Genomic DNA, 115,343 nt, shown 5'->3' on the forward strand with positions numbered 1-115,343 from the left:
CAGCACACTGACTCGACCGCGCCGCAAGCAGCCGCGCAAGAGGCAGGCAACGTCATCACCTTTGGTCAGGCTTCGGACATGAGCGAATACGCACCCTTCCCGCGTGTTTCATCGATCATCGATGACTGGGCTCCTTACTACATCGCGCGCACCCAGGCCGTGATGGATGGCACCTGGGAAAGCGCCAACACATGGGACGGAATCCGCGAGGGCATGGTTGCCATTGGCGAGATATCGGACGCGGTTCCGGCCGACGTCAAGGAAGAAGCGCTGGCGCTGAAGGCGGCCATGGCAGCGGGTGAATACCACCCCTTCACCGGCCCGCTAAAAAAGCAAGACGGCAGCGACTGGTTGGGTGAAGGCGAAACAGCCGATGACGGCACGCTGGCGGGCATGAACTTCTATGTCGAAGGGCTGGAAGGTGAAATTCCGCAGTAAATCGGTTCAATCCGTAAGAACGAAAAGGCCCGCGAATTGCGGGCCTTTTTTGTATCTAAGGCAGCGGATCAGATGCCAGCCAAGTTACTCGGCTTCTGGCGTGTGCCCGTAATACTCATAGGTGCGTCGCAAGATTTCACCGTGTAATCTGATGATGTCAGCGCCATCCTGTTCAACACGAAACTGCCCGCTTGCATCCAAGCTGGCGATAGAGATTACGCCGGACATAAACTCCAGCCCTGCCTTGTTGATCGGGCACAGCATCATCGCCCCGTCCCCGGGTATTTCCCCATGCCCGCCGGCCTTCACATTTCCGGGGCCGGGAAGACCTCCGTAACCACCTGTCAGGCCTATACCCGAGATGGCCGGTGCGACAGTAACATTAACTCCGGCACTTGTTTTTGCCTGATACGTCATCACGTACGCCGCTTTGGCCTGCAGAGCGTTAAGATTCAAATGACGGAAATTGGGTGATGCAAGCTGCAGCGGATAATCCAACTGGGTATCGACAAATGCAATAGCACCTGCGACGCCTGCTTCGTCCAGCTCGTTTACGTATTCTGTAGCCACTTCACGTATGGCACGGTGCATCGACTCCTGTAACTTTGGGTCCGAAACAACCTGGTTCCATTGCGCAACTTGCGCGGTCGCGGCTGGTGGCAATGCTGCTCCGAGGACCGCAGCCCCTAAGGCCAGGCAAACGAGTTTTTCGACGATGTACATAGGTTGCTGCTCTCCCTTGGAATTCAGTTGCGCTACAGTGGTCTTGCTCCAAACTCGTTGGAACTATGAGGAATCCGCCTCGTTACGTAAATCCGGTTTCACATTAAATTTGGCGCAAGGACGCAGCGCCAGGCGGTAATCCTGGTTAGGCGCATGCCACTGTAGGATGTAGCCAGCATCCAAACAGGGAACGAAATTCCAACCGGCACGAGGAAAAGCTTGGCGGGACACGGCATGGTGCTGACGTGTCCCGCAGCCGTCGAAGTTTAGTGCCCGCTCAACACCAGTGTATTTACCGGCATCAGGATCAAACGCAGACGCAACCCAGCAGCGTGCACTACACCAATTGTGTCAACAACGTGCAGGAATGCCCCTTCCCAAAAGCCAAGATCTTCGTGTTCCAGCCGCTCGTGATTGTCGGTATAGACATTGGCCAGACAATTGCTGCCCGGTGGAATGTCATCGGCCATGCCTTTGTAGAGTGGTTCAAAATACACCAGAATCGAGCCCGGCTTGTTGTTGGTCTGAACATCGCGCAGCTCATCCGTAGGCCGTATCTGGCCGGACGGGATCACATCCTGCACCTGAACCACGACAACCGGAATCACGGTGAAGGGTTTTGTCATGCAGCCAAGCTCCCCAATCATGCCCGGCTTGATAACCTGGGCAGAGAGTTGGTTGAACGCCGCCTGAAACCGGTCGTGACCCGAAGAAGATGGAACCAGAATGCCCGCCGGACGTAGCAGCGGACTGACGTAATCGCCAACCTGCAAGCCGAACTGTTCGACCCGGCCTGTAACTCCGGCGCTGATTACGGTTTTGTCCAACTCAGTCAGCGCCGCATCAAGTTGAGCGTTGGCACTGGCCAGTTGCGCCGGGATCAGCTCTTCGATTTGCTGAACAACGGCGGCACGTTTTGCCTGCGCGGCTTTCAGCTGCGCCTCACGCTCAGCCACCAGATTTTCCAACCGGTCGATCTCGGCCAATCGTACCGCGCTCGAACCCTCATCGCGCAGGGTGGTGTTCCGCTCGAGGTCTTCCAGCGACTGATCCAGCGCTGCGCGAGCCCCGGCTATACCGGCCTCGGCCTCGGCCAGATCGGTTTCTGCCACTTTCAACGAGGCCTGAACCTGCGCGATGTCTGCATGCGCGGCCTCAACCATCGCCGTTTGGGTGAAATCCTCGATCCGGAAAATCGGCTGCCCGGCAACCACCTGCTGGTTGTTGGTCACGTAGACCTCGGACACACGCCCGCCCAGTTGCGGCAGGATCGTGACGGTGCGGAAATAGGACGCCGCCGTCTTACTGGCGGGGTGGAAGTAAAACAGGGTTGTGATCACAGTCAGCGCCAGAATTGCGCAGGTGGTCAGGCCCCAGCGCAGCTCGTACCACATGGTGAACAGGGTGATTTCGTGACCAATGCGTTTTCCCTGCACAAACCGGCGGAACAGATAGTCGGGCAGCACCGTCACCAACGCGCACATCAATGTCTCAAGCATATCTTACTGCTCCTGCTGGACGGTAGTTTCCGCGGGTTGAACCGGCAAAGGGTCTTCGGATCGCTCAGAGCCCAAAGATCGGATCGCATCGGCGATTGCCCGCAACGGAGCAGCAACATCGGGAAACTGGAACCCAGCCACCAGAACAGCCGCAACCCAGAACAGGCCGTTATGGGTAAACAGCGCCAGCAAGGCCAGTATTCCCACCAGTTGAAACTGCGGGTGGTTGGATTCATGCGCCAGCTTTTCGGGAATTGAATGGAGGGTGAAATACCCCACCCCGATCAAAACGATCACCAAAACGGTAAAAATGAACATGAAAGTTAAAAGAAAATCACTGCCGTCCGCCTGGGTCACGTAAGACGGAATATGCCCCGTGGCCATTGGGTGTAGGTCTGCGTTGCTCACCCTGCTCTCCTGTATCTGTGTGACCCTTGTTTGGATGGGTTGATGCGCAAATTCAAGCCTGCTTAAAGTTTCCAAAGGGATCAAAGGCGTATTGGCGACTATTTCGTCGCGTAGATGTCAAATTTCGAAAAGGGAATACATGATTGACTTTCTGATCATTGGCGGCGGGATTGCCGGGTTAAGTGCAGGTGCGCGCCTGTCCAACCATGGGCGTGTTACTGTGTTAGAGGCCGAGGATGCTCTGGGCTATCACACGTCCGGACGCTCGGCTGCGTTGTTCGAACAAAGCTATGGTCCAGCTTCGGTTGTCGAACTGAGCAAGGCCGGGGCCAGCTTTTTGCGCGATGAAAACGGTGGGTATCTGACGCCACGCGGCCTGATGCTGGTTGGCGGCAAGGATCAGGGGGAGGTTTTTGATCGCGATATTGTTGATCTGAACATGCAGGCTATCTCGGTTGATGACGCGCTGCGCCGGGTCCCGATCCTGAACCCCGATACCGTTGGCTACGCTGCCATCAGCAAGGGCGCTTTTGACATCGACACCGACAGGTTGTTACAGGATTTTGCGCGCATTATTCGCCGCAATGGCGGCGAGGTTCTGACCAAATGCAAGGTGAGCCGCATTCAAAAAGACGGGTCGTGGCGAGTTGAGGCCGGCCAGGTTTTTGAGGCGCGCAATCTGGTCAATGCCGCCGGGGCCTGGGTTGATCAGATCGCCGCCTTGGCCGGGATTACACCAATCGGCATAGTGCCCAAGCGCCGATCAATGGCGCGGCTACCCGCGCCGGGCGGGCATGATGTTCGGAATTGGCCCATGATGCTGGGCACGGGCGAGACGTGGTACGCCAAACCCGATGCGGGCAAGCTTCTGGTCTCACCATCCGAGGCCGATCCGGTCGCGCCACAGGACGCCTATGCTGACGATATGGTGCTGGCCGAAGGTCTGGCCCGGTACGAAAAGATGATGACCCAGCCCGTCACCCGGGTCGAGGCGAACTGGGCCGGGCTGCGCAGCTTTGCACCGGACGGAACCCTGGTGTTGGGGCCCGATCCGTCTGATCCGTCCTTCATTTGGTCCGCAGGTCAAGGCGGGTACGGGTTTCAGACCTGCCCGGCGGCCTCACAGCTTGTTGCCGATCTGGCGACGGGCACCCAGTCAATGCTGGATCCGGCGGTTATCGCAGCACTCAGCCCGGACAGGCTGCGCGGATGACCAAAAAACTCCTGCCCTCCAGCGCAAGTGTGGCAAATCAGGGCGAGGGCGATCGGCTGATCGCCCCCGCTGCAACACGCAACGCAGACGCGCTGTGCGAACTGTTGTGCCAATGGGCGCCCGACACCGGCAAAGCGCTGGAGCTTGCCAGCGGCACCGGGCAACATGTAAGCGCCTTCGCGCAGTGCCTGCCGAATGTGTTCTGGCAACCTACCGAGGTTGCAGCGGATCGGCGGCACAGTATTGATGCTTATGTCGCCGGACTGTCCAACGTCGCACCCGCTGTTGCGCTGAACGCCACTGAAAACGGGTGGCACCAACATCATGGCGGTCAGAATCTGATCGTCCTGATCAATCTGGTGCATCTGATCAGCTGGCAGGAAACCCAAACTCTGGTTAGTGAAGCGGCGCAGACCTTGCTGCCCGGCGGTCGGTTCATCCTGTATGGGCCGTTCAAACGTGGCGGGAAGCTGACCAGTGACGGTGACCAGAGGTTCAACGACGCGTTGATCCAGCAAGATCCGGCAATCGGCTACAAGGACGATACAGATATCGCGGGGCTGATGACCCGGCACGGCCTGACCATCCTTGAGACTGTCACCATGCCCGCCAACAATCTGGCTTTTGTCGCCGAAAAACCGCCCGGCTGAGCAAAAACGGGCGGCTTTGTCTGGCACCGCCCGTTTTCGTGACCTTAGCCGTCCTTGCGGATGACCTCGTTTTTAGGATCGTAGGGACTGTCGCAGGTGACGACCGCATCCCACAGCTTGTCCTGCAACTTGACCTTCAGCTTGGTGCCTTCGACCGCCAGATCGGGCGTTACATAGCCCATACCGATGGATTTCTCGAAAGCCACCGAATACCCGCCCGAGGTCAGACGCCCGACGCGCTCACCTTCCGGCGTGTACAGCACTTCGCGGCCCCAGGGATCGGCATCATCCGGTCCGTCGATCAGCAAGGTGCAACATTTCACGCGCACGCCGGTTTCGACCATTTTGTCCTTGCCGTGAAACTCTTTGTTCAAGTCCACAAAGCGTGGCAGGTCAGCCTCCAGCGGGTTCGCGTCACGGCCCAGTTCGGTGCCGAAGGCACGATAGGATTTCTCCTGACGCAGCCAGTTCTGGGCACGAGCACCGACCAGTTTCATGCCGTGCTTTTCGCCTGCCTTCTCCAGCAGATCGAACAGATAGTTCTGCATTTCCATCGGGTGGTGCAGCTCCCAGCCAAGCTCACCGGTATAAGCCACGCGGATGGCGTTGACGGGGCACATGCCCAGCTCAATCTGACGGGCAGACAGCCAGGGGAAGCGCTTGTTGGACAGTGCGGTGTCCGGATCGGCGTCTTTGATGACCTCTTTCAGAACGTCTCGCGATTTGGGGCCAGCGATGGCAAAGACGCCCCACTGGGTGGTCACATCCTGGATTTCGATATAGCCGAACTCGTCCATTTTGTCTTCAGCCGCCTTGCGCAGGAAGTCGGCGTCATACTCGGTCCAGGCACCGGCCGAGACGATGTAGTAGTTGTTCTCGCCGTTGCGGACGATGGTGTATTCAGTACGTGTGGTGCCATGCGACGTCAGCGCGTAGGTCAGATTGATGCGACCGATCTTGGGCAGTTTGTTGCAGGTGAACCAATCCAGGAACTGTGTCGCGCCAGGGCCTTTGACGACGTGCTTGGTGAACGCGGTCGCGTCGATCAGGCCGACGCCTTCACGGATCGCTTTGGCTTCGTCCACGGCATGCTGCCACCAGCCACCGCGACGGAAAGACCGCGCGTCGTGATCGAAGTTTTCCGGTGCATCCAGCGGGCCATAGTAATTAGGCCGTTCCCAGCCGTTGACCCAACCAAACTGAGCGCCGCGCGCCTTCTGACGGTCATAGGCCGGTGCAGTGCGCAATGGACGGGCTGCCGGGCGCTCTTCATCCGGGTGGTGCAGGATGTAGACGTGGTCATAACATTCTTCGTTCTTGCGCGCGGCAAATTCGGTGGTCATCCAGTTGCTGGAGTACCGTTTGGGATCCAGCGAGGCCATGTCAATCTCGGCTTCGCCATCAACCATCATCTGCGCCAGAAAGTGTCCGGTGCCGCCTGCAGCAGTGATGCCGAACGAGAACCCTTCGGCCAGCCACATGTTGCGCAGGCCTGGCGCGGGACCGACCAGCGGGTTGCCGTCGGGCGTATAGCAGATCGGGCCGTTGAAATCGTCTTTCAGACCACTTTCCTCACACGACGGAACCCGGTGGATCATCGCCATGTACTGTTCTTCGATCCGCTCTAGATCCAGCGGAAACAGGTCGGCGCGGAAACTGTCGGGCACGCCATGTTCAAAGCACGCTGGCGCGTTCTTTTCATAGACACCCAGAATCCAGCCGCCACGTTCTTCTCGGACATAGGACTGTGCGTCAGCGTCCCGGATAACCGGATGCTCATCCCCCCCATTCGCGCGATACTCGACCAGCGCCGGGTCTTTATCCATGACGATAAATTGATGCTCGACCGGAATGGCAGGCATTTTGATGCCCAGCATTTTGGCAGTGCGCTGCGCGTGGTTGCCCGACGCGGTCACCACATGTTCGGCGGTGATGACAACCTGCTCATCGCCGGGAACAAGGTTCCCGCCCTGCTCAACCATCTTGGTACAGGTGACTTCCCAATGAGTACCATTCCAGTGGAACGTATCGGCCTGCATCTTGCGCACGATCTCTGCGCCATGCTGGCGCGCGCCCTTGGCCATCGCCTGCGTTACATCCGCCGGGTTAATGTAGCCATCGGTGTTGTGATAGATCGCACCCTTCAAGTCTTCGGTGTTGATCAGCGGCCAGCGGGCCTTGATCTCATCCGGGGTCAGCCATTCGTACGGCACGCCACAGGTCTCAGCTGTTGAGGCGTAGAGCATGTATTCGTCCATACGCTCTTGCGTCTGGGCCATGCGCAGGTTGCCGACAACGGCGAAACCCGCGTTCAAGCCAGTTTCTTCCTCAAGCTGCTTGTAGAAATCGACCGAGTACTTGTGAATATGCGTCGTGGCATAAGACATGTTGAACAATGGCAGCAGGCCAGCCGCGTGCCAGGTTGAACCGGACGTCAACTCGTCCCGTTCGATCAGCATCACATCGTCCCAGCCCGCCTTGGCCAGATGATAGGCGATCGAGGTCCCGATGGCGCCGCCGCCAACGACCAGTGCTTTGACTTGGGTTTTCATAGCCGGGTGTCTCCCCTTGGAATCTGTTGCCACCATATGGCGCAATTGATTCCCTCGGCGCGACATTCATCCGACCAGTGATACTAAAAAAGCGACCCCCAATCTCTTGACGGTCACTTTTTAACTAGGCCACGGGCGGAATTACCCGCCGGTCAAGGTACACTTCTTGAACGCCGCTTTGGTGGAACATTTGCTGGACAGACCAGAGCCGCCTTTGTTGACGCGCACTGGGGTAGCTTCGGCGCTGTCACCCTTCTGGAACATGGACTTCAGCCCGCCCAAAAAGCTGCCCGACCCCGCCTGTGCACCCCCTGCCTGAGTGCCGTCTTCGGCTTGCTCACCGCTGAATGAGGCAACGAGACGTCCCAGAACGTTTTTGCCGTCAGCATCCGCCTTTTGGGTTTCCTCCAACAACAGGTCACTCAGCCCCTTGCGGTAACCGACCTGAACAAGGTCATCTGCAGATTGGATGTTGTTGGCCGTCAGATCAAACGTATCACCGGGCAAGCCGTATTGCGCGGCCAACGAGTTGGCCACCAGCGCCAGCCCGTCGATATTGTCCAGCCGCATCCGGGCCAGTTCTGCCCGCAGCTTAACGAACTCTCCCCGAAGCGCAGCCATGTTTATGGCCAGCTCGGCCTCGCTTTCGGGATCGGATGCTGCATCATTGGCAACACCCGGCACAGGTTTGTCCAGCAGTCCATTCATCGCTTCATGGTCTATCTGAGACAGGAAGGCGTAAACGTCAGGCGCGGGTGCATCCGAATAGAGCTGCACCCGAATCTCCTGCCCTAGCCCAAGTGTCCCCTTGTAGATGCTGAACCCTGCCGGTGCGTCCAGATTCGAAACAGTTGCCGTGATCATCGCCCAAAAAGCCCGATCATCAACAGTGATCACGCTGTATTCATTCTGCGCAAACTGGAAATAGGCGACACCGCCGATAACGCCAAAGGGGGCGTAATCCCGACCGCCGAAATCCATCGCGGCCACGGATTGGGCAATACTGCCAACCAGCGAGTTAGATCTGGCGTCTTTCTTGAGCTGCACCTGAAGCCAAAGGGTGTATTCGCCCTTTTCATAGACCCAGCTGATCTGATCCATTTTTTTGGCTAGCGTCTCGACCTTTTGCACTGCGACATTGCTGGCCAGGGGCCGCGCGGCCGCGCTGACGGTGGCTAGATGCGGTCCTTCGCGGGCATTAAGCGTGAACTCACGATCGACAATCGCCCGACGCACCCAGCCGCCGCCAGTTTCAGGCATGTAGGGCTTGCCACCGGCATGCCAGCGCTTCTTTCGTTCACGCTCAAGCTGTTCGGCATCCAATTCTTCGTTATACGCAGCAAAACGCGCCTTGAACGTACCGATGTACGCGCTGACGGACAGGGTGCCCTCGTGCCTTTTGTCCTGCTGATAATAGTCCAGCCCGGCTATGACCAAAACAATAACGACGGCAAAGCCAATGAACCTTAGTGCGTTCATTAGAAACCTCAAATTCTAACACTGCTCTTTTGCGAAACAGATAGTGGTAAATTGAGGCACTGTTATGGCTTTGATGTAGAAAACCGATGTCAGATCAGGGCTCGGAGCCCGGCAAAATCTTGCCCGGGTTCATAATATTATCCGGATCCAGAGCCTGCTTGATTGCAGCCATAAAATGAACTGCGGATCCAAGCTCTTTAACCAGATAAGGCCGCTTGCCCTGGCCTATCCCGTGCTCACCTGTGCAGGTTCCATCCATCGAAATGGCCAGATCATTCAGCCATCCGACAAAACCATCCGCCTTGGTCACCTCGTCCGGGTTATCCATGTCGATCAACAACAGGGTATGGAAATTCCCATCACCAACATGTCCGACAATCGGTGCCAGCAGGCCAAGGTCTTCGGCCTTTTCCCGCGTTGCGGTAACGCACTCAGCCAGCCGCGAGATCGGGACACAAACATCTGTGGAAATGCCGCGCGCACCGGGGCGCAGTTGCAGACTGGCCCAATACATGTCGTGTCGGGCCTGCCACAGTTTGTTACGCTCTTCCGTGGTTGAAGTGGCCGCAAAGTCAGTACCGCCGAACTCTTCGGCGATCTGACCAAATGTCTCGGCCTGTTCGGCTGCACCCGCGTCAGAGCCATGGAATTCCAGCAGCAACAGCGGTGTTTCCGGCAAGCTGAGTCCGGAATAGGCATTGGCAGCCTTGACTGACATTTCGTCCAGCAACTCGATCCGGGCGACGGGGACGCCATACTGAATGGTCATCATCACCGCCTGACAGGCCGCATCGACCGTCGAGAATGAGCAACGGGCCGAGGTGATCGCCTCGGGGATTCCCTGCAGGCGCAAGGTGATTTCCGTGATAATGCCCAGCGTCCCTTCGGCACCAATCAGCAGGCGGGCCAGGTCATACCCGGCTGAGGATTTTTTGGCCCGATGGCCCGTGCGGATGATCTGCCCGTCCGGCATCACGGCCTCAAGGCTGAGGACGTTGTCCTTCATGGTGCCATAGCGCACGGCGTTGGTACCCGAGGCACGGGTTGCCGCCATGCCCCCCAGTGACGCATTCGCCCCCGGATCAATCGGAAAAAACAGGCCTTGATCGCGCAGATACGTGTTCAGATCCTCGCGCGTCACACCGGGTTGCACGACGCAATCCAGATCGCTGGCGTGAACGGCCAGAACCTTGTTCATTTGCATCATATCGACCGAGATACCACCAGCCGGCGCATTCACATGGCCCTCAAGCGAGGTGCCAGTGCCAAATGCAATGACCGGCACCTTATGCTGGGCACATGTCTGGACGATCTCGGAAACTTCTTCGGTCGAATGGGGATAAACCACCGCATCCGGGGACTGGTTTTCAATCCAAGTTGTCGTGTGACCATGCTGTTCGCGGATCGCCTGCCCGGTTTGCAGACGGTCCCCGAACTTTTGCTGTAGAATGCCGACAGCCGTTTCAATTCCGACCTCGTTTCGCGGCAACGCGGCTGCCTGCACCATGTGGTTTCTCCCTTATTCGCCCAGCGCAATACCTTCGCGCCGAGGATCGGCACCACCTACCAGCACGTCGCCGATTTCAATCGCATGCAATCCCGAGGTCAGGTCGCGAGGATTAACTTCGAACCCCTGTTCGATCAGCGCATCCGCGAACCCTTCGGCCGCAGTGCCCTGTTCGACATCATAGGTTCCAAAGCGGTTGACCATATGCGGTAGGGACAGCGCCTGTTGCACATCCATATCCCAATCCGCCCAGGCGATGATCGACTTGGCCACATAGCCGATGATCCGGCTACCGCCGGGTGACCCGATAGCCAGAACAGGCGCACCGTCCTGCATCACAATTGTCGGGCTCATGGACGAGCGCGGGCGTTTGCCGGGCTCAAGCCGGTTGGCAATCGGCACGCCGTCACTGTGGGTTTTGAACGAGAAATCGGTCAGCTCATTGTTCAGCAGGAACCCGTTGGTCATCAACCGCGACCCGAACCCGTTTTCGATCGTCGTGGTCATCGACAATACGTTGCCATACTGGTCCACGATCGAGATATGCGAGGTCGAGGGCAGCTCAATCGACATATCATCAGCCCAGTTCGATGCGTGATCAAATTCAGGATTTCCCGGTCCGACTTCGGTCAGTGCGCCCTCTCCGCCAAGTAGTTCACCCCGTTGGGACAGATAACCCGGGTCGACCAGACCCTGCGTGGGCATGGGGACAAAGTCGTGATCGGCCATGTACCGACCACGATCCGCAAAGGCCAAACGCGAGGCGTCGCCGATCAGACGCCAGGTATTGGCGTCCTCGGGACCCATGGCGGCCAGATCATAGCCTTCCAGCATGCCCAGAATCTGCCCGACTGTCAGGGCTCCGGATGACGGCGGGCCCATGCCGCAAACCTCGTAGCTGCGATAGGCGGCGCAAACCGGTTCACGCTCGATCACCTGATAAAGTGCCAGATCGACGCCCGACAACACACCCGGGTTTCCCGGCGCGTTTCGCACCGTGCTGACAATCCCCGCGGCAATTTCGCCGCCATAAAACCCTGCGGCCCCGTCACTGGCCAGAACCCGCAAAGTGTCACCATAGGCCGGGTTCGTCAGGCGCTGCCCTTGCTGCAAAGGCGCGCCGTCGGGTAGAAAGTACTCGGCAGTCACCGGAAAGCGCGACAGTCGTTCGGCGTCTGCCTCAACTAGGCCAGCCAACCGGGGCGAGACCAGAAACCCGTTGTCAGCCAGGGTGATACCATCCTGAAACAGGCCTGGCCACGGGCTACGACCCCAGCGCCGGTGTGCCTCTCCCAGCAGCGCTGGCGTGCCGGGCGTGCCAACGGACAAGCCACCAACAACCGCATCAAAGAACTTGAGCGGCTCGCCGTTATCGTCGTGAAACAACCTGTGCGTGGCCTCTAACGGCGCGGTCTCGCGCCCGTCCAGCGTGGTCAGCTGACCGGTGGCCGCATCATACCAGACCAGAAACGCACCACCACCAAGACCCGAGGATTGTGGCTCGACCAGACCCAGAACCACTTGCACGGCAACCATCGCGTCAGCGGCCGAGCCGCCTGCCCGCAACACCTTGGCCCCGGCCTCAACGGCGAGGGGATTCGCCGCCGCGACCATCCAGTTCTGTGAGGTCACCGGTTCGCCAGCCAGTTTGGCCTCAAGCGCTGCGATGACCTCGTCGGTCAGGCCCTGAACCTGGCCCTCAGAGGCCCCTTCGGGCGCGACGGCATCTGCGGTCTCTTGCGCAAAAGCCGGGCCGGCAAACGCAAACGCCGTCAAAAACAATCCTGAAATCAGACTTCGTCTCATAGTATCCTCCTGAAAAATCGAAATTTGCCGCCTTGGCCTAATCCGAACGCCTTACAGCATGGATGGTACGACCTGATCCGGCGGGCGGTGGCCATCTTCGAACGTTTTGATATTGACGATAACTTTTTCACCCATCTCGATCCGCCCTTCCAAAGTGGCCGATCCCATATGCGGCAGCAAGACGACATTCGGCAGCTGCCGAAGGCGCGGATTGACATCCGTGCCGTGTTCATAAACATCCAATCCAGCGCCCGCGATGTCACCCGAGCGAATTTGACGCGTCAGGGCGTTTTCGTCGATCACTTCTCCACGGGACGTGTTTACGACAACGGCCGTGGGCTTCAGCAGCTTCAGCCGCCGCGCATTCATCAGATGAAAGGTCGATGGTGTCGACGGACAATGAACAGAGATCACGTCCATTCGCGCCACCATCTGGTCCAGACTTTCCCAGTAAGTTGCCTCAAGCTCTTGTTCGATCTCTGGACGCAGGCGGCGGCGGTTGTGATAATGGACTTGCATCCCAAAAGCGCTGGCGCGACGAGCGACGGCCTGACCGATCCGGCCCATCCCCAGCACCCCAAGGCGGCGACCACCGATCCGTCCCCCAAGCAAGGCGTTCGGAGACCAGCCGGTCCAGTCGCCTTTTTGCATGACGGACAACCCCTCGGGTATCCGGCGGGTTACGGCCAGTATAAGCGCCATGGTCATGTCAGCGGTATCGTCGGTCAAGACGCCCGGCGTGTTTGATACCAAAATACCGCGCTGACGCGCCGTTGCGACGTCGATGTTATCGACCCCTGCCCCGTAATTCGCGATCAGACGCAGGTTTTCACCCGCCTGTCCCAGCAGCCCACCATCGATCGAATCCGTCACGGTTGGCACCAGAACATCGGCCGTTTGCACCGCCGTCACAAGTTCTTCGCGCGTCATGGGCGTATCCGAGTCGCGCAGCTGCACATCGAACAATTCGCTCAACCGGGTTTCAACCGCCTCGGGCAACCGTCGCGTTACGACAACACTCAGACGTTCTCTTGTCACCTTGGCACTCCCATCGCTTTGCAAACATTCGCGCGCCATGGCATCGTGGCGCAGGATAAGGCGGGGCACAAGAACCCCAAAGCTATTGAGACGACCTTTTTTCGCAGCAAGATAAACAAGTACAAGAGCAGACAGGCAGTGAGTGGTTCTCGACCGGTGAAGCGCCGTTTTTTGGCGATAGTGTCCGTATTTCTGATCGCAGCTGGCGCGTTGCCCGCCAGCGCGCAGGACAAGCGCGGCCCTGTGACAAACCTTCCACTGCCGCGCTATGTGTCGATGAAGGCCGCAGAAGGTAACGTGCGCCGCGGCCCATCGTTGACCCATCGAATCGACTGGGTTTTCAAACGGCGCGGCATGCCGCTGCAGATCACAGCTGAATATGGCAATTGGCGCAAGGTGCAGGATCGCGACGGTGCCGGGGGCTGGGTCCATTACGCGCTGCTGTCCGGTGTGCGCACTGTACTGATTGAAGCCGAGATGCTGCCAGTCTACATCAACCCTGATCCCAACACGCAGGTCAGCGCGCAATTCGAATCCGGTGTCGTTGCGCGACTGGGGAGCTGCAGCATTGACTGGTGCTATGTTTCAGCGGGCGGTTATCGCGGCTGGACGCTCAAATCGAACCTCTGGGGGGTCGATCCGTCCGAAGTCCGCGAGTGATCCAGAGGCCCTGGCCTGCGGTCACGACGTACGGTCAATGAAATCACAGGTCAGACTCACCAAATCCGCGCCGACATCCTCTTGCAGGAAATGTCCGGCTTTCGGCAGCACGACATGAGGCTGACCTGCTGCGCCTGGGCACAACTTTTGGAAAACTGTATCAACGCCGGCCATAATCTGATCGTCGGCCCCAAAGGCGGTCAATACCGGGGTCTGCAATTCCTGGATCACCTTCCAGGCCTTACGGTTTGGCGCGGTGGCTGGATCATCGGGTGAAGCAGGCACAAGCATCGGGAACTGCCGCGCCCCAGCTTTGTAGCTTTCGTCGGGAAATGGGGCATCATAGGCCGCGATGACCTCGTCTGACAGGTGTGAAACAGTACCCCCCTTCAAAATCCCCCCGGCGGGAAACACCGGCACGTCCTGACTGAACCTGCGCCAATTCTCAAAGGCAATGCCCATTGGCTGATCGCCTGTTGGCAACGCGGTGTTGGCCACAACAATGCGCGCGAATCTGTCCGGCATCTCAGCCCAAAGCCGCAACCCGATCAATCCACCCCAATCCTGACAGACCAGCGTAATGTTGCGCAGATTGACGGCGCGCAGCCAGTCCCCCATCCACATGACATGGCGTGCATAAGTGTAATCGTTGCGCTGCGAAGGTTTGTCCGAGCGACCGAACCCAACCAAGTCCGGAGCAACAGCGCGGTGTCCCTTGGACACAAAACCATTAATCATATGGCGGTAGAGGTATGACCAGCTTGGTTCACCATGCATCATCAGCACCGGCGCAGCCTCACGCGGCCCCTCGTCCACGTGGTGAACACGCAGCTTGCCGCCTTCGGTATCGTCTACATCCGTGTAATTTGGAGCAAAACTGTAATCCGCGAGGCCTTGAAACCGTTCATCTGGGGTGCGCAGGGTTTTCATATCTCACCTGTGTTTTTGATCACGATAGCTTTGGGTCGCCACGACCCTGCAGCTTGTATGGTTCCATGAAACAGCCCAACACCGCCGGTCGCAAGCCTCAGTTCAGGGGCGCCGGTTAACATTTCGTTTGGTCAGCGATGCGAAAACCTGCAATCAAGGCCCAGTCGATCGGGCCGCAAACTCTGGCAACTAAAGAGGTGTATTCGCACCCTTGCACGTCCCGAAAAATAATTTTCGCGGCATGTTCATTTTTTGTCGGAAAGGTCTTGAACCCTCCAATCAACAATCGTAGATAGCGCCTCACCGTTGGGGTGTAGCCAAGTGGTAAGGCAGCAGTTTTTGGTACTGTGTATCGTAGGTTCGAATCCTACCACCCCAGCCACTCACACGCAGAAAAACGTACTTCCCTGTTCTTGGCAGAATTTCCCCGGTGTTTACCGCGGGTTAGCCCGTGCGCATTCCTGGAGAGACTTAATCTTTAGCAATAAAACCCGCGATTTCCCTGTTTGTCTCTGTCGGCGGAATTTGCCGAGCCAGTTTTCCCTGTTTTGCGGGAAATAACAGGGAAGTTTTCTCGAAAACCTTATTCAGATCGATTTTAGAGTTTGGTAGCGCCCTGTATATAAAGGGTAATTTCGTAATTTCCCGGCTCGCAATATCAGGGAAAATTTGAACGCCTATCAGGGAATTAACAGGGAATGGATTTGGGCTTACAGGGAATTTGAGGATTGCTCTGCCAGCAGCAGCCTCTCCTGCGCCTCCCAGCCCAAAGGGATTTTGGTTCGGATCAGCGAGAGAATGGACCAGTGATCGGGATGGTTACCGCACGCGATTGCGCTTTGTATCTTGGGCGACAGGCTGGCGAGTTTTATACGTTTTCGGATGTAGTCGGGATCGACATCTGCATGGATTGCAACATCGGCGAGCGGCTTTCCTTCCTTGAGAAGAGCGACCCAGTGATGGGCATCGGCCAGGCATTTGACGAGCACCGGATTCGGCTCAGGCTTCATATCGCCAATCAGTATCTTCTGTTCAACCCCACGCCGACGCAGCCGGAGAGTTACTCGCAACGTCAGGTGATCCCGCTCGATCCTGTTAAGGTCGACGGTCAAGAAGTCTGCGGTTTTGTCCGGATCGAGTGCGATTGAGATATTCTCCCGCGCCAGATCAACACGAGTGACAAGATCTGCGGCGGCAGCGACGGTGATAGCTTTTTGGTCGATCATATCTTTGATGCGTGCTGCGAGAACCTGCATCTCGGAGACATCAGCGTCTTTCAGAAGCGCCAGGTGCCAGGCACTGTCGTTGAGCGCTGCTTTGATCGCATCCGTAAGCGTGGCCTCAAGCGTCGACACCGGAAGGCGCCATCCGGTCGGGTCTTTGCCCCGGATCAACCGATTGGAAATGTAGTATCGTAACACACGACCGTTCTTACTGGTTTGGCTTGGGGTGAGATGATCGCCGGTCTCGTCAAAGAGCTTGCCTTTAAACATGGCACCATTCGAGGTGCCGGCATGCGCGCCTCGCGCCTTGACGGCACGCGCCTGAAGGGTCGCCTGTACCTCATCCCAAACCGACTGCTCGATGATGGCCTCGTGCTTTCCCGGATAGGTTTTGCTTTTGTGCTTGATCCGACCGATGTAGATCGGATTGGTGAGGATGTGATGGATCTGCCCTTTTGACATGATGGTACCGCCGAGCTTCCTGCCGGAGCTGTAACTGCGCCGTTTGGACCGAATGCCCTGACGTTCTGCGGCGGCGCAGACCTTCGGGAGCGATCCCAGCTCGACACAAAACTGATAGAGGCGTCGGACATCTTCGGCTTCCGCGGGATTGATGACCAGACCACGGATCGTTTTGTCGGGATGCGGATCATAGCCCAGAGGAACAGTACCACCCATCCAGAGCCCCTTTGCCTTGGAGGCCGCGATCTTGTCCCGAATACGCTCCGCCGTGACCTCGCGCTCGAACTGGGCAAAGCTTAGCAGCATGTTGAGCGTGAGCCGTCCCATGCTGGTGGCGGTGTTGAAGGACTGCGTGACAGAGACAAAAGAGGCATCAGCCGCGTCCAGCCGATCAACGATTTTTGCGAAATCAGCCAGCGACCTGGTAAGCCGGTCGATCTTGTAGAAAATGATCCTGTTGACACGCCCGGCGTCGATGTCTGCCAGCAGTGCCCTCAGACCCGGGCGATCCATCGTTCCGCCGGAAATCCCCCCGTCATCGTACCGTTGTCGGACAAGCTTCCAGTCTTCATGGCGCTGGCTGGTGATGAAGGCTGCGCAGGCCTCATATTGCGCGTCGAGAGAATTGAAGTCCTGTTCCAGACCCTCCTCGGACGACTTACGGGTGTAGATGGCACATCGGATTTTGGGGCTAGCCATTGGCGCGTTCCTTCAGTCCGAAAAACCTAGGCCCTGACCAATGCGCGCCGGTGATGGCTTTGGCGATTGCCGAGAGCGACCGGTAGGTCTGACCTTTCCAGCTAAACCCTTCCTCGAGCACATCAACGCGGTGCGTCACGCCATTCCACTCCCTGACAATCTGACTTCCCGGCTGCATCGCGGGTGCTCTTTGGTCCCGCTGGTGTGACGTGGCGGCTTTGAGCGCCGATTGCGTTTGACGATTCAGACCACCTAGTTGCCGGGTCTGGAGTTCAAATGCCAGGATCGGTTTGGCGATCGTCAGGCTGAGGTGCCGTGGAAAAGGTGTTCTGAAACAGCTTCGCCACAGGGCAGTACATTGCTCTCTGGTGAGAGCTTCAAGATCCTCGGCCGATCTTGGGTTTTTGCTTGGACATTGTGTACTGGTCATGTCGTCTCCGTATGATTTAGCTTCTACCGAGACGAGCCTGAAGGTGTTCAGGATAAGAAAGTCTATAACATTTTCAGTCTCTTATATCCAGTCATCAATTAAATTCCGAAAAGGTGATTTATTTACCTAGCATTGGCCTGTTTGGTTGTGTCATGCAATAGCTATGACACAAGAAGACAACGATACGGCCCAAAATCCGCGCAAGCCTGGTCGCCCGAAGGGGTCGATTCGATATCCCGGAGACCAGCCCGCATTGGTCAAGATAGCTGAGCGCTCTATCGAACAACCGGATGCTTCTTTTACTAAACTCGCGAACAATGTTGGGTTTAAAGAGGAAAACGAAATCAGGCGCCTCAGAGGGAAATGGAAAGAGCAATCCAGGGCGCTAACAGAACAAGCAAGGTTACGCAGAGATGCAAGGCGTGACCAGGGGTTTTTAGGTGATCTGGCGCTTGGCTGGCTCGAATTGCAAGGGTGGATTGCGCAACTAGCTGACTCTGAGCTTGTCAATCGCATGGCGCGATTCTCGCAACACCTAACTGCCATGGCGGGAGCGAGGAGGGCACTGGACCTCACACGAAAACTTCCGTTTGATGTGAATGATAAGGAGCAGCTTTTGTCTGCGTTTGCCAGGTTCGAAACACGTGACATCCGAACGCTGGATGACATGAAAAATTCGCTTCCGGAAAACGCCGAACTCAAACACCTGCCCCAAAGCACCCGATACTATATGAACGCTCTAATTTATTACCAATTGTCACTCGATGAGTTGGCAAAGGAAGCTGATGCTCAAGATAAGCAAAATGAGTCCGAAGAGGCTTCGAAATGACCCGACATGCTTCGTTCAATGTTGGTGCGGATCGAATATTGTTCAAACCTGTTGCCGATTTGAAGGCTTACGATCGAAACGCACGCACTCATTCGCGCAAACAGATCAGGCAGATTGCCGAAAGTATTGAACGGTTTGGCTTTACCAACCCGGTCCTCATCGACGAAGTTGGCATGATCCTTGCGGGGCACGGGCGCGTCGAGGCGGCAAGGCGGTTGAAATGGCGTGAAGTGCCATGTTTGCTCATAGGGTCGCTGAGTGAGGGGGAAAAACGTGCCTACATCATTGCCGATAATCGCCTGGCCGAAAAAGCCGGCTGGGATGATACGATCCTGGCGGGTGAGCTTGAATATCTGATTGAGGATTGCCCCGACATTGACGTGCGGGCGACAGGCTTCTCTATATCGGAGATCGACACTCTCATCGAACCTGGCGGAACCGACCCGGCCACGGAAAGCGAAGAAGATGATGCGCTGCCAGCCCCGGAACCAAACAGGGCGCCTGTGACACAGACCGGCGATATCTGGCAACTGGGCGATCACCTGTTGGCCTGCGGTGACGCGCTTGAGAAATCCACCTATCAGAGCCTGATGGATGCACCGGCTCAGATGGTGTTTGCCGATCCGCCTTACAATGTGCCCATCGACGGACATGTCCTGAGCAAGGGACAGAACAAGCACCGGGAATTTGCGATGGCCTCGGGGGAGATGACCCCAAAAGAGTTCACACGGTTTTTGCAGAAGAGCTTCCGGCACCTTGCAGACCATTCAACTGACGGCGCGATCCACTTCATCTGCATGGACTGGCGGCATGTAACCGAACTTCTGGAAGCTGGTAGCAAGGTATATGGCGCGCCGAAAAACCTTTGTGTCTGGGTTAAGGACAACGGCGGTATGGGGAGCTTTTATCGTTCACGCCACGAACTTGTTTTTGTGTTCAGGAATGGTGATGCGTCCCACATCAACAGTTTTGAACTGGGTCAGCACGGTCGCTATCGCACCAATGTCTGGAATTACAGAGGCATAACATCCGGGACGAAAGCGGCGCGTGAAGAACTGGCCATGCATCCGACGGTCAAACCTGTGGCGATGGTCGCCGACGCGATCAAGGACTGTTCGGCACCGGGCGGGATTGTTCTGGATGCATTCGGCGGCGCCGGCACGACACTGATTGCGGCGGAGAAAACCCGTCGGCGCGCGCGTCTTGTCGAAATCGATCCGGTTTACTGTGACACCATCATCCGCCGGTGGCAGGCTTTTACACATGAAGACGCTGTTCTGAGATCCTCAGGCGAGACTTTTGACGATGTTTTGATGGCAGAAGCGGGCTCGCGTGATGAGTGACCACGAGATTGGATATGGCCGGCCGCCCAAGGCCACGCAGTTCAAAAAGGGCAAGTCCGGAAATCCCAAAGGGCGTCCTCGCAAAACGACGTCTTTGAATGCCATCGTGAAGAAAGCTGCCGCCAGGAAAGTCTCGGTCCAGACCGCTCAGGGATCGAAACGCATCAGCAAAATCGAAGCCCTGGCTGACAAGACAATCAACGATGCGCTCAAGGGCGATGCCCGCGCGCGGACAGAAGCGTTCCGGCTATTGAGAGCTGCGGATATGCAGGATGAACTGGCCGCGCAAACCAGACGGGCCGTTGAGAACCTGGGGGAGGATGATCGCGCTGTCCTTGCCAGTTGGGAGGCCAGATTACTGAGCAAAGGTGTCAAACATGAATAAGCATGCCAGAAATGACGTCGCGGAACAGTTGAAATTGCTGAAAGCCGTATTGCGTAGCGATTTAGCCTTGTTCACTGAACGCTGTTTTGCTGAGATCAACGGGGGCCAGGAATTTCTCAACAACTGGCATATGGACGCCATAGCGCATGAGCTCACAAAGGTGGCGCAAGGCGAAACCAGAAGACTGCTCATCACACTGCCGCCACGGAGCCTGAAATCCATCACAGCCTCAGTGGCATTCCCGGCCTGGTTACTGGGGCATGACCCCGGCAAAAAGATAATCTGTGTCTCCTATGGTGGTGATCTCGCAACGGCACACGCAAACCATTGTCGCAAGGTCATGGCGAGCCCCTGGTATCAGGGAGCGTTCCCGGACACCCGGATTGATCCTACGAAGAACACTGAAGGATTGAGCCTGACAACAGCCGGAGGGCAACGCCTGAGCACCACTACCGGCGGAGCGCTGACCGGGCAGGGTGGTTCTGTCATTATCATTGATGACCCTATGAAAGCAGGCGACGCCTATTCTGAAACTTCGCGCAAGAAGGTCAAGGACTGGTACGACACGACGCTGCTCTCCCGGCTTGATAACAAATCAACGGGGGCGATTATCTTGGTGATGCAACGCCTTCATGTCGACGACCTTGCGGGTCACGTTCTGGCGAAAGGCGGTTGGCGACATCTCGATTTACCGGCGATCGCACCGGCAGCAATGGATGTCGAGATTGGACACAACCGTTTCTATCGCCGCAAAGAAGGCGAGCTGTTGCACCCGGAGCGTGACAGTCAGGAGGTGCTGGATGAACTCAGGGCGTCAACGGGCACACATGCCTTCTCAGCGCAATATCAGCAACGACCTGTTCCTGCGGAAGGCAACCTGATCAAATGGTCCTGGTTCCAGTACTACGATACTGCCCTTGAGAAAAAGACCTACAGCACAAAGATCGTTCAGAGCTGGGATACGGCCTCAAAAGCCACTGAACTGGCGGATTACTCGGTCGGCATAACCGCGATTATTGAGGGGCGTACGATCTATGTTGTCGACGTTGTTCGGGAAAAACTGGACTACCCTGACCTCAAGCGCAAAGTCATCAAGACAGCCAAGAGATGGAAAGCCGATACTGTCTTGGTCGAAGATAAAGGATCCGGTATCAGCCTGATCCAGGACCTCAAACGCGAACTTATCCGGACAATCCCAATTAAGCCGGAAGGGGACAAAATTGTTCGAATGGCGACATGCTCTGCACAAATCGAGTCAGGCAGTGTTTTGTTGCCGCGCAAGGCGGTTTGGATGAATGACTTCCAATCCGAGCTTTTGGCGTTTCCGGAAGGCCATCACGATGACCAGGTTGATGCCTTGTCACAGCTCATCAATTGGGACCGCACGCGTAGCCGCTATACGTTGGAGAATGTCGGATGATTGGATCTATTGACTGACAGTTAAAACCTACTTGCAGGTGTGTGCTCCTGTCTCAGTCAGTTGGTCGCGCAGCATGTCCTGATGGGACCAGACCTTGATGATAACCCGGGCGCCTTCCGGTTTGCCCTGATCGCGCAGTTCAGTGCAGACATACTCCGCAAAACCGTCATGTCGTGATCCATCATCATCGCGTGACAGCCAAAGAATACTAGGCGTTGACCAGACAGGCCCGCTTGATCCAGCCAATCCTTGACGGCCGCGATCTTGGCGCGAATTTTTTCTGATGCCGAGCGAGTTGCACATCTGAATTAGCTCGCGGCCCAAAGCTGACATTCGCCATCTTCCGGAATTCACTGGCTGGCTTCCCAAGAGCAGCCATTCGTGAAGAGCGCAGCATTTTTCTATAACTGCTCGGCGGGGCGATGCTGCTTTTCCTTGTCTTGCGCCCAATAACTAATGGTTGTGTCGCAAACTTTCTTGGAGCCTTCAAAATTTGGGAAATTATTCCATTGGCTTTCAGTTTAACGCCAAGCACTGGCTGAATCTGGGCGTTAATAGACCAAAAATCACGAAGGTCGTCCCCATTTCACCCATTCACACGATGAGCATAGGAATAACATCCCACGCAAAAAAACTTTGCGACACAACCCCCCAGCCCTGTCTACTAGATCATGCGAGCCGCACGGCGCGCGCGGGTCTCATAAATCTAAAACTCCAAACCAACCATCAAGCATCGGAGATTACCTTGACACACCCGACCCGTGTCGCGTCCGCTAGCCTTCAGGGATTGTTTGGCGCAGGCGTGACAGCAGTGAACGATAAGATAGAGCGCCGCTAACGCCTGCTGCGGTAGAACTCATCAACAGCGACACCATGATCGCCGTCCTGAGCGTATCCTCCTCTGACTGCAGCACCGGCCAACCGACAAAGAGAATTACCAGCGCTGGAGTGACAAATGCCAAGGATGCAAAGGCGGATCTTGCGAGCAACCCATCAAAGAATGCGATCCAAGGGAAGGTCACATCGTGATGCTTGAGCTTCGGTGCCAGATGCTGAAACTCGATCAGAAAGTAGAGTTGCGCCAGAACTAGGAACCCTGCACCCCAAAGCGCCAAAGAACCCACTGGGAACTCAAGACCAACCACCTTGATCCTCCGGTCCGTGTTTCTGAGGCGTGTCTCAAGCACCGCACGGAGATCTGCAATCGGAAGTGCCTCGATGCCAGTTGTACTCTCGGCCAATTCGGCAAAGGCATCTCCAAACGCGCCCAAGGACAGATCGGCCGAAATCTGGGTACGGAGCTTATCTTGGAGCGCAACTGGGATTTCTATGGTCTCGATTGCAACCTCGATGGTGAATACAGGTGGGTCACCAGGCAAAGGCGGAGCACCCAAGGAATTGCGCGTTGCCACCGCGGTCTGGGTCAGATCGCCATGAACAGCTATGAACTCGAGGTTGTGTGAGCCACGCGCGCGTGTTTGGGCGGGCACCCTCTCGGAAAGCTCGCGGACCGCTGCGGGACTCGCCCTTTGAAGACTAAGTATGTACTCGGCGTCCTCGGGGGGCAGTTGCACAGCATCAAAGCGAACAGAAGTAATGTGCACGTCCGTGTGTCTCTGGTCGGTAACGCGAACCCGCGCGGGCAGATCTCCCGATGTAAGCGCGCCAACAGAGATCCGTACGTCAGAATTCAACCCGTCCCATATCGCTTGAAAATCGGCCAAGGTCGTCGGTTGCTCTACCCGAAACCCCATTGTGTACCAACCTGGCAACCCCAGATTAGCGCCTACCAACTCATCATCCACACCGTTTGGACCTCTTAGGCTGAAAGAAGCGCCGGGTGTGCGCAACAGCATCTCGTGGGGTACGTGCTGCACCGGGTCGCCGATGATCTGAAGTCGAAGCCCATCGTGTTCGGTAAGCTGCGTTGGCCATCGGGTTGGATACCGAACCTTCACCTCTCCTATCCGCTCGACCGCTGCGGTTTGGACCCAATCCTCGTCCCAGTCTTGCACCGCGCGTTCAATACCCCTGATCTGGTCAACCGCACGATTGAGCTGAACATTGGGATCAGCTGCGGACGCCAGAAGAATAGCCGCCTGCACCAGCACCAAAGTCGAAAATGACTTGCGGTGATACTTTAAGGTTTCCTCTTGGAAATCGGCCATTCAAAAACCCATTTGCAAAACTTCTGAGACTATCATTGTAGGATGACCCGATCCTGACACCGCACGCAAGAACTTGAAGGCATCGCCGTTCTGAAACACTCAAACGCAAAGGATCTCGCGCCGGCAGGCCTCCCGTCCGAGTGCAATTTTGTATGAGCCTGAATCAATGCAATGCTCTCATCGTTGGCAATCGAAATGTCGAACGCCAAATCGATGATCATTTATAGGTTGGGAGATTTTCTCAATATGTAGCCGACAAAAAGGAACGAGAGGCGCTTTGGCACAATTACCGCAGCGACTTCATACCGTCAGCAGGTTCCGCGCTGTTATTGTTTGGCAACAAAAAGACTGGTGAAAGGACAGTTCCAGCAAACGGAATGGTTTCCGAGTTCGAGATCGCGGCAGAGAATGGTCTTGTACTCCTACCTGTTGGTGCCACTGGCTCAACAGCGGCAGACGTTGCCGCTCGTGTCTTGGCTGCTCCAGAAAGATATCCAAGTATATCACCGGATCTTGTTCCTTTGATCGAAGAGCTGAACAAACCAGTGAATTCTTTGAACGAGCTGATTTAGCCACTAGTGAAACTGGTTCGGAAAGCCGGATCGACCTGAGTGAGCTAAATTGAGCGCAAGCGTATAAGGAGTTTTGATGCCAGTTTCCATGACCGACCTAAGATTTGAATCGCGAATGGCCGATCAACAGATTGCAAAATCGCTATCTGAGGCTCAACGAAGTCGGATGACAACAGCATTTTTGTGCCACGCACATAAGGACCGCTCTCTGGTTCAATTAGCCGTTCCTCGTCTTGCTGACGGGAACGAGCCAGCGTCGACCCCGTTATCGACGCAGCGACTAGATATATGATACTCTAAGCGTGTGAAAGGTATTTTTATGACGCACGATGCCGCTCTGGTTTTTCAGAACGAAACTCTTTTGGCGCAACCTGCTACGCATGTGATCATCGTTGCGGCTGGGCGTTATTATCATGGCAAAGGCAAAGGCGATGCAATGACAGATATCGGCGGCGATATCTCTCAATTGTCATCGCCTCCGGTTACGGCCAAGTTGATCACGGATTGGTTCTTGACCGAGTTCAAGAACTCCGAACGTCCTCTCGGCAGCTTGTCCATGTGTGTATCAGATGAGGATCCCAGTTCCTACACGCCGCCTGGCACGGTAACCGCGCGAGATATCCCCGAGGCGGATTTGGGCTCGGTAACCGAAGCTGTACATCATTGGTCGGAACGTCTGAAAACACATTCCAGTAATCTGGCTGTGTTTTATTTCTGCGGTCATGGTGTGTCGCTTGGTCAGCAGGCGGCTTTGCTCCTCTCGGATTTCGGCAGATCGGTTAATGGCTATGCGCCTGCCATTGATCTGGACGCGCTGCGAGGGACAATGAAGAACTCTCCTGCGGATCAGCAGCTGTTCTTGTTGGATTGCTGTCGTACAAAAGTTGACTTCCTCTATGAGGATGAGCCTAGCCTAGGCACACGTATTCTGTCTATTCCACCTTCGGCCCGCGAATCGGGTGGGGCAGCGCAGCAATGTATCTTGTTTCCAACCATTGATGGCGAAGAAGCATTTGGGCAGATCGGCAAAGCCAGCGTTTTCGCTACTTCGTTTCTTGATGCCGTGCGCTTTGCCGCGCCAGATGATGAGACAGGTGTCTGGAAATCCAGCACTCCATCAATTCTGAAAGCGGTTGACCGTTTGATCCAATGGCGTTTGCCAGAAGAACTGCGCCACCGATCCGTTCCGACCAGTTTGGACCTTTCGAGCTTCGACTTTAACGAGGTTGACGAACCGAACGTCATCAAAGGTTTTGTTAAGCTGTCTGACCCAATGACATGGCCCGAAGCGACGTTGATCTGCACTGAAACGACGAGTGCGCACCCTCAAGTGTCTCAGGTCGCGGAGGAGTCGAACGAATTGGGATGTTGCGTTTTTGACTTGCAACCTGGCCAGTGGGAGTTTTCGGCAACTTTGACGAACCAACCCCCATTTGCCGTGCCGGATACGCGCAAGTTGTTGCGGCCCGTGACCTATGTGGAGTTGGAGGTGCGCGAATGATAGAGTTTAACCTCGTCGTAACCCAGCCCCATGCCGACGGCGCGTTGATCGCGGGTGCAGTGGCCGAGGTGGTGTATCTGGCCAAAAGCGACGGTACGCCGATACGGCCGTCTTGGCGACAGACTAGACCGGTTGCAGTGTTCGGTTACGGCCCGAAAGAGCCGACGCATTTCGAGTTGCCTGATCTCGGGTATTATAGCGTCACCCTGCGCCTGCCCCGCGGCAAAGATATACAGCAAGACTTAAAGGTCGAGACAGCCGATAGCCAGGATCACGAAATTATCCTGCCGGTGTCTCCGCATGAATATCTAAGTTGGCAGCAATATGCGGGGCGGGTGAAAGCACCAACGCTGCGCAACGAACCGATACGCGCGCCCGAAATGGCCAGCGTTGCGGCGAAATCTGTTGCGCGGGCCATGAATGCCGTGATCGTGCGCGATCTGGATTTTTTCGATCGACGCGGTGAAACACCCGCAACTAAGGCGGTTCATTTAAGCGGGGGAGTAAACGAGTGGAGGTGCATCGATCCAGATGCCGCCACGCTGTCCAATCTAGGCGACTACGACCTGGGTTACCTGGCTTCAGATGAGTTCTACTATTACTGGAACCCCGCTCTGCCCGGTCACGGACAAATGGATGAAATGTTAAACAGGATTGCGCAACCCGCAAGCAGCTTTGATGGTCCTGCGATGTTCCCAAGGTGGATTGTGATAGATCGCGATGGGCAACAGGATTTGATTTCGATCCCCTGGATGTGGTGGGGGTACAGCGAGCAGACGGGTCAAGAAAAAATCCAGATTTTGTATGACCGCTTGACTGCCAGCCCGATGACGCCTGACGCGCCGGGGCGTACGCAAATATCGGTGGTCGATCAGCATTGGTCAGGGTTATTGGAATTTGTCTCTTCGGGCCGTCTTTTGGAGGTGGCCCAACTGGCCACAGAAATCTTCAAACATGAACCACCCGAACAGGCATTATGGGGCAAACGTAAAAGCCCGCTGATTGCAACGTTGGGTGGTTTGGCATTGGTCGCCGCGTCACCCGACCGTGGTGAACAGCACTGGGACAGTTGGCTGCACAATTTAGCGGAATGGAATCCAGGCCTGCCGGATGGGGCAGTTTTGTTGGGATACCGTCTGCTGCAACTGGGTCAGTATGATGAAGCGCGTCATTGGTTGCATGAAGGGTTGAGACGCGGCATCCCATGGTTTTCCCTGGTTGTGCGCATATTGCGGCTCGGCTTGGCGCAGCTCGAGGATGACGAGGGGTTGGCGCATATCGCCAGGATTTCCGCCCGCGTAGACTCCGATCAAGCCTTTACTGTGATCCGCTTGCCGGAGTCCGAGTGATGTTTCGAATGGTCCTACATCCCGCGCGTGATGGCGATTGCGTTCAACTCAGCTGGGGGAGCCGTGGAAATGAGCGCCATCTGTTTGTCGATCTCGGGCGCGGCTCGACCTGGGGTGATGTTCAGCCGGTTCTAAAGGAATTGGGAGACATCGAGTTACTCGTGATGTCACATATCGATGCCGATCACATTGCTGGCGCTATCCCGATGGTACGGGCCGATATACCGGCATTCAATCCGGCTCGTGTTTGGTACAACGCTCGTCCACAGCTTGAAAAAGCCCATCGCCGATTACATCCCTATGAGGCATTTGGCGCGCGTCAGGCCGAGAAGCTGTCACGCGGGATTGCTAAATTCGGTTGGCCTCAGAACGAAGATTTTGCAAGCGGCGTCGTATCAACCAATAGCCCCGAGGCGCAGGTTCCGATTGAATTGCCTGGAGGCTTGAAACTCACACTTCTCTCACCGGGGGATGCAGAGCTGGCGGAGTTGTTGCCACAATGGGATCGTGAATTGGGAGAAGCCGGTTTGCGTACATTTGACCCAGATGAAGACGATCCTTTAGATTCTGCATTCGAGGCCCTTGGCAGCGCTCCGAATGTACGCGTACTTGCGGCCGCGCCATACGAGCCAGATACGACCAAAGCAAATGGGGCATCAATCTCATTTATTGCTGAATATAAAGGCGTTAGAGTTCTCCTGGCGGCGGACGCGCATTCTGAAGTGCTTGAGCGCAGGCTGGCCCGGCTGGCCGAGCAAGAAGACGGTCGGTATCGTTTGGATCTGCTGAAGATCTGCCATCATGGGTCTAAGGCAAACACATCTCCAACGTTTCTGAGCATGATCGATTGCACTCGGTTCGCATTTTCGACCAATGGGGCGCGGCATCACCATCCGGACCCAGAGACGATAGCTCGTATTCTGGTTACTGATAGAGCACGCGAAAAGACTTTGTATTTTAATTATCGGCAGTCGAGTTCTGAACAGTGGGAGAGTGCGACACTGTCGTCGCGTTGGAACTATAGGACCGTGATACCAGAGGCGGCAGTGAACGGGCGGATCGAAATCGATTTGCGTTAAGTATCAGTGTCTCGGGTTTACTGGGCAAGACAGAGTATTTTGGAATTTTTAGGAGGTCTCTAAAATGGATTGCGTTGTTCTTATTCCGGGTATCATGGGATCAGTTCTGAATACCCCATCGGGTGATGTAATTTGGCCACCCACCGCGTGGGAGGTGACGACTGGATACAAACGCTTGGATCAGATCATGCGTAATGATCTGCGAGCCACCGACATTGTGCGCAGAGTCAGTTGTGTCGGCATCTATCGCCCGCTGATCAAGCAATTGAATGATATTGGCTTTACCGAAGGCGGTGCCGACAAACGGCTCGACATCTTCGCCTACGATTGGCGACTCGATCTCGAAGACATGGCAGCGCAATTATCTGGTCGGATGGAGAACCTGGTACAAGAGGGCGCGGAAAGCCTAACTATTGTGGCGCATTCAATGGGTGGGCTTATCGCTCGACTGGCAGTCGAGCCAAGCACATATCGTGGCACCTCATGGTTTCCTAAACTCCAAGGATTGATCACCTATGGTACGCCTCATCTTGGCGCACCAAACGCATTGGTTCGGATTCTGGGGCTAGAGGGGCAGATTGGAGTTTCAGGCAAGGATTTTGCGACTTTTGCAGCCGATCCTCGGTTCCCCTCTGCTTATCAGTTGTTGCCAGCGCCTGGGGAAAAGGCGGTTTGGGACGCCGCGCACGTGAGTTTGCCCCCGGTCGATATCTATGACCAGGCGGGTGCGCAGAAGGTGGGGCTGAAGCACGAGCTGGTCGCACGCGCTAAATGGGTGCATGACACATTAGCGGCTGGAGAGGAACCTGCGCATGTTCGGTATTTCTTCTTTGGTGGTGGTGGGCACAAAACCACAACACGGTTGAACGTGCTGCCGGGACACGAGATTCCGACTGTCACGGCCGATGCCGGAGACGGTACGGTTCCTGTCTGGAGCGCTTTCGGCAAAGCGACGCAAAAGCAGCTGGCGACCGGTGAACACGCCAAGTTCTTCCGTTATGATCAATGTGCGGCGGTCCTGTACCGCCTGTTTGGTAAAGAGTATTCTCAACAGCCATTTAGCCTGGATAACGGTGTGCTGCTATCAGTGCAGGGCCTAACATTAGGGGCGCAGGAGCCGGTTGAGCTTTTGATCCTTTCGGACGAGCCGTTTGGTGCCATTGATGGTGAACTGGTCATCGGGCGCAGCAACAATCCTGACGAAACGCCGTTTGAGGCCTTCCGAGATGCAATTCCGATCCGCTATGAAGGTCCGCTGGTGACACAGTTGCGGGTCGAGTTACCGGCAATCGAACAACCGGGAAGCTATGAAATACGCTTAAACGGCAGCCCGAGCACACAGGAACCTGCATTCTTTGCAATCAGTGCTGAGCCCTGAGCCATGCCGCGCCGCATGAAAGTGTACTATCTCGCGACCGATCCGTCGACACCGATTGAGAAACGCCCCAGATCCGGACTGATGCAAGGGCGTCAGCTTGAAATCGACGAAGATGAAGTTTTGAGTGACGGCCCAACCTCATCACGGGTAGCCGTGGTCGATATCGATGACGAAACTGGTGAAACTTGGCCGGGGGCCAAGTATCAGCCCGACGGCCCGCGACGGAAGCTGGCGACGCATCAGGTTTCAGACAAATCAGATATCTTTGCCAGAGACTTCCAGCAAGTCAGCGTGTTCGGGGCTGTTCACGCGACTATGGATCTGTTTGAGGGTCCGGGCATCTTGGGCCGTAAACTGACCTGGGCTTTTGATGCTCAGCAGTTAAAGGTTGTGCCGCGCGCTGGGGTTAAAGCCAATGCGCAGTACTCCAGGGAAAAGAGAAGCCTTGAGTTCTTCTTTTTTGATGGCGTGATTGGCGGTATAGACACACGGGTCTATACCTGTTTGTCGCCCGATATTGTGGCACATGAGACCGCACATGCGATTTTGGATGGCTTGGCGCCAGATCTGTACAACGCCACCTCTCCACTGTCTTTGAGCCTGCACGAGGCGGTATCGGATGTTACCGCGATGTTGTTTGCGGCGCGGTCATCCCGGTTGGCTCGGCTGGTGCTGAAATCTAATCACGGAGATTTGCGGCAACCGGGCGCGTTCAACGCGGTCGCTGAACAGTTCGGGCAGGCGAAATCGGGCAGGTTGCAGCCGTTGCGCGATCTGTTGAACGACAAGCGGCTGCGAGACGTTCGTTCTTCGTCGCCCCATGATTTGAGCGAGGTGCTAACCGGCGCAATCTACGAAATGTTTCTGCAAAGCTACAGCACCGAGCTTGACGAACAACAGGCCGAAGATGAAGAAGGAAGATCGCGTTACAGTCTATCTGGCCGGGTCCTTGCGAATGTTGCTGATCGCACCGCTCGAATCGCGTTTCGCGCGTTGGACTATTTGCCACCGGGCGAGGTTACGTTTGCAGACTACGTGCGCGCCGTTGTTAGTGCTGATGCAGCAAGCAACCCCGACAGCCCTGATGAGCGGACGGTTTTGGTGAATGAGGCAGTGAAGCGCGGGATCATTGAGCGTGCTGAGGACGCTGAGCCCGTAATTGCGGACCTGGACCTAAATGATGTCGAATTGGATGCGCTGTATATAGACAATGATATGGCACATGCTTTTGTCGAACAGAACCGTAAGGCGCTTTTCGTGCCCGAGGGCGCAGAGTTTGCAATTCGTCCAAGACTGGATGTGTCGAAAGAGACCTATAGGCGAAATGGAAAAAGGGCTATCACACGCGAGCTGATACTAAAGCTGACTTGGACCGATAATAGCTTTTCGATAGATCGGGGCGGAAACCCTGTTACGGTCCAGATCCGATATGGCACGACATTGGTTCTGGATTGGGTCGAGAAGTCGATCCGCGCCGTGTTGACAACCAGCGAAAGCGAACACGTCAGGGCAGACCGTGCCACCGATATGGCCCTGAGAACCAAATGGCTGGGTAAGCTTTTGGATGATGGATTGGATCTGGATGAGTATTCGACCACGTTGGGCGATGGAACATTGGCGTTTCATGGGCTTGCTCGACAGCTTCATTTGCACGGGCGTTGATGGGCAGCCTCATCTGACTGGTCAAATTTGATTGTTAGTACATCATTGGCCTGTGATCCATCGGGATGACGGTTTCAGGCGCTGGTGGGCGGTTGGTCCTCGTTTGAATTGGTCCGCCCCCATAGTTAGGAAACGGCAGATAGACGATGGAAATCAAGCGCCACAAGCCAGAAGAGAATATCACTAAGTTGCGGAAAGTTGAGGTGTTATGCGGCCAAACGCCGGAACCTAGATGGTCATCAATCCAGATCTAAAGTTTGCGACACAACCAAGGCAGATGCCAATCAAGCAATATCACCCTGACGTCAAGGCGTTTGTAGGATATACCTCGGATGCGTTCGATTTTTTGTATGATCTATCAGGTTTATCTAATCCTGATCCCGCTGGCCCTTGGTTAATTGCTGGTGCGAGAGTGTTCGGCCATACGCTGGTCACAGATGAGAGGTGACAAAGTACTAAGAAAATTCCAATTGTTAATCAGCATCAGAACGTCGCAGTGGATTGCATAAACGGACCAGATCTGATCGCGAGGCCAGCACCATAAAAAAGTCAGACCCAAGCCGACAAAGTCAAAGAAGCCAGCCACCAAGTAAATACGGACGGCGACAGGTACGACATTTCATATGCCAGGCTGCTCTCGTCGCGAGTCATCACAATCCGCATCTCAAGAACTTCGTAGATCGTTTGCGTGACGCAGGCAAGCCACACAAAGTCATCATCACAGCAGTCGCTAGAAAGCTCGTCACAATCGCGAACGCACTCCTCAAATCCCGGCAAAACTGGTCGACTCAGATCGCCTGAGAAATACAGTTGCCAAAATCTGACTCTCGGTGAATTTGCATTATGGTTCGGGTTTGTCAAATATACAATCGCCTAATTTGGAGACGAAAATGGGGGAGGTGCCATGCCTTTTCTAAGTATCGGATGAAAAAGTTGATCGACCACTCAAGAATACGGGTTTGGTGTTTTGCTATTAGCATGGCACTGCTGCTTACGTTGGGGATTTCCAAAGCGACCGCAGACGAGCTAGATCGCCGCTCCGAACTCAAAGTGACTTGGTACGGTGTTTCAACGCTCTTGATCGAAAACTCAAAAACGCAAATTTTGGTCGACGGATATTTTACGAGAGATCGGTTTCGCGTGATTGGCGGCCGTTTCGTACCTTATGAGATCGAACCTGACATTGAAATCGTCTTAAGCAAACTCAAATCGGAGAAGATCGGGAAGTTCGGCTGTGATGGAGATACTTCTACGTCGTGCAAACCGAAAACTCTGGGGTTAATTTTGGTTGCGCATGCGCATTATGATCACGCTTTGGATGCCCCGATCGTTGCCGCCGCAACTGGAGCCAAGTTAATATCAGTCGAACACAGTTCCATACTGGCAAAAAACAACGGTGAAGTCGCACTCGACAATTCTATTGGTCATCTGGTGGATGTCTACTCCAAAGCATACGAAACCGTTGGAGGTCTTCATTGGGAGAGCGTGCAAGTTTCGCATATCAGCCTTCCCAACGCGCAGGCGACACATGTCGAAAAAGAAGGCGACTTCAGAATTACCACGTTTCAATGGCCCCATCTCTTTAGGTCTTTGAGCCCAGCCAAGGGCGGCGCCATTCGCCCATCAGAACTAACCACATTGCCCACGCCAATCTGGAACTTCAGACAAGGAACGCCCTTGGCATTTCACATCGACCACCCTGCTGGAACCATGATAATTTTCCCCAGTGCGGGTAAGGACGCAGTTTTTGATTTCAAGGAAGCAAAATTATCGGCGGATGTTGTGCTTTTGGGGATTGGTGGAGTTTGCTTGTGGATCGGTTGCAAGTCAGTCGATGACCTGTGGAATACAACTGTCCGTCTTACAGAACCTGATCATTCAGCGAACGTTCGTAAGGTTTACCCAATCCACTGGGATGATGATAGAGTGCCATTGGACGGTGAAACTCAGAGTGATTGTCACGTAAAAAAAAGGTTCTACGCAAAGCCTTCTCGCGTAATTCGGGATTTTAGATGGTTTGCAAGTCACGCCGATCCGACGGTCGATGTCATTGTTCCAACACCCTGCGAGGCGTTTTATCCGTTTCAAGATTAAGGGTTGGGTCATTGGTAAGAACTCAAAAATGGGCGCTGTTGCCAAAAAGCGCCTTTGAGCAGCCCCACTTGAGTGGTCCAAATTGAAAGTTAATGCGGCCCTGCGCCCAGCTTGGACAGATTATCGTCTTTGTTTGCCAGCGGACATTCTTCTACACTTAGGCAGCCGCAACCAATTCAACTTGTCAGTTCATCCCTCAAGCTTGTCAAAAGATCAATTCGAGCATTTTGCTGTACGGTTAATGCGCTCGACCGGGCCATTAGACCAAGGACGGTTCGGCTTTGTCATTCGATGTGTCCTATAGGGGCTGTTGTCGCGCTGACATACCGTGCGGCCATTGATGACCCGGATCGCTTCCGGTCTTCCAAAAGAGTTGGCCCTTGGGTCGGCCTGACGCCTTCTCGCAATCAATCGGGTGAACGAGATAAATCTGGCGGCATCACCAAGGTCGGGGATGTCAATCTGAGGCGGGCACTATGCCAGGCTGCAACTGTCATGATGAACCGTAGTCGCGCGACATGGTTGTGAACGTGGGGAGCCCATCTAGCTCAACGCCGCGGCCGTAAAATCGCAATGGTTGCTCTCGCGCGCCGTATTGCAGTCATTCTCCACCGGAATTGGGTCGATGGCACGGTATTCCAACCAGATGTCCCGCCAAAAATGATCTGAGCTCCAGCCAACACCCGTTGTCTGCTTAAACGCGGGCTTTCGAGGTCCCGCAGGGACGCGGTTCCGATGATGCCGTGGTCAGGACTGTCGCTAACATCTGTCAGGCACGCCTATGAGATGGGCACATCGGAATTACATCGAACCAACATCATGTTGGCAACCAAGACGTTGACCACGAACCAAAGCATGTACCCGAAAGATCTCAACCTAAGGCCACGAAAGAAAGCAGGGCTGACAACGGCAGGTCAGCTCTCTTGCGCAAAACTGCTTGATTGATGAGGCTCCGTTACCGAAGTCCGGAGCCTAACTCACTACAAATACCCAATTAAACTGGCAATGCCGTGACTTATGCCGAGCAGCTGAATTCGATAGATTCAGAACCTGAGGGATCGCGCTTACAAGGGAAAAGGAACTTTAGAATATAGTTTCTAGATCTAGGGACGAAAATATTGCAAACTTAAATATATTATCGATTTTTGAATGACCGTTTAGGTCGACTGAATGATTTAATTTTACGAATGCGGTCAAAATCAATTAGGAGGTTGAAGTGAAATCTTCGAACAATAATTTGAATGCTGGTGCTGAGTTTGAAACAGTTCCATCTGAAGAATCTGAAGAGATTGATGAAATTGTAGAGTTAGGCGTCAGTTTGCAAGACAAACGCGCGCAGAATTTAGCCAGTCAAGGCGGGAAAATACTGCGAGGCGTTCATGCTAAGTCTCATGGGTGTGTGAAGGCAGAATTCACTGTCAGAGATGATATAGAAGAAAAATATCGCGTAGGTCTGTTTGCCCAACCCGGCAAAAAGTACGAAGCGTGGATCCGGTTTTCCAACGCGGATGTGTTGGTTGAACACGATCTCAAAGACGGAAAAAACGGCAGTCGGGGTATGGCGATAAAGGTAATGGATGTTGCCGGAGAAATGTTGAGTAAAGACGGCGCTATGAGCAATCAGGATTTTCTGATGGTCAATACACCGGAATTCGCCTTCGCCAACGTGCGCGACTATCTACGCCTTAATCGCGTTCTAGATCTTTCAGATGCAGGCAATGACGCAAACCCATATTTTGTACCATTGCAACTGGCGGCATTGGGCGAACCCGAGGAAGGTGAATCTGCTGATAAGACCGCAAAGCGCAATATGTTGAGGGCCACTATGGCAGCAATTCCCGCGTTCAATGGCTTCACGAAAGCTGATCTTGCCGGAACGAGTGCGTCGCTCAACGTCATAAAGTCGAAGATAGAGCCAAAAACCGTACGCAACCCCCTGGAAGTACAATATTTTGGTGCTGCACCGTTTCTGTTTGGTGCCGGCAAGGCAATGAAATTCTCGGCTGCACCCAGAATCGCCCCTGAACAGTCGCCCTTTTTGGATGTTACTTCAGACAACCCATCCGGAGATTATCTGAGCGAGGCACTGGCTGATGCCATGCTCGGGAACGAAGACATTTGTTTTGATTTCAGGATTCAGATCCGAGATGCAAATGACGATGTCTTGAATATCGAGAATGCCACGACCGTGTGGCCGGATGAAGAAGCCAGATACGAGAGCGTCGCAAAAGTGACTATCAAAGTGCCGCAGACACCTCACACCGAAGAAGAGCGCAGGCATTGTGAACAACTTGCTTTCAGCCCCTGGCACGCGCTTGCCGCTCACCGGCCGCTTGGAGGTATAAACCGCCTGCGTCGCAAGGTTTATGCCAGTTCAGCAAAGCATCGATGCGCCACTGGCTATTAGAGTTACCGGATCGGAAAAAGAAGTCCAATAGCGAATTGGGTGACACAATGAATTGGAAAGTGCTAACAGGTGCGTCGGCAGGTGTTATTGCCTTGGGTCTGGTCATATGGTTCGAGTTTTTTCAGAAACCCATCACCCCGACACACGATTCAGTATCATATATCGGGGCGTATGATGGTGAATTGGTCGTGCCGCAAAACTGGGACTCAACTCAACGTCAGGAGTTCTGGTTCACCGATCAGGGCTCGCGGATTATCCCCTATGTCTGGTTTCTGCATCTTGAACAGCCGAATGGTACTGCAAGATTTAGCGCTTCGGACAATTTGAATAAGTACCGATACCTGCCGCAAAACCCGACCGAGCTGAATCCCGATGGTCTGCCCATTGGATTTACCAGAGGCCTCGTCGGCGGCAACAGAGAATATGGTGCGATTTCTGAGGATTGGCTGGGCCTAAATTGTGCAGCCTGCCATTCCGGTCAAGTCGAATACCAGGGCTCTAAATACCTGATTGATGGCGCGCCGACCATGGGTGATTTTCAGCGAATGTTCCGCGATCTTGCCGCGTCCATGGAAGCAACACTAAACGACAGCGAGAAATTCAATCGCTTTGCAGCTGCGGTTATCGCCGATAACAAAACATCCAAATACAGTGGAACTGACAACGCCGACCAGCTTCGCAATCAGCTTGTTCAATTGACGACAGTGCGCAGGGACTGGAACGCGCGCAACGGGGTTCCCGATGACTACGGCTATGGCCGACTGGACGCGGTTGGCATCATTGTCAACGAAATCGCCGCATCTGGACTTGGCACGCCTGAAAACATCTCCCACCCAAACGCACCTGTTAGTTATCCATTTATCTGGGATACTCCCCAGCACGATGTCGTCCAGTGGAATGGCAGTGTCACCAATGCCGGTCTCGGTGTAATAACCCGCAATTTCACTGAGGTTCTGGGAGTGTTTGGAAATCTGGAGATCGCTGAAGACAACAGTGAAGTTCTTTCTTCTTCTGTTAATCCTGCTGGTCTGGCGAAGCTTGAAGGATTGCTGTCGCAGTTGGAGTCTCCGCTATGGACCAATACTGACCTGCCGACCCTGGACACGGAAATGGTGAACAACGGCAAGGTGGTTTTTGAGAAATTCTGCGCCGGATGCCACCAGGACATCGGTGACCGCACTGATCCGGCACGCCAAGTTAAAGCGAAAATGCTCCCGGTTTTTAACCCAAAGAACCCTACAGACCCCGACGCCTTGGCAACGGATGTCGCCATGGCCGAGAATTTTCTGAAAAAAATTTCAGGTGCGCCCGGACTGATTAGCGGCGCTGTCGGAAACGCGATTTTTCTGGCGTTACTGAATAATAAAGAGGATGCGTTGAATGCTATAAAAGCAGGGCAGTCACCGGATGTGGTCGCCATTCTTGACGCTGCTGCAGCGCAGCACCTGGATGGCACAGCAAACACTGCCAGCGTAGGTGCTTATCTGCAGGAAGTTGCTGGTAGATTTCCATCTCCGGTACCAGAGCATAACAAACTAGCGTGTTTTCCTGAAGGTAGCCTTCCTTGCTATAAGGCGCGACCACTGAACGGTATTTGGGCAACTGCTCCGTTTTTGCACAATGGTTCTGTACGAACCATGCGTCAGCTATTGTTACCCACTAACCAGCGCGAAACGTCATTCCAAATTGGCGCGCGCGAATTTGACCCGGTCGACATGGGTTTCGTCAACGAAGGTGATTATACTTTCGACACGAGCCTTTCTGGAAATTCGAACAATGGCCATGATGGCCCAATTTACGGAAATGCCGAATTGTCTAAAGACCCCACAATGATGAACGCCCTGCTTGAGTACCTCAAATCGCTGTAGCCGATGTGATTCCGACGTAGAGTTTTCAACTGGCTGAGTAAGTAAGCGCAATTGACGCACCCTTGTTGCGCGTACAACGAAGGTCTTGAAAGCGGCGACGCCGATTTCGTCTAACTGGCCGGTATTGCTATTTTGTTCGCTTAATTTGAGCAATCTGGGTTGATGCTGTGAAACATTCCACGACCGAAGGGTTTCCGTTTCTCTCGTGAGGTCATTGCCTATGCGGCTTGGGCGTATCACCGTTTTGCTATCAGCACGGCTGATGTTGAGGTTCTGGACTGTTATGCAACCGCAGCCAAAGTGCGGGGCTTCTGGTCTGCCAGCCAGCGTGTTCAGAGCTCGGACCACCGTAAAAGGTGCGTTCTTCGACGGAATAGTTGAAAAAATTGCCGCCATCGTTGAGCATCTGCGAATTGCTCACAATTTCAATTTGGTCAGGGAACGGAAGAATGTCGAACTACAGAGTAGCTAGCTTCAATGTCGAAAACCTTTTTGCGCGTCCAAAAGTATTCAATTTTCGGGATAAGTCAGTTGGCGACGAAGCCCTTGAACGGATAGGGGAATTTCGCAAACTTCTAAAGAAACCAACATATAGTACTTCGGACAAGCGGAAGGTCTTAAACGAGTTCACGAAAGAGATCGCTGGCAAGCCCCCTTTGAAGGACTTCATAAGAATCCGAGAGGATCGCGGCAAACTGTGGAAAAAAAGTGGATGGTCTATCACCGGAGTACGAGCCGATGGTGCTGGTGACTGGGACGGAACGGTTGAATTCATCAAAGCCAAATTTAGCGAGGTTGGCCGCGAGAACACCGCCAAAGTCATCAGAAGCGTCAAGGCGGACATAGCCTGCATTGTAGAAGCTGACAACCGACCCGGATTGAAGTCCTTCGACACTGATCTATTGAGGTCCGCATATCGATACGAGATGTTGATCGACGGAAACGATCAACGCGGAATTGATGTTGGTTTGTACAGCAAATTTCCCTTGGGAACGATCCGCACTCACATGTTCGATGGCAGCAGCCGAAGCAAAACCTTCAGCCGTGACTGCCCTGAGTATGAAGTATTGTTACCCAACGGTGAACGCCTTGTTATTCTATGCAATCATCTAAAGAGCAAAGGCTACGGGAAGACGGCGAAGTCTGACGCACGCCGCAAGAAACAGGCAGAAGCTATTGCAGAGATTTTGTCCGGCTACGATTTGAAAAAGGACTTAGTTGTCGTAGCGGGCGACCTGAACGACACCCCAGGTAGTACTCCACTTAAACCCTTGTTGGGCTTGCCAAACCTTTTCGATGTGCTCGAGTTAGAGTTTGGCGCCCAATACGAAAAGCGGTGGACCTATCACTATAACGATTTTGAGCAGATCGATTATATTTTGGTCTCTAAACCGCTGAAGGAACGATTTAAGGGTGCGGGAGTTGAAAGGCGTGGTATGTACAATCTGAAGAAACTCACTTCTGCCGCTCCTACAATTCCAACTGAGGCACAGTTTAGCTCAGTAACACACTGGACAAATGGAGCGTCAGATCACGGGGCGGTCTGGGCAGACTTCGAATTGTAGCGTCTTAGTTCGGCGTCCCTTCAAGAAGAAGCGATTCCCTCTAACATCTTCAAATTTTGAGGAACCGGCCCAAAGGAGACATTCACCGCCGTTAGCGCCGCCGCAATGCAGCTTCCCCGAAGCGGACATTGGTCGCTATCGCGGCATATTTGTCGACGCAGTGAACGGATCGCCGACATAAATCAACTTTGCAAGACCGCCTGATAGAAGCCCCTACCTTACTAGGCCGCAGCTAGACTAAGCTTGTTTACCTTGATCTACAGCGATTATCCTCCCCACGTATCGGACAGTGAAAACCCCAAAGGGAATGGGTCTGTGGGGTCTAAGCCAATTTGGCTTATGCCGTAAATCCAACACTGCCCAGAAATTTTGTTTTTTGTGGCTACGTGATCTCCAATTCTGGTTTCGGAGACAAACACAGTTGTGAATTCACTGCCAATAATCGATCTGGAAACGAGCAAATCACCAGGCTTCGCATTTCCGCTGGCATGCCAAACCGCCATGTTGGCATTCGAACCTGTGCCACAGGGCGACCGATCAACACGACCAGGCCGCAGTGTCGTGCAGGTTCGAACAGCCCCGTCTTCGTCGAAACTGCGAAACATGACATATGCCAGCCCATCAAGCGCCGAAGTTGTAGGGTGCTTGATCAGGCATTGAGATGCGATCATTTCCCGCAAAGCGACACCATCCATAGCCAATGAACGCGCGTTTTCAGGGGATATTGCAAGACCCAACTGTTCGACATCGACCAACGCATAGAAAACGCCGCCAAAGCAGATATCAAATGTTATCTGACCCCAATTCGGCGTGTCGATGACGGCGTCCTTGACCAAAACGAAAGAGGGCGGCATATCCAGTACTACCTTGGTAACCTTTCCGTTTTCGCACTGGGCCACAGCACGCACCAATCCGGCTGCGGTGTCCAAAGCGACTTCGGTCTCGGGCTCGACCATCTCCTTCATCCCTGTTTCTAGGATGGCCGTCACGGCACACATGGCATTGGACCCTGACATCGCATGTGCCTGATCGGGTTGCAGCACGATGAAACCCGTATCGGCCTCTGGAGTGGTGGATGGAACCAGAAGAACAACGGAACCCGCCGGACCGGAACGCGGTTCAGAACACAACAGGCGTCGCAGGCTGTCGTCCACTTTGTTGATATGTTCGAGCTTGTCCGCCATCGTTTCGCCAGGGATGTCCAGCACTCCACCGGTTACGACGCGGCCGATCTCACCGGCGCAATGCACATCGACCAGTTGCAACGTTCTTGTCCAACGCATCAGAACCTCCCGCTAGGCGACCGCTTGGGCGCCAGTGATCTCGACGACGGTTCCACAGAGATAACCGGCCTCGTCTGAAGCCAGAAAAGCGACAAGCGCAGCAATCTCCTCGGGTTCACCAATTCGGCCGTATGGGACCAGGGCATTGAGGTCGTCTATGCTTCGTCCACTTCGGGCAAGGTTGCTTTCCAGCATTGGGGTACGCACTTCTCCCGGCGCGATCCCATTTACCCGGATGTTGTCAGGAGCATAATCACGCCCAAGATTTTCAGTAAACGCAACAACTGCTGCCTTTGAGGTGTTATAGGCAATATGTCCTGGCGCCGGGTGGAGCCCCCATTGCGATGCCGTGTTGATGATCACGCCACCGCCCTGCGCTTGCATGACCGGAATAACGACGCGGCACATATGGAACAATGCATCGACATTGACCTTGAAGGAAAGGCTCCAGTCTTCCGGGCTTAGTTCCAGCAAGGGTCCGCGCCGCATGAGGCCGGCATTGTTGCACAGAACATCAATTTGGCCTCCGTCTTCGGTCAGGCTGGTTACGAAGCTTCCAATAGCCTTGGCATCTGTCAGGTTCACGTTTCGAAAATCTGCATTGCCACCTTCAGCGCGAATTGCGGCGGATAACTCCTCGGCAGCTTCGACGTTGGTGTCAACGACCCAGACCTTCGCCCCCTCTGCCGCAAATCGCCGACAGATTGCGGCCCCAATGCCGCCCGCCCCTCCCGTCACAACAACGGTTTTGTTTTCGAAACGATTCATGTGTTACCTCATTTGGCTGGCGCCATTAACGTCCAGGACGGCTCCGGATAGGGATGCTTGGGAAGAGCGCAAAACAAACGAAACAAGCTCGGCAATTTCGGAGGGTTCTGCCATTTGTCCGACCGGGATACCTTGCAAGGCAGCCGTTTCGCCATGTTCGGCTATATATGCATCGGACATTTCGGTCCGAACCCAACCAGGTGCCAGGGCAGTTGCAGTGACATTGTCCCGCCCGAAACCGCCTGCGATACTCTGTGTCAGATTGATCAGAGCAGCTTTGGTCGCTCCATAAGACATTGCTTCTGGTCGATAGCCACCCTGACCCGCACGCGACGCTATGTTTATTATCTTACCACCGTCATGTAGGCGAAAATGGCGGATGGCAGCCCGGCAAAGGTCCGCTGCGGCCAACAGGTTCACCTGAACGTCCGTGCTCCATGTTTCTTGCCACGCATCCAGCGGATCTTCGACGGATGAGGGCGAAAGAATGCCCGCGTTGTTTATCAACCCATGAATGCGGCCTGCGGCAGATTGCACCTCCGACCAGAGATTTGTTGGCCCTGCCATAGCAGCCAGATCAGCCTGGAAACACATCGCTCCATTGCCGATTTCTGCAGTCAATTCCTCGGCTTTTTTCCTGTTGGTCCCGTACTGCAGCACGACACGTGCCCCTTCACCCGCCAGTTCACGAGCGATCGCCGATCCAATTGATCCTGTCGCCCCCGTTAGCAAGACAGTTTGCCCACTGAGATGTGCCATACGTTAACCTTTCAGGTACCAGCCCCATGGTTTGGAGCGATCATAGGTCGTGATCTGTTTGGTCTCGAGATAATTGTTCAGCCCCCACTCGCCCAACTCACGACCGATACCAGATTGCTTGTATCCGCCCCAAGGCGCCTCGGTGAATGTCGGTTGCGAGCAATTCACCCAGACGATCCCGGCCCTAAAGGCGCGCGCAACCCGGTTGGCCCGCTCGGTATCGGTAGACATGACCGCAGCACCAAGACCAAATCGCGATGCGTTGGCAAGCGCAATGCCTTCTTCCTCGGTTTTGAACGGGCGAATGCAAACGACGGGGCCAAAAATTTCCTCGTTCCAGACCCAGCTGTCCAGCGGCGCATCAGCCAAAATAGTGGGCTGGACGTAGCAACCGTGCTCGAGCCCATTCGGGACGCCACCACCCGTTACAACCCTCGCACCTTCGGCCTTGCCACGTTCGATGGCGGCAAGGACCTTTTCGTGTTGTGACGGGCTGACCAAAGGGCCCAGCAACACGCCATCCTCCAGTCCGTGACCAATTTTGATCTTTTTTGCTTCTTCCTTCAAACGCGCCATCAGCGGTTCATAGATTTCCTCCTCGATCAGGACGCGCGACGTGGCCGAACAAACCTCGCCCTGGTTCCAGAAGATGCCGAACATGATCCATTCAACGGCCTCTTCGATGGGTGTGTCTGCAAAGACCACCATTGGGGATTTTCCACCGAGTTCTAGGGATATCGTTTTGATGTCCTTGGCAGCTGTTGCCATGATACGGCTGCCAGTCGGGATCGAGCCGGTGAAGGCCAGTTTGTCCACATCAGGATGTTCAGTCAGGGGTTGTCCGGCTTCGGGTCCAAAACCGGTAACGATATTCAGGACACCTGCAGGCAAACCGGCAGCCTCCGCAATCGACCCATATTCCAGCGCCGTTAGGGGAGTCAGTTCGGATGGCTTCAGAACCATGGTACATCCTGCGGCAAGCGCTGGTGCCACTTTCCATGCACCCATCAACATCGGGAAGTTCCAAGGAATAATCGCCCCTGCAACGCCAATGGGTTCTTTCACGGCTTTGGATGCAAACTCAGGCATTCCCAAGGCGATCTCTTGTTCCGCGCTATTGTCTAAACGCTCCGCTAAATCCGCATAAAAATGGAAGCACCCTGCCGTGTCCTCGATATCCCAAACAGCTTCTGGAAGTGGCTTTCCGTTGTCACGGACTTCCAAACGAGCCAGTTCGTCCACGCGCCGCGTGATTTTGTCGCCCATCCGGCGGAGAACCTCGGCGCGTTCCACCCCGCTCATCCTGGGCCAGGGTCCGGTGTCAAAGGCATCACGCGCGGCCCTGACAGCGGCGTCGATGTCCTGCTGCCCGCCGCGGGCAACCTGATGAAACACTTCTCGATTTGACGGATCAACAACGCCGAAAGCCTCGCCCGAGACTGCATCGGTCCATTGACCGTTTATGAAGAGTTGGTTTTTCATGAAAGCACCTCGGGCATTAATTTTCTGTAGTGGGTCTGTGGATCGGCAAGCCTGTCATCAAAAACGGCCGATACTGTAAGGGGTCATGTCTATGGGCGGCTTTTCACCACAGATAAGATCAGCCATCAGTTGGGCGTTGGTTGCCGCGTAAGTCAGACCAAGATGGCCATGGCCTGTGGAGTAATACACTCCGGGCATCTTGCCCGATGCAGACATTACCGGGATCGTGTCCGGTAAAGCCGGGCGGTGCCCCATCCATTCGGAGGTTTCTTCCAGTTTCAGGTCGGGCAATGCCTCGAGCGCGCGCTTGACGGTTACTCTGGCGCGACGATAATCAGGTGCTGCGTCCAACCCCGCCATTTCAACGGTCCCGCCCACCCGAATTCCGCTGGCGGTAGGGCTGACCATGAACGCTTTGGCTGGCCAGATGATTGAGTGGTTGATCTTAATCCCCGGCTCCATGATTTGTGTGTGGTAACCGCGCTCGGTTTCAAGAGGTATATGTTCGCCCAACATTTTGACCAAGCAGGCGGAAAAGGCCCCGGCACAGATGAGGAGTTGTTTCGCAATTATGTGCGAACCGTCGTTTAGATACACAGTTTTTTTGTCGCCGATGACCTCAAATCCGGTGACTTCCCCACGAACAATCTGTCCGTCCCGGGCAGCGATAATTTCTGTCAGCCGGGTCACGATATCAACTGGGTTTCGAACAGTTCGGTTATCCGGTAACAGAACGGCTTTATTAATGACCGGTGCGATTTCCGGCTCCAGTTCACGCAGACGATTGCCGCCGATCACTTCGTAGTCAAAACCATGCCGGTCGAGCATATCCAACCGCTCACGATCCGCCTCGAACTCGTCCTCATTGGCGTATAGGGACAAGCAACCTGTTTCACTGACATCGTCGGACAATCCGATCCCGGCCATCAAGGCCTGCATATCCGGTAGGGCGCGTTTGCACAGAGCGGCGCCTTCCGCTTCCAACAGCCGTAGTTTCGAAGGCATGCCTGCCTTGAAGAAGCGAAGAAACCACGGAACAAGCTGAGGAACATAGCCGGGGGCGACGCGAATTGGTCCTTCTGGATCCAACAGCCAGCGAGGTGTTTGCAGCCAAACGGACGGGCGCGATACCGGCATGAATTCGGTCACAGCAATTGAGGCCATGTTGCCGAAAGATGCGCCGCTGCCGGGTGCGTCCTGATCAATAAGGGCAACCTTGTGCCCGCGGTTTTGTAGTTCATGGCCGAGCGCGGCGCCAATAATACCGGCACCGACAATGGCTGTGTCAAACAGTTGGACGGTCTGAGGCATCGGGAGTCTCAAGTTCGATGGACGTCAAAGTGCAGAAAGCGAGATGCTCACCGCACCAGAGAAAAAACTACCAGTTCAGGATTGGCTCCATCGCCTCTTGCATGGCCGCTTTTTCTTCAGCCGTCAGTGGCCCCATCGGCGCGCGGCATTCTCCCATCGGTAGGCCCAGCAATTCGCAACCATACTTGATCTTCTGAACGAACTTGCCGGATTCTAAAATGTTCATGGCCCGATAAAGCTTCATCATCATCTCACGCGCTCTGTCCAATTCGCCTGCCCTATAGGCGCGATCCAGATCACAGCAGGCCTGCGCCATACAGTTTGAAGGCCCACAAATCCAGCTGTCTGCGCCCCAGAACATGAAGTCGAGCGCGATGTCATCCGAACCGGAAATCAGCTGGATCTTTCCTTCATAACGGCTGGAAATTTCGATGGCCCGTTGTAACACGCCCGAACTCTCCTTGATGCCGATAACACGCGGATTGTCCGCAAAATGATCCATAAGCTCAAAGCTGATATCTGCACCATCTTTCGCCGGATAGCTGTAGAGCACCAGATTCACGTCCACCTCTGCCAGCACGGTTTCGTAGTGCCTGATTAGTTCATCCTGTGTTGGACGGGTGTAGACCGGCGGCGCAAGCAAAACAGTGTCATAGCCTATTTCCCTGGCCATCGCTGTTTGCTCAATTACCTCACGCGTAGCCAATGCGTTTGTTCCTGCGATCAGGATTTCGTCGTCGTTGGCAAAATCTTTGACAAATTGCAGAACGGAACGGCGTTCTTCGGTGCTTTGCGAAAAATACTCGCCGGTCGAGCCATTTGGGACCCAACCTGTCACACCTGCTTCACGAAAATGCGTCAGCAGTTTTTCGAAGGCGTCAAAGTCGATTTTGTCATTGGCATCGAATGGCGTCACTAATGCCGGCATGATGCCCGACAGTTTCACGTTGTAGCTCATAATTCAGAGTCCTGCGATTTGTTGTAATGGAGGTATCCGCGCCGTTCGACGGTCGGAAACGCGTCGCCCCGGCGGACATAGTTTGTGTTTTGGGTGAGAGGTCGGGGCGTGAAATCCCAGATTTCCTCGCGTCCCGTGGAAAGCGCTTTGTCGATCAGTTTACGCGCCACCTGGCTGGCGATGACATCGTCCAGCAATGTATCCAGCGGCCAGATCTCTTCGGCCAATTGGGTCAGGCGGGCCTCATCGGGATCGCCCTGTCCTGCTATGCTATTCTGTTCCAACGGGTCCTTGGCGAGGTCGAAGAATTGCGGCGGATAGGCACGGGAAATTACCAGCTTCTTGTCGCCGTCACGAACGCACACCCGTGGCGCAGACGTTCCGCCGTCAATATGCTCTGAGAATATTGGACCCTTCTGAGGTGCGCCTCGCACCGCTGGCAACAGGCTACGTCCGTCAATTGGTGTCTTGATTGTTTCTGCGCTCAACCCGCCAATGTCGAGAAGTGTTGGGAAGATATCAAGCAATGACGCCGGGGCAGACACGCGACCCGCGTCGTGCTCTGGATGGGCAATGATCAGCGGCACCTGAATGGCGGGGTTAAACAGGGTCTTTTTGAACCACATTCCCCGCTCTCCGATCATGTCTCCATGATCCGAGGCGAACATGACAACCGTGTTCTCTGAATATCCGCTGTCCTCCAGCGCCTGCATCAGACGCCCGAACAAATCGTCAACATATGAGATCATGCCGTAATAGCCGCGCCGCGCATTTCGGTAGTCGGCATCACTAAGTTCGCACTTGTCCTGACCATAGTGGTAATACAGCGATTGGCTGTGCGCGTCGCGTTGATCGACCGGAATGTGCGGCACGCGCGGAGCCTCAATCTCTGCTTCATCGTGCATGTCCCAATACTCACGGGTAATCACATAGGGATCGTGCGGGTGTGTCAGTGAGACCGTCATCATGAAGGGACGGTCATCATCACAGCGCGCGCGCGTATAAAGCTCGCGCACAGCGTGGTGAATGACGTCTTCATCGTAATCAATCTGCATCGAACGGGCGACGGGCCCTGCATCCCGTACAGTATCGATGGTTGAGACTCCAAACGTGTAAGCCCGTTCTTCGTCCTTGTTGTAGTCCCGGAAATCGGCATCCGGCGTCCAGGACATGTCTGCTGGGTAGATCTCGGTGGTCAGTCGCTCCTCGAACCCGTGGTATTGGTCTGGCCCCACAAAATGCATTTTTCCGGAAATGCAGGTGTAGTAACCGTTCGCACGCAGATAGTGGGCGAAGGTCGGCGTCGAAGCTGTGAACTCAGCTCCGTTGTCATAGGCCCCGATGCGCGAGGGCAGACGCCCGGCCATCATGCCGAAACGTGACGGCGCGCAAAGTGGATAGGGGCAATAGGCGTTCTCGAAAACCGTACCCCGGGCGGCAAGCGCATCGATGTTTGGAGTTTTGCAAACCGTTCCCCCATAGGCGTTCAACACGAATGAGGTCAGCTGGTCGACCATGAACAGAATGATGTTGGGTTTCATGACTTTTTCCCACGCTGGAATTGCTGGTTTGCCACGTTCTGGGCGACAAGATCTTTGTAGAGCGATCGGATGCTGCGGGTTATCGGGCCGGCGCCCCCCTGTTCGCCAATGGATTTACCGTCGATCGAGGCGACAGGCGTTTGGGCTCCGAATGTACCAGTCAGAAACGCTTCATCCGCGCCGTAGGCTTCGTAGAGCGAAAAATTCTTCTCGAAGACCGGAATGTCATTCAGGCGGCAAAGCTCAATGACTTTGGCCCGCGTAACGCCGTTCATGCAGTAGTCTCCGGTAGAGGTCCAAACCTCACCACGCCGGACAATGAAGAAGTTGCAAGCGTTAGTCGTGTTCACAAAACCATGCGGGTCCAGCATCAAACCCTCATCCGCCCCAGCTTGTTCTGCTTGCAAGCAAGCGACTACGCAATTCAGTTTGGAATGACTATTGAATTTCGGATCTTGACTGGTTGGCAGGCCGCGAACCTGCGGAACAGTCGCCAGTCGAATGCCGCGCGATTGTAAATCAACCGCAGGCTTGGAATGTTCAATGATCGCAACAATCGTGGGACCGAACTTGCTGAGGCCCGGATGTTGAAACGGTTTCGCTTTTCGACCGCGCGTGATCATAAGACGGCAATGGGCATCCGAAACTACACCATTAGCAGCAGCGGTCCGGTCAAGGAGGCCTCTCACTTCGTCAGGCCCCATTCCGATATTGATCGAGACCGACTTGAGCGAATTGAACAGGCGGTCCATATGTTCGTCAAAAAACGCCCATTCCCCATCGTACAAGCGAAGGCCTTCCCACATGCCATCGCCCAACATGAAACCACTATCATAGACCGATACCTTGGCCTCAGCCTTGGGCACTAGCTCACCATTCACGTAAATCAGCAACGCGTCATTTCGAGCGTCTGCTTCTGCATCGTGGGTTGATATGTCGTGGGAATCCATTGGCATTTTTGGCTCTTGTTCTCTGATCAATGGCCCAGGACCTGGCCCAGGAATGTCTTAGTGCGTTCGCTTTTTGGGTTGTCGAAAAACTCGCCAGGCGGCGCTTCTTCAATGATTTCGCCCTCTGCCATGAAGATCACTCGATCTGCGACCTGACGCGCGAAACCCATCTCATGTGTCACGCAGACCATGGTCATGCCTTCCTCGGCCAAGCCAACCATCACATCCAGCACCTCGGATATCATTTCGGGGTCCAAAGCCGAGGTCGGCTCGTCGAACAACATGATTTCGGGCGCCATACATAAAGCACGAGCGATAGCCACACGCTGCTGCTGCCCCCCGGAGAGTTCACCGGGGTATTTGTGCGCCTGTTCAGGGATTTTTACCCTTTCAAGGTAAGACATGGCGGCTTCCTCGGCCTCTTTCCGGGATTGCTTGCGTACAAGCGTGGGCGCCAGTGTGCAGTTCTCAAGAATTGTCATGTGCGGGAACAGGTTGAAGTTCTGAAATACCATCCCCGCCTCGCGGCGGATTTCGTCGATGTTGTCGACATTGTCGTCTAGCGGAATGCCGTTAACTTCTATGGTCCCTGCTTGGTGCTCCTCCAGCCGATTGATACAGCGGATCAGCGTCGACTTACCTGAACCTGATGGACCGCAGATCACGACTTTCTCACCACGACCCACGTCAAGATCAATGTTCTTCAGCGCGTGGAACTCGCCGTAAAACTTGTTCATGGATCGGACCGAAATGGCTTGTTCTGACATGTGCATTTCTCCTTATCGGCTGTTTAGGCTCATGCGGCGTTCCAGGTAGGCACCGTAGCGGGACAGCGAAAAAACAAAGACAAAGAAGAGGAGGCCAACAAACACGTACATTTCGATTGTCGCGAAACTCCAATCGGCTGTACCGGCTGCAGCGCGGCCCGAGGCGAGAATGTCAAAGAAACCGATGATGGTGACCAGCGAGGTTTCTTTGAACGTAATGACGAACTGGTTGATCGTGGGCGGCAACGCGTTGCGGAACGCTTGCGGCAAAACAATGTACCCAATCCGGTGCCAATACCCCATGCCAAGCGCCTTGGCGGCTTCTTCTTGACCAGAGGGTATGGCTTGCATGCCGCCGCGGATGATCTCGGCCTGATAGCAAGCAAAGAAGATCGCATAGCCGACGATCACACGATACAGCTTGTCGCCTATTGCCCAACCCGGCAGCACAAAAGGCAGGACGATGGCAAATGTGAACATGATTGCGAGCAACGGCAAAGACCGGATCACGTCGATCACCAGCGCCATAGTTCTGGCAATCCATGGTAGCTCTGATCTGCGGAGCAACGCAAAGATGATCGAGAGAGGCATGCCCAGCAAGCAGACAGAGGCAAAGATGAAAACCGTCAGGGACAACCCACCCCAGTCGCGCTCGACAACTGGTGTCAAACCAAAGACGCCGCCGCGCATCAGGATGTAAAATGTGGCGAACCCGACCATCCAGAGGACAGGCAAACGCTTTGCATTCCAAAACACAGGAACACAGGACAGGATGGCAACGATCAGCATGACGATGCATGCCAGCGCAGATCGCCACTGTTCTTCAAAGGGATAGAGGCCAAACAGAACGATACGCCAGCGCGTTGCTACAAAGGACCAGCAGGCCCCGTGTTCGTGTGCTCGGCATTCTTCATTCTTGCCGTATCCCCAGATCGCTTCGAGAAACGCCCAGTTGAAAAAGCCCCACAAGATCCAGGCTGTGAATGCTGCAAGCAGAACAGTGATCGCACTGTTCAGTGGGGTCGCGAAGTAATGCCTTTTGATATTGGAGAACGCGGATGTGTGCTGAATTGGCAGATCAGTCATGGCTCAGATCCTCAGCTGCGTGCCCTTGAGCTTGATCGCGTCATTCACGCGATTCAGCACCCAGGCCATTGAATAGTTGATGATCAGGAAGCCACCCATCAGGATCGCAATCAATTCCAGCGTTTGACCTGACTGGTTGATCGCCGTGCTGACCACCATGAAGAAGTCGGTGAAGCTGATGGCGATGCCAATAGTTGTGGCTTTGAATAGCCACACATACTGATTGATCAGGGTCGGCATCACGATGCGAATGGCCAGCGGCAGTCGAATGCGGCTGAAGATGTACCAGGGAGACAGCCCAAGGGCGCGACCGGCCTCGGATTGGCCCTTTGGAATGGCGATGAAACCCGCCCGCACAATCTCGGCGATATAAGCTGCACCGTAGATCGCGATGGCGATCAAGCAGGCCATCAATTCCGGTGAAATTCGGATGCCGCTCCGATAATTCAGCCCGGCCGGTTCCGGAATGCTCACCAACGGTGTCTCTGGAATGCGGCCAATCCACAAAACGATGATGGATATCAGCAATGCCAGCGACCAAAGCAGTTTTCGTTCTTTGCTGGCTTGCCGCAAATGCAGATCAGGCCAGCGTTTGACTCCCATCCACAAGGCGAGTGCAAACGCCACAACTATGATCAAGACAGCGACAAACACAGATGCCCCGGTCACATTCAGGCCAGGAATATAAATCCCGCGCCCTGTCAGGGCGATTCCGCCCAGAATGGGTTCCGCATCTCGAGGGCTGGGGAAACCCAACAGCAGCGTATACCAGAACAGAAGCTGCAAGATCAGCGGCGCGTTTCGAAACAGCTCGACAAATGTGGTGCCGACCAGTTCGGCCATACCGTTGCCCGAAGTGCGCATGACACCCACCGCTACGCCGATGACGGTCGCAATTGGCAGCGCAATGGCACCAAGAAACAGGGAATTTAGAATACCGACAAGGATTGCCCGCGCATAAGTAGAATTGGTGCTGTAATCAATCAAGGAAAAGCTGATGCGCCAACCTGTGGCACGCTCAAGGAAGCTGAAACCCGATGTCAAACCCTGCGCTTCCAAATTGGCGCGCCCCACCAGAACCATGGCCACCAGCATAGCCACAAATCCGCCGACGAAAGCGGCTTGCAGCCCCGCGTCCCTGACTCTTCTGCTCTTTATCAAAGATTGCATCGGCCCCTCCCCAGAGCAGCGATCTGACCTGAACCGGGTGCACTCGAAAGAACACACCCGGCACGCATCGACGGTTTAGTCGATGATCATCGGATAGAAGACGCCGCCAGCGTTATAGAGATTGTTGATCCCACGCGGCAGATTGTAGGGAGAGCCTGATCCGATGTTGCGATCATAGATTTCAGCAAAATTACCGACTTCTTTGATCATGTTGTACGCCCAATCGTCCGGCAGACCGAGACGCGCGCCATAACCCGGGTTTACGCCCAGAAAGGTTCCGACCGTTGCCGATGGCGGGTTGGCGCGCACGTCGTCCACGTTCTCCGAGGTAATCCCTTCCATTTCGGCAAACCAAAGAGACGACAGCATCCAGTTCTGTACATCCAGCCAGTCCGGGTCACCTTCCGGAACAATTATGCCTTCCGCTTCCAGAGCGATAACGTCAGGCAGGATAACATGCGCGTCGGCACCGTCCGGTGCATCAATACGCCCCGCCGCCAGACTTGGCGCCCATTCCACAAGACCGTCACAACGGCCTTCGTAATATGAGTTGCGAAGCTCATCACCGTTTTCAAAGGTCAGCATTTCGGCGTCGATCTGGTGGGTATCAAGATAGGTTGCGGTGGCGCGCTCGGTCGAGGTGCCTGCTCCAACACAGATTGTGCCGCCTGCAAGATCTGCCATCGACTTGGCCCCAAGATCCACACTCGTCATGGTTTGGAATGCCCCGATGAAGTATGGGCGGCTATAGGCCAGATTCAGCTCGGTGTCCCGGCTTTGAGTCCAGCCGGACACTTTGATAACAACATCGATGTCACCGGATTGCAAAGACGGCCAACGCTGGGCCCAGCTGATGGGAACGATTTCCAGGTTTCCTTCGGCGCTGCCGAAAAGACCCGCAGCAAGAGCCTTGCACAGATCGATGTCCACACCTTGCCAATTGCCTTGATCGTCCACTTCGGCAAATCCCAGGAACGAGCCATTGTGACCGCTGCACAAAAGTGAGCCGCGTTCGAGGACTGTGTTCAGGCGGCTGTCATCGGCGACTTGCGCATTGGCCACCTGAGAAGCCGCGACCAGTGCCACCGTAGATGATGTGATTGCTTTGGCAAATTTCATTATTTCCTCCCTGTGTCGACATTTTGTCTGCAAGTTTTTTGTCGACACTCTGGCGACATGTCAATAAAAACTTAGGTACAGCCAAGCTAAGAGCGTTGAGCGGCGCGTTAGGGACCCAAGAAAATGATTGATTCACAGCGACTTCCTCAACGGCACGCAAAAGGTCGTGGATCGAAGTTTGTTTATGGCGAACTCAAGCGAGAGATTTTGACTCTCGAACTCAAACCGGGATCACCGCTAGACGAGACCAGCCTGTCAGAGCGATTCGCAATGTCACGTTCGCCTGTACGCGAAGCGCTGGTCCGACTGTCTGCAGAAGGTCTTGTGGTGATGCTGTCCAACCGCTCAACGCTTGTGGCACCAATCGATTTTGCTGGATTTCCTCGATATGTCGAAGCTTTGGACTTTCTGCAGCGGATCAATACCCGTTTGGCAGCGAGAAACCGAAAAGAACATGAAGTCCAGGAGATGGCTGTAATGGCCGAAGCCTTTGACCGTGCGTGCAGTGAAAACAATTATCTTGAGATGTCGGCAACCAACTATGACTTTCATATGATGATTGCAGTTGCAGGCCGAAATCCCTACCTCGAGCGCGCTTATGGTCAGCTTCTCGCCGAGGGCCGGCGTATTTTGCATATGCATTTTGACTATCTTGCGGAATCTGCGACTGAACACCTTCTAAGCCCAGATCACTACGAAATGATCGAAGCCATTCGCGAGAAAGACGTAGCAAAAGCAGACGCTTTGGCGCACGATCATACACGGCATTTCCACGATCGGTTTGTGATGTTCATGAGTGCCAACTATAGCGAGGACTTTGATTTTGAGCTGTCAACGCGCGAGGGATCAATACATCAGACGATTGAGCGGTAAAGCTGAACGCATACAGTAAGATTATTAATAGGGCCGCAAATGTCGGCCCTTACCGGACTCATGAGCCTACATTAAGATGCCGTAGTGTCGCCCGTCGAACCAGCCGTTCGCCGCAGCCGCGAGATCAAAGGTTCCAAGAATTCGCACAGCCTCAGTTGAATTTTAGGTCAAGCTACGCTTCGGGACCCAACCAATCCTGTGTCTTACCGTCGGCCTTCAATTTCTGAGCGAGTAAGCTCAGCTCTTTGTAGATAATTCCTGCAGCGGGGTGCCAAGCGGCTACATCTTTCCCTTGTTGCGAGACGACAAAGGTGTCGCCTCGCGATGCGGGTCCCGTAAGCGCTCCCAATGGCCCATGGGCGGCAACATTCTCACAGGTGGCTTGAAGCAGCGTGGTGTTCAGTTGCTTTGCAATGTCATCAGGCACTCCCGCGGTAGCCCAGGCCTCACGCGCGATCGCCTGCAAAACCACGGTGAAGTTATTCGAAATCACGGCGGCCGCATGATAAAGGCTTTTACCATCGGAGTTGATCTGAAATGGGATTCCGCCAATCTCTGCCAGAAAGTCTTTGATATAATCCAAGGCAGAATCTTCGCCCTCAATGCCACAAAATGTTCCCTCGAATTGCTGGATCGCGGTTGCAGGCTCTGCGAACGTAAGTACCGGGTGCACGCTGGCTAGTCGCCAGGCTAGCTTCTGAAGCGGCGCCATTTGATCTGCAGGAAAGAAACCACTGCAGTGAAACGCAACTGGAGGCGGTTCATTGGCATCATGTGGACTAACAACTTTTGCGAGTTCGGTTGCTGCAATTGAAATCTGAGAATCCGGAACCGCCAAAATCCACAGATCAGCCGGTGCTAGGTCTGCATATTTCTCCACCGCTCTCCCCGTTCCCGCAATTTGGACGGCGTTTTCCGCTGATCTAAATCGAGAACTCACTATGTCTTGAACCGAATACTTGGATGAGTGTCGCAAAAGGCCGAGGATCGTTTGACCCACGCGACCGGCACCAACAATGTTTACTCTGATTTTTGCCATTCAATGGCCTCCGACCCATATGCTCTTGCTTCCTTGTGGAACATGCTAAGCGACAGACCATTTCATAAATACCAATTTATCCAAGACAACAATCAACCGGAGCGGCCCATTCCAGACTTTCGCCCTGCCTTCCCGATGCCGCAGCGCGGCCCGTGAGCACGGACTTTCGCTGCGGCTGCAAGAAATCGGGCATGCGGTACTAACGCCTAGAGAAAGTTTTCAATCTGCCCCAAAAAAATCCAATTCGATTTAGCCAAACAGTAATCAAACATGTACATCGGATCTCGATTCATCTATCCGCTTGATGTCAATCTCGACGAGAGAAGAAATGACGAAATCTGCGGCTGCTAATTCACTTTCGTGTTCTTCGTGAAGAAGACCAATACAATAGAAACCACCATTCTTCGCTGCTTCGACCCCGGACGTAGAATCCTCGATCACAACGCATTCATCCACTTTCAGCCCAAGCCCATCGGCTGCAGCAAGGAAAATATCTGGGTTGGGTTTCCCGTTTTCGACATCGTCGCCCCCGATAACAACCGGAAAGGCATCCAGCAGGCCGGCTTTTTCAAGAACGGATCGAACGTTGGCGCTGCTGGAAGCAGCCGCCAGCCCGTAACCCTCTGATTGGCATTGTCTTACAAGACGAACCGCTGCATCGAAGACCCGAAAATCTCCACGCTCGATCATTTCAATATAGTAGTCGTTTTTCTTGTCTGCAGCGGTTCTGACTTCGTCTTCCGAGTGCTCAGTCATGACAGCACGAGCCCCATCATAGCGCGGGCGCCCGTCAACGAGGCGTCGATACTCCGGCTTGCCAAACTCATACCCATGTTCTTCGAACATACGCTTCCAGGCTGCAAAGTGCGCCGGCACGGTGTCGACCAAAACTCCATCGAGGTCGAAGATTAGTCCTTTGATCGGCATGCTGAATCTCCTGGTTCGAGCCTGTGTCAAAAACACGTAGCATGTTCGGGATTTTCTTCAATCGATTGGTATGTGAATGTTAATCTGGCATAATTATTCACGGCCAAGGTATCCTCCTACCAGACAATGTTGGGTCAAATGATTGACATAAAAAAACTACCCTTCGAAGAACGAGCCCAGTGCGCTGCCTATATGCGTGCGACGCACAACATGTCACAGGTGGAGATTGGCACCGTTCTGGGTGGCCTGTCTCAACCACATGTATCGCGGCTGCTAAAACATGCTGAGCGGCAAAACTATCTCGTCATCGAACAACGCTTTGTCAAAGAACAAGTCTCTGATGAGTGGCTTCGCCAAATGGACGAGTTGCTGGCTCCTTCGGGGCTGAATTCAGACCTGAAGGAGTATTGCGACAGGAACAACCTCAGGCCACCCCGGATCGGTGTTTTCGAAAGCGGTCCGGGGAACACCGAGGCGGCCCTAGCGCTGCGCCGTACCAGATTCGGACGAACCGCCTCTGGGCGATTGACAGAGCTTATAGAAAAATCGGAAATCATCGGCGTTGCTTGGGGGCGGACAATCAAGTCCTTGGCAGAAGGGATCGCTGCTTCAAGGCAGCCAATAGATAAGTCGCGCAAGACAGAGTTTGCGGCGGTCTGTGCCGAGTTGGTGTCGTTGGCTCAGCACGGATACTCTGCCAGTCGGCTTGCCGGAACGTTTGATGAGTTATTTAACGAAAAGCAGGAGGAAAGCCCTCAGCTGACTGGTTTCCCAGCCTACATACCCCGTCACTATGATGAAACTATGCGCCGCTCCATATGGCAGTACATCTCTGACACTCCGGGATTTCACCGCGTGTTTTCGGGGCCTGACGCATTGATTGCAAAAATGGATATGCTGATCTCCAGCGTAGGGTCTTCAAGCACGCCGGTTTTGGGTAGTTTTGAAGAATTGGTGCAGGCAGGCGGTTTGAGGGCGGATGACCTCAGGCAACTGGTTGTGGGTGATCTTGGCGGCATCTTGATTCCGAGAACGGGTATATCCCAAATCAAAATGGACCTGATTGACGAACTGAACGGGCTTTGGACCGGGATCAAAACAGAGCACGTGAAGGCAATAGCAGATCGAGCTTTTGACGAACCCAATCAAAGTGGTGTTGTCGTCGTCGCAATTCAAAAAGAACGTGGTGATACAGTGTTTGAGCTGATCTCCAGAGGTCTTGTAAACGAATTGCTCATCGATCATGCGGCTGCCGAACAGTTGCACAGTCGCGTTGCCGAGGCCCTTACGGATTGACCGCATCACCTTAGCTTGGTCGTCTGGTGCCGATGGAGTCAAAAACGGTAATTGTCACGCTGGCTGCGGTGCGAAAACAACGTCTTCTCCGGCGATCAAAGTAACAGGGTGGCCCATTACTTCGATCTCTTCTCGCCTGTCGGATGGAGCAATGAACCGAAACCGGCACTCATCATGGGAAATCGCAACCTCGACGTCATTTCCCTGCCACTTCAGGTTGAACCGGATGGCAGACCATGCTTCGGGCAGCCAGGGTTTGAACGTCATTTTCCCATGCTTGACCCGGAACCCGCCAAATCCACACACAAGCGACTGCCAAGTGCCACCTGCCGATGCAATATGCATCCCGTCCTGCGTGTTGCCTTGATTGTTGACCAGATCAACAAAGGCCGAACGTTCAAAATAATGATGTGCCGAAGAAATGTCGCCGACTTCGATCCCCATAATCGAGTGAATAGCCGGACTGAGCGACGATTTGTGCATGGTGCGTTTTTCGTAAAACGCATAGTTCGCCGCTTTAACTTCGTCTGAAAACTCGTCTGGCAAGAGATAGTTCAACATAATCACATCTGGTTGCTTTAGCAGCATTGAGCCGTTCAATGAGAAATGGTTATGCCCCTCTGGATAAACGGGCATACGGTTCTTGTCCCATTCGGTGATTGGGATGTCCTTAAGCTGGAAGTACCCTTCGAACTGTTCGATCAGATTGCGGGACGGATCGAAAGGAACAAAGATTTTTTCGGCCGTTTCCAGCCAGTGATCCACTTCTTTTCCAGTCAAATCCAACCGAATCCGCAATTCGTCATGAACCTCAGACGAACTTTCACTGAGCTCTCTGAAAACACGTGCCGATTGCTCAAGATGCCACTTCGCCATTCGGTTGGTGAACGTGTTGTTGTCGACATGTTCATGAAACTCGTCCGGCCCGATTACGTTGGTAAGCTCATACCGATCCTTGTTTTCGTTCCATTCCAGTCGACTGATCCAGAACCGGCTGGTCTGATACAAAACTTCAGCCCCAAAATCACGAAGGAATTCGTGATCACCCGTCGCCGCAACGTAGCTGAGGATCCCATAAGCGACACAAGCGGTGACGTGGATTTCTTCTTCCCCGGTCCAAATCCGGTTCGCACCGTCCGCCGTCCATTTTGGCGTTGTCTCCACCCCGGTATCAGCGGATTCCCAAGCGTATTGGGCGCCCTCGAATCCGTTCATTAGGGCATTTTCAATCGCGCCCTTCAAAGTGTTGTAACGGTATTTCAGAAGCGCTTTGGCCGTCTCCGGCTGTGTGAAGATGTAAAACGGTAGCAGGAAAATTTCGGTGTCCCAGAAAACGTGACCTTTATACCCTTCGCCAGACATGGACTTGGCGCCGATGTTCGCGCGTGGGTCGTTTTCGTTGGCGGCAATCAGCAGATGATAGATATTGAAACGCATTGCTCGCGTCGCTTCAGGATCACCCGTCACCACGCAATCACAGGTGTCCCATTTCGCTCGCCAAGCTGCTGCGCTTTCGCTCAGACAGGTTGAGAATCCCTTGGCTTGTGCTGTCTCTAGCGACGCTTCGCATTTTGCCGCCACCTCTGCACCGTTCAGGTCTCGTGACGTGTAAATCGACACCAGCTTTTCGAATGTCAGACTTTGTCCGTTGAGCGCATCAACTGAAACGGCTTGCGAAACCTGCTCATAATCACGGTTTGCACCTTTGAACTCGCTGAAGGAAGGACTATCCAAGGCAGACGCCATGCCAATCGTAATGCCGGTGTCCAGAGTCAGAGCTTCGATGTAGGACGCATCGCTGCTTGCATGTGACTGAGTGACCTTCAGGTGCCGGCTTTTGGCCCACTTCTCCCATTTGACCTCGGGAAGGAAGACAGGGTTTCCCTGATATGCTGGCAGGCGGTCCAGATTGTATCGATGAGAATCAAGCGCGCTTTCGACAGTGATCTTGGACGAATGGTTCTCTTGCGTGACGATCAGACGAATGCCGCAGATGTGCTGATCGGCAAAACTGGCAAACCGGATGCTGTTGATGCGAGTGCGACGGCCCGTACTGTCTTCAAAAACGGTTTCGCGATGCAAAAAACCGGTCTGCAGATCCAATACGCGCTTATGTTCGACAACTTTGCACGTCTGGACATCCAGAGCCTCACCTTCCACGCGAACCCGAAGTGGCAACCAGGTAGGAACATTGACCTGATCGATCACAGTCGAGTCATGGTGATCGTATACACCTGCCAGATAGGTGCCAGACAGCTCTCCTTTGTGGCCCTCTTCCAGCGATCCGCGTGTGCCCTGATAACCGTTGCCCACCGTGAAAATGGTCTCCTTGAAGTTCGCTTCATCCAAGTTGAATTGGGTTTCTTCGATCAGCCAATCACTACTGCTCAGCATTGTCTGCATGTCAGGCTCCATTCGGTGATGTTTCGGAAAGTTCAGTCGCCGTAGGTTTCGACAATCTGAAGTTCTGTTTCTTCCAGCGATCCGTAGACATCCAGCTCGCTACTCGAGCAGCGCTGCGCCCCGGCGCAATTGCCATACTGGCAGGCTTTGACGAAGTCTCTGGTCTTAAGGTAACCAAAGGCCAATCCACCGGCGAAACTGTCGCCGCAACCGGTGGTGTCGACCACATCCTCGACAAGCACTCGTTTGACCAAATGTTCACGCATCCGGCCGGTCTCATCTTTGTGGTAGACGGCGCATCCATGTTGATCCAGCGTGACGTAGAGCGCTTTGACGCCAAGATCCAGACAATGGCGCGCAAACTTGGGCAGCTGGTCCATCGTCAGTTCGCTTATATCCTGCAGCTCATCTGAACCGTATTCACCCTTGAACCAACTGCATTGAGCTTCTTCCAGGTTCATCTTCAGCAAATCTATATGCGGAAGCCACCGATCCCGGTCGATCCAGAATTTATGATACCGCTCGCCATGCGCTGAGCAACCGCTGGTGGGGCCATGCGCATCAAACACAACCAGACCATCGCTATTGGCCTTGATATAACGGATTGTCTCCAGTGGCACCTCAAAGTCGGTTATCGGAACAAAAACGAAGGCATCGCAATCCATCAAGTCTTCAATGTCCTCTGGCAAGATCGGATTCATAAAACCCGTTTGCTTTTCGTTGCGCCGGTTCTGGTCTACATAGACCAGATCAATCACGGCCCCCTGATCCGCATCGGCGGAAACATGTCTGACATCCAGATAGGGAAATTCGGACAGCAATCTTTGGACGCTATCGACGTCTGACTTTCGCACGTGGCTGACCACATTTATCCTCGACCCTTGCCCAGCCAGAGAGGACATGCAGACTGCCGTATAGACCGCGCAACCAAATTTTTTGAATTTTTCACCCTGATGGCTGGTGATATTATCCCTTGGGATCGGGCCAAGCACTGCGACATTTATCTTGTCCGACATTTTGGTCCCTTACTTGTTTTCTCTGCTTTTCCGGCTGATGTCACCGCCACTATAGCAGCTTCAGTTCTGATAGATTTGCTCGCTGGTATAGAACCCACCTTCGACTACGGTGGCGTCGATCGAGTCTTTCGTCACTGCAAGGACAGGTGTGATCACCGTCGGGATTTCAGCGAAGCCGTTGTCTATCAGTGTATGTTCACCAATCAGGTCAGTGATTTCCTCGTCCGGAGATTGTGCAATCTTGACGGCGATATCGGCCGCCCGATAGGCCAGCGGCTTTATCTGCTTCCAGATTTCCAGCGCCTGTACGTCAGTGGCAACCATCCTGACATTTCTCAAGTCGGCATCTGATCCGGCGACAAAAACCTGGTCTGTCGAGCCCAAATCCTCGTCCGACAATGCCGCTAGAACACCGAAGGCAAGCCCGCTGTTATTCGCGATAAACGCATCGATATCGTTGTCATATTCAACCAGCAGATTTTCGGTGGTATCTCGCGCCATATCTGAAGACCAGTCAACGTGACTTCGATCAGCGACAAGTTCCAACCCCGGATGATCAGCGATGACCTTAAGCACGCCGCTGCTCAGTGCTTTGGCATTGGCGTCGCCGGGTTGACCCCGGATCAGGACGACGCGGCCCGTCACCTCACCGCGGGTAGCGTTCAGCCAGTCGACCATGGCCTCAGCCTGCAACTTCCCTACGGCCCAGCTGTCCTGCATAACCATGACGTCAAGCGGTCCGCCCTGCAGCATTGAGTCATATCCGACTACTTTGACGCCTTGATCGTGGGCCAGATCAACAAGAGCGCCAGCAGTCGCGGTATTGACGGGTTGCAGAACCAAAACGTCCACTCCCAGATCCAGCATTTCCTCGACCTGCTGCAACTGCCGCAATGGATCATTGCCACTGCTGTCGAAGATCACGTTTGCCCCTTGGGATTCCGCACGTGCAGTGAACAAGGATTTGTCAGTCTGATATCTTTCTTCCTGCATGGTCTTGAGCAGGAATCCGATTGTAACATCTTGCGCTGCCGCGATAATAGGTAGCGATACCGATAGAATGCCGGCCAAACCCAAAGCTCTGAGGCCATTTGTGCGTAAGGTTGCTAAAATGGACGGTACCATCGCTCACCTCCCAATTTTCATACAAGATTTCAGGAATGTTGCTTGATGCCCCCGGCACAGATGACCGGGGGCTGTATCGAGCTACTTTTTCTGCATCACGTCGAACCACACGGCGAGGATGATGATCAGGCCTTTGATGATCAACTGATAGAACGTGACCACCCCAAGCAAACTCATACCGTTGTTCAGAACCCCGATCAGCAATGCACCAATAATGGTACCGCTGACCTTACCCGAGCCACCCGCCAGACTTGTGCCGCCGATGACAACCGCAGCAATCGCGTCGAGTTCGAACATGGTTCCCAGATTGGGGGATGCACCATTCAGACGCGAGGCGAGGATAATCCCGGCCAGTGCCGCCAGGACCGAGATGACTGTGTAGACAATCATCTTGGTACGCACGACGTTGATGCCTGACAGGCGTGCCGCATCCTCGTTTCCGCCAAGCGCATAGAGACGGCGACCAAAACGAGTGCTGTTGAGCGTGTAGATCCCGGCAAACGCGATGACCGCAAATATCGCTACAGGGACGGGAATACCCTTGTAGCTGGTGAACACGTGGAAAGCCAATGCAAAGCCACCAATCATGACGGCACCATTGACAAGCAGTTCCTGCATGTTGACTTCGACGCCGTGTGCCTTGCTTTGCTGAACGTCCCGGAAGATTGAAAAGACAGCAAGCGCAGCACACACGATTAGAACAATACTGGACATCATCGGTGGGATATAGGCGCCACCGATCAGCGGAAACACATCACTCGTTACCGGTACAGAACTGCCATTGGTCAGGGTTAGTGCCAAACCACGTGCGATGGTCAGCATTCCAAGGGTTATGATGAAGGGTGGTATGTTGAACTTGGCTATCCAAAACCCGTTCCACGCGCCTATACCAACGCCTACGACCAACAGAGTTGCCGGAACCGCCAGAACAGTTGGCACGCCGTATTGCATCATCAGCGTACATACGACCGCCGATAAACCGACGACAGAGCCCACGGAAAGGTCGATACCTGCAATCAGGATGACCATGGTCATACCTACGGCAATGATCCCGATGATGGTCACCTGACGGGACAGGTTGCTGAGGTTGCGCGCGGTAAAGAACGCATCATCGGCAAAGCTAAGCCCGATGACCAGCACGATCAGCGCAATCAGCGTCGCGTTGTCCTTGATAAAGTTTATCAGGTGGTTTTCCTTGGCGCCGTTGACGCCAACACCTGCAACGTTGCTGTCAGCACTCATTTTGTTTCCTCCCTTATGCGCTGCCGGTGGCATACGCCATGATTGCTTCTTTCTTTGCGTCGTCCCGTTCAAAGTTCGACACAATCTCGCCTTCGCACATCACCAGAATCCGATCGCACATGCCCAAAACCTCAGGCAGCTCAGATGAAATCATGATGACGGTCACGCCTTGCTGAACCAACTCGTTCAGCAGCTTGTAAATCTCAACCTTGGCGCCGATATCGATCCCGCGCGTGGGCTCATCCAGGATGAACACATCCGGCTTGGAATTCAGCCATTTACCCAAAATGACCTTTTGCTGGTTACCCCCGCTAAGCGTACCGATGACGGTATCAATCGATGGTGTTTTGACGCCCAGCTGATCGACATATTCCTTGACGACTTTGCGCTCCTGCTGAGTGTTGATGATGCCCAGAACTTTCGAGCTGATCGTCTCAAGCGACGAAATCGTCGTGTTGAACGAAATTGACTTGTCCAGAAACAGACCCAGTGCCTTGCGATCTTCGGTCAGCAAGGCAATGCCGGCTTCAATCGCGTCTTTCGGCGATTTGATCTCCAGCTTCTGCCCGTTCAGCTTAACCTCGCCCGTGGTCTGGTCCGGGTAGGCACCGAACACGCCACCAACCAATTCGGTTCGACCCGCGCCCATCAGCCCCGAGATACCCAGAATTTCACCCTTGCGGGCAACAAAGCTGGCATTCTTAACCAAATAACTCCCCGGCATATCGGGGTTCGTGACAGACAGATCGTTAACTTCCAGGGTCACTTCACCTGGGGTGAAATCGACCTTGGGGAACATGTCTTTGATATCGCGGCCAACCATTCGGGCAATGATTTGATCAAGAGTGATATCTGCGATCGGAGTAACTTCACCGATGGTTTGACCATCACGCAGAACTGCAATCCGGTCGGCAATCTGCTCAATCTCTTCCATTTTGTGCGAGATGTAGCACATGCAGACACCATCTGCCTTCAGCTTGCGGATGATGCGGAAAAGATCTTTGACTTCCTTGTCCGTAAGGGCAGAGGTCGGTTCATCCAGCACAAGGATTTCCGCCTTTAGGGACAGAGCCTTGGCGATCTCGACCATTTGCTGCTTGCCCACGGTGATGTTCTGCACCAGATCGGTCGGTCGAATGTCATTGATACCCAACTCGGTCAACAGCTTCTGTGTTTCCGCAAAGGTCTGGTTCCAATTGATCCGGCCTTTGGAATCAGTGAACTGGCGATCAAGAAATATGTTTTCCGCAACGGATAAGCCGGGGATCAGATTGAGTTCCTGATAGATGATGCCAATTCCGGCGGCTTCGGCTTCCTTGGTGTTGGCAAAGCGAACCCTTTCGCCCCGCAAATAGATATCGCCTTCGTAGGTTGGATAGGGCCAAACCCCACTGAGCACTTTCATCAACGTGGATTTGCCCGCTCCGTTTTCCCCCATTAACGCCAGAAGTTCGCCAGAGCGGGCTTCGAAGTTGACATTGTTCAGGGCGCGAACACCGGGAAAATCCTTGATGATACCCTGCATTTTCAGGACGACTTCAGACATGCTTTTTCCCATCACATTCAGAAAGGTGTTTCAGACAATCCCCACCCTGCGCGGCAACTTTGACCGAGGTATCTAAGGAAGGAGGGCACCATGAAACCGCGCGCGGGGAGTACACGCATTGGGAGCTAAATGGCGAAACGCCCTCCTTCAGGAAACAGACCCGGGGATCAGTTCCCGTAGACTTCTTCCTTGGAATAGAAGCCGCCAGCGATGATGGTGTCATCGATGTTGCCCTGTGTCACAAGCGTGATCGGGGTCACGATCGTCGGCACATCCGCAAAGCCGTTGTTGATGACCTTGTCGACTTCAACCAAGTCAGCCGGTGCCGTGTCCGGGTTCTTTGCCAATGCCACGGCCACTTCTGCCGCAGTTTCGGCCAGCGGATCGATCTGCTTCCAAATTTCAACCGCCTGCTTGCCTTGCGCTACGTATTGGATATTGGCCAGATCGGCGTCAGAACCAGCGACAAACACCTTATCTGATGACGCCAGACCCTGTGCTTCCAGCGCCGCGATAACACCTCGGGCCATGCCACTGTTGTTGGCGATAAAGGCATCAATGCCGTTGCTGTTTGAGGTCAGCGTGTTTTCAGCAGTTGCCATGGCCTTTTCCGACGACCACCCTTCATGTGCTTGGTTGGTCACCAGTTCCAATCCTGGATTGGCCTCGACGATTTCCAGAACGCCGCTGCTCATGGCAATAGCGTTGGAGTCGCCAGGCTGGCCTTGAATTAGAGCGATCTTTCCGGAAACCTCTCCGTTCTTGTCGGTGAGCCATTCAACCATGGCTTCGCCCTGCAAGCGACCGACAGCCCAGCTGTCCTGCATAACCATCGCATCCAACGGCCCATCCACCAACATTGAGTCATACCCAACGACGCGGACGCCCTCGCTGTTGGCCATGCTGACCATGCTTCCGGCAGTACCAGTATTCACAGGCTGCAACACAATAACCTCTGCACCCTTGGCAAGCATGTTTTCGAATTTCGCAAGCTGGGTCAGTTCATCATTGTTTGCTGAATCAAAGATGACTTCAGCACCCAACTCCTCTGCTTTCGCAGTAAATGCAGCGCGGTCACGCTTGTAGCGTTCTTCCTGCATGGTTTTCAGCAGGAACCCAATTTTTACATCGCCTGCATTTGCGGTTCCCGCGGTCAATGCGACGGCGGCAACAGAAAGCAGGACAGCTCTACGGGTTATGGTCTGCAATAGGGACATAATTCCTCCAGTGTATGTTCCTTGGCTACCGGCCATTTGGGACGGCACCACGAAATGCTTCGCGAATTGTGCTGGATGCCGGTTAACCGGTGAGAATAAGCGTCAATCTCAAAGCGATAACGCTAACGTAGCACCGTAAAATGGGCTCAGAATTTGTATATTTAGAATGAATACTTATTCAGAGCGCCGTTGAATGGCCGCTAACCGAGACCGTGAATGATTTTTTTGCGAATGCAGCGAACTTCCGCTTCCCGCCGTCGATCTCTCCGCCTCATTACAGCATTTCCAGTTCAAACTTTCGATAAAGCCCCGCCAACGCCTGGTGCCGCACCCGAAACTGGCTTCTCCGCTTGAGTGCTGGTTTGGCGGACTTTGCCCCTTCGAGTTTCAGTGCCGGGTCGTAATAAACGACACCTTCTGAAACCGCCTTGAGAAACAGAAAGAAGTCCGTTCCCTCGCACATTTCGATACGACTGCCGTACTGGTAATCAATAGGAGGCCCTTGGCGGATCGACGGGACGTAGCAGGCGCGCCCATGCTTTCTGTTCCAGTGTGAAATCAGTCCCTCGAAGGCCCAGGTCGCCGCTCGGGTTCCGTCAGCATCGATAAGATGAATTCCACCGTCCATATCGGTAATCTTGCCTCGAGTGGCGTCATAGCCGCTGAGGGCAAGGCTCAGCCCCGTGAGCCCGTTCGCCTCTTTTCCGATTGCGTAAGCGCCACCAAAGTTGATCCGGTCGATTTTGCCGGACTGATCAGGGTAGCCAAAACGTCGGACGAATGCATCAGGCCCGGCCACTCGGTAATATCCGGCTGTTGGCTCAGGTGTCATTAGCGTGACCGCGCTTTTGGGAGCAAACCTGATGAAGTCGCGCACTCCGTACTGCTTGATCTCCCAGCCAAGGTAATCGGGATCCGCATTACCATTCGGGGTGATGCCAAGTTCCGCCTCAAGCGTGTATCCGCCCCCGTTTTGTGCCTGATAGGGCTGAGGTCCTTTCGGACCAAGTTTTTTGGATGCTATCCATCCGGCCTGGTAGATTTCCCTGAGCCGGTTGATGAGCGCCTTACGCGTGTCTGTTATCCCGGTTCGCAACCCGGTCAGGTTCAGAAAAACACCGGTGGTTTCAAGAGGCTCTGCGGCATCGAGCGCTGTCACGATGGGATCAGACCATCCCGCGGCAGCACCAAAAACGCGACCGTCCGGGCAGGTGCCAATGAAAAGGACCCTGCCCGGATCGCGTGACCGCAGCAGATCCGAAGGCGCTCGTTCTGTGCCTTTGAGGAACCCGGAGATACGGACTTCAGGGTACTTCGGATAGAGGATCAGCTGAACGTCAGGTGCCGGGGACAGACCTTGTGCGTCCAGCCAGAAAAACCACACCGGTGCTTTTGCCCGGTCCCTCACGCTGCCTGCCTTTGACGTGTTGTCGGTTTCTATCGCGCCATGAGGAACAGTGTTGAGCGCTTCGAAGCCCCCGCCGAGATAAATCTGGTTTTTGGAATTGTCATTCGGCGCAAGACGCTTTGCGTAGAATGACGTTGCACCGGCAGCAGCCATGCGGTCCAGCAATAATGTCAGATTGTCAGACAGTGTCTTTGCCCCGGAAAGATGTTTCTTTCCGGTCAGAGGACAACCATGTGGCGATGTTGTCAATCAGGTCTTCCCCGGGAAGTCTGTCGCGTCCCTTAAGGGCGCACTCCCAGACGGATGCAATCCTCCACCCGGCGCCCAGAAGCGCCTGCCTGGACTGTTCATCCCGGCGGCGGTTTCCTGCGATCTTATCGCGCCAGAATTCTTCGCGGGTTTTGGGCCATTTAAAAAGGCTGCAGTCATGACCGTGCCAGAAACACCCGTTTACGAAAATCACCGCGTTGTACTTAGCAAAGACAAGATCGGGTCGGCCGGGCAGTCTCCGGTCGTGCAGCCGGAAACGAAAACCGCGGGCATGGAGCCCGCGGCGGATGACCATTTCAGGCTTAGTGTCAGCGCCCCTGATCGCTGCCATATTGCGGCTGCGGGTCGCCTCATCATGTACATCAGCCAATTTTGCGCGCGGCCTCCGCCTGTTTCCCCGTCAGCGCCAGGATATGCGGTCGTATGATCCGTGCAACCTCTGCGAAGACAGGAACGGCAACAGAGTTCCCGAACTGCTTATAAGCTTGGGTGTCAGAGACTGGAATCCGGAAGTCCTCGCTGTACCCCATCAGACGCGCGCATTCCCGGGGTGTCAGGCGCCTCGGATTGTTACCTTCGCCGCGGCTGACAAGGATTTCGGAACCGTCTTTATAGTATCGGGCGGAAAGCGTCCGTGAAATGCTGTCGCCGTCCACTAAACCATAACCAAATCCGTTTCCGGCAGCTTTGTGTTTTGCAGCATAGCCCTGAAGGTAGACCCAGAGCTTGTCCGTCAGCGTGTATTTGTCGCTGACCACGGCGTCGGGGCCAACTGTGAAATGACCTTCGGGTGCTTCGGTTCCGTTTTCCGGGTGGAAAATATCCCTCATACGTTTGTGGCCGCGAGGTGGAATGATCAGATCTTCGAAACTGAAGGGGACCTCGGTGCGGAACCCAACCATCACAATGCGCTGACGATGCTGCGGCACAAAATGCGCAGCATCGATGATCTGTGTGTGCAGCGTGTAGCCCAGCTCTTCCGTCAGTTTGCGACGGATCACATCAAAGGTTTTGCCTTTGTCATGGCTTTTGAGGTTTTTGACATTTTCCAGCAGGAAAGCTGCCGGGCGGTGGTGTTTCAGTATCCGAATTACGTCAAAGAACAGCGTGCCCTGAGTTTCGTCGTCAAATCCGTGCGCGCGACCAAGAGCATTTTTCTTGGAAACCCCTGCGATGGAAAATGGCTGGCACGGAAATCCGGCTACGAGGACGTCATGATCCGGGATGGCGGCAGCATCAACCTCACGGATATCACCGGCGATCGGCCGGTTATCGGCAAAATTCGCCAGATAGGTTTGCTGAGCGTATTTATCCCATTCCGATGTAAACACGCAGCGCCCGCCAGCACCTTCCATGGCTTTGCGCAGGCCGCCGATACCGGCAAAGAGATCAATGAAGCTGAAATCCCCCGCGCCGTGAACCGGACGGCGGGCTTCAATTTCAAGTTCGAGAAGGCGGGTGACGCTGTCGCGCGGCTTTTCTTCGCCGCGGATCCAGCGGTAGATGTGACCCTCTGAATAGTCGAGGTGCTTTGCCGCTTCCGGCACCGAATAACCTGCTTTTTTCAGAAGAATCTCAAAGTCTGTCATGTCCGCTCGCGCCCGGGTATTTTTCTGACACTATGGCGGGCGTCTGCCCGCCAGACAAGAACAAAATGCGGACATGTGGTGTAAATTCAGTTAAGATATACTCTATCCAGGCCCTGATAGTTCCGTTTCTCTGAGGGACTGAACTGAAGGCCTGACGGTTCCGGGGGAAATCAATTTCCGGGGCGCCCGAAGGGATTCTGTGAAGCCCGCTAAAGGCCAAATTTCGGATTTCCACCCACCTCAGCGGGCGGTACATTCAGGCAGGCAACGGCTTTGTTGCACAAATCGGGGTGTGGTCGGACTTCCCCTTTCCCCGGACAGACTTATCCTACGGCCTCTGTGATGGGTATGCCAAGCGTGGTGTAGCGATTGAGCACGGCAACGCGGACTTGGATCTCTGCGACCTGGCGGTCGAAGTCCCGGGCCATGAGGTTTTGCCCCAGCAACTTCACGCAATGCATCTTGGTCTCGACCCGGCTCCGGCGGTGATATCCGCTCCATCGCCGCCAGATAGCCCGACCGAGGTATCGCGAGGCATTGACGGCCTCGCTTCGGGCGATGGCCCCGGCGCTCGTGGGTTTCCACGGTTTTGCATTCTTCCGTGGAGGGATGACGGCATGAGCGCCGCGGGCGGCAATCGCGTCGTGGCATTTTCGGGTGTCGTAGGCCCCATCTGCAGTCACTGATCCGACGGCCTGATCGGGTGGGATTTGGTCAGCAATTCTGGCAACATAGGCGCATCGCCGACATTGCTGGTGGTGACCTCGACCGCCCGCACTTCCAGCGTTTCCTCGTCGATCCCTATGTGTATCTTACGCCATATCCGGCGTTTAGGGCCACCATGTTTGCGGGCGTTCCACTCGCCTTCGCCCTCTGCCTTGATACCCGTGCTGTCAATCAAGAGGTTTAGCGGGCCGGTGCTGCCGCGATAGGACAGGTTCACGTTCAGTGTCTTCTGGCGGCGGCACAAGGTGCTGAAATCCGGAACGGTCCAATCCAGCCCAACCCGCCGTAGCAAGCTCTCGACGAACCCCGTAGTCTGCCGGAGCGGCACGCTAAACAGCACCTTCAGCGTCAGGCAGGTCTGGATCGCGGCTTCGCTGAATTGTTGCTGCCGCCCACGCTTGCCGGTTGGCGGCGGCGTCCAGACCATCTCCGGATCAAACCAAATCGACAGCGATCCGCGTTGCTTCAGCGCTGTGTTGTACGAAGGCCAGTTCCTGGTCTTGTACTTCGTAAGGGCCCAACTGCTCATGCCTCCCGGCTATCACGATGGATTCATAGAGTGAATCCCCGGCGTGATTTGTGCAACAAAGCCCCGCAAAATAGCTTTCCGTAAATCTTTTTTGTTAGACTTGCGGTCGCAATAACAGACGTTACAAATATTAAATACAGATTACCCCATCAGTTAACCCACTTAGTTCATTTTACTATCATCGAACCGACAAAGAAATTCCTGTCAATTTTCTTGGATTCATCGCCCAAAATGCCTCACTTATTAACGTCGATTAAGATTTAGTGATCTTACAGAAAAACTTAAGTTGACTGACTACCCTGAAGCAAAAAATCTCCAACTCTTTCAATACAAAAATAAACTTTCTTTTCTCATGTGTTCGCTTTGAATTAGGGATTAAAGCACCCCATTTTCGGGAGCGATATGCAAACTCATTCGGTAATCGAAGAAGACTTCAGGTTTTTTCAACCGTGTATGATAGTTAATCCACCGCTAATTGGGTTCTTCTGTACAGTTGGTGTCAAGCGACTTTTGGCGCCTTGGGATGTTAATGGCTAAGCAGCCATCCAATCCAGTCCGAGTAACAGACATCCTTTAGGTAGTTTTGTAGCGCAACGTCACATCAAAGTTACCCGGAGAGATGTGCTTGTCCGACGGATGGTAAGTATCGTCGGCAGGTCCAAGGCTGCCAAATCAAAGAGGCCTCTTGAGATACATTTGCTTTGGCCAACCGTTCATCTTAGTCGCCGGATGGTTATGTTTCATTTTAATGGATCACACGGCGTTCTCCGCAAGCTGGGCTCACTCCGTGCCAACCCCAAACTGACATATCTGTGTTTCGGTCGGGGCAATTTGGTTACAGCAAGTTAAACCCTATCTTGGTGGAAAAATGTTGCCACACGTATGGATCGGTGAAATAGCCAGGATGTCCGCCTGCCGGGACCAAGAGGTTCCTCTTTGACTTGCTAACCGGCGCCTGTTCAAGCCCGTTAAGTTCGTCGAGCTTCTCAATATAGGTACCAACAAAGTCATCAGTTCGCCCGATATTGTACCAATTTATCGGCTTACCTGCGTTGTGGAAGTCTCCCGGTTCAATTTGAAAAGCTCTAGGAAAATACTTGCGATAGAGATGCGTGACCGGTGAACCCATTGTGACCAAAGTAACCTCGCAATCTTCGAACAGATCATCGGCCAGTAACCGTCTGAGCGCGCGTGTTGCCACCACTGTTCCCTGCGAATGGCAGATAATAGTAACGTGTTTGGGCTTAACTCGACCCATCATGAACTCGCAGACACGCTCAAACCGACCTTCTATCTGCCTGCGAGCAGGAAAATTCAGCAGATCATTCTCGGCATCAAACGACAAATCCAATGCGTTGTTGTTCGCGTAAACCACAATGTCCCGAAACACACCCAATCCACCCGCGACCAGATCGCGCATCTGGTAAACCACCAACGCCAAACCCAACAAAAATGCCGGCACAAAAGGTAAGAAAACTTTGCCGATGACACCATCGCTCATCCAGCTGAGATTCACATCAAAAACCCGAAGCGCCAGCATGGTTGCAAACGCCAGAGTTGAAGCCGCAAAAACTCCTTGAAAGAGCCCGTTCAGCAGCACCCGCCCGACCGACGGCTCCGCGGTTGTGGCCTCAAACAAAACATCCCTGCTCAGCGCCCGCTGAACCAAAACGTAAATTCCACAAACAAACAAAATTAGAAGGAAAGCCACCCCAATTGCCATAGTAGGAGTTATCATTTCGACGATTGCCACGAAGGCTTCGGGTAATACCCTATCTGGACCGTAACTGTGGCTTGCGACTGTGATTGTCTCAGGCAGGCCTTCTTCTATGTCTATAAGGTGCTCTGCGTCGAGCGTCTTGGCGCGGAGGTTGTCGGTTGCATTCTGAATGGCCACCCAAAAGGACGAGGCCGCAATCATCCAAAGCAACAATAGCGCGGAACAGATTGGGGCATATATTCGGCGTTGCTGAGAGGGCGCAGAGTCCTGAATATCGCTGCGGTCGCGCGCCCAAGCTACGTAAACAAAAAGGCACAGCAACACCGATAGCCCCCAAAGGACCGAAAGTAGCAACATCAGACAGCCAATGAAAAAAAGCAACTGGTTTGCTTCGCCGCTAAATTGGTCAGAAGTAATAAGATTGCAAAACGTGCTGTTATCCATCGAGCAAACAGAACTAGCCAAAGTGGCCTCGGGCAGAAATGGAACGAAGAACAAGATTAACAAACCCCACGTGCCCGTCCCAACGCCAAATTGACGCCATAGGCTTAGTTCCCATCGCGTATGACCAATTACACGACCGAAAAGAATCGTCAGCATGCCCGTGGCGGCAACGACGGCTTCTGCTGCGGGCAGGATGAACAACCCAATCAACCCAAGCACCATCAGCACGACTGTACAGTACCCGAACCATTTCCATAAGGGGTCTTCCACCTTTCGCCGATTGCAAATAAATCCGAGTACGAGGGCCACGACCGCAACCCCGGCAATTGCCTGAGCGAGACGTGGCTGAACCCAAGAACCCATGAAGCCTTCCGCCTGGATCTCGTTGAAATCGACCAGAGAGCCTTCAAGCAGAAGCACCAGAACGCCCATTAACAACGCCGCGTTGAGCGCAACGACCCCGCCGATCAACGCCCACAGAAACCATGTGACGAAACGATAACCGCCGGGAGCGCCGGTATTGGCTGCGTTGTCGAGCGCTAAGTAACCGATCGACATCAAGACCTTGATCAGATCAAAGATCGTTGCAAATGCGCCCTTAGGCTCAGGCGAAATGTCGGCCCAGTAGACCTCGGCCATGACCGTTTTTACTTCGCTTGTTTGGGTGTCCTGCTCGCGTATGCGCTTGACGTGCATCGGAAATTTCTTTTGAATCCCTTCACGCCGAGGATCTTTGCCTTTTGGGCGAACATGAATTGGGGTTTGCACCTTTTGCTTTTTGCCGCCCGGATAGGTGCGTTCTTCCATGACCGACAAACCATCATATTCTGCAAAGTGCGTTTCAAACAGGTTCACGATAGTTTCGTCAGCAATCGCCGGCGGCTTACCATTCCGATTATGCTCTTCCAGAGCACCGCTCAGCACATCGCCGACTGTATCGCCCGGCAGTTGGTTTCCAATCCCATGCACGCAAAGAACCAAATGGTCTGGTGAGGTCTTTTTAGTCGACATGCTTCACCTACTGTCAATTAACTAAATAATGATTCAAATTCTAAACAAAGCAGGCAAAAAACTCTACACAAATGTGAACTTAATATTATCTCATTCCAAAAAAATTACGCCAACGCAATTATCATCATTCCAGCCGGCTGCAGCCTTCCTCGGTTATCCGTTTGCGCCCATAATGAAGGCAAACATTCCAGGCATGGTTAGTTTTTTCAAAGGAGAAAATACGTGACACCAAGAGACCTAAATCCTTCACCTTGGCCGCAGTAACCCTCATAAGTAGCAAAGTCAGAAACACGTTAGAAAAAGGCAAACAGCTCTCGAAGCCTTTTCGTTTCGACAACTCTGGGGATTGGCCACTTAATACGTTGGGCTGGCGGAATTGCTCCAACTAAACAGAATATTTTGCAGTTCGTTTTCTGAAACCGTCTGCCAGCCTGTCAAATATCCGCACATGGTCCGCCTCTCACACGTTCGACCTTCACGACAACGGAGCGCGCAAAGAGCTCTTCGAGCGGTAGCCGGTCGTCGCCTCGTGAGGCGGATGGCGTAATGAAGTTGGACCGGGTTTTCGCATGTTCTTCATGTGTCGAGAAACGATCGAATTCCAAGCGCCGATCAAACCAGTCCTCGGGTTCTCCGGTTAACATGTCTGAGATTTGGGCAAGGCTCAGGGTGTCTGTTGGGCTGTTGCTGCTCATGATATGAATTCGGTTCTGGACTTCCTTGTCGGAAATCGCATCGATCAGCTTGAGCAGGGTGACTGCCCGGCGGCCTTCGGCCAAAGCAAGATTCAACTGTTCTTTGGAATGCGTCGGGTTCTTGTCTTTCCAGGTGCGGCTGGCCAGCCCAATGATGTCCAAAGTCAGTTCGGCATCGTCACTGCCCAAGTTGCGATCACCATTACTTTTCAGGCATTGGCCCAGATGCTTGGCGATGCGGCTGAAATAGGTGCCTTCCTTTTCTGACCCCAGCGCCGGATCTTTGAAATTCGATTTTCGCGCACCAAAGACAAAGGCCATTTTCAGGGGATTATCATCATAAGCTTTGATGTCTTTCGGTTCCGTGAATTTCACTTCATCGTTGAAGAAGGGCAAAATCAGTGTATCCGGCCAACCTTTCCCGGCGGGTGCGCCATTGGGCAGGAGAAGGTTGGTTATCCAAGTGCTGGGTTGAACCTCTGAGGATGGTGTATTTTCTTGCAGCTCATGCAGGATAGGCAGGACAACCGCTGCCGGGCTGTTCCCCAGCGGTATTTCTTGTTCGATAAGCTGCGCCAGTTTCTCGTTTGACGCTGCAATCCTGGCCACCAGGTCAGTTAGCGCCTCGAGCTCGTCCTGATCGAGCAAGTCCACCTGTAATGGGTTCGGGAATTTAGTCGACGGAGTGAGCGAGTTTGTCCTTGGCCATGTCAGGCGCATAGTATCCGCTATCGACAGTTTTTCGGCAATCACAAGCTTTTCCGCCAGGGACTGTTGAATGCGGCCAAAGGCAGCAACGAAACGAAGGCCATCGAACTCAATTGGGTCGGTCACGGCCAACAACTCTTCCATCTCGTCGCGCGCTTCTGCAATCTCAGGGTCCGTCTCGGGGGACCAAACGGCAGTTGATGCCCCGCTCAGATTTTCAGCAATTTTCTGAAGGCCTGAGAATATCTCTTGATGCACTTCTTCTTCACCCAGCGCATCAAGAACCTTGCCCGCGTGATGGATACGCAAGGTATTGTGATTGGGATCTGTTGCCGTGCAATCCAGCAAGCCATGATCGTCATCCGCGTGGTTAGTGGGGATAACACGGATCACCAGATCCCGAGGCACAACTTGAGCACCGATTTCAGGGAATATCTGCTGTATCCATCCCGCTCGGCTTATCGCGGATGGCGCTAAGTCGCGGATGAAGTAATCGGCTTTCGTCGCAAAAACCAGACGGCCCCTTGCCAAAACACATGGAGGTGCCTCAGGTAAACGTGCCACAAACAATCGGTGCTCCATGTCATCCGAAACTGTATTGCCGAGAATACGATCCCATCCGAAAAAAACTGCAGATGGTATCGCCAAGACGGCGAAGTTGAGCGCAACAACAATAGCAGTTCGCTGGAAGTTCTCATTTCTCCACTGAAATACAGATTGGTCCTTGTTGCCCGCAGAGTTCGCTCCGTATTCTATTGAAGGGAACTTCACAGCTTCATCCATCAAGCGTCTGTCCAGAAGCATCTGAAACGATTTCGCCACCGATCTTTTGATCCATGAAACTAGCCGTTTCACGGTTTTTAAGGTTAAGTTCGTTATCTGCGGATCAGACCTGTGTGGCGTGATGATGTGTCGAATTTGACGCGCCGTGTGCGTACGCAGTGACGTCATCTTCTTCCTACGTGATGAAAAGCCCACCCAGATCGAAAAGGCCCAGCTCGCGACAAAGCTTATAACTAGGATCGTAATTGAATTATCATGCAGTAATTCTGCATTGTTGCGCGCTAGAATGCCTTTCACAAGTATCGTGAAAGCTGCGGCCACAAACATAGGGTATAGCCGTAGAAGTGGACTGCGTTCGATCGCTTGCGAAACGAGGCGTGACTGCTGTTCAGCGGCATCTTGATTTGGGGCGCTGCAGAAGTCGTTTTGCAGGCTTTTGAGGTTGCCCTCACTTTTCTGTAGAAAACCACCGAGCTGCTCGCAAAAGGATGCGCCGTTCTTGCACAGGTCCACAATCTCTTGTGGCTCAACATTACGGTGCTTGTTTTTACCGCTGTCTTCAGGAATATCCGCTTCGGCCTTTAACTGCTCAACGGACCCCGAAAATTCTTGCCTCACCGTATCGGCGAAGCTCCGAAAGTCCTGCAAGTGTTCCTCGGCCCTTTGTGTTTTTTCTTGCTCTTCCGAAAGTGTTTTTATGGCAGTTTCGGCGTTCCGGCTGATCCTGCCGAAGTTACCACGCAGTTGATTCACATAGGTTTGGCCGTCCATTTCTTCGGCAACCCGTTTTGCCGTCAGGTGGTCCACTAGTGATTGCAGCTCTTCCTCCAATGACTTGCAATTCAGGCGAAAGAACAGACTTGTATCGTTGCTCTCTGGCTTTTCGGGTGCTCTTTTCAAATCCCGAATCTTTTCAAGCAATTCATCCGGCTCTTGCAGTGGGAGTTTGGATTTGTTTTCAACGAGAAACCGTGCACCATCGCTTGGAAAGATGTCGCGTATGATCTTTTCGGACAGCTCATTCAGCGAATTCATCAGGCCTTGGATTTTGCCTGCGAATTTCTCGTGGGCAGTCTTGTAGCGTTGTTCCTGCGCTTGCAGGCGTGCCTCGGCCGCGTCCAATTCTGCTTGTACTGCCGCTCCACCGGTTTTTGCCTCGCTGATCGCTGCGTTAAGGTCGTTGATGGTCTGTCGGCAATTGCTTAAATCGGCCTGAGCCCTGTCCAGCAATTCGGTAAGCGCATCGCGTTCGGTTTCCGGCGCAGATTCCAGCTTCTCCCTATGTTCATTAACGATTTCTTCGAACTGTCGTTCGTCTCGTTGTATCCGTGCGCGTTCATCAGCACTGGCTTGGATTTGCTGTCGCAAGGTTTCGATCTTCGCGCGATGCTCATTAACCTCGTCGTTGGTGTTCTTGTGCGTTTCATAGTCACGGTCAAAATCGTCGATGTCCGGCAGCAGATCTTCGATGATTTTCTGAACAACCTTTGCTTGGTGTATTGTCTGTTGCTCAGGGCTGCCTGCCTCGAATTTGGCATCTCGAAAATTGATAATCTTTTCCAGAGTTTTTAAAAATGTTTCAAATTCATCACGTACCATATCGAACTCCCCTTTTTCGTTCTTTTACTCCGTCTTGTTCAGGTCTTTCAGAAACTGTCGGGCACGCCGAAGACCGGCCAAATAAAGAGATGTCTTCTCGGGACTCGACATGACAAAGTTCAACCAATTGGCCTCGCCCGGATCAATGGGCGCGATTTCCACCGGGTATTTACGATGCTTCAGGTTAACGTCGCTTTTGTTCTTTTTTTGCTCATCAAACCGCTCCCGCAGCGCCGTGTTTTGAAGCCAGATTTCACGGTCACGCTGCAGTCGGACAGCCGTTGCGCAGGCGATAACATCACCGGTCAGATCCGACAGCTTTCTGCGCTGCGAAACGTGCTGTTTCTCGCCACTGCTGATCAATGGCACTACGACGGTTGGAACGTCGGGCATCAGTTTGCGAAACGAGTCACTCGGAAGATTTGAGGTTAGCCCGCCATCGAGAAAAACGAATTTTTCCAGCTCTGAGAACCTGCGAATCTGATCCTCTGAAAACAGACCACGAAGTTTGTCTTTAGCGAATGCGGGCCAGGTCTTTCTATCAGGTCGCATAACCACCGGTTCAAAAAACGCTGGAATTGACATCGATGTTCGCACCAACCGCGCGGGCGAAGTTTTGCTGTACTCGTCGCTTAGCAGGTTCAAGTCTTGCGGAAATTGCATCTTCAGACCGACTGGCATCGCCGTCGCAACCAATTGAAGCAATTCGATCCCGGGGTGATCTCGTTCGGAATCCAGGGTATTGAGAATTGGACCGTCATCTACCCGACCAGGAAATTTGGCTTCTGCCTTGCGCTGGTCCTCAGGGTCTTTTCCAGTGCGTAGCTCCTCGAGGTCGTTCCAAATTTCGTCCAGGGCTTGATACATATCCTCGATAGATTTGAAACTGAGATCGTCCAAAACGGACTCCATCCAATTCTCAAACGCTTGCCCTGGGTTCAGACCTCGGCGATCACGGAGTCTGCGTACGGCGGCGAGCAAACCGAACCAACTGTGGAATTGGTAGATCTTAGGTTGCTTGAGCGCCTGTTTGATAAACTTGCGGATCGGTCGCGGGCCGTCGATGAAGTGATCCATTGGAACTGTTTCGGTAAGGTCTGCCAGCCGTTCTGCGGTTGCACGGGTCAGGTCGCCACCACGTATCGCGGCAATGCCCATGGCGATGATCGATCCGGCCGAGGTTCCGGCCAATCCAGCAAAGCGTACCCCCGCCGCCTCTAACCCGGCGACAAACCCGGCATGCGCCAGACCAAGCGTTCCTCCGCCCTGTAAGATCAGATTGCAAAGTCGATAAGTTTCTTCGACGTCCGGTGAGGGCTCAGAAAAGATTGAACGAATATTGTGGCCACCATTTTCGGTCTCGCTCTTAGTTGTTCGAAGCCAAAAAAATCGATCGATTCCAAGCAATTTACCGTGGCCATTCGCCCCCGATCCGGCCAGAGTTTGTAATTCAAATTCTGACTTGATTTCGATTAGAAGTCTACGGACTTCAGGTTCCATTAGAAGTTGCATATTAACTCATATAAAAAAGATCTTCATTGTTGGTTTTCAATTCGAAAAATCGTGTTTTTCCCTTCTTATCAAAGTATTGGAGACAATAAATCATCTAGTGATTCTGTAAAAATATCTCTTTCAAACGGCAATCAAAACCGAAGGTGTTAAAATGTAGCTGCCTTAGATTTTTCAAGGAACCCCTTGTCTCACAGAAACATCTACTTACGATCGAAACTGATTCCCCCTCCCTGAGCAAGTGATTTGTGTGACCGCAGTTAGTCGCCATCACTCAAACCAATAACGAGGCCACAAATGCGACCAACGCTGGCAGCAGACGCATTATCAGGATAGTATTCCCACGAGCTCCCGAAACACCAACGGCAGCTGTAATTGAAATTAGAAACAGGACTACACTTTGAGTAAAAGTTTGATACGGGGCCGGTAGCCAGAAACTCAAACAAAGCCCCGCAGCTATCGATGCGTTATAGGACGAAATACTACGCCCCAAAAATGCCGTAGCCTCAATATCCTCTTCAGAAAAATTTGTGAGCTTCTTGCAAATATCTGACCAACGGAACCATTGTACGTACGCAAAGAAAAAATGCCCTCCAATGACACCTGCTATTGCTATCCAATAAACGTAAATCATATCATCCTCTTAGGTTTAGTGATCTTCTTCGAGGCATCATCTGTCGAAAGAAAACTTGCCCCAAATCGCATCATCGCACGAACGAACTGAGTTCTATTTGAGCAACTTGACTTAAGAAGAATGGATTTGGTTTGTGCGTTTACTGTCGCTACAGAACGACCACGGCGGTCCGCAATTTCGGGATTGGTCAAACCTTGCCCTATTGCGTTGACCAGTGACGTTTCCGCTGATGTCAAACCAAATGCCTGCTGAACTAGGCGTGTATTGCACGAAACAGGGAGCCCGGTATCGGTACTACAGAGTATAAAACCGTCAAATACCTTGGATCCTATTTCGCCAGATTTATGGAGTGGTGAAAGCTCGATGCAAAGGGGCTCCAACAAGTGGCTAACGATACTCTCCTTACGTGGTCGAGCGCCGAACTTGCCGTGTTGATATAGGTCGGACATCAGGCTTTCCAAAAACTTTTGCCCAAGACGATCCGTGATGTTCAACTTTCCGTCCGGGCTAACTCGGAATGTGCGATAAGTTTCCTGTTGTCGCTGAAACTCCTGATTTCGAGCCACAATCATACCTCTACCATCAAGAACACAAATGCCTATGTTCAAGCAGTCGATGGCTGAAAGTACACCCTGGTAACGTTCCTGCAGTTGCCGCATAGGAAAACTGAGGTCGAGAGCTTTTGCGATGTGGGGCAGGAGTTGGGCCAAGTATCTCCTCTCTACTTCGTCTAGAGGCTCCCTGTTGGCGTTTAATTGAACCGAAAACAGGGATATCCATGGATTGTCTTTATTCAATATTCCGGCCGCGCGATGGAATATTCCAAGATGCATTAGTTTTTGAACGTGTTCTTGGCTTTTTAGTTCCTTAACCGACGGCGCAAGAAGAGTGTCGTCAAGAAGTTCAATCTCGTCGTGATTTCGGGTTTGTTCCCGTAAAACTTCCTGATCTTTGGCTTCAAGATGTTGGCACTTTACAAGATAGGTGTTCAGTGCAGCACCTGTATAAAAGCCAGAATGAAACGGTGCGGTCAAAGACAAATCCCCATCGTCTTGAGACCATTCAAATATTATGCTTCCCTGCGCTCCTACGCGATCCACCAGCTGGTCAAGGACACTCGTCCAAGTCAATGGGTCGGCAATTGCATCATAAATTTCAAGCGTAAGATTTCGAATTCCTTGGGTCACAATGAGTTTCCATTTTTTCAAATATCACAGACCATCTTAACCTCAAAAACGAATATCGGCATAGCCCATTTGGGTGATGCCCTTTGTTTGATCGGGCGTAGAATCAGTTCAACAAAAAGGTAACTAACCCTGCAAAATTACATCAAGTGTGCTAGAGTGTACACTTACAGATGTGCAAAATTTCAAGGACTATACAGCAGTATTCCGGGCTGAAAGTCTGTGGCAGATTGTTTCGCCAATATTTTTTTGAGGGAGGAATTAAGTTATGGGAAATTCAAGAAAGCGAGAAAACGACATCTCAAATATGCATCCTGCAGTTAGGGAAAACGTCTTAGCCATACAGGCTCAACTAAAGAAAGAGAATATTCCATTCGAGGTTTTCGAAGCATTTCGCACCCCAGAGCGCCAAGCAGACCTTTATGCGCAAGGCAGAACGAAGCCAGGCACCAAGGTGACCTGGGTTGGACCGTGGCATTCGATACATCAATACGGGCTCGCTGTCGATTTCGTCCTAAAAGAGAACGGTAAATGGAGTTGGGATACCACTGGCCACAAGGAGGCTTGGTGGGACCGGATGCATGTGCTCGCAAAAGAAAATGGAATGACGCCGATCTACAACTCAAAAGGCAAGCTCATCGAGAAACCACACATTCAGATTCAAGGAGTAAAATCTCGCGACCTGTACAAAGGTGTTTACCCGGTTAGCGGAGACGAAGCCTGGGCGGATCGCCTCAACGAACTGATCGACAATTGGAGTGGACACCTGCCCTCCCCGCCCCGGCCTTCGATCAATCTGGGCGCACCCGCAATCGACACGGATTTGATGGCATCCATGGAGGCTGAGTCACCGGCACCGATACATTCTTCGACGAATTTGGCCGAAAGAGATCTCCGTTTCCAAAAGCTCCACGAATTCATCAAAGACGCAGAAGGCGGATTCGTAAATAATCAGCACGACAAAGGTGGTGCCACAAACTTTGGCATTACTAGGAGCACTCTGGCGGAGTGGCGCGAAACAAACGTAACGGAAGAAGACGTTGCCGCTATGGGTCAGAAAGAGGCCGAGGAGATCCTCTATACAAATTACTACATCAAATGTAAGTGCGATAAATTGCACGATCGCGTTGCAATGGTCGTCTACAACATGGCGGTTCACTCAGGGTCAAAGGTGGCTCAAAGAACTGTACAACGGGCCTTCAATGAACTTGGCATGAAGGTCGACGGCACTACGCTGGAAGAAGACGGTATAATCGGTCGGATCACGTTGAGCGCGATCAATCAGACCGACCCGTCCGTGCTTTCCGAGAAATACCTTGAGCTATACGAACAACGCCTGCGCGGTCTCGAGGATTTTGTCATCTTTGGGGCCGGTTGGGTAAATCGTGTCAACAAGCTGCGTGTCTTTTTGAATACTTTGCCGGAGGGAGAGGGCAAACGTCCTATCAAAATTATGAAAGTTAAAGAAAGAGACTTGGACATTGAAGCTGACGACATCCTGAGAATTGCACTGATGGCTTTGACAGGTGGGAAATCCGTGGCCGTTAAGGCATTGGCCATAGGCATTCTGAAAAAGAGACTCGAGAGAAAAGTCGACGATGGTGATGACAAATTCAATTTACTTAATGCGGTTTTAGACGAAAAAATCAACGCCTCGTCGGATGAAAAAGCAACTGCTCAGCCTGCTGCAGCTCTCGAAGAACTGACACCCGTCAACAATGCACTTGGACCGATGATTGGCAAGTTGTTGGACGGTAAAAAGTCCATTATCGGCATCGTCGGCCTGGTCGCCACTGCCGTGCTTCCGCAACTCGGCTTAAGTTCCTCTCAACCGCAACTGCAACAACTGCTTGCCGATGGCGACAAGACCACCATGTTTACTCTGTTCTCGCTGTTAACAAGTTGGGGCTTTCTCGGTAAAATTGACAAAAAATTTAGAGATCTAAAGTAGAGCATGTGACCGATAGTACCGGTTTGATCTTGTGTTGGCCACAAGATCGCCGGAAACAATTCAACATGATCTGAGCCTGAAGTATCGATCCTGGGCCACTGATGGCTTTCCGGTCAACATTTGACGAAACCATGTCAACACTCCATTTTGTTGAAACATTTTATTCTGTAGTGCATTTGGATTGCTTGAAACTGCACCAAATTAGCCTTCTCCCCAAAATGGGTTCAAGCCCCAAATAACTTTAAGGTTCACCGATTTAACATAATGGCGCTTATCCTACTAAAAAGCAGCGCGTCGGGATTGGCTTCCCACGCGCTGCAGTTTTGTGAGTAAAATTCACAATATCAGCCGGCTGGATAATACCGGATCAGTGGGCTCCGAACGGGGTCGCCGCCATCCCCACCTCCGCACTTGATCCGCCCCACCGTGCGGCGTCTCCTGCGGTCCCCGCGCTTCATTGGGTCCGGGTCCCCGGTCGTGATCCGGCCCTAATTGACCGAAACCACTCAGATCAGGAAGTCAGGGCCTCCGTCTCCGTAGTCTTTTCAATCTCAGGCAGAAACTCGGCGTGGTGCATTTCGATGTATCGCGTAATCCGAGCGTTGCTGATGAGTTTCGAAACGTATCCGCGTGCCAGAACCAGATCGAGGTGATCGGTTCCGTAAGTATCTTCAACCAATCGCAGCTCACGTTCCAGATTGGCAGATGCACGTTCCATCAGCTCCAGTTGTTGGCGGGAAACACCTTTCGCAGCCTTAGGTTTCTCGGGGTTGACCAACTGACTTTCCGGAGTTGCTGCCAAGAGAGAACGTGCGTAGTTCACAGTGTATTTGTTCATTGTCATCATCAGTTCGGCAGCCTCGATTTGATGCAGCGGCTTCATCTTTCTGAGAATTCGAAAACTCGTCAGTGTAACCTGTTTGTCCTTCAGCAATTCGGCCGCCTCCGGACAAATCCCGTCCAGCAGGCGCTTCTTTTACTGAAGTGTTTTGATGTTGATATTGAGAGCGCGCGCCAGTCGCCCTTCAAGAACGCCACGCTTTAGAGCCATCAGGATCATTTTGTGTTCCTGGATCGTAGCGAGCCGGCTGATGCGTTTGTTGTAGGTGAAGGCTTCATCGTCGGTGGAGATCTGGCAAAGCACGTCTTTCTCTCCGCGATCCAGCAGGATCGCATGTCGGAGATGCCCATCAAGCAAAATGTAGTTTTCAGGGTCGGATTTGTCAGGCGCAATGACCAAAGGCTCGACGAGACCAATTTCCCTGATTGATGCAGCAACCTGAGCGTACTTGACCGTCTCCTTTGTTCCTTTCTGAACGGCGTATAGCGGGCAGATACGATCCAGCGCGATCCGAACCAGCTCCTTTTCGAACGCCAGTTCGATGGGTTTTTCCAGCTTATCGCGCGTCATTGTATCTCTCCCGTCCTTGAAGAAAGCCTGTCCGTTAGCTTTTTGGGAAGTGTCGCAAGACCCTCCGCCCGCAACAGCGTCACGAAATTCTCGTCGTTCAGAAAAGTCCGAAGAGCTTCTGTGATGAACATCAGTTCATTGCGGGTTACCGTCGCCTTACGAAGCAAAACCTGCTTTTTCTCAACGTCATTTTGGTATGTGCGCAGCAGGCTTTGGACGGACAGTGATCGCCTTTGCCGTTTGTCTGTACCAATCTGCCCTTTGCCATGTTTCTGGCGAGCTTCTCGCCAAACGTTTTGCGGCTAGGAGTTTACCACCGCGCAGTAGATTGTTTTCGTAAGCCTGACGCAGAATGACCTGAATATTGCTGTCCTCCGCATCCGCAATGTCGACGGCAACACTCACAGGAATTTTGCCACTTTCTACTGCTCTGAGCAGCCGGTGTTCACCCCTTTCCAGCAACCGGAGAACGCCCCGCACATATTTCATTGAAAGATTGGTTTTTTGTGCGATCTCCGCGTCTGAGTATCCCCTGTTTTTGAGGCCTTTGATGTCACGAAGCAGATCCAGGGCCTTATGCTGGCGGCGCGCCAGATTCTCTACAAGGCTCATAACGAGGCAATCTTCGTTACTTGCAGAGATCACAATTGCAGGGATTTCGTCCTGGCCCAGTTCCTGAAAAGCTTCGAGCCGCCCCTGACCGCATACCAGATCATAGCGAAGTCCATCCTCGCTATCTCTTCTTGCAACCGTGATAGGCCGTTTCAGCCCCAGCTCTGCGATACTGTCGACCATCGCCTCAAAAGCCTTGCAGTTGCGAATGCGGGGATCAATGACTGAAATCAGATCAATGGGAATCATTTCCGCGGTCTGAGAAGCACGGTCAGTCATCAGGCGACCTCCGGAATTGGGACCTGAACCGCCATTTCAAACAACAGAGTGAGTGTGTCGAAACGGTAGGCGTCAAGTGACAGGCCGTTGTTTTCGGCAAGCCGAAGGCGTGGCAATGTCATGTCGATACCCGGGAGAAGGTAATAGTCGAGTGGTTTCCTGTTGGGCCGATCCATCCGGACGGCAACAGTGATGTCGGGTTTCAGACTCGTGTCAAAGCGGATGTTCCAGCGGAGAGACCCGGCGTTGGTTTCGTGACATCGCACAACGACGAGCGACGCAGTGAACTCGTTGTTAATTGTCAGAAGATCCGTAACGGGATCCCGCTCCACATTTCCGCCAACCTCGCCAATTCCTGCGATCGTATGTGCAACAATGTCAGGGTGAATGTCCCGCAGGCGTCTGTTGATTTCGACATATCTGTAATCGCGATCAGGCTGAAAACCGACAAGCTGATAAGCGCGAAGCAGGCTGCCAAAGCGCGTACGGTACGAACCGCTTGAAGGAAGCGTGTCTGCTTCGTCGATGATCAGGCCCGATAAATACCCTGAACCTGAAGAATATCGCGTAAGCCTTCCAGCATTTCATCATCAGTCAGTCTGGCAGATCTCGCGACGATGATTGCTCCTGCTGCAGCAAAAAGCTCGGGATCGACAATCGCCTCGAACGCACCCTTTGCCCTGACCCAAATATCCGGATCGTTTTGAACGCGATGTTTCTTCAGCTTGAAAGACCTGCGGTTCCAGACGTTATTTCCGATGTATTTCTCATTGATCAGTATCTGATGCACGGTGCCACGGGTCCAGCCACGCTCCAGATCAGTTAGAATTCCACGGGAATTCAGGCTTTCTGCAATGTCCGCTTCCGACTTCCCATCGTCGACAAAAGAGCTGAAAATCTCCTGGACAATGGCAACTTCCTCCGCGGGGCCCGGAACCAGAGTTACCCTGTCCGTCTGAATACTCTTGTGCTGCCCCCGTTTGAGAATGCCTTTGGGTTCGCCATGTTCGTCAATCAACATGCGTCTCAGACCGAAACCGGGTGGCCCGCCCTGCCGATACCCTCTTTCAATCAGACGACACTGTCCGATGAGTACTTTCTGAGAAAGCTCCCGGCTGTACTCGCCAGCCATGGCCCGCTTAACACCTTTGACAATTGTCGAGACCGGGCTGCCGTCGTTTTCGAATTGTTCAGTGCAATACACGACGGAAATGCCGGTGCGTTTGCAGATGTACTCGTAGTAGGCGCTTTCGTCAGCATCCTGAAAGCGGCCCCAGCGACTGATGTCGTAGACGAGAACGATTTCGAAATCGGAACGCCCGGACTGGATATCATCGATGAGCTGTTTCAGCCCGTCGCGCCCCTGAATGCGCAGGCCACTTTTTCCTTCATCCGAGTAAGTTCGAACGATGTTGATACCTCGTTGTCGGGCATACTGGGCAATGGCATCAGACTGGTTCTCAACTGAATAGCGCTGATGTTCCGTCGACATGTGCACGTATTGCGCCCCGCGGATGGCGCGCCGCGTTTCAGGAGCGTCGGAGCTCTCGTCAAATTCGTCGCACCAGCTCAAGTGCAATGCACCTCCATTCGTCGAATTACACAAATGTTGGGAATGGCCGTGATTCCTGTGTGCCAGAGCTTAATCGCCGGAATTCGGAAAAGTGTTTCCGAAGGTGGGCAACACTTTTCCAAAACAGGACATGGGCAGATGAACAAATTAGACTATCGACTGGAATTAGCGGCGGCGCTGAAACGCGAACTTGGAGGATCACATCGGGCGGTAAAGGCGTCCATGAACTGGGCAGGCGTCTCGGAGCGAATCGCAAAGAACTGGCTTGCCGGAGCCAATGGACCCGCTGGCGAACACCTGATCGAACTCATGCGGCATTCAGACGAAGTCGCTATAACTGTTATGGCCCTTTGCGGCCGAAGCGAAGTTTGCAAATCTTTAGAGCTCGCGTGTCTCCGGACAGCTCTTGTTCGAATGCTGAAAACGACGGACGAAATCATGGGGACAGAAACCTGAAAGAGCTACCCTTTCCCTGCAGTACCGTGAGTTTTCACTGAAAAGGCGCAAGAATTTCACTGTTTGGATTTTCAGGGAACTCGCCCACAAGTCACTGATCTATTTTCAGATTTCAGGTCTACGGACGTCAAGTAACGCGAAAATTGTGCAAAATCCCTGTAAAAGTCCCTGTTTTCAGTGAATTTCAGGTGAGACTGGCTAGCTGAAAACTGCCTGCACAGCCATGATTTTTCCTTTGTGATAAAGTTCGGATAAGTGCCTGATCGACCGCAGGAGGTGCATTGCTTTAGTGCAGCTTCTCCTCCAGGGGCAGGACCCACTAGGTAGGTTGCCAGCATTTCTGCCGCGTGACTTATGCGCCTGTATTTCAGGGGTGTATCATAAGCAATCCACTCAGACTGACAATCAGATGGGAATTCTTCAGCCGTAGCCGGTCTGCACAAGCTCTGCACATCTGCTGCGGATCATCTGCATGTGTTTCCTCCACAGTTGGGGAAACTACAGGCGGAGAAAGACATGCCCAAGAAACTCGTCATACGTGGCCTTCCCCACTCTCTGGCCCGCGACGGCTGGTGGCTGGCAAGCGAAAGCGGCTATCAGGTGGGCCAATCGCCACCCGCAAGGCCACCAGAAGCAGCGCGGGAGGATGACAAATGGGTGCCCCTTTTGGGCGCACTGGCTCTGTTGGTTTTAATGGGCGATCAGCTGTTCTGGGGTCATAAACCCGGCCTATCTCTGGCTATTTTCGCATGGTGTATATTTGCGGCGGCAAACCTGGACGCCTCTGATCATCGAAGAACGCTGCCCGCTGCCGGGATATTGCTGCTGATGACCTTACCTGTCCTCGAGCATGTTCAGCTGTTGTCGCTGAGCTTTCTTGTGCTGGGTCTGTTAGGCGCCATTGCCATGTTGCGCCTCCCGGACACGGTTGGCGTGCGCGCCATCGGGCCGTGGCTGGCGGCCGCCATCCTGCGCCTTATTGGGCGGCTACCAACTGCGGGTCTTCTGGATTGTGCAGCGCAGATGCGGATTTGGCGCAATCGCCACCGCCTGTCTGATCAAACCAGCCAATCATCGGTCAGGGCATTTATCCGCAACTGGGCTTTTCCTCTGGGTGGTGTTCTGGTGCTGAGCACCTTGCTCATCAGCGCCAACCCTGTGCTGGAACATATGTTGATCAGGATGCTGCACGTGGATATCGATGTCTTCACGTTGGTGTGGCGCTGCTTGTTTTGGGTTGGGTTGGGACTTTTGATCTGGCCATTCCTGTCGGCCACCGCCCCAAGCTCCGCTGTCAAACTGTCGGTGCCCAGTTGGGATAGCTCTCGCGTGTTGAATGCAGGGTCAGTGTTTCGGGCGCTGGTACTGTTCAACCTGATGCTGGCTTTGCAAAGTGTGATGGATATCTCGATCTTGTCTGGACGCGCTGCCTTGCCCGAGGGCATGAGCCACGCCACTTACGCGCATCGCGGGGCCTATCCCCTGCTGGCCACAGCCTTGTTGGCTGGCACCTTTGCCCTGGCCGCGCGCCCGTTCCTGAACCAAAACCCTGCTCTGAAGCCTTTGCTACTGCTGTGGTTGACGCAGAATGTCTTGCTGACCCTATCGGCAGCCTTCCGTCTGAACCTTTACATTGATGCATTCGGCCTGACCTACTTGCGTGTTTATGCCTTGATCTGGATGGGCTTGGTGGCGCTGGGTCTGGCAATGGTGATCTGGCAGGTTCTGCGCGAGCGATCCTCAGGTTGGTTGGTGTTACGGATAGCGGCCCTTGGTGTCGGCACCCTTTACGTGTGCACCTTTGTCAATTTCGCGGCGCTGATCGCGACAGACACTCTGACGCGTGCGGCGCATTCGGAAAAAACTGGCCGCACTGACTGGGTATATATGTGCAGCCTCGGGCACACAGCGGCCACGGCAATCGTTGCGCAGACCAAACGCCAACCGCTTCTGCATATACCCGGCTGGGCTTATGACTGTGTGCATCCGGAGCCAACACAATTAAACTGGCGCGCATGGGACTTTCGCACTGCGCGTGTGAATGGCTATCTTGCGACAAATACATATAGCGAGGCGCAATGAAGATCCTGTTGGTTGATGATGACCCCGGCCTGCGGGATCTGGTTGGTCTGGCTCTGGAACGCGCGGGGTTTAGGGTGGTGACCGCCAGCGATGGCCAGATCGCCCTGACCCACGCAGCCCGCGAAACACCCGACCTGATCGTGCTGGATATCGGATTGCCGGAACTGGACGGGTTTGAGGTCTGTCGCCGCATCCGGACCCGATCCGAGGTCCCGATCCTGTTCCTGACCGCCCGCGATGATGAGATCGACCTTATTCTGGGCCTGGAAATGGGGGCCGATGACTACGTCACCAAACCGTTCAGCCCGCGTGAATTGGTAGCGCGGGTGCGGGCCATTCTGAAACGCACTTCGGGCCCGCGCCCAACGTTCGTCATGTCCCATGGTCGGATCACATTGGACCCCGGGGCGCATACCTGCCGACTGGACGGTCAAAGCGTTCCCCTGACAGCAACCGAGTTTACGCTGCTCGCCGCATTGGTTGAGCGCCCGTCCCAGATTCACAGCCGAGCCCAGTTGATCGGCACCGTCTGGGGGACCTCATCACAAGTGTCTGACAGGACGCTGGACAGCCACTTGCGCAACCTCCGGGGCAAGCTGGCACAGGCTGGTTGCGCAAATGCGATTGAAACGGTCCACGGGGTCGGCATTCGGATTCAGGACATCACCGCATGAGGCGCAGGTGGCGCCCAAGCCTTGCCTTTGTTCTGGGCGGTGCATTGTGCGGCACCCTGCTTTTGTCGCTAACAGGGCTTGTGGTGTTTCGATACCTTGGGCCCGATCTTGGATACCGCAATGCGGCCTTTCTTTTGGGGCTGATCATTACCGCAGTGACGGCCATTCTGGGCTGGCTTCTGGTCCGACTTTTGTTGCGGCCGATAACCGCCCTGGAACGCTTTGCTACACAGGTTGCCCGCTACCCGGCCGAACCATCGCAGCCACCGGCTCATTTCGGCACGCAAGAGCTCCGGATCACCGCCCAGAGCGTGATCGACATGGCAGACACACTGCGCAACCGCGAGACAACAATCCGCAGCTTTTCCGACCATGTCACGCATGAGCTGAAAACCCCGGTCGCAACGTTGAAAGCCGCCGCGGAACTGCTGCGTGACGATGTTGCGCTATCTGACGAGAACCTGCGTCTTGTTGACCAGATCGCCAGCGCCACCCATCAAATGGAGCAGCAGATCGAAGCGATGCGCCAAGTGGCCCGCGCACGCGAAGCCCGCCACGAAGGCTCGGCTACACTGGACAATGTCGCCGACACCTTACGGAGCGACTTTCCGGGTCTGACGTTTAACCTGGAAGGCGGCCAAGTTGACCTTCCGATCGGCCCCGAAGGTCTGCTGGTGGTCTTGCGCCAAATGCTGAACAACGCGCTGGAGCATGGCGGACAGGATGTGCACCTTGTGGCTAAGATACGCGACGGGCAGGTTTGCGTGCAGGTTGGGGATGATGGGCAAGGTGTTTCCGTAGGCAACGCAGAACGTGTTTTTGATCCGTTCTTCACCACGAAACGGGATCAGGGCGGAACCGGTATGGGACTAGCAATCGTGCGAAACACATTGCGCGCACATAATGCGGATATCACCCTGGAATCTGCTGCAACTGGAACAGTGTTTTCCATCCAGTTCGACGTGTATTGATCGTCTACACCCAAGAGGTGCAACGGCCAGAGTATCACCCGGCCCGGCGGTCGCGACCATCCGAGTAGAAAACAGCAAGGCCCTTTGTTTCTACCAAAGACTGATGAACCTCTTTTTCTAGATGCTCATTCGCACACCAGAATGGTTACTCTGTGATTTGCGGCGACTTACCCTTCCACCCTGCGGCTCGCATGGATTTGGTCAAGTCCAGAACCGGTTGCGAGTCCACAAAGACCCGGCGTTTCACGGCCTCCAGAGGGAAATCAGGCCACGTCTTCGCAAACATCCGCGCTAGACGACGCGCCTCGGCGGGTTCGTCGTTGTTCCAGCGTGCTGCCATCAGATATGCGGTCGAGATCGGACCAAATGCGCCCCCTTCTGCGATGGCGTTTTCAAACGTCTCAATCGCGGACACATAGTCACCGGTATGGAACTGCGCCGCCCCCAAAGCATTGCCTAAAACCAGCCCGCCACCATCCCCACGCAGGTTTTGATACCGTTCCGCATGCGAAAGGATGCGTTGGAAATCAGATGTATAGAGGGAAATCAACGCGTCAAACTCGGCAACATGCGGGTCGTCGGGTGCCAGATCCGTTGCGCGTGCAGACAAGCTGGTAGCCCGGCTGAAATTACCGACACCGTACTCATACCACGCCCGCGCTGACAGGGCCCAGGGAGCATCCGGCGCCAACTCTAACGCGTGGGCACTGTTGCCGTCGGCAGCCTTGAACAGCTTATCCGCAACTGGAAGTTGAAACTGAAGAATAGCCAGCATGGTTTCAACTTGCGCCGCACCCGCAAAACCGCAGAAATACAACGGGTCGCGCTGGATCGCGGTTTCAAACACCAGCAATCCCGGTTGCAGACGCGACAAGTCGACAATCGGGAATATCAGATCACGCCCGGTACTGCACAGGTTCATCGCCTCAACGCGGGTTGGTGAGACATCATAGATCGTCGTCTGCTCGCGCCCGGGCACATGTGACGCGGAATTCCACAAAACCTGCGTCGTCACGATCCCAATCCCACCGAGCACAAGCGCGCCCGCAACGGCAATTGCCACCCATAATTTGCGGTTCTGCTTCGGGTTTCGACCAATTTCCCCACCCGACCGAAACTCGGGCGCATAGCGACCGACGGGCAGAGAAATCACGACCTCATCCGCCGAGCCGTCTTTTTCGTAGTAGGCTTGTAGCTTACGCCGGACCCGCCCTGCATCGACACGCACCACCCCTTCGCGTTTGGTCAAGTCATCCACTTCGTAGCCGTAGACATCCATCGCGATGGTCTTTGCCCGGATCTCTTCCGTCCGACCAGCCAGCGCCTCGGTCACGACATAGGACAGGAACGACTGCATTCGGGCCGCACCGTTGAACTCCTTCGAGGCCAGAACTCTCTCGAGCGCTGCTTCAACCTGATCCCGGGAAGGCGACCGCGGTTCAGATTGCCGATCGTTGGCGGGTGGGTCAGTCAGGAACTATCCCTTCCAGGTAAGGACTTGGCGGTATGTTGCTACGGTAACACGCGGCCTAATACGTTCAAGTCACATTCGCATATGGGCATGATTGGGCGACAAATCTAACGGACCCCGCAGCAATGACAGATGACAGTTTCTTTGCAGCACAGTTCCCAGGCGCGGCCAAACAGCTGCGTGCCCTGAGAGCTGGCGACTCAGAGTTCGACCAAATCTGCGCGGATTACCACGAGGTGTACTCCGAACTGACGTTGGCCCGGACTGAAGCGGCGATGTCGCAAACCCGGTATCTGGCGGATTTGGCCGAAAGCCTCTCGGATTTGCGCGCCAGTATCGAAAAGCGTTTGTCGGTCCAACCGGCAACGCGCGATCACGAATGAAAGGATTAACATGAGACCACTTAGCATTCTGCCCGTTCTACTGTTCAGTGCCGGTTCTGCACTGGCCCAGCAAACCCCGATCGTTCACGACGGCGAGTATGAGTTCCTGCGCGCGCAATTCGGCAAGGTTTGGGACACGCAGGATGCCGAGATCGACGCCCGACTGGCCGAAATCCGCAGCGCAAATGATGGTCAGCCGCCCAACTTTCTGTACATCCTGATTGATGACGTAAGCTTTGGTCAGATGGGTGACCGCAAGATGAACTATGTCATGGGGATCGAAACACCTCAGATCAATCAACTGGCCACCGAAGGCCTGTCGCTGATGCGGATGTATACCGAACCCTCCTGCACACCCACACGAACGGCCATGCTGACTGGCCGCCATCCGGTTCGCGCAGGGGTCGAAGAGGTCAAGGTTGCCCTGGTGGGCGAAGGCCTTCCGGCGAGCGAGGTCACCCTGGCCGAGATCCTGAAAGAGGTCGGCTACAACACAGCCCATATCGGCAAGTGGCATCAGGGCGATATCGAGCAATCCTATCCACATAATCAGGGCTTTGACTGGGCCGCCTTCCCCCTGCATCAGCAAGTCCAACTTAGCCTGATGACGACCGAGGCGATGCGGGCCAATAACATGCTCGGCTATACGCCCGAGGGGCAGAATAACCAGTTCCTGCTGGACGAACGCTTTAAACCTTTTGGTCTGGTTACCGGGGTTGAAGGCAGCACCGGCGGCCCGGCGAGCGAAATCGATATGTCTGCGGGTGAGGTCTGGACCCAGGCCAAGTACGAGGACATGAACCTGCGATATCAGCAGCAGGCATTGGAACAGCTGGAACGGGTCGCAGCCGAGGACGCGCCCTTCTTCCTGCAATACTGGCCGCTTTACCCGCTGAACTTTGTCTATCCCGATCAGGCGCTGTCGCGGAACGGCGGGTTTCATGCGGACAAGCTGCAGTTGCTAGACGGCTGGATCGGTGATCTTCTGGTCAAGCTGGACCAAACCGGAGAGGCCGACAACACGATTGTCATCCTGATGGCCGACAATGGCCTGATGTACCATTACGAGGGTACCTCGGGTCTGAACCAACTGATTTACCGTGGTGGCAAGACCCAGCATCTTGAAGGCGGCGTCCGCACCGATGCCTTCATCCGGTGGCCAAACGTTATCGAACCCAACAGCGCCGCAGGCGACATCTTTCATGTGTCCGATATCTTTACCACCATTGCCCGTATCGCCGGGGCAACCGATCATATCCCCCGCGACCGTGTGATTGACGGCATCGACCAGACGGCCCTGTTGCTGGACGGGGAAGGCAACGGGCGGCGCGACTATGTGTATGTCTACGAAGGCCCGGTGCTGCGGTCGGTGGTCAAGCAAGAGTTCAAGATGCACCTGCCCGCCCCCGGACAGCCCGGCGCGGCCGCGCCGACTTACAACATCTATCGCGACCCGCGCGAGGAACACCCTTTGGTCGGGTACTCGCTTTGGGCTGGGGCGTCTTTCCAGGACATGGTCAAACGCCACCAGAAAATGATCGCGAAGTATCCGCATTCTGAAATTGGCACAGGCCTGCCCTATGACGGCATCGACAACCTGCGCCCGGAAACGGAACTGACGCGTGAGGTGTTCATGAGCTGGCAATGAGACAGGCCCGTAGAAATCTCCTGTCAGATATTGTAATATTTATATATGACAATGATTTCGCGGATTAGTCACTGATCACATCACGCAGACACGTGGGAGAATGGAATGAAACTGACATGGTCGACTATTCTGACGATCGGGCTGATGGCCCCATCGGCCCATGCTCAAGAAAACCCAATTCAGCACGACGCTGAGTTTTACATACTAAAAGCTCAGCACGGAGAGCAATGGGAGCATGATGATGCTGCGGTTGATGACGCTCTAGCGGCATTTCGGGAAGCAAACGACGGCAATCCACCCAACATCATAAGCGTGTTGATCGACGATCTGGGTTTCGGTGATATGGGCATACCTGAACTTAACGCCGTACGCGGGTATGAAACCCCCAACATTAACGACTTTTCGGATCAGGCCATGCGCATGGTTCGGATGTACACCGAACCTTCGTGTACACCAACGCGGGTAGCACAGATGACTGGGCGTTTGCCGGTGCGGATGGGCATGGGTAATACGCAAGTCGACATCGCCGGAGAAGGTCTTCCGGATCAAGAAGTGACTCTGGCAGAGGTGCTGAAGCAGGCCGGTTACGCAACCAGCCATGTCGGCAAATGGCACATGGGAGATATTCCGGAAAGTTGGGCTATGAATCAGGGGTTTGACTATGCCCAGCACGCAATCCACCAGCAAGGTCAGTTAACGATTTTCCATGACGACGCGATCAAAGAGCAGGTTTCGGTAGCAATTCGGGACTACGACGACAAGTACACTGTCGACCAATGGTTTCGCCCTGATGCCTCTGCTATGATGACTGTCATCGAAGGCGATACTGACGGTCCAATTCGCGAAATCCGGATGGAAACCGCCGAACGCTGGAATGCCGCCAAGTACGACGAGATGAACCAAGCCTTCCAAGACAAAACTATGGAAGAATTGGAACGTCTGGCAGGAGGTGAAGCACAGTTCTTTCTGCAATACTGGCCGATGATCCCACTGGACAACACTCGTACCGGTCGCACAGGCCCCAAGAGCGCCAATGGTGGCCTCTACGTTGACAAGATGCAGCTTCTGGACCAATGGCTTGGTGATCTGTTCGTTAAAGTAGACGAACTTGGACTAGCCGATAACACCATCATTGTCGTGATGGGCGACAATGGCCATTTCACCAAGTATTCCCCGCAATCCGGGTTCACCCCAATGATCTTCCGCGGTGGAAAGGCCGACACTACCGAAGGTGGCGTGCGAGTGGATGCCTTTATCCGGTGGCCAGGCATGATCGAGGCAGACGGGTTGCTGAACAGCATCATTCATGTCTCTGATCTCTATACGACGCTGTCCCGATTTGCCGGTGCCGATCAGTTTATTCCGCGCGACCGCCTAATCGACGGAGTTGATCAGTCCGCCGCGCTGCTTTTCGACGATGAATCCAAATCACGCCGCGATCATGTGATCATCTATTCAGACAAGAAACCCGAAGCGATCGTCAAAGATCAGCTCAAACTCATCTTGCCCCCGCCGGGTAAAAACCCAATCGCGGCCAAATTCTTCGATCTCTATCGTGATACCCGCGAAGAATTCTCTGTCTCAACCGAAGTAGGCGCGTGGGGTGGACAGGAGTTCGTGCGTATACTGGCGCGACACATGGCGCGAAAGGAAAAGTACCCCGACACACCACCGGCTTACGGCGTGCCTTATGAAGGGATTGAGAACGTTCGTCCGGAAACGCAGCAAGCTGTTGAGGCATTTATGATCAAGCGTGCGTCGCCACAGCAATAATTGGTCGCAGTCCACGGTATCCGAACTCAAACATCAGGAGATCCAAATGGCAGGAAACGTCCTCTTCGCTCTTGGCTTTATCGTTTCGCTTGGGATCGGCTTTGTCTACTTTCGGGACCTGGGGGATATTTCGCAGATGGTATTGAAGGTAAAGCGCAAAAACATGGTGCGCTTTATTCGCCACGAATATCGTCTGATCGCCATCGGTCTGGGCGGGTACGGGGTCGCGACTATAGCGCATTTTCTGATTGGCGGCGGGCCGTTCTGGGTGTGGGGCCTTGGAACAGTGCTGACGGTTCTGCTCTATGGATTTCCCTACGTCTGGGTGCATCTGGGGCTGCGCAATCAGCTGAACGATGCAGCCTTTTATCCTATCAGCGAGGCACAGAAATATGTCGGCCCCACCGCCCCGGTCATCGTCATTGACAACAACGGCCACGCCCGCGCGCATCCGGATGCTCAGATCATGCGGCCGCATCTAGCGGGCGACGCGACCGGCTTGGGTGGCGAAGACGTCGTGATGACCTATTGTGCGATGGCAAATCTTGGCCAGGGCTATGCGCCCCGGATCGAAGGCAAGCGCCTGAACCTTGAGGTTCTGGCCCAGCATGGCAACAACCTGATCCTTCGCGACAACGAAACCGGCGAGCCGATCCAGCACATCTATGGCTTTCGCGAGGCTGACCGCGACCCGTCTGCAACTGGCCCCGCCTGCCCTGTGCGCCCTGAGGCGCAGATGAAACCGTGGCCGACTTATCGCATGAGTTTTCGCGGCTTTCAAAAGGCGTTTCCAGAGGGTGAGGTGTTTTTGAACAAACCGTCCCCAAATCCCTTGCTTCGACTGCTGGACATGGTGACCGAAATCACCTTTGGCTGGGGCATCAGCCGCCAGCATCAGGAAGACGCACCAGTGATGGACAATATGGACCACTCGGATGACCGGCTGCCGAACAAAACCTATGTCTGGGGTGTCACGATCGGCCAGGACGCCGCGTGCTGGACGGATGATTTTGTCATCGAAAACAATTGGATCGTCAACGCCACTGTCGGTGGACGCGACATTGTTATCAGCCTGGACCCGAGATATGAAAGCCTTGGTGTCTGGTACAATGACAGCGGTAAGCCAATCACGCGCTGCGATTTCTGGGGCGCGTCGGACCGCGGTCAGTTGCAACGGGTCGAAACCTTGCGCGCAGGTGTTTTCTGGCATGTATGGTCCGAATTCTTCCCGGACACCGACATAAACCGCGTCGGTTCGGACGTGCGGACAACCAACAAAGCGGCGGCATGATTATGACCCGCCCGAACTGTCTTAGAGATAATGATACAACCCAGTAATTGGAGGGACGCAACAGTGTTTAAGCAAGGATTGAAAAGCAGTGCTGTGGGGATGGCGCTGTTTGCTACAATGGCGACCGCCGCCTCGGCCCAGCAATCGGATTGGTCCTATGAGGCGACCATTTATCTGTTCATGCCGGAAACAGATACCAGCTTTGAAACGGCTTTGGGACAGGTGGATGGGACGCTCAGTTTTTCGGACGCGTTAGAAAATCTGGACTTTGCCTTTATGGGCGCGCTGGCCGCAACAAACGGGCGCTGGAGCTTTTTGGCGGATTACAATTACACAAACCTGTCCTTCGGCAACACGGCCCCCGGCCCAGCCAACTCGGATCTGGATACGTCGGTAAAGACTCAGTTTCTGACGGCAGCGGTTGGGTACCGGGTGCGTCAGGATCCGCTGGTCTCAGTAGATCTGACAGGCGGTTTCAGATGGTACAGCACGGAAACTGAATTCACCCTTACACCGGGAACAATGCCCGGCCGTACCAATACCGCAGACGACAGCTGGGTTGACCCGATTATAGGCGCGCGGGCGCGGTTCACCCTGTCCGACAAATGGACCAGCACAGCTTATGTCGACTATGGCGGGTTCCGCAGTGGCAGCCAGACTTGGTCGGTTTTGGTCACGGCGGATTATGCCATCAACGACAGATGGATGCTGCGGGGTGGGTACAGGTATATCTCATTTGATCACGAGATTGACGGCAGGGACTATGAATTCAGCCAGTCCGGACCGTTGTTCGGTGCCACATACCGGTTTTAACTGGCAGGAAGTGCGGCTCTTACGGGTCGCGGTTCCTCTGCGCTTGGTCATACACCGTGCAGGGCCAGCGATAGCCCCTGCCCGATCCCGACGCACATGCTGCACAGGGCACGGGTCTGACCGCTGAGTGATAGCTCCAATGCCGCCGTTCCAACAAGCCGCGCCCCGGTCATGCCCAGTGGGTGGCCCAAGGCAATCGCCCCACCATTGGGGTTGAGGTGATCCGCCATAGGGTCAAGTCCCAGCCCCCGCGCCACGGCAATCGCCTGGGCCGCAAACGCTTCGTTCAACTCGACCAGATCAAAGTTTGCGGGTGATATCTTAAGCCGGTCACACAGCTTTTGCGTTGCAGGCACGGGTCCGATCCCCATAATCCGAGGGGGCACGCCTGCACTGGCTGCTCCTTCGATTCTGGCCAACGGTATAAGCCCATGCAACCGTACGCCCGCGTCACTGGCCAGCAATAGCGCTGCTGCACCGTCATTGATGCCCGAGGCGTTTCCAGCCGTGACCGTTCCATCCCGGCGAAACGGTGTTTTCAGGGCGGCAAGCCTGTCCTGAGTGGTTTCTCGGGGGTGCTCGTCCTCCTTAACCAAGGTGACGTTGCCCTTCGGATCTGAGACCTCGACAGGAATGACCTCGCGCGCCAACCGACCCGATTGCTGTGCGCTCAACGCGCGGCGCTGGCTTTGCAGGGCAAAGGCGTCCTGATCCGCACGCGAGATACTCCACTCGGACGCCACGTTTTCTGCCGTCTCCGGCATGGTCTCGATGCCCCATGCCCGTTCAATGTCCGGATTGACGAACCGCCATCCGATAGTGGTGTCAAAGACCTCTGCCCGGCGCGAAAAGGCCGCGTCGGGTTTCGGCATTACCAATGGTGCGCGGCTCATGCTTTCAGACCCGCCTGCGATTATCAGGTCTGCATCACCTGCCTGGATCATCCGCGCCCCGGCGATCACCGCATCCATGCCCGACGCGCATAGTCGGTTGACCGTAAAGGCTGGAACGGTTTCCGGAAGACCTGACAACAACACCACCATGCGGGCGAGGTTTCGATTGTCCTCTCCAGCCTGATTTGTGGCCCCTAGGATGACCTCATCCACCGCAGCCCAATCTGCTTGTGCGGATCGTTTCATCAGGGCTTTGACCGGCAACGCGGCCAGATCGTCCGCCCGCACTTGCGACAACGCCCCGCCATAGCGCCCGATGGGGGTGCGGACATAGTCGCAGATAAAGACGTCTCGCGCTGTCATGTCAAATGCGCGGTGGCTTCGATTTCGACGACGGCATCATCCTCGACCAGAGCCGCGACAATGACCATCGACATGGCTGGAAAATGCCTGCCGAACACCTCGCGATAGGCGGCGCCGACCTCGGGCTGTTTGGCCAGGTATTCGCGTTTGTCGGTGACAAACCATGTCAGCCGGGTCACGTCAGTCACCTGACCGCCTGCGGCCTCGACAATCTCTGCAATGTTTCGAAGGGCCTGTTTCATCTGCCCAACAAAATCGCCGCTGACAAATTTCTTGTTCGCGTCCCAGCCGATCTGGCCACCGATATGCAATGTCCCGTCCTTGGTCAGCACCCCATTTGCATAGCCCTTGGCGGGCAACCAATTGTCTGGCTGGATGATCTTGTGGGTCATGATGTGTCGCCCCTAAATGTCTGTAACTTGTTGCGAATTTGGTCAGGCCATGCCGTAGGGCGGCCATTGGCATCAACGTGAACCAACGTCGCGGATGTTATCAGTCGGGTTTCGTTTCCACAGCGCGCAGTCATCGAGTAATCCGCCGAGCTGCGTCCGATCTTCGTAATATTCAACTGGAAAAGCAAATGATCGCCATGCCGACTGGGGGCCGGAAACTGGGTCTTGATCTGCGCTGTCGGCACCGCGCTTACGCGGTGCAGATCGTGGAACGGAACGCCCAACCCCTGATCAAAGAACGCCTCGACGCAATCATTTATCATCTCAAAATAGCGGGGAAAGAAAACGATACCGGCGGGGTCGCAATGCTTGAACAACACCTTTTGTGGGAACTCAAATGCCATCAGACCCCCACATATCTTTCCGAGAAGTCTTGTGTCACGTCCGTCATTACGCCGGACCAGACCGTGCGGCCCCGTTCCAGAATAACCGCCTTGTCCGATACCCCAGCAAGCTCTTTCAGCGATTTGTCGATCAGCAGGATGGCCACGTTGGTCTCTTGTTTCAGGCGGTGCAGAGCGGCCCAGATTTCCTGTCTGACGATCGGGGCCAGACCTTCGGTGGCCTCATCTAGAATCAGCAACCGAGGGTTCGTCATCAGCGCCCGGCCAATGGCCAGCATCTGTTGCTCACCGCCCGACAGCGAGACGGCCCTCTGCCCTTGCCGTTCACCCAAGCGGGGGAACAATTCGGTCACCCGGCGCAACGTCCAATCGCCGGGGCGCGCGGCGGCAATCAGGTTCTCGCGCACGGTCAGGTCCGCAAAACAGCGCCGCCCTTCGGGCACAAGGCCCACCCCTTTACGGGCAACCTTGTGGCTGGCCAGCGCATGCAGGTCCTGACCGCCCAGCACCAGAGTGCCCTCCGACCGGATCATCCGGCAGATGGCCTTTACTGTGGTTGTTTTGCCCATCCCATTGCGCCCCATCAGGGCGGTCACTTCGCCCTGGCGCATCTGCAGATCGACACCAAACAGCGCCTGGCTGACGCCGTAACTGGCCGACAGGTTTTCGATCCGAAGCAGGGTCATGCCGCATCCCCCAGATACGCATCGCGTACTTCAGTGCTGGCGCGGATTTCATCCGCTGTGCCAGTGGCAATCACCTTGCCATAGACCAGCACGCTGATCCGGTCGGCCAACGCAAACACCGCATCCATGTCATGTTCGACAAGTAGAATAGGTGCCTCAACCCGCAACCCGTCAAGAAACCCGGTCAGCCGCTTGGATCCGCCTGCGCCAAGACCCGCCATCGGCTCGTCCATGACGAAGGCCCGAGGCGACAACGTCAGGGCCACCGCGACCTCCAGCTGACGCCGCTGGCCATGACTGAGGTTGGCGCAACACGTGTCACGATCATCACTTAGGCCGACGCGTTCCAACGCGGCCTCGGCCCTGTCGCGCAGTTCGGGCCGTTTCAAGGCGGGTTGCCAGAACCGCCAGGCCAAACCTTCGGCCCCCATCGCGCCCAAAATGGCGTTTTCCAGCACCGTGTCTTCCATGCACAATTGAGAAATCTGGAACGTACGCCCCAGGCCCGCCTGCGCCCGCGCTTGCGTGCTGTGCCCCGAGACATCCTGACCACACAGCAGGACCTGCCCGGAATCCGGCCTCAACCCACCGCAAATCTGTTGGATCAACGTCGATTTTCCGGCACCGTTCGGGCCGATAATGGCGTGAATCTCTCCGGGCTTCAGATCGATCGAGACATTGTCCGTGGCCTTCAATGCGCCAAAGCTTTTGTTCAGGTTAAGCGTTGCGAGAACGGGATCAGACATGTGCGCCCTCTTTTCCAGTCAGTAGACCGATCAACCCGCCGCGCCCGAACAACACGATGCACAGCAGTATCACCCCAAGGTACACGTGCCAGAAATCTGTGAGTTCGCCCAGAAAATGCTCGAGCGCCACGAAAACACAGGCACCGATCACCGGCCCCATCAGCCGACCGACACCGCCAATGATGATCAGAACGATCAGCTCTCCCGACAATTGCCAGCTGAACATCGTAGGCGAGACGAAACGGTTCAGATCTGCAAACAGCGCCCCCGCCAACCCGGTAATGGCACCCGAAATCACAAAGGCCAACAACTTTAGTCGCATTGGGTTCAAGCCAACGGTTTCAACCCGTGTTCCTGCCTGGCGTGCGGCGTTCAGGGCCAGCCCAAAAGGTGAGGCCTGAAGGCGGGCAAACAGAAACAGCACCACGCATAGCAGTGTGAAACAGATCGCGTAAAACTGGATCGGCATCAGCGTGTTCAAGGCGGGAAAGTCGTTACGGACATAGATCGATAGCCCGTCCTCACCGCCATATTGCGCCCAGGAAATGGCGAAATAGAAAAACATCTGCCCAAAGGCAAGCGTGATCATGATGAAATAGACACCGGATGTGCGCAAAGACATCAGCCCGATAAAAAACGCCACCAACCCCGAGGTTATCATAGCGACCAGCCAGATTACCGGCATGAATTTGGTGCCGTCAGTGGTGAACAGACCCAGTTCAAGCGCTGTATAGGTCTGAGCGTGAAAGGCCAGGATGCCCATCGCATAGCCGCCGATCCCGAAGAACACGGCATGTCCGAAACTGACCATGCCGCCGATCCCAAGGACGATGTTCAACCCAACTGCCGCCAGCGCCAGGATCACGGCGCGCGTCACCAGAGTGATCGTAAAGGGCTGATCTGCCATCACCGCCCAAAGCGGCAACGCCAGCAGGCCAGCGATCATCAGGCCATTCAGGTATTTCTCGTCCAGCCTCATGCGCGTGCTCCGAACAGGCCGGTGGGTCGCCAGATCAGCACTAGCCCCATCAGCACATAGATACCCATCGACGCCAGTGCCGATCCCGTCTTTTGCGCAGCACCGTTTTCCATGAACAGCTTGAACAGTTCAGGCAGGAACACACCGCCCAGCGTATCGGTCAGCCCGACCAGCAGCGCTCCTATAAGAGCGCCACGCACCGAGCCAATTCCGCCGATGACGATGACGACAAAAGCCAGGATCAGAACCGGCTCTCCCATACCGACCTGCACCGACTGGATTGCGCCCACCAAGGCACCCGCCAGCCCCGCCAGCGCAGCACCCAAAGCAAAAACCAGCGTATAGAGTTTGGAGATGTCGACGCCCAGTGCGGCGATCATCTCGCGGTCGTTCTCTCCGGCGCGGATCTGGATACCCAGACGTGTGCGCTCAATCAGGGCCCAGAGACCCACCGCGACCGCCAGCCCGATGCCGATCAAGGTCAGGCGGTAAAACGGGTATTCGATACCGCCGGGCAGCGTCACAGGCCCGGACAGCGCATCGGGGATATCCAGAAACAGCGGGAAAGACCCAAACAACCAGCGGGTGCCTTCCGAAAAGATCAGGATCAGCGCAAAGGTCGCCAGAACCTGATCAAGATGCGGGGCGCTATACAATCGCCGGATTACGACCATCTCGACAATCGCGCCGGCCAGCGCAGCAGCAGCCAGCGCGGCGATCAGCGCCAGCAGGAACGACCCCGTAACCCCGGCAACAGCTGCGGCAGCAAAGGCCCCGATCATATAGAGCGAGCCATGGGCCAGATTGATCAGACCCATCACGCCAAATATCAGCGTCAGGCCAGCCGCCATCAAAAACAGCATGACACCGAACTGCAGCCCGTTCAGGATCTGCTCGATAATCAGGATCGAGGACATGGAAACTCCGGTAAGCTGCCCGCCCCGTGTTCGGGGCAGGCAGGGTCAGTTACATTTTGCACTCAGCCGCATAAGCATCCGAGTGGTTTTCAAGCGCAACGCCTAGGATTTTGTTGGTGAAAACGTCACCTTCTTTTATCACTTCGCGCGCATAGATCGTCTGAACCGGATGATGGTTCGGCCCAAAGCTGAAATCGCCACGAGTGCTGTCAAACTCAGCGGCCCGCAGCGCTTCGCGGAAGGCATCAGCATCAGACGGGTCAGCTTTGTTCAGTGCTGACAGCAACAGGTTTGCGGTATCGAACCCTTGGCTGGCATACAGCGACGGCAGACGACCATATTCGGCCTGGAAGCTTTCGACAAACGCCGCGTTGGTCGGGTTTTCGATATCCTTGTTCCACTGCGAGGTGTTCACAACACCCATCGCCGCATCACCCACTGCCTGCAGGATGCCCTGATCAAAGCTGAAGGCCGGCCCGACCACAGGCAGGTCGATCCCACTGTCGGCATATTGTTTGAGGAAGGAAATCCCCATGCCGCCCGGAAGAAAAAAGAACACGCTGTCGGCATCGCTGGCACGGATCTGCGCGATCTCGGCAGCATAATCCGTCTGGCCCAGTTCGGTATAGACCTCACCGGCCAGCTCCCCTTCGAAAAAGCGCTTGTAACCGGTCAGGGCGTCCACGCCCGCCGGATAGTTCGGTGCCATGATAAAACTTTTCTTGTAGTCCGCACCATTGGCATAGGCCCCTGCCGCCTCGTGCAGGTTGTCGTTCTGCCAGGCGACGTTGAAGTAGTTTTGATGGCACCCCTTACCAGCCAAAGGCGAAGGGCCAGCGTTGGGCGACAGGTAGAACACGTTCTGGTTTACGGCGGCAGGGACAACGGCCATTGCAAGGTTTGACCAGATGATGCCGGTCATTACATCGACGCGCTCGGACTGGATCATCTTGTCGGACAATTGCACCGCGATGTCCGGCTTACGCTGGTCGTCCTCGATCACAACCTCGATGTCGTCACGGCCCGATTGAGCAATCGCCAACATGAACCCATCGCGCACATCGATCCCCAACCCGGCACCACCGCCCGACAGAGTAGTGATCATGCCAACCTTGACCTCGGCCAATGCGCCGGTGGCGCAAAGCGCAGAAACTGCGGCGGCCGCTAGAAACTTTTTCATCTTCATCTCCCTTCGTTGGTCTTTAGAACGCAACTTATGTCATTTTTCTCATCGTTCGGTCTATGCCCCTGACAGGGCGAAGTTTTTCATCCTTGCACCAGCTGCCCAAACTAACACTGATCACGCCTTGTCCGTCGAGGAGGATTTCAGCCGGAACCGTTGAATTTTTCCCGTCGCGGTCTTAGGCAAAGAGTCACAAAACACGACAGAGCGCGGATATTTGTAAGGCGCGATGACAGACTTCACATGGGCTTGAAGAGCGGCGCTTAGTTCGTCATCTGCGTTCGCACCGTCGATCAAGACAACATGCGCCTGAACAATATGCCCACGTTCAGGATCGGGGGCCCCGATCACGGCGCATTCCGACACGGACTCATGTCCCAGCAATGCGGCTTCGACCTCGGGGCCAGCAATGTTGTATCCGGCGGACAGGATCATATCGTCATTGCGGGCGGCAAAATGGAAATAACCGTCGGCATCCTTATAAAAACTGTCGCCGGTGATGTTCCACCCGTCGCAGACATACCCTGCCTGCCGGTCATCGTTCAGGTATCGGCATCCAGTGGGGCCACGCACAGCCAGCCGTCCGATCTGATCAACCTCGGCCTCGGACCCGTCACTGTTCAAAACCTTGGCCTCATATCCTTTCACCGGTCGTCCCGTGCAGGCCGGTCTGTGGTCGTCAAACCGGTTCGAGATGAAGATATGCAGCAATTCCGTGGCCCCGATGCCATCAAGCATCGGCTTGCCAGTGCGTTCCATCCAGTGGTCATAGACGGGTTTGGGCAGGGTTTCACCCGCAGACACCGCAGCGCGCAGGCTGGACAGATCGGCCCCATCCTCCATCGCTTGCAGCATCACGCGATAGGCCGTCGGGGCGGTAAAGCAAACAGTAGCTTTGTACTTTTCGATGATCTCGATCATGCCGGGCGGCGAGGCCTGTTCCAGCAAGGTTGCCGTCGCCCCGAACCGCAGCGGGAACACAGCCAGCCCACCCAACCCGAAGGTAAACGCCAGGGGGGGCGAGCCGACAAAAACGTCCTCGGGCTGTACGTCCAGCACCTCGCGCGCGTAACCATCGGCGATGATCATCAGGTCACGGTGGAAATGCATGGTGGCCTTTGGCTCTCCGGTCGAGCCCGAGGTGAACCCCAGCAGAGCCACATCGTCCCGCCCCGTCTGTACACAATCGAATTGGACAGGTTTTTCAAGGGCCAGTCGGTCAAGCTCTGCTTCGTGGTTCGAGGTTCCGTCGAACCCAACAACGCGTTTCAGTAAATGGCTGCCCTCGGCGCAGGCCTGCATTTCTTCCATCAGGCGGGTGTCACACAAGGCAAACTGGATTTCTGCCTTATCGACATGTTTGGCCAGCTCACCGGCGCGCAACATTGGCATGGTGTTGACGACCACAGCACCGGCCTTGGTTGCAGCCAGCCAGCAGGCAACCATAGCCGGGTTGTTGGCCGACCGGATCAGCACCCGGTTTCCCGGCTGCACGCCCAGATCTTCGACCAGCACATGGGCCAGCCGATTGGTCCAATCGCTGAGCTCTTTATACGTCCGCTGCCGCCCGTTGCCGATCAACGCGATGTTGTCCCCAAACCCTTTGGTGACCATTGCATCCGTCAGCTCATAGGCGGCGTTCAGAAAATCGGGATAGTTGAATCCCTCCAACAGGAATTCCGGCCACAGGTCCTGGGGCGGCAGGCTATCGCGGCTGAACGTATCTGTATGCGCAGAAGGGCCCAGCATCACTGTCCGTCCTCCTGATGCGCGGCCATGGTTTGGCGTGCTATGACGACCTTTTGCACGTCTGATGCGCCCTCATAAATGCGCAGCGCCCGGATTTCGCGGTACAGTGATTCTACTGTCGTGCCAGAACGCACGCCGTCGCCGCCAAACAGCTGCACCGCCTTGTCAATCACCTGTTGCGCCTGATCGGTGGCAAAAAGCTTGGCCATCGCCGCCTCACGCGTGACACGGGCTGCGCCACGGTCTTTTGCCCACGCCGCGCGATAGACCAGCAGCGCCGCTGCATCCACATCCAGTGCCATGTCGGCGATGTGGCCCTGAACCATCTGCAGGTCGAACAGCGGCGCGCCCTGCACGTGTCGGGCACCGACCCGGGTCAGAGCTTCATCCAGCGCCCGCCGGGCGAAACCCAGCGCCGCCGCCGCCACGGTCGAGCGGAAAACATCCAGCACGGACATTGCAATTCGGAACCCCTCCCCGGGCTCACTGATCATCGCCTGCGCGGGAACGCGCACATCGTTGAACCGCAGCGTCGCCAATGGATGTGGGGCTATGGTCTGCAAACGTTCGGTTACTTCGAACCCCGGCAGGTCGGGCGTGACGATGAATGCTGATAAACCCCTGGAGCCGGGCCCTTCGCCGGTGCGGGCGAACATCGTGTAGACATCCGCGATACCACCGTTAGAAATCCAGGTCTTTTCCCCGCGCAGAACGTAATGATCCCCGTCCAGCGTGGCGGACATGGTGGAATTGGCAACGTCCGACCCCGATTGCGACTCTGTCAGCGCAAAGGCCGAGATTGCCTGCCCGCTGCGGGTTTTCGGCAGCCAAGCAGCTTTTTGTTCGGGTGTTCCAAACAGCGAGATTGCCCCGGTTCCAAGACCCTGCATCGCAAACGCAAAATCCGCCAATCCATTATGACGGGCCAGAATTTCCCGGGTTAGACACAACGTCCGCACATCCAACTGCCCGGCCTCGTTTGCCGTGGGATGCAACAGCCCGGCTGCGCCCAGCATTTGGACCAAATGACTGCAAGCAGCGTCAGTGTCCCCGTGGTCGACCTCTAACCCGATCGCGACCTCTTCGACGCGCACGGCCCATTCACGGTGGTGCGGGTCAAAAAACGGCCAGGACAGGAAGCTCTGATCTGCCATCACTCGCCCTCGAACACTGGTTTTTCTTTTGCGACAAAGGCGCTGAAGGCGCGTTCGAAATCTCCGGTCTGCATGCAAATGGCCTGCGCCTGTGCTTCGGCTTCGATGGCCTGCTCAATAGACATCGACCATTCCTGCGCCAGCATGGTCTTGGTCATCATATGGGCGAAATTTGGCCCCGCTGCGATGCGCCGAGCCATATCCTGCGTGGTTGCGTCCAAGTGATCCGCATCAACCACGCGGTTGTAGAACCCCCAACCCAGGCCCTCTTCAGCATTCATGGACCGGCCAGTATACAGCAGCTCGGCCGCCCGCCCCTGCCCGATGATCCGGGGCAGAATGGCGCAGGCACCCATGTCGCACCCAGCCAGCCCAACCCGGGTAAACAGAAACGCACATTTTGCACGCGGTGTCGCGATGCGCAAATCCGAGGCCATCGCAACGATTGCCCCTGCCCCAACGCAGACGCCGTCAATAGCAGCAATCACCGGCTTGCCGCAATTCACCATCGCCTTGACCAGATCACCGGTCATGCGGGTAAAGGCCAATAGCTGTTTCATATTCATCCGGGTCAGGGGCCCGATAATATCATGCACATCCCCGCCCGAGCTGAAATTTTCTCCGTTCGACGCAAACACGACAACGTCAATGTCATCGGAATACACCAACGCGCGAAACCAGTCGCGCAGCTCGGCATAGCTATCAAACGTCAACGGGTTCTTGCGGTCCGGCCGGTCCAGGGCGATCGTGGCAATGCGGTCTTTGACTTCGCATCGAAAGTGCTTGGCATCATGTGTCATGTAGGTCCTCTGGCAGGCTGAATTCCGTGGTCAGCGTTCGGGCCTCTTGGGCTGAGAACTGACCCAGCATCTCTGCGATCCAGGCCTCATGTGAGGCGGCCTGGCGAGCGAATTCTTCACGCCCTTTCCGCGTCATCCGCACGCGGTGGGCACGGCGATCCCCGGGCACAGGTACGCGCACCAGCAGCCCGTCCTCGGCCAGACGGTCAACGATGCCGGTGACATTACCATTTGAGACCCGCAGCACACCGGAGATTTGGCTCATCTTCAGACCATCCTCGAACCGGGACAAGGCGGCCATCACGTCGAACCGGGGCAAAGTCGTGTCGAATTCTGTGCGGAAGTTCTCGCGCAGCTGCGCCTCGATCCCGCGTGTGGTCTTGAGCAGCCGCAGCCACAGGCGCAGCCTCTCTTTCGAGGCGTCCTCAAGCGGGGTCTGGGCCATGGTCCGGGTCATATTTCCCCCCCGGAGATGCTGAGCGCATGGCCATTGACCGATCTTGCCGCGTCTGAACACAGCCACATCACCGTACCCGCAACCTCGTCAACATCGATAAAGCGGCGCTGGGGGTTGTTCTGGTTCAAGGATTTCGCGGCGTCCTTCGCGCTCATGCCTGTCTTTTCGACGATGTTTGCAATCGAACGATCCAGCATGGGCGTATCAACAAACCCAGGACAGACCGCGTTAACGGTGATCCCCGTCGGGGCCAGTTCCACGGCCAGGGCGCGGGTCAGACCAACAACACCGTGTTTCGCCGCACAATAGCCCGAGATATAGGCCCCGCCCTTTAGCCCCGCGATCGAGGCGATGGCGATCAGCCGCCCGGTTCCGGCGGCCTGCATATCCGCCAGTCCCGCCTGCCAGGCATTGAAAACACCCACAAGATTGACCTCTGTCATGGCGCGCAGGTCATCTGCGGTCATTTTGCGAAAGGGTATCGAGCTGGCCGCACCCGCATTGGCGATGACCGCCGTAACCGACCCGCGCGCTGCGCGGGCGGCATCGAACGCGGCTTTTACCTGCTGCGTGTCGGTGACGTCGCAGACCTCATAGGGCAGACCTTGTGCGGCCAGGGTTTCCTCGGTCCGGCCCAAAAGGGTAACCTCGGCGCCGCTTTTGACAAAGCTCTGCGCGATCGCCGCACCGACCCCAGTACCGCCGCCTGATATCACTACGTGGCTCATACTTTTCCCGCCATTTCTGCCTCACGGTCGGCCAAACGCCAGGCCTGATCGCGCCCGGCCTCATAAGGCCTTGGCCAGGTTTCCTGCCGGTCACCCAGTGCGGTCGCGGCATGCAGCGTCCAATACGGGTCGTTCAGGTGCGGCCGCGCCAGACAGACAAGATCAGCCCGTCCTGCCATCAGGATCGAATTGACGTGGTCCGCCTCATAGATATTACCGACCGCCATTGTGCTGATGCCCCGTTCATTGCGTATACGATCCGAAAACGGGGTCTGGAACATCCGGCCATACACCGGTTGCGCAAGGGCCGAGGTCTGCCCGGCAGAGACATCCACGATATCGGCCCCAGCCACATCGAACATCGCGGCGATTTCAACCGCGTCTTCCGGCGTGACGCCATCATCGCCTGCCCAATCATTTGCCGAAATGCGCACGGCCATCGGCTTATTTTCGGGCCAGACGGCCCGCATCGCAGCAAAGACTTCAAGCGGATAGCGCATCCGGTTTTCCAAACTGCCGCCATATGCATCCGTGCGTGTATTCGATAGCGGTGAAATGAAGGAAGAGATCAGGTAGCCGTGGGCGGCGTGCAACTCGATCATGTCAAACCCCGCCCGGCCCGCCATTTGGGCGGCAGAAACGAACTGGGCCTTGACCCGGTCCATCTCCGCGCGGTCCATCGCCTTTGGCACCGCGTTTTCACCGGACCACGGGATCGCTGCGGCTGATATCAGCGGCCAGTTCCCCGTCTCCAGCGGCTGATCCATGCCCTCCCACCCGATGCGGGTCGATCCTTTGCGGCCCGCGTGGCCGATCTGACAGCAAATCATGGCCTCTGTTTCCGCATGAACAAAATCGGTCAAACGGTGCCACGCCGCCTCATGCTCGGGTGTGTAAAGCCCGGGGCAGCCGGGTGTGATCCGTCCCTCGGCGCTGACACATGTCATTTCCGTATAAACCAACCCGGCCCCACCCTTGGCGCGTTCGCCATAGTGGATCAGATGCCAATCGGTCGGGCAGCCATCGACAGCTTTGTATTGCGCCATGGGCGACACCACGATCCGGTTCTTCAGCACCATGTCCCGCAAGCGATAGGGTGCAAACATGGGCGCGCGGCCTGGCGCGTTGGTGTCACCGCCGGCCTGCTGCATGAACCAGGCCTCTGCCCGGCCCAGCCAATCCGCATCGCGTTCACGCAGGTTTTCATGGCTGATCCGCTGCGACCGGGTCAGCATGGAATAGTTCAGCTGCACCGAGTCCAGATCCAGATACCGCTCAACATCCTCGAACCACTCGACCGAGTTCCGGGCCGCGGATTGCAGGCGTAGGACCTCTAACCGGCGCTCATCCTCATAGCGGGCAAAAGCGGCCTCAAGCGTCTGTTCCGAGGTGATGTATTCGGCCAGCGCAATGGCGCTTTCCAACGCCAGCTTGGTGCCAGATCCGATCGAAAAATGCGCAGTGGCCGCAGCATCGCCCAGCAGGACAACGTTCTTGTGGCTCCACTTTTCGCACAACACCCTTGGAAACCGCAGCCAGGCCGATCCGCGGATATGCTTGGCATTTGTCATCAGCGCATGACCGCCCAGATGATCTTTGAAAATCCGCTCGCAGGCGGCAATCAACTCCTGCTGAGACATGCCCGCAAACCCGTAGGCCTCAAATGTCTCTTGCGTGCATTCGACGATGAACGTCGCGGTATCTGGGTCGAACTGATAGGCATGCGCCCAGACCCAGCCCTTGTCCGTATTCTCAAAAATAAAGGTGAAGGCGTCGTCGAATTTCTGATGCGTACCCAGCCAGACGAACTGACACAGGCGCTGGTCGATATCCGGATGGAAAATCTTGGAAAACTCAGTGCGTGTGTTTGAGTTCAATCCGTCCGCAGCGATCACAATGTCATAGTCGCGCATATAGCCTAAGGCCGACATCGCCTCGGTCTCAAACCGCATTTCAACGCCAAGGTCCCGGGCCCGGTCCTGCAGGATCAGCAGCAATTGCTTGCGCCCGATGCCGCAGAAACCGTGGCCGCTGGACACGGTACGCTGACCATTGTGAACCAGTGCGACGTCATCCCAATAGGCAAAGTGGTCGCGAATACGTGCGGCGCTGTCAGGATCATTGATTGCCAGATTGTCCAGCGTTTCATCCGACAGGACCACACCCCAACCAAATGTATCATCAGGTCGGTTACGTTCGATCACCACAACCTCTGCCCCGGGATCACGCAGCTTCAGCGAAATCCCAAAGTAAAGACCGGCAGGTCCGCCGCCGAGGCATGCAACGCGCATCGTTACCCTTCCTCTCATCCGTCATCGTAGTTGAAACGCTAGACCGAGTTGGCCATCCCTTCAAGTTAAAATATTTTATGCTTGAAGTTTATTGATGTGAGAGTAGGCTTCCCGAAATCTTCCACAACGGCGGAACAGGTGTCTGATGGTGGTGAATGTCGAAACGAAGGGCGATCTGGCGGTTGTGACGATTAACAACCCGCCGGTGAACGCAGCCAGCCATGCGGTTCGGGCAGGGTTAATGGCCGCTATTGCTGATACGGAAAGTAACGGCGCTGTCCGGGCCGTCGTACTGCGTGCCGATGGCCGGACCTTTACCGCAGGCGCGGATGTACGAGAATTCGATAGCCCCCTGCAGGAGCCACATTTGCCGGACGTTATTCTGGCACTTGAAGATGTAACAAAACCCTGGATCGCTGCCCTGCATGGAACCGTTCTGGGCGGTGGGCTTGAAATTGCACTTGGATGTTCGCACCGCATCGCACAGCCTGGCACCAAGCTGGGTCTGCCTGAGGTGACTTTGGGCCTGATCCCCGGCGCCGGAGGAACCGTTCGACTGCTGCGCCTGATCGACCCCGTTGCAGCGTTGAATATGGTGGTCAGCGGCAAACCGATTTCTGCGGAAAAGGTGCTTGAACTTGGGTTGATTGACGACATTGCAGACGGCGATCTGACAAGATGTGCCTGTGCACTGGCGCAAAAGGCCGCCGACGCCCCAAGCAGAATACCTTTGGGTCACAGGGACGCACCGGCTGTCAGAGACACGCTCCAGTGGGAGGCGCTGAAGTCGAAGAGCATCGCCAGAGCACGCGGCGCGCACGCCCCGGCCGCAGCCGTGCTGGCAATTCAAAGGGCGCTCGACCTGCCTGCAACAGAAGCGCTGAAATCGGAACGCAACGCTTTCATGAGCCTCAAATCTGATCCTCAAAGCGCGGCCCTCCGTTACATATTTTTCGCCGAACGCTCTGCATCGAAACTGCCGGAATTGGACAGTGTAAAGCCCAGATCAATCTCTTCACTAGGTGTGATCGGTGGCGGCACGATGGGAGCAGGCATTGCCGCGGCCTGTCTGCTGTCTGGTATTCCGGTCACCTTGATTGAAAGGGATGATGCGGCCCGGACTGCTGGGCAAGATCGGGTCATGGGTATTTTGACGGACAGTCTGAACCGTGGTTTGATTGACCAGAGCAAGCATGACGCCCTAAGCGGGAACCTGACAACAGCCATCACCTATGACGCCCTTGCAAAGACCGACTTAGTCATTGAGGCCGTGTTCGAAGACATGGCGCTGAAAACCCACGTGTTTCAAGCGTTGGACGGGGTCGTGCGGCCCGAGGCAATTCTGGCAAGCAATACCTCGTACCTTGATATACAAGCCATCGCCAATCAGACCCGCCACCCCGAGAGGGTAATCGGCCTGCACTTTTTCTCTCCTGCCCATATCATGAAACTGCTTGAGGTCGTGATCCCCAGCCACGCCGCCGCGTCCGCGATTTCCAGTGGCTTTGCGCTGGCCAAGCGTCTTGGCAAGATCGCTGTCCCTGCGGGTGTGTGCGACGGGTTTATCGGCAATCGCATCATGTCGACCTACCGGCGCGAATGCGATTACATGATTGAGGACGGTGCCCTACCCTGGGATATTGACCGAGCCATGCGCAGCTTTGGCTTTCCCATGGGGCTATTTGAAATGCAGGACCTTGCGGGGCTCGACATCGGATGGGCCAGGCGCAAAAACCGTGCTGCGACCCGAGACTCAACTGAGCGCTATGTCCATATTGCCGACAAGCTGTGCGAGGCTGGACGGTTCGGGCGCAAGACCAACATGGGTTGGTACGAATACAACGATGGCAAAGCAACGCCCTCCGGTTGGGTTCAAGATCTTGTGCTGTCAGAATCTGCGCGAAAAGGGATCACGCGCGCACCCATTACGGACGAAGAAATCAACCAGCGCATCCTGTCCACCATTCAAACCGAAGCACAGGCTTTGCTTGCCGAGGGCATAGCACGGCGGCCTGAAGATGTGGATGTGGTGATGGTCAACGGCTATGGCTTTCCAAGATGGCTGGGCGGTCCGATGTACTTGCACGCGCATCCTTTGACCGCTGACTGACAGCGTCTCACTAAACCGGCGCGAACCTGACTGCGGAATGGGTTGAACAAAACCAACGCGGCCTGCGAAAGAATTGTTGACGGAAGCACATCCTGTCGCCCAAGGTCATGCACAGCCAGACGATAGGAACCTACAGCTGTGACAGCCAACGTTCGACACCCAATGATGCGTCGCGACACCGGGTGCGATCTGGTCGCCTGACCCGCTGGAAACGAACCGCGCATTCTTGACCCGACATCGGGTTTGTTTCCTCTTTTCAGGCTGATACTCAAATGATCCATACAGATGGATTGCGTATGGCAATCGACATTGGTGGGACCTTCACCGACACCGTTTTGGTGAACAATGCGTCGCAAGTGGTCGCGACTGCCAAGACACCCACGACACCGAACCGCCCTGCTCTGGGCGCCGTCGCAGGCGCCGAACACGTTTTGCAGGTCGCAAGCGCCGAATGGCACCAGGTGACCGGGTTCATTCACGGCACAACCCTGGCCACCAACGCGTTGATTGAGCGTCGGGGTGCCGAAACCGCGACCATCACCACCCACGGCTTTCGCGATATACTTGAGATCGCGTATGAGCGGCGCCACAGCCAATATGCCATCGATCTGGTTAAACCCGACCTGATCGTTCCGCGCACGCATGCCCTTACCATCGGTGGACGCATGAATGCCAACGGGCGAGAGCTTGAGCCGTTGGAAGAAACAGGCATTGAGCCGCTGGTCGATGCACTAAAGTCTCTGCAAGTCGACGCTGTTGCGATTTGCTTGCTACATGCCTACGCCAACCCCGCACATGAATGTCGGCTGCGCGAATTGCTGACCGACCACTTACCCGATCTCGTCATCTCGATGAGCCACGAGGTTAGCCCCGAAGCCCGTGAGTTCGATCGGCTATGCACCACCATTGCCAACGCCTATGTCCAGCCGCTCATGGCGAGCTATCTGCAGGATTTTGAGGCACGGTTTCGACACAAAGGTCTGTCCTGCCCGATCCTGATGATGACTGCGGGCGGTGGCATGACCACGCTGGACACCGCAACCCGGCTGCCGATCCGTCTGGTCGAATCCGGCCCGGCCGGTGGGGCTGTTCTGGCCGCGCGTATCGCTGAGGCAACGGATGAAACGGATGTGCTGTCCTTTGATATGGGCGGCACCACCGCCAAGTTGTGTCTGATCGACGATTTTCGCCCACAGACGGCGCGCAAGTTCGAGATCTCGCGCGCCGAAAGGTTCATCAAAGGCTCGGGCATGCCGGTTCGAATCCCGGTCATCGAGATGATCGAAATCGGGGCTGGTGGCGGATCAATTGCCAGCGTCGACAGGCTGGGCCGTATTCAGGTCGGCCCATACAGCGCCGGATCCGATCCCGGCCCCGCCGCCTTTGGCAAGGGAGGGGACAAACCCACCGTCACCGATGCCGACCTGACACTGGGCCTGATCGAACCGGGCCGGTTCGCAGAAGGACGCTTGCGGATCGATCCGGATGCCGCCCAAAGGGCGCTAGCACTGGACATTGGTGAACCGCTGGGCCTGCCGCCGGATCAAGCGGGTTTCTCGGTCAGCGAGATTGTCGACGAAAGCATGGCCAGTGCGGGTCGGATGCATGCGGTTGAATCCGGCAAAGACCTTGGCAACCGGTTGATGATCGCATTCGGCGGCAACGGGCCGCTGCACGCCACCCGCGTCGCACGACGGGCGCAGATGCGCCGGGTTCTGATCCCACGCGACCCCGGCGTCGGCTCGGCGGTTGGGTTTCTGTTTGCGCCCGTGTCGTATGAGGTCATCCGCTCGCGCTATGCCCGTCTGGACAGTCTGGACATCGACGGGCTGAACTCGTTCTTCGCGTCGATGCAGGCCGAAGCGGAACAGGTCGTGCGGGCCGGAGCGCCCCACGGTCAACTGCAGCAGCGTCGGATCGCTTATATGCGCTATCACGGGCAGGGTCATGAGATTGAAATCCGGATGCCCGACCGGGCGCTGGACGTGTCGGACATACCTGTATTGGAACAGGCATTTGAAGCAGAATACAGCCGACAATTCAGCCGGATCGTTCCAGGCATGACTATCGAGATTTTGA

General features: G+C 54.8%; 92 protein-coding genes, 1 tRNA gene and 5 pseudogenes (2 of these 98 only partly in view). 37 read left to right on the plus strand and 61 right to left on the minus strand.

Annotated elements, in window-relative coordinates:
* Positions 1-438: the 3' end of a BMP family ABC transporter substrate-binding protein gene (locus SJY13_RS09565; protein WP_085821448.1), read on the plus strand. 636 nt of this gene lie to the left of the window's left edge; only the last 438 of its 1,074 coding nucleotides appear in the window; the start codon falls outside the window, past its left edge; it ends in the stop codon at positions 436-438.
* A gap of 84 nt (positions 439-522) precedes the next feature.
* On the opposite strand, the gene SJY13_RS09570 is transcribed toward SJY13_RS09565, so the two are convergent.
* The 3 genes from SJY13_RS09570 to SJY13_RS09580 all read right to left on the minus strand — a co-directional run bounded on the left by SJY13_RS09570 (position 523) and on the right by SJY13_RS09580 (position 3,068).
* The gene (locus SJY13_RS09570) at positions 523-1,029 is read right to left on the minus strand and encodes a hypothetical protein (protein ID WP_377190427.1); all 507 of its coding nucleotides are present in this window, start codon (positions 1,027-1,029) and stop codon (positions 523-525) included.
* A 398-nt stretch (positions 1,030-1,427) separates the two neighbouring features.
* Entirely contained in the window at positions 1,428-2,660 is a 1,233-nt protein-coding gene (locus tag SJY13_RS09575) for an HlyD family secretion protein (protein ID WP_085821450.1), read from the minus strand.
* A 3-nt stretch (positions 2,661-2,663) separates the two neighbouring features.
* Entirely contained in the window at positions 2,664-3,068 is a 405-nt protein-coding gene (locus SJY13_RS09580; protein ID WP_377190429.1) for a hypothetical protein, read from the minus strand.
* Positions 3,069-3,207: 139 nt separating this feature from the next.
* On the opposite strand from SJY13_RS09580, the gene SJY13_RS09585 reads away from it, so the two are divergent.
* Together SJY13_RS09585 and SJY13_RS09590 are read left to right on the plus strand one after the other, a co-directional pair.
* The gene (locus tag SJY13_RS09585; protein ID WP_377190431.1) at positions 3,208-4,281 is read left to right on the plus strand and encodes an NAD(P)/FAD-dependent oxidoreductase; all 1,074 of its coding nucleotides are present in this window, start codon (positions 3,208-3,210) and stop codon (positions 4,279-4,281) included.
* The gene (locus tag SJY13_RS09590) at positions 4,278-4,931 is read left to right on the plus strand and encodes a DUF938 domain-containing protein (protein WP_377190433.1); all 654 of its coding nucleotides are present in this window, start codon (positions 4,278-4,280) and stop codon (positions 4,929-4,931) included. The genes SJY13_RS09585 and SJY13_RS09590 overlap by 4 nt, the downstream gene beginning before the upstream one ends.
* A 44-nt stretch (positions 4,932-4,975) precedes the next feature.
* On the opposite strand, the gene SJY13_RS09595 is transcribed toward SJY13_RS09590, so the two are convergent.
* The 5 genes from SJY13_RS09595 to SJY13_RS09615 all read right to left on the minus strand — a co-directional run bounded on the left by SJY13_RS09595 (position 4,976) and on the right by SJY13_RS09615 (position 13,313).
* Positions 4,976-7,483 carry a GcvT family protein gene (locus SJY13_RS09595; protein WP_377190435.1) on the minus strand — a complete coding sequence of 836 codons (2,508 nt, stop codon included), beginning with the start codon at positions 7,481-7,483 and terminating at the stop codon, positions 4,976-4,978.
* A gap of 141 nt (positions 7,484-7,624) precedes the next feature.
* On the minus strand, positions 7,625-8,962 hold the full coding sequence (locus tag SJY13_RS09600; RefSeq protein WP_377190437.1) for a hypothetical protein: 1,338 nt from the start codon (positions 8,960-8,962) through the stop codon (positions 7,625-7,627).
* Between the two features lie 94 nt (positions 8,963-9,056).
* Positions 9,057-10,469: an FAD-binding oxidoreductase gene (locus SJY13_RS09605; RefSeq protein WP_377190439.1), complete on the minus strand. Its 1,413-nt coding sequence runs from the start codon at positions 10,467-10,469 to the stop codon at positions 9,057-9,059.
* A 12-nt stretch (positions 10,470-10,481) separates the two neighbouring features.
* Complete coding sequence (ggt, locus tag SJY13_RS09610; protein ID WP_377190441.1) at positions 10,482-12,275, minus strand: gamma-glutamyltransferase; 1,794 nt, start codon at positions 12,273-12,275, stop codon at positions 10,482-10,484.
* 51 nt (positions 12,276-12,326) lie between these two features.
* Positions 12,327-13,313, minus strand: coding sequence for a 2-hydroxyacid dehydrogenase (locus tag SJY13_RS09615; RefSeq protein WP_085821604.1), 987 nt, complete (start codon positions 13,311-13,313; stop codon positions 12,327-12,329).
* A gap of 156 nt (positions 13,314-13,469) precedes the next feature.
* Between SJY13_RS09615 and SJY13_RS09620 the strand changes: the two genes are divergently transcribed.
* Positions 13,470-13,973, plus strand: coding sequence for an SH3 domain-containing protein (locus tag SJY13_RS09620; RefSeq protein WP_085821458.1), 504 nt, complete (start codon positions 13,470-13,472; stop codon positions 13,971-13,973).
* Positions 13,974-13,994: 21 nt separating this feature from the next.
* On the opposite strand, the gene SJY13_RS09625 is transcribed toward SJY13_RS09620, so the two are convergent.
* The gene (locus SJY13_RS09625; RefSeq protein ID WP_377190444.1) at positions 13,995-14,903 is read right to left on the minus strand and encodes a haloalkane dehalogenase; all 909 of its coding nucleotides are present in this window, start codon (positions 14,901-14,903) and stop codon (positions 13,995-13,997) included.
* Positions 14,904-15,210: 307 nt separating this feature from the next.
* Between SJY13_RS09625 and SJY13_RS09630 the strand changes: the two genes are divergently transcribed.
* Positions 15,211-15,285: transfer RNA gene (locus tag SJY13_RS09630), tRNA-Gln, on the plus strand.
* Positions 15,286-15,613: 328 nt separating this feature from the next.
* Here the strand turns inward: SJY13_RS09630 and SJY13_RS09635 are convergent.
* Positions 15,614-17,287: a recombinase family protein gene (locus tag SJY13_RS09635; protein ID WP_377190446.1), complete on the minus strand. Its 1,674-nt coding sequence runs from the start codon at positions 17,285-17,287 to the stop codon at positions 15,614-15,616.
* Positions 17,280-17,717: a DUF2924 domain-containing protein gene (locus SJY13_RS09640; protein WP_377190448.1), complete on the minus strand. Its 438-nt coding sequence runs from the start codon at positions 17,715-17,717 to the stop codon at positions 17,280-17,282. The genes SJY13_RS09635 and SJY13_RS09640 overlap by 8 nt, the downstream gene beginning before the upstream one ends.
* A 163-nt stretch (positions 17,718-17,880) precedes the next feature.
* On the opposite strand from SJY13_RS09640, the gene SJY13_RS09645 reads away from it, so the two are divergent.
* The 4 genes from SJY13_RS09645 to terL are packed head-to-tail and all read left to right on the plus strand — an operon-like array spanning position 17,881 to position 21,694.
* The gene (locus SJY13_RS09645; RefSeq protein WP_377190450.1) at positions 17,881-18,546 is read left to right on the plus strand and encodes a hypothetical protein; all 666 of its coding nucleotides are present in this window, start codon (positions 17,881-17,883) and stop codon (positions 18,544-18,546) included.
* Positions 18,543-19,889, plus strand: a complete 1,347-nt coding sequence (locus tag SJY13_RS09650) for a site-specific DNA-methyltransferase (protein ID WP_377190452.1) — start codon at positions 18,543-18,545, stop codon at positions 19,887-19,889. The genes SJY13_RS09645 and SJY13_RS09650 overlap by 4 nt, the downstream gene beginning before the upstream one ends.
* Positions 19,882-20,274 (plus strand): DUF5681 domain-containing protein, encoded by a 393-nt coding sequence (locus SJY13_RS09655; RefSeq protein ID WP_377190454.1) that lies wholly within the window; start codon positions 19,882-19,884, stop codon positions 20,272-20,274. Before SJY13_RS09650 ends, SJY13_RS09655 begins: the two co-directional genes overlap by 8 nt.
* Positions 20,267-21,694: a phage terminase large subunit gene (terL, locus tag SJY13_RS09660; protein ID WP_377190456.1), complete on the plus strand. Its 1,428-nt coding sequence runs from the start codon at positions 20,267-20,269 to the stop codon at positions 21,692-21,694. The genes SJY13_RS09655 and terL overlap by 8 nt, the downstream gene beginning before the upstream one ends.
* Positions 21,695-21,721: 27 nt before the next feature.
* Here terL and SJY13_RS09665 read toward each other — a convergent pair whose 3' ends face one another.
* Both SJY13_RS09665 and SJY13_RS09670 read right to left on the minus strand, forming a co-directional pair.
* Entirely contained in the window at positions 21,722-21,940 is a 219-nt protein-coding gene (locus SJY13_RS09665; RefSeq protein ID WP_377190458.1) for a hypothetical protein, read from the minus strand.
* A gap of 527 nt (positions 21,941-22,467) precedes the next feature.
* Positions 22,468-23,862, minus strand: coding sequence for a hypothetical protein (locus tag SJY13_RS09670; protein WP_377190460.1), 1,395 nt, complete (start codon positions 23,860-23,862; stop codon positions 22,468-22,470).
* 248 nt (positions 23,863-24,110) lie between these two features.
* Between SJY13_RS09670 and SJY13_RS09675 the strand changes: the two are divergent.
* The 14 genes and pseudogenes from SJY13_RS09675 to SJY13_RS09740 all read left to right on the plus strand — a co-directional run.
* A pseudogene (locus SJY13_RS09675) lies at positions 24,111-24,434 on the plus strand (hypothetical protein); the annotation flags it as partial.
* Positions 24,435-24,753: 319 nt separating this feature from the next.
* Complete coding sequence (locus SJY13_RS09680; protein ID WP_377190462.1) at positions 24,754-25,935, plus strand: caspase family protein; 1,182 nt, start codon at positions 24,754-24,756, stop codon at positions 25,933-25,935.
* Complete coding sequence (locus SJY13_RS09685) at positions 25,932-27,284, plus strand: hypothetical protein (RefSeq protein WP_377190464.1); 1,353 nt, start codon at positions 25,932-25,934, stop codon at positions 27,282-27,284. Before SJY13_RS09680 ends, SJY13_RS09685 begins: the two co-directional genes overlap by 4 nt.
* Complete coding sequence (locus SJY13_RS09690; protein WP_377190466.1) at positions 27,284-28,363, plus strand: ComEC/Rec2 family competence protein; 1,080 nt, start codon at positions 27,284-27,286, stop codon at positions 28,361-28,363. The genes SJY13_RS09685 and SJY13_RS09690 overlap by 1 nt, the downstream gene beginning before the upstream one ends.
* A 64-nt stretch (positions 28,364-28,427) precedes the next feature.
* Positions 28,428-29,741 carry a lipase family alpha/beta hydrolase gene (locus SJY13_RS09695; protein ID WP_377190468.1) on the plus strand — a complete coding sequence of 438 codons (1,314 nt, stop codon included), beginning with the start codon at positions 28,428-28,430 and terminating at the stop codon, positions 29,739-29,741.
* Between the two features lie 15 nt (positions 29,742-29,756).
* Positions 29,757-31,403, plus strand: a complete 1,647-nt coding sequence (locus tag SJY13_RS09700; RefSeq protein ID WP_377190470.1) for a hypothetical protein — start codon at positions 29,757-29,759, stop codon at positions 31,401-31,403.
* A 232-nt stretch (positions 31,404-31,635) separates the two neighbouring features.
* Positions 31,636-31,851, plus strand: coding sequence for a hypothetical protein (locus tag SJY13_RS09705; protein WP_377193730.1), 216 nt, complete (start codon positions 31,636-31,638; stop codon positions 31,849-31,851).
* Between the two features lie 53 nt (positions 31,852-31,904).
* On the plus strand, positions 31,905-32,204 hold the full coding sequence (locus SJY13_RS09710; protein WP_377190472.1) for a transposase: 300 nt from the start codon (positions 31,905-31,907) through the stop codon (positions 32,202-32,204).
* A 177-nt stretch (positions 32,205-32,381) separates the two neighbouring features.
* Entirely contained in the window at positions 32,382-33,497 is a 1,116-nt protein-coding gene (locus SJY13_RS09715) for an MBL fold metallo-hydrolase (RefSeq protein ID WP_377190474.1), read from the plus strand.
* Between the two features lie 288 nt (positions 33,498-33,785).
* Positions 33,786-34,166: pseudogene (locus SJY13_RS23165) on the plus strand (transposase); the annotation flags it as partial.
* A 547-nt stretch (positions 34,167-34,713) separates the two neighbouring features.
* The gene (locus tag SJY13_RS09725) at positions 34,714-35,904 is read left to right on the plus strand and encodes a catalase family protein (protein WP_377190478.1); all 1,191 of its coding nucleotides are present in this window, start codon (positions 34,714-34,716) and stop codon (positions 35,902-35,904) included.
* Positions 35,886-37,772, plus strand: coding sequence for a di-heme-cytochrome C peroxidase (locus SJY13_RS09730; RefSeq protein ID WP_377190480.1), 1,887 nt, complete (start codon positions 35,886-35,888; stop codon positions 37,770-37,772). Before SJY13_RS09725 ends, SJY13_RS09730 begins: the two co-directional genes overlap by 19 nt.
* Positions 37,773-37,946: 174 nt before the next feature.
* Positions 37,947-38,048 (plus strand): annotated as a pseudogene (locus tag SJY13_RS09735) (IS6 family transposase); the annotation flags it as partial.
* A 173-nt stretch (positions 38,049-38,221) separates the two neighbouring features.
* Entirely contained in the window at positions 38,222-39,337 is a 1,116-nt protein-coding gene (locus tag SJY13_RS09740; RefSeq protein ID WP_377190482.1) for an endonuclease/exonuclease/phosphatase family protein, read from the plus strand.
* Between the two features lie 266 nt (positions 39,338-39,603).
* On the opposite strand, the gene SJY13_RS09745 is transcribed toward SJY13_RS09740, so the two are convergent.
* From SJY13_RS09745 to SJY13_RS09800, 12 genes are all read right to left on the minus strand, one after another.
* Positions 39,604-40,620: a proline racemase family protein gene (locus tag SJY13_RS09745; RefSeq protein WP_120631539.1), complete on the minus strand. Its 1,017-nt coding sequence runs from the start codon at positions 40,618-40,620 to the stop codon at positions 39,604-39,606.
* A 12-nt stretch (positions 40,621-40,632) separates the two neighbouring features.
* Positions 40,633-41,388, minus strand: a complete 756-nt coding sequence (locus SJY13_RS09750) for an SDR family NAD(P)-dependent oxidoreductase (RefSeq protein ID WP_377190484.1) — start codon at positions 41,386-41,388, stop codon at positions 40,633-40,635.
* A 3-nt stretch (positions 41,389-41,391) separates the two neighbouring features.
* Positions 41,392-42,147: an SDR family NAD(P)-dependent oxidoreductase gene (locus tag SJY13_RS09755; protein ID WP_377190486.1), complete on the minus strand. Its 756-nt coding sequence runs from the start codon at positions 42,145-42,147 to the stop codon at positions 41,392-41,394.
* A 3-nt stretch (positions 42,148-42,150) separates the two neighbouring features.
* Positions 42,151-43,629 (minus strand): aldehyde dehydrogenase family protein, encoded by a 1,479-nt coding sequence (locus SJY13_RS09760; protein ID WP_377190488.1) that lies wholly within the window; start codon positions 43,627-43,629, stop codon positions 42,151-42,153.
* A gap of 57 nt (positions 43,630-43,686) precedes the next feature.
* A complete protein-coding gene (locus SJY13_RS09765; RefSeq protein WP_120631535.1) occupies positions 43,687-44,940 on the minus strand; it encodes an NAD(P)/FAD-dependent oxidoreductase in 1,254 nt (417 codons plus the stop codon).
* A gap of 67 nt (positions 44,941-45,007) precedes the next feature.
* On the minus strand, positions 45,008-45,886 hold the full coding sequence (dapA, locus tag SJY13_RS09770; RefSeq protein ID WP_120631789.1) for a 4-hydroxy-tetrahydrodipicolinate synthase: 879 nt from the start codon (positions 45,884-45,886) through the stop codon (positions 45,008-45,010).
* Between the two features lie 8 nt (positions 45,887-45,894).
* Positions 45,895-47,439, minus strand: a complete 1,545-nt coding sequence (gene betC, locus SJY13_RS09775; protein ID WP_377190491.1) for a choline-sulfatase — start codon at positions 47,437-47,439, stop codon at positions 45,895-45,897.
* Positions 47,436-48,389, minus strand: a complete 954-nt coding sequence (locus SJY13_RS09780) for an aminotransferase class IV (RefSeq protein WP_120631533.1) — start codon at positions 48,387-48,389, stop codon at positions 47,436-47,438. The genes betC and SJY13_RS09780 overlap by 4 nt, the downstream gene beginning before the upstream one ends.
* A gap of 26 nt (positions 48,390-48,415) precedes the next feature.
* Positions 48,416-49,156, minus strand: a complete 741-nt coding sequence (locus tag SJY13_RS09785) for an amino acid ABC transporter ATP-binding protein (protein WP_371688443.1) — start codon at positions 49,154-49,156, stop codon at positions 48,416-48,418.
* 12 nt (positions 49,157-49,168) lie between these two features.
* A complete protein-coding gene (locus tag SJY13_RS09790; protein ID WP_377190493.1) occupies positions 49,169-50,242 on the minus strand; it encodes an amino acid ABC transporter permease in 1,074 nt (357 codons plus the stop codon).
* 3 nt (positions 50,243-50,245) lie between these two features.
* A complete protein-coding gene (locus SJY13_RS09795; RefSeq protein WP_377190495.1) occupies positions 50,246-51,412 on the minus strand; it encodes an amino acid ABC transporter permease in 1,167 nt (388 codons plus the stop codon).
* 75 nt (positions 51,413-51,487) lie between these two features.
* Positions 51,488-52,531 carry a transporter substrate-binding domain-containing protein gene (locus SJY13_RS09800; RefSeq protein ID WP_120631529.1) on the minus strand — a complete coding sequence of 348 codons (1,044 nt, stop codon included), beginning with the start codon at positions 52,529-52,531 and terminating at the stop codon, positions 51,488-51,490.
* 123 nt (positions 52,532-52,654) lie between these two features.
* Here SJY13_RS09800 and SJY13_RS09805 point away from each other — a divergent pair, with 123 nt between their 5' ends.
* On the plus strand, positions 52,655-53,404 hold the full coding sequence (locus tag SJY13_RS09805; protein WP_120631528.1) for a GntR family transcriptional regulator: 750 nt from the start codon (positions 52,655-52,657) through the stop codon (positions 53,402-53,404).
* A 172-nt stretch (positions 53,405-53,576) separates the two neighbouring features.
* Here the strand turns inward: SJY13_RS09805 and SJY13_RS09810 are convergent, their stop codons facing one another.
* A complete protein-coding gene (locus SJY13_RS09810) occupies positions 53,577-54,443 on the minus strand; it encodes a Rossmann-like and DUF2520 domain-containing protein (protein WP_377190498.1) in 867 nt (288 codons plus the stop codon).
* Positions 54,444-54,707: 264 nt separating this feature from the next.
* Positions 54,708-55,370 (minus strand): HAD family hydrolase, encoded by a 663-nt coding sequence (locus SJY13_RS09815; protein WP_377190500.1) that lies wholly within the window; start codon positions 55,368-55,370, stop codon positions 54,708-54,710.
* A gap of 138 nt (positions 55,371-55,508) precedes the next feature.
* Between SJY13_RS09815 and SJY13_RS09820 the strand changes: the two genes are divergently transcribed.
* Complete coding sequence (locus tag SJY13_RS09820; RefSeq protein WP_377190502.1) at positions 55,509-56,666, plus strand: hypothetical protein; 1,158 nt, start codon at positions 55,509-55,511, stop codon at positions 56,664-56,666.
* A 54-nt stretch (positions 56,667-56,720) separates the two neighbouring features.
* Here the strand turns inward: SJY13_RS09820 and SJY13_RS09825 are convergent, their stop codons facing one another.
* The 15 genes and pseudogenes from SJY13_RS09825 to SJY13_RS09895 form a co-directional block, all read right to left on the minus strand.
* On the minus strand, positions 56,721-59,069 hold the full coding sequence (locus tag SJY13_RS09825) for a glycoside hydrolase family 65 protein (RefSeq protein WP_377190504.1): 2,349 nt from the start codon (positions 59,067-59,069) through the stop codon (positions 56,721-56,723).
* A gap of 32 nt (positions 59,070-59,101) precedes the next feature.
* Positions 59,102-60,085, minus strand: a complete 984-nt coding sequence (locus SJY13_RS09830) for a carbohydrate kinase family protein (protein ID WP_377190506.1) — start codon at positions 60,083-60,085, stop codon at positions 59,102-59,104.
* A gap of 60 nt (positions 60,086-60,145) precedes the next feature.
* Complete coding sequence (locus SJY13_RS09835) at positions 60,146-61,210, minus strand: substrate-binding domain-containing protein (RefSeq protein WP_377190508.1); 1,065 nt, start codon at positions 61,208-61,210, stop codon at positions 60,146-60,148.
* An 81-nt stretch (positions 61,211-61,291) separates the two neighbouring features.
* Positions 61,292-62,452 carry a sugar ABC transporter permease gene (locus SJY13_RS09840; RefSeq protein ID WP_377190510.1) on the minus strand — a complete coding sequence of 387 codons (1,161 nt, stop codon included), beginning with the start codon at positions 62,450-62,452 and terminating at the stop codon, positions 61,292-61,294.
* A 13-nt stretch (positions 62,453-62,465) separates the two neighbouring features.
* Entirely contained in the window at positions 62,466-63,998 is a 1,533-nt protein-coding gene (locus tag SJY13_RS09845) for a sugar ABC transporter ATP-binding protein (RefSeq protein ID WP_377190512.1), read from the minus strand.
* A 167-nt stretch (positions 63,999-64,165) separates the two neighbouring features.
* Positions 64,166-65,215: a sugar ABC transporter substrate-binding protein gene (locus tag SJY13_RS09850; protein WP_377190514.1), complete on the minus strand. Its 1,050-nt coding sequence runs from the start codon at positions 65,213-65,215 to the stop codon at positions 64,166-64,168.
* A gap of 274 nt (positions 65,216-65,489) precedes the next feature.
* Entirely contained in the window at positions 65,490-66,872 is a 1,383-nt protein-coding gene (locus SJY13_RS09855; RefSeq protein WP_377190516.1) for an MvaI/BcnI family restriction endonuclease, read from the minus strand.
* On the minus strand, positions 66,802-67,224 hold the full coding sequence (locus SJY13_RS09860; protein WP_377193599.1) for a very short patch repair endonuclease: 423 nt from the start codon (positions 67,222-67,224) through the stop codon (positions 66,802-66,804). The genes SJY13_RS09855 and SJY13_RS09860 overlap by 71 nt, the downstream gene beginning before the upstream one ends.
* 31 nt (positions 67,225-67,255) lie before the next feature.
* Positions 67,256-68,482 (minus strand): DNA (cytosine-5-)-methyltransferase, encoded by a 1,227-nt coding sequence (gene dcm / locus SJY13_RS09865; protein ID WP_377190518.1) that lies wholly within the window; start codon positions 68,480-68,482, stop codon positions 67,256-67,258.
* Between the two features lie 323 nt (positions 68,483-68,805).
* Positions 68,806-69,737: pseudogene (locus SJY13_RS09870) on the minus strand (IS5 family transposase).
* A gap of 835 nt (positions 69,738-70,572) precedes the next feature.
* Positions 70,573-72,912, minus strand: coding sequence for a hypothetical protein (locus SJY13_RS09875; protein ID WP_377190520.1), 2,340 nt, complete (start codon positions 72,910-72,912; stop codon positions 70,573-70,575).
* Positions 72,913-73,346: 434 nt separating this feature from the next.
* Entirely contained in the window at positions 73,347-76,697 is a 3,351-nt protein-coding gene (locus SJY13_RS09880) for a hypothetical protein (protein ID WP_377190522.1), read from the minus strand.
* Positions 76,698-76,721: 24 nt separating this feature from the next.
* Positions 76,722-78,197 (minus strand): patatin-like phospholipase family protein, encoded by a 1,476-nt coding sequence (locus SJY13_RS09885; RefSeq protein WP_377190524.1) that lies wholly within the window; start codon positions 78,195-78,197, stop codon positions 76,722-76,724.
* A 283-nt stretch (positions 78,198-78,480) separates the two neighbouring features.
* Positions 78,481-78,840, minus strand: a complete 360-nt coding sequence (locus tag SJY13_RS09890; RefSeq protein ID WP_377190526.1) for a DUF1304 family protein — start codon at positions 78,838-78,840, stop codon at positions 78,481-78,483.
* The gene (locus SJY13_RS09895; RefSeq protein ID WP_377190528.1) at positions 78,837-80,027 is read right to left on the minus strand and encodes a helix-turn-helix transcriptional regulator; all 1,191 of its coding nucleotides are present in this window, start codon (positions 80,025-80,027) and stop codon (positions 78,837-78,839) included. Before SJY13_RS09895 ends, SJY13_RS09890 begins: the two co-directional genes overlap by 4 nt.
* 265 nt (positions 80,028-80,292) lie before the next feature.
* Between SJY13_RS09895 and SJY13_RS09900 the strand changes: the two genes are divergently transcribed.
* Positions 80,293-81,975 carry a glycosyl hydrolase 108 family protein gene (locus SJY13_RS09900; RefSeq protein ID WP_377190530.1) on the plus strand — a complete coding sequence of 561 codons (1,683 nt, stop codon included), beginning with the start codon at positions 80,293-80,295 and terminating at the stop codon, positions 81,973-81,975.
* Between the two features lie 511 nt (positions 81,976-82,486).
* Here the strand turns inward: SJY13_RS09900 and SJY13_RS09905 are convergent.
* The 4 genes and pseudogenes from SJY13_RS09905 to SJY13_RS09920 form a co-directional block, all read right to left on the minus strand.
* The gene (locus SJY13_RS09905; RefSeq protein ID WP_377193601.1) at positions 82,487-82,942 is read right to left on the minus strand and encodes a plasmid partitioning protein RepB C-terminal domain-containing protein; all 456 of its coding nucleotides are present in this window, start codon (positions 82,940-82,942) and stop codon (positions 82,487-82,489) included.
* A 9-nt stretch (positions 82,943-82,951) separates the two neighbouring features.
* Positions 82,952-83,386, minus strand: coding sequence for a ParB N-terminal domain-containing protein (locus SJY13_RS09910; protein ID WP_377190532.1), 435 nt, complete (start codon positions 83,384-83,386; stop codon positions 82,952-82,954).
* A 186-nt stretch (positions 83,387-83,572) separates the two neighbouring features.
* Positions 83,573-84,277, minus strand: a complete 705-nt coding sequence (locus SJY13_RS09915) for a ParB/RepB/Spo0J family partition protein (protein ID WP_377190534.1) — start codon at positions 84,275-84,277, stop codon at positions 83,573-83,575.
* Positions 84,277-85,769, minus strand: a pseudogene (locus SJY13_RS09920) (recombinase family protein). Before SJY13_RS09920 ends, SJY13_RS09915 begins: the two are co-directional and overlap by 1 nt.
* Positions 85,770-85,892: 123 nt before the next feature.
* On the opposite strand from SJY13_RS09920, the gene SJY13_RS09925 reads away from it, so the two are divergent.
* The 4 genes from SJY13_RS09925 (at position 85,893) to SJY13_RS09940 (ending at position 90,033) form a co-directional block, all read left to right on the plus strand.
* Positions 85,893-86,306: a hypothetical protein gene (locus SJY13_RS09925; RefSeq protein WP_377190536.1), complete on the plus strand. Its 414-nt coding sequence runs from the start codon at positions 85,893-85,895 to the stop codon at positions 86,304-86,306.
* A 516-nt stretch (positions 86,307-86,822) separates the two neighbouring features.
* Positions 86,823-88,388: a DUF4153 domain-containing protein gene (locus SJY13_RS09930; RefSeq protein ID WP_377190538.1), complete on the plus strand. Its 1,566-nt coding sequence runs from the start codon at positions 86,823-86,825 to the stop codon at positions 88,386-88,388.
* Positions 88,385-89,062: a response regulator transcription factor gene (locus SJY13_RS09935; protein ID WP_377190540.1), complete on the plus strand. Its 678-nt coding sequence runs from the start codon at positions 88,385-88,387 to the stop codon at positions 89,060-89,062. Before SJY13_RS09930 ends, SJY13_RS09935 begins: the two co-directional genes overlap by 4 nt.
* Positions 89,059-90,033, plus strand: coding sequence for a sensor histidine kinase (locus SJY13_RS09940; protein ID WP_377190542.1), 975 nt, complete (start codon positions 89,059-89,061; stop codon positions 90,031-90,033). The genes SJY13_RS09935 and SJY13_RS09940 overlap by 4 nt, the downstream gene beginning before the upstream one ends.
* 145 nt (positions 90,034-90,178) lie before the next feature.
* Here the strand turns inward: SJY13_RS09940 and SJY13_RS09945 are convergent, their stop codons facing one another.
* Entirely contained in the window at positions 90,179-91,390 is a 1,212-nt protein-coding gene (locus tag SJY13_RS09945) for a tetratricopeptide repeat protein (protein ID WP_377190544.1), read from the minus strand.
* A gap of 239 nt (positions 91,391-91,629) precedes the next feature.
* Between SJY13_RS09945 and SJY13_RS09950 the strand changes: the two genes are divergently transcribed.
* The 5 genes from SJY13_RS09950 to SJY13_RS09970 all read left to right on the plus strand — a co-directional run bounded on the left by SJY13_RS09950 (position 91,630) and on the right by SJY13_RS09970 (position 97,412).
* The gene (locus SJY13_RS09950) at positions 91,630-91,887 is read left to right on the plus strand and encodes a hypothetical protein (protein ID WP_377190546.1); all 258 of its coding nucleotides are present in this window, start codon (positions 91,630-91,632) and stop codon (positions 91,885-91,887) included.
* 10 nt (positions 91,888-91,897) lie between these two features.
* Positions 91,898-93,535, plus strand: coding sequence for a sulfatase-like hydrolase/transferase (locus SJY13_RS09955; RefSeq protein WP_377190548.1), 1,638 nt, complete (start codon positions 91,898-91,900; stop codon positions 93,533-93,535).
* A 105-nt stretch (positions 93,536-93,640) separates the two neighbouring features.
* A complete protein-coding gene (locus SJY13_RS09960; protein WP_377190550.1) occupies positions 93,641-95,308 on the plus strand; it encodes a sulfatase-like hydrolase/transferase in 1,668 nt (555 codons plus the stop codon).
* A gap of 46 nt (positions 95,309-95,354) precedes the next feature.
* Complete coding sequence (locus SJY13_RS09965) at positions 95,355-96,599, plus strand: DUF3179 domain-containing (seleno)protein (protein WP_377190552.1); 1,245 nt, start codon at positions 95,355-95,357, stop codon at positions 96,597-96,599.
* Between the two features lie 78 nt (positions 96,600-96,677).
* On the plus strand, positions 96,678-97,412 hold the full coding sequence (locus SJY13_RS09970) for a porin family protein (RefSeq protein ID WP_377190554.1): 735 nt from the start codon (positions 96,678-96,680) through the stop codon (positions 97,410-97,412).
* Between the two features lie 47 nt (positions 97,413-97,459).
* Here the strand turns inward: SJY13_RS09970 and pcaF are convergent, their stop codons facing one another.
* The 14 genes from pcaF to SJY13_RS10040 all read right to left on the minus strand — a co-directional run bounded on the left by pcaF (position 97,460) and on the right by SJY13_RS10040 (position 111,154).
* Positions 97,460-98,668 carry a 3-oxoadipyl-CoA thiolase gene (gene pcaF / locus SJY13_RS09975; protein WP_377190556.1) on the minus strand — a complete coding sequence of 403 codons (1,209 nt, stop codon included), beginning with the start codon at positions 98,666-98,668 and terminating at the stop codon, positions 97,460-97,462.
* Positions 98,665-99,060 (minus strand): RidA family protein, encoded by a 396-nt coding sequence (locus SJY13_RS09980; protein ID WP_377190558.1) that lies wholly within the window; start codon positions 99,058-99,060, stop codon positions 98,665-98,667. Before SJY13_RS09980 ends, pcaF begins: the two co-directional genes overlap by 4 nt.
* Positions 99,057-99,464 (minus strand): acyl-CoA thioesterase, encoded by a 408-nt coding sequence (locus SJY13_RS09985; RefSeq protein ID WP_377190560.1) that lies wholly within the window; start codon positions 99,462-99,464, stop codon positions 99,057-99,059. Before SJY13_RS09985 ends, SJY13_RS09980 begins: the two co-directional genes overlap by 4 nt.
* Positions 99,464-100,150, minus strand: a complete 687-nt coding sequence (locus SJY13_RS09990; RefSeq protein ID WP_377190562.1) for an ABC transporter ATP-binding protein — start codon at positions 100,148-100,150, stop codon at positions 99,464-99,466. The genes SJY13_RS09985 and SJY13_RS09990 overlap by 1 nt, the downstream gene beginning before the upstream one ends.
* Positions 100,147-100,896 (minus strand): ABC transporter ATP-binding protein, encoded by a 750-nt coding sequence (locus tag SJY13_RS09995; RefSeq protein ID WP_377190564.1) that lies wholly within the window; start codon positions 100,894-100,896, stop codon positions 100,147-100,149. The genes SJY13_RS09990 and SJY13_RS09995 overlap by 4 nt, the downstream gene beginning before the upstream one ends.
* The gene (locus SJY13_RS10000; protein ID WP_377190566.1) at positions 100,889-101,875 is read right to left on the minus strand and encodes a branched-chain amino acid ABC transporter permease; all 987 of its coding nucleotides are present in this window, start codon (positions 101,873-101,875) and stop codon (positions 100,889-100,891) included. The genes SJY13_RS09995 and SJY13_RS10000 overlap by 8 nt, the downstream gene beginning before the upstream one ends.
* Positions 101,872-102,792, minus strand: coding sequence for a branched-chain amino acid ABC transporter permease (locus tag SJY13_RS10005; RefSeq protein WP_085821475.1), 921 nt, complete (start codon positions 102,790-102,792; stop codon positions 101,872-101,874). Before SJY13_RS10005 ends, SJY13_RS10000 begins: the two co-directional genes overlap by 4 nt.
* Before the next feature lie 49 nt (positions 102,793-102,841).
* Positions 102,842-103,972 carry an ABC transporter substrate-binding protein gene (locus SJY13_RS10010; protein ID WP_377190569.1) on the minus strand — a complete coding sequence of 377 codons (1,131 nt, stop codon included), beginning with the start codon at positions 103,970-103,972 and terminating at the stop codon, positions 102,842-102,844.
* A 120-nt stretch (positions 103,973-104,092) separates the two neighbouring features.
* Complete coding sequence (locus SJY13_RS10015; protein ID WP_377190571.1) at positions 104,093-105,724, minus strand: AMP-binding protein; 1,632 nt, start codon at positions 105,722-105,724, stop codon at positions 104,093-104,095.
* Positions 105,724-106,878, minus strand: a complete 1,155-nt coding sequence (locus tag SJY13_RS10020; RefSeq protein ID WP_377190573.1) for an acyl-CoA dehydrogenase family protein — start codon at positions 106,876-106,878, stop codon at positions 105,724-105,726. The genes SJY13_RS10015 and SJY13_RS10020 overlap by 1 nt, the downstream gene beginning before the upstream one ends.
* Positions 106,878-107,678: an enoyl-CoA hydratase family protein gene (locus tag SJY13_RS10025; RefSeq protein ID WP_377190575.1), complete on the minus strand. Its 801-nt coding sequence runs from the start codon at positions 107,676-107,678 to the stop codon at positions 106,878-106,880. Before SJY13_RS10025 ends, SJY13_RS10020 begins: the two co-directional genes overlap by 1 nt.
* Positions 107,668-108,135 carry a MarR family winged helix-turn-helix transcriptional regulator gene (locus SJY13_RS10030; protein WP_377190577.1) on the minus strand — a complete coding sequence of 156 codons (468 nt, stop codon included), beginning with the start codon at positions 108,133-108,135 and terminating at the stop codon, positions 107,668-107,670. The genes SJY13_RS10025 and SJY13_RS10030 overlap by 11 nt, the downstream gene beginning before the upstream one ends.
* The gene (locus SJY13_RS10035) at positions 108,132-108,863 is read right to left on the minus strand and encodes an SDR family NAD(P)-dependent oxidoreductase (protein ID WP_377190579.1); all 732 of its coding nucleotides are present in this window, start codon (positions 108,861-108,863) and stop codon (positions 108,132-108,134) included. Before SJY13_RS10035 ends, SJY13_RS10030 begins: the two co-directional genes overlap by 4 nt.
* Entirely contained in the window at positions 108,860-111,154 is a 2,295-nt protein-coding gene (locus SJY13_RS10040; protein ID WP_377190581.1) for a bifunctional salicylyl-CoA 5-hydroxylase/oxidoreductase, read from the minus strand. Before SJY13_RS10040 ends, SJY13_RS10035 begins: the two co-directional genes overlap by 4 nt.
* 145 nt (positions 111,155-111,299) lie before the next feature.
* On the opposite strand from SJY13_RS10040, the gene SJY13_RS10045 reads away from it, so the two are divergent.
* Both SJY13_RS10045 and SJY13_RS10050 read left to right on the plus strand, forming a co-directional pair.
* On the plus strand, positions 111,300-113,264 hold the full coding sequence (locus SJY13_RS10045) for a 3-hydroxyacyl-CoA dehydrogenase NAD-binding domain-containing protein (RefSeq protein WP_377190583.1): 1,965 nt from the start codon (positions 111,300-111,302) through the stop codon (positions 113,262-113,264).
* Between the two features lie 272 nt (positions 113,265-113,536).
* A protein-coding gene (locus SJY13_RS10050; RefSeq protein WP_377190585.1) for a hydantoinase/oxoprolinase family protein crosses the window boundary here: on the plus strand, positions 113,537-115,343 show its 5' portion. Its footprint extends 293 nt past the window's final position; only the first 1,807 of its 2,100 coding nucleotides appear in the window; its start codon is at positions 113,537-113,539; its stop codon lies off the right edge, out of view.

The sequence above is a fragment of the Ruegeria meonggei genome (genome assembly GCF_042768335.1).
In the GTDB taxonomy this organism is placed as follows: Bacteria; Pseudomonadota; Alphaproteobacteria; order Rhodobacterales; family Rhodobacteraceae; genus Ruegeria; species Ruegeria meonggei.

What these genes read in the sequence shown, in the direction of transcription:
- SJY13_RS09705 (WP_377193730.1), top strand. Translation starts at nt 31,636, where the DNA reads ATGGTCATCAATCCAGATCTAAAGTTTGCGACACAACCAAGGCAGATG.
- SJY13_RS09740 (WP_377190482.1), top strand. Translation starts at nt 38,222, where the DNA reads ATGTCGAACTACAGAGTAGCTAGCTTCAATGTCGAAAACCTTTTTGCG.
- SJY13_RS09885 (WP_377190524.1), bottom strand. Translation starts at nt 78,197, where the DNA reads ATGGAACCTGAAGTCCGTAGACTTCTAATCGAAATCAAGTCAGAATTT.
- SJY13_RS10000 (WP_377190566.1), bottom strand. Translation starts at nt 101,875, where the DNA reads ATGAGGCTGGACGAGAAATACCTGAATGGCCTGATGATCGCTGGCCTG.
- SJY13_RS09600 (WP_377190437.1), bottom strand. Translation starts at nt 8,962, where the DNA reads ATGAACGCACTAAGGTTCATTGGCTTTGCCGTCGTTATTGTTTTGGTC.
- SJY13_RS09780 (WP_120631533.1), bottom strand. Translation starts at nt 48,389, where the DNA reads ATGGATTCCCACGACATATCAACCCACGATGCAGAAGCAGACGCTCGA.
- SJY13_RS09625 (WP_377190444.1), bottom strand. Translation starts at nt 14,903, where the DNA reads ATGAAAACCCTGCGCACCCCAGATGAACGGTTTCAAGGCCTCGCGGAT.
- SJY13_RS10010 (WP_377190569.1), bottom strand. Translation starts at nt 103,972, where the DNA reads ATGAAAAAGTTTCTAGCGGCCGCCGCAGTTTCTGCGCTTTGCGCCACC.
- SJY13_RS10020 (WP_377190573.1), bottom strand. Translation starts at nt 106,878, where the DNA reads ATGGCAGATCAGAGCTTCCTGTCCTGGCCGTTTTTTGACCCGCACCAC.
- SJY13_RS09960 (WP_377190550.1), top strand. Translation starts at nt 93,641, where the DNA reads ATGAAACTGACATGGTCGACTATTCTGACGATCGGGCTGATGGCCCCA.
- SJY13_RS09585 (WP_377190431.1), top strand. Translation starts at nt 3,208, where the DNA reads ATGATTGACTTTCTGATCATTGGCGGCGGGATTGCCGGGTTAAGTGCA.
- SJY13_RS09795 (WP_377190495.1), bottom strand. Translation starts at nt 51,412, where the DNA reads ATGCAATCTTTGATAAAGAGCAGAAGAGTCAGGGACGCGGGGCTGCAA.
- SJY13_RS09750 (WP_377190484.1), bottom strand. Translation starts at nt 41,388, where the DNA reads ATGAATCGTTTCGAAAACAAAACCGTTGTTGTGACGGGAGGGGCGGGC.
- SJY13_RS10030 (WP_377190577.1), bottom strand. Translation starts at nt 108,135, where the DNA reads ATGACCCGGACCATGGCCCAGACCCCGCTTGAGGACGCCTCGAAAGAG.
- SJY13_RS09950 (WP_377190546.1), top strand. Translation starts at nt 91,630, where the DNA reads ATGACAGATGACAGTTTCTTTGCAGCACAGTTCCCAGGCGCGGCCAAA.
- SJY13_RS09670 (WP_377190460.1), bottom strand. Translation starts at nt 23,862, where the DNA reads ATGGCCGATTTCCAAGAGGAAACCTTAAAGTATCACCGCAAGTCATTT.
- SJY13_RS09985 (WP_377190560.1), bottom strand. Translation starts at nt 99,464, where the DNA reads ATGGCATTTGAGTTCCCACAAAAGGTGTTGTTCAAGCATTGCGACCCC.
- SJY13_RS09700 (WP_377190470.1), top strand. Translation starts at nt 29,757, where the DNA reads ATGAAAGTGTACTATCTCGCGACCGATCCGTCGACACCGATTGAGAAA.
- SJY13_RS09570 (WP_377190427.1), bottom strand. Translation starts at nt 1,029, where the DNA reads ATGCACCGTGCCATACGTGAAGTGGCTACAGAATACGTAAACGAGCTG.
- SJY13_RS09940 (WP_377190542.1), top strand. Translation starts at nt 89,059, where the DNA reads ATGAGGCGCAGGTGGCGCCCAAGCCTTGCCTTTGTTCTGGGCGGTGCA.
- SJY13_RS09835 (WP_377190508.1), bottom strand. Translation starts at nt 61,210, where the DNA reads ATGGTACCGTCCATTTTAGCAACCTTACGCACAAATGGCCTCAGAGCT.
- SJY13_RS09915 (WP_377190534.1), bottom strand. Translation starts at nt 84,277, where the DNA reads ATGACTGACCGTGCTTCTCAGACCGCGGAAATGATTCCCATTGATCTG.
- SJY13_RS09690 (WP_377190466.1), top strand. Translation starts at nt 27,284, where the DNA reads ATGTTTCGAATGGTCCTACATCCCGCGCGTGATGGCGATTGCGTTCAA.
- SJY13_RS09925 (WP_377190536.1), top strand. Translation starts at nt 85,893, where the DNA reads ATGGCCGTGATTCCTGTGTGCCAGAGCTTAATCGCCGGAATTCGGAAA.
- SJY13_RS10035 (WP_377190579.1), bottom strand. Translation starts at nt 108,863, where the DNA reads ATGAGCCACGTAGTGATATCAGGCGGCGGTACTGGGGTCGGTGCGGCG.
- SJY13_RS09955 (WP_377190548.1), top strand. Translation starts at nt 91,898, where the DNA reads ATGAGACCACTTAGCATTCTGCCCGTTCTACTGTTCAGTGCCGGTTCT.
- SJY13_RS09595 (WP_377190435.1), bottom strand. Translation starts at nt 7,483, where the DNA reads ATGAAAACCCAAGTCAAAGCACTGGTCGTTGGCGGCGGCGCCATCGGG.
- SJY13_RS09635 (WP_377190446.1), bottom strand. Translation starts at nt 17,287, where the DNA reads ATGGCTAGCCCCAAAATCCGATGTGCCATCTACACCCGTAAGTCGTCC.
- SJY13_RS09650 (WP_377190452.1), top strand. Translation starts at nt 18,543, where the DNA reads ATGACCCGACATGCTTCGTTCAATGTTGGTGCGGATCGAATATTGTTC.
- dcm (WP_377190518.1), bottom strand. Translation starts at nt 68,482, where the DNA reads ATGACAGACTTTGAGATTCTTCTGAAAAAAGCAGGTTATTCGGTGCCG.
- ggt (WP_377190441.1), bottom strand. Translation starts at nt 12,275, where the DNA reads ATGAGACGAAGTCTGATTTCAGGATTGTTTTTGACGGCGTTTGCGTTT.
- terL (WP_377190456.1), top strand. Translation starts at nt 20,267, where the DNA reads ATGAATAAGCATGCCAGAAATGACGTCGCGGAACAGTTGAAATTGCTG.
- SJY13_RS09605 (WP_377190439.1), bottom strand. Translation starts at nt 10,469, where the DNA reads ATGGTGCAGGCAGCCGCGTTGCCGCGAAACGAGGTCGGAATTGAAACG.
- SJY13_RS09910 (WP_377190532.1), bottom strand. Translation starts at nt 83,386, where the DNA reads ATGACGCGCGATAAGCTGGAAAAACCCATCGAACTGGCGTTCGAAAAG.
- SJY13_RS09645 (WP_377190450.1), top strand. Translation starts at nt 17,881, where the DNA reads ATGACACAAGAAGACAACGATACGGCCCAAAATCCGCGCAAGCCTGGT.
- SJY13_RS09890 (WP_377190526.1), bottom strand. Translation starts at nt 78,840, where the DNA reads ATGATTTACGTTTATTGGATAGCAATAGCAGGTGTCATTGGAGGGCAT.
- SJY13_RS10025 (WP_377190575.1), bottom strand. Translation starts at nt 107,678, where the DNA reads ATGACACATGATGCCAAGCACTTTCGATGCGAAGTCAAAGACCGCATT.
- SJY13_RS09815 (WP_377190500.1), bottom strand. Translation starts at nt 55,370, where the DNA reads ATGCCGATCAAAGGACTAATCTTCGACCTCGATGGAGTTTTGGTCGAC.
- SJY13_RS09695 (WP_377190468.1), top strand. Translation starts at nt 28,428, where the DNA reads ATGGATTGCGTTGTTCTTATTCCGGGTATCATGGGATCAGTTCTGAAT.
- SJY13_RS09575 (WP_085821450.1), bottom strand. Translation starts at nt 2,660, where the DNA reads ATGCTTGAGACATTGATGTGCGCGTTGGTGACGGTGCTGCCCGACTAT.
- SJY13_RS09995 (WP_377190564.1), bottom strand. Translation starts at nt 100,896, where the DNA reads ATGTCTGATCCCGTTCTCGCAACGCTTAACCTGAACAAAAGCTTTGGC.
- SJY13_RS09805 (WP_120631528.1), top strand. Translation starts at nt 52,655, where the DNA reads ATGATTGATTCACAGCGACTTCCTCAACGGCACGCAAAAGGTCGTGGA.
- SJY13_RS09760 (WP_377190488.1), bottom strand. Translation starts at nt 43,629, where the DNA reads ATGAAAAACCAACTCTTCATAAACGGTCAATGGACCGATGCAGTCTCG.
- SJY13_RS09765 (WP_120631535.1), bottom strand. Translation starts at nt 44,940, where the DNA reads ATGCCTCAGACCGTCCAACTGTTTGACACAGCCATTGTCGGTGCCGGT.
- SJY13_RS09990 (WP_377190562.1), bottom strand. Translation starts at nt 100,150, where the DNA reads ATGACCCTGCTTCGGATCGAAAACCTGTCGGCCAGTTACGGCGTCAGC.
- SJY13_RS09590 (WP_377190433.1), top strand. Translation starts at nt 4,278, where the DNA reads ATGACCAAAAAACTCCTGCCCTCCAGCGCAAGTGTGGCAAATCAGGGC.
- SJY13_RS09850 (WP_377190514.1), bottom strand. Translation starts at nt 65,215, where the DNA reads ATGTCCCTATTGCAGACCATAACCCGTAGAGCTGTCCTGCTTTCTGTT.
- SJY13_RS09820 (WP_377190502.1), top strand. Translation starts at nt 55,509, where the DNA reads ATGATTGACATAAAAAAACTACCCTTCGAAGAACGAGCCCAGTGCGCT.
- SJY13_RS09680 (WP_377190462.1), top strand. Translation starts at nt 24,754, where the DNA reads ATGACGCACGATGCCGCTCTGGTTTTTCAGAACGAAACTCTTTTGGCG.
- SJY13_RS09730 (WP_377190480.1), top strand. Translation starts at nt 35,886, where the DNA reads ATGCGCCACTGGCTATTAGAGTTACCGGATCGGAAAAAGAAGTCCAAT.
- SJY13_RS09840 (WP_377190510.1), bottom strand. Translation starts at nt 62,452, where the DNA reads ATGAGTGCTGACAGCAACGTTGCAGGTGTTGGCGTCAACGGCGCCAAG.
- SJY13_RS09845 (WP_377190512.1), bottom strand. Translation starts at nt 63,998, where the DNA reads ATGTCTGAAGTCGTCCTGAAAATGCAGGGTATCATCAAGGATTTTCCC.
- SJY13_RS09860 (WP_377193599.1), bottom strand. Translation starts at nt 67,224, where the DNA reads ATGGCAGCGATCAGGGGCGCTGACACTAAGCCTGAAATGGTCATCCGC.
- SJY13_RS09745 (WP_120631539.1), bottom strand. Translation starts at nt 40,620, where the DNA reads ATGCGTTGGACAAGAACGTTGCAACTGGTCGATGTGCATTGCGCCGGT.
- SJY13_RS09685 (WP_377190464.1), top strand. Translation starts at nt 25,932, where the DNA reads ATGATAGAGTTTAACCTCGTCGTAACCCAGCCCCATGCCGACGGCGCG.
- SJY13_RS09790 (WP_377190493.1), bottom strand. Translation starts at nt 50,242, where the DNA reads ATGACTGATCTGCCAATTCAGCACACATCCGCGTTCTCCAATATCAAA.
- SJY13_RS10015 (WP_377190571.1), bottom strand. Translation starts at nt 105,724, where the DNA reads ATGCTGGGCCCTTCTGCGCATACAGATACGTTCAGCCGCGATAGCCTG.
- SJY13_RS09715 (WP_377190474.1), top strand. Translation starts at nt 32,382, where the DNA reads ATGGCACTGCTGCTTACGTTGGGGATTTCCAAAGCGACCGCAGACGAG.
- SJY13_RS10005 (WP_085821475.1), bottom strand. Translation starts at nt 102,792, where the DNA reads ATGTCCTCGATCCTGATTATCGAGCAGATCCTGAACGGGCTGCAGTTC.
- SJY13_RS09900 (WP_377190530.1), top strand. Translation starts at nt 80,293, where the DNA reads ATGGGAAATTCAAGAAAGCGAGAAAACGACATCTCAAATATGCATCCT.
- betC (WP_377190491.1), bottom strand. Translation starts at nt 47,439, where the DNA reads ATGAAACCCAACATCATTCTGTTCATGGTCGACCAGCTGACCTCATTC.
- SJY13_RS10045 (WP_377190583.1), top strand. Translation starts at nt 111,300, where the DNA reads ATGGTGGTGAATGTCGAAACGAAGGGCGATCTGGCGGTTGTGACGATT.
- SJY13_RS09935 (WP_377190540.1), top strand. Translation starts at nt 88,385, where the DNA reads ATGAAGATCCTGTTGGTTGATGATGACCCCGGCCTGCGGGATCTGGTT.
- SJY13_RS09880 (WP_377190522.1), bottom strand. Translation starts at nt 76,697, where the DNA reads ATGGTACGTGATGAATTTGAAACATTTTTAAAAACTCTGGAAAAGATT.
- SJY13_RS09655 (WP_377190454.1), top strand. Translation starts at nt 19,882, where the DNA reads ATGAGTGACCACGAGATTGGATATGGCCGGCCGCCCAAGGCCACGCAG.
- SJY13_RS09830 (WP_377190506.1), bottom strand. Translation starts at nt 60,085, where the DNA reads ATGTCGGACAAGATAAATGTCGCAGTGCTTGGCCCGATCCCAAGGGAT.
- SJY13_RS09800 (WP_120631529.1), bottom strand. Translation starts at nt 52,531, where the DNA reads ATGAAATTTGCCAAAGCAATCACATCATCTACGGTGGCACTGGTCGCG.
- pcaF (WP_377190556.1), bottom strand. Translation starts at nt 98,668, where the DNA reads ATGACAGCGCGAGACGTCTTTATCTGCGACTATGTCCGCACCCCCATC.
- SJY13_RS09945 (WP_377190544.1), bottom strand. Translation starts at nt 91,390, where the DNA reads ATGCAGTCGTTCCTGTCCTATGTCGTGACCGAGGCGCTGGCTGGTCGG.
- SJY13_RS09640 (WP_377190448.1), bottom strand. Translation starts at nt 17,717, where the DNA reads ATGACCAGTACACAATGTCCAAGCAAAAACCCAAGATCGGCCGAGGAT.
- SJY13_RS09875 (WP_377190520.1), bottom strand. Translation starts at nt 72,912, where the DNA reads ATGTCGACTAAAAAGACCTCACCAGACCATTTGGTTCTTTGCGTGCAT.
- SJY13_RS09785 (WP_371688443.1), bottom strand. Translation starts at nt 49,156, where the DNA reads ATGTCAGAACAAGCCATTTCGGTCCGATCCATGAACAAGTTTTACGGC.
- SJY13_RS09810 (WP_377190498.1), bottom strand. Translation starts at nt 54,443, where the DNA reads ATGGCAAAAATCAGAGTAAACATTGTTGGTGCCGGTCGCGTGGGTCAA.
- SJY13_RS09825 (WP_377190504.1), bottom strand. Translation starts at nt 59,069, where the DNA reads ATGCAGACAATGCTGAGCAGTAGTGATTGGCTGATCGAAGAAACCCAA.
- SJY13_RS09965 (WP_377190552.1), top strand. Translation starts at nt 95,355, where the DNA reads ATGGCAGGAAACGTCCTCTTCGCTCTTGGCTTTATCGTTTCGCTTGGG.
- SJY13_RS10040 (WP_377190581.1), bottom strand. Translation starts at nt 111,154, where the DNA reads ATGCGCGTTGCATGCCTCGGCGGCGGACCTGCCGGTCTTTACTTTGGG.
- SJY13_RS09930 (WP_377190538.1), top strand. Translation starts at nt 86,823, where the DNA reads ATGCCCAAGAAACTCGTCATACGTGGCCTTCCCCACTCTCTGGCCCGC.
- SJY13_RS09755 (WP_377190486.1), bottom strand. Translation starts at nt 42,147, where the DNA reads ATGGCACATCTCAGTGGGCAAACTGTCTTGCTAACGGGGGCGACAGGA.
- SJY13_RS09980 (WP_377190558.1), bottom strand. Translation starts at nt 99,060, where the DNA reads ATGACCCACAAGATCATCCAGCCAGACAATTGGTTGCCCGCCAAGGGC.